Annotated in this window: 106 protein-coding genes, 1 tRNA gene and 2 pseudogenes (2 of these 109 only partly in view); 53 read left to right on the top strand and 56 right to left on the bottom strand. The window is 69.2% G+C overall.

Going from position 1 to position 114,945, the window contains the following annotated elements; genetic code table 11:
* On the top strand, positions 1–58 hold the 3' portion of the coding sequence (locus JOE46_RS04540) for a bifunctional phosphatase PAP2/diacylglycerol kinase family protein (protein WP_209926421.1). The gene continues 1,361 nt to the left of window position 1, outside the view; 58 of the gene's 1,419 nt are visible here — the last part of the coding sequence; its start codon lies beyond the left edge, outside the window; it ends in the stop codon at positions 56–58.
* Positions 59–75: 17 nt separating this feature from the next.
* On the opposite strand, the gene prcA is transcribed toward JOE46_RS04540, so the two are convergent.
* From prcA to JOE46_RS04515, 5 genes are all read right to left on the bottom strand, one after another.
* A complete protein-coding gene (gene prcA / locus JOE46_RS04535; protein WP_097209758.1) occupies positions 76–888 on the bottom strand; it encodes a proteasome subunit alpha in 813 nt (270 codons plus the stop codon).
* Positions 885–1,763 carry a proteasome subunit beta gene (gene prcB / locus JOE46_RS04530; RefSeq protein ID WP_097209759.1) on the bottom strand — a complete coding sequence of 293 codons (879 nt, stop codon included), beginning with the start codon at positions 1,761–1,763 and terminating at the stop codon, positions 885–887. Before prcB ends, prcA begins: the two co-directional genes overlap by 4 nt.
* On the bottom strand, positions 1,760–1,954 hold the full coding sequence (locus JOE46_RS04525; RefSeq protein ID WP_077041654.1) for a ubiquitin-like protein Pup: 195 nt from the start codon (positions 1,952–1,954) through the stop codon (positions 1,760–1,762). The genes prcB and JOE46_RS04525 overlap by 4 nt, the downstream gene beginning before the upstream one ends.
* A 128-nt stretch (positions 1,955–2,082) precedes the next feature.
* Positions 2,083–3,582, bottom strand: coding sequence for a depupylase/deamidase Dop (dop, locus tag JOE46_RS04520; protein WP_097209962.1), 1,500 nt, complete (start codon positions 3,580–3,582; stop codon positions 2,083–2,085).
* 130 nt (positions 3,583–3,712) lie between these two features.
* On the bottom strand, positions 3,713–4,129 hold the full coding sequence (locus JOE46_RS04515; RefSeq protein ID WP_209926414.1) for a hypothetical protein: 417 nt from the start codon (positions 4,127–4,129) through the stop codon (positions 3,713–3,715).
* A gap of 423 nt (positions 4,130–4,552) precedes the next feature.
* On the opposite strand from JOE46_RS04515, the gene JOE46_RS04510 reads away from it, so the two are divergent.
* The gene (locus JOE46_RS04510) at positions 4,553–5,815 is read left to right on the top strand and encodes a DUF418 domain-containing protein (RefSeq protein ID WP_209926412.1); all 1,263 of its coding nucleotides are present in this window, start codon (positions 4,553–4,555) and stop codon (positions 5,813–5,815) included.
* Here JOE46_RS04510 and JOE46_RS04505 read toward each other — a convergent pair.
* A complete protein-coding gene (locus JOE46_RS04505) occupies positions 5,729–6,109 on the bottom strand; it encodes a nitroreductase family deazaflavin-dependent oxidoreductase (RefSeq protein WP_097209762.1) in 381 nt (126 codons plus the stop codon). The two genes, JOE46_RS04510 and JOE46_RS04505, sit on opposite strands and share 87 nt — an antisense overlap.
* A 35-nt stretch (positions 6,110–6,144) precedes the next feature.
* Between JOE46_RS04505 and JOE46_RS04500 the strand changes: the two genes are divergently transcribed.
* Positions 6,145–6,693 carry an NUDIX domain-containing protein gene (locus JOE46_RS04500; RefSeq protein WP_209926409.1) on the top strand — a complete coding sequence of 183 codons (549 nt, stop codon included), beginning with the start codon at positions 6,145–6,147 and terminating at the stop codon, positions 6,691–6,693.
* A 79-nt stretch (positions 6,694–6,772) separates the two neighbouring features.
* On the opposite strand, the gene arc is transcribed toward JOE46_RS04500, so the two are convergent.
* On the bottom strand, positions 6,773–8,548 hold the full coding sequence (gene arc / locus JOE46_RS04495; RefSeq protein ID WP_097209764.1) for a proteasome ATPase: 1,776 nt from the start codon (positions 8,546–8,548) through the stop codon (positions 6,773–6,775).
* A 185-nt stretch (positions 8,549–8,733) separates the two neighbouring features.
* On the opposite strand from arc, the gene JOE46_RS04490 reads away from it, so the two are divergent.
* A complete protein-coding gene (locus JOE46_RS04490; protein ID WP_209926407.1) occupies positions 8,734–9,219 on the top strand; it encodes a nuclear transport factor 2 family protein in 486 nt (161 codons plus the stop codon).
* A gap of 72 nt (positions 9,220–9,291) precedes the next feature.
* Here JOE46_RS04490 and JOE46_RS04485 read toward each other — a convergent pair whose 3' ends face one another.
* Entirely contained in the window at positions 9,292–10,155 is an 864-nt protein-coding gene (locus JOE46_RS04485; protein WP_209928956.1) for a tRNA (adenine-N1)-methyltransferase, read from the bottom strand.
* A gap of 115 nt (positions 10,156–10,270) precedes the next feature.
* On the opposite strand from JOE46_RS04485, the gene JOE46_RS04480 reads away from it, so the two are divergent.
* Both JOE46_RS04480 and JOE46_RS04475 read left to right on the top strand, forming a co-directional pair.
* Complete coding sequence (locus tag JOE46_RS04480) at positions 10,271–11,164, top strand: RecB family exonuclease (RefSeq protein ID WP_373560215.1); 894 nt, start codon at positions 10,271–10,273, stop codon at positions 11,162–11,164.
* Positions 11,161–11,970 (top strand): thioesterase family protein, encoded by an 810-nt coding sequence (locus JOE46_RS04475; RefSeq protein ID WP_097209766.1) that lies wholly within the window; start codon positions 11,161–11,163, stop codon positions 11,968–11,970. The genes JOE46_RS04480 and JOE46_RS04475 overlap by 4 nt, the downstream gene beginning before the upstream one ends.
* Before the next feature lie 46 nt (positions 11,971–12,016).
* On the opposite strand, the gene JOE46_RS04470 is transcribed toward JOE46_RS04475, so the two are convergent.
* From JOE46_RS04470 to JOE46_RS04455, 4 genes and pseudogenes are all read right to left on the bottom strand, one after another.
* Positions 12,017–12,535, bottom strand: coding sequence for a nuclear transport factor 2 family protein (locus JOE46_RS04470; RefSeq protein WP_097209767.1), 519 nt, complete (start codon positions 12,533–12,535; stop codon positions 12,017–12,019).
* Positions 12,532–13,323 (bottom strand): SDR family oxidoreductase, encoded by a 792-nt coding sequence (locus tag JOE46_RS04465; protein ID WP_097209768.1) that lies wholly within the window; start codon positions 13,321–13,323, stop codon positions 12,532–12,534. Before JOE46_RS04465 ends, JOE46_RS04470 begins: the two co-directional genes overlap by 4 nt.
* Before the next feature lie 28 nt (positions 13,324–13,351).
* Complete coding sequence (locus JOE46_RS04460) at positions 13,352–13,537, bottom strand: hypothetical protein (RefSeq protein WP_307861252.1); 186 nt, start codon at positions 13,535–13,537, stop codon at positions 13,352–13,354.
* Between the two features lie 41 nt (positions 13,538–13,578).
* Positions 13,579–14,751 (bottom strand): annotated as a pseudogene (locus tag JOE46_RS04455) (Rieske 2Fe-2S domain-containing protein).
* 300 nt (positions 14,752–15,051) lie between these two features.
* Here JOE46_RS04455 and JOE46_RS04450 point away from each other — a divergent pair.
* From JOE46_RS04450 to JOE46_RS04440, 3 genes are all read left to right on the top strand, one after another.
* Positions 15,052–15,726, top strand: coding sequence for an IclR family transcriptional regulator (locus JOE46_RS04450; RefSeq protein ID WP_209926403.1), 675 nt, complete (start codon positions 15,052–15,054; stop codon positions 15,724–15,726).
* An 86-nt stretch (positions 15,727–15,812) separates the two neighbouring features.
* Positions 15,813–16,328 (top strand): nuclear transport factor 2 family protein, encoded by a 516-nt coding sequence (locus JOE46_RS04445; RefSeq protein WP_209926402.1) that lies wholly within the window; start codon positions 15,813–15,815, stop codon positions 16,326–16,328.
* Positions 16,329–16,345: 17 nt separating this feature from the next.
* Positions 16,346–17,443 (top strand): NADH:flavin oxidoreductase, encoded by a 1,098-nt coding sequence (locus tag JOE46_RS04440; protein WP_209928954.1) that lies wholly within the window; start codon positions 16,346–16,348, stop codon positions 17,441–17,443.
* A gap of 79 nt (positions 17,444–17,522) precedes the next feature.
* Here the strand turns inward: JOE46_RS04440 and hisG are convergent, their stop codons facing one another.
* The 8 genes from hisG to metH form a co-directional block, all read right to left on the bottom strand.
* Positions 17,523–18,374: an ATP phosphoribosyltransferase gene (hisG, locus tag JOE46_RS04435; protein WP_077041634.1), complete on the bottom strand. Its 852-nt coding sequence runs from the start codon at positions 18,372–18,374 to the stop codon at positions 17,523–17,525.
* 67 nt (positions 18,375–18,441) lie between these two features.
* Complete coding sequence (locus JOE46_RS04430) at positions 18,442–18,705, bottom strand: phosphoribosyl-ATP diphosphatase (RefSeq protein ID WP_027501839.1); 264 nt, start codon at positions 18,703–18,705, stop codon at positions 18,442–18,444.
* 102 nt (positions 18,706–18,807) lie between these two features.
* Complete coding sequence (locus JOE46_RS04425) at positions 18,808–20,454, bottom strand: ABC transporter ATP-binding protein (protein WP_307861251.1); 1,647 nt, start codon at positions 20,452–20,454, stop codon at positions 18,808–18,810.
* A complete protein-coding gene (locus JOE46_RS26270; protein ID WP_245220927.1) occupies positions 20,451–21,296 on the bottom strand; it encodes an ABC transporter permease in 846 nt (281 codons plus the stop codon). Before JOE46_RS26270 ends, JOE46_RS04425 begins: the two co-directional genes overlap by 4 nt.
* A complete protein-coding gene (locus JOE46_RS04420; RefSeq protein WP_209926400.1) occupies positions 21,293–22,240 on the bottom strand; it encodes an ABC transporter permease in 948 nt (315 codons plus the stop codon). The genes JOE46_RS26270 and JOE46_RS04420 overlap by 4 nt, the downstream gene beginning before the upstream one ends.
* A gap of 9 nt (positions 22,241–22,249) precedes the next feature.
* A complete protein-coding gene (locus tag JOE46_RS04415; RefSeq protein ID WP_209926399.1) occupies positions 22,250–23,761 on the bottom strand; it encodes an ABC transporter substrate-binding protein in 1,512 nt (503 codons plus the stop codon).
* A gap of 25 nt (positions 23,762–23,786) precedes the next feature.
* A complete protein-coding gene (locus JOE46_RS04410) occupies positions 23,787–24,500 on the bottom strand; it encodes an HAD family hydrolase (protein ID WP_374102881.1) in 714 nt (237 codons plus the stop codon).
* Positions 24,493–28,062, bottom strand: coding sequence for a methionine synthase (gene metH, locus JOE46_RS04405; RefSeq protein ID WP_209926396.1), 3,570 nt, complete (start codon positions 28,060–28,062; stop codon positions 24,493–24,495). Before metH ends, JOE46_RS04410 begins: the two co-directional genes overlap by 8 nt.
* A 51-nt stretch (positions 28,063–28,113) precedes the next feature.
* Here metH and JOE46_RS04400 point away from each other — a divergent pair, with 51 nt between their 5' ends.
* The 12 genes from JOE46_RS04400 (at position 28,114) to JOE46_RS04345 (ending at position 48,346) form a co-directional block, all read left to right on the top strand.
* Positions 28,114–29,010, top strand: coding sequence for a PAC2 family protein (locus JOE46_RS04400; RefSeq protein ID WP_027501842.1), 897 nt, complete (start codon positions 28,114–28,116; stop codon positions 29,008–29,010).
* Positions 29,011–29,283: 273 nt separating this feature from the next.
* Positions 29,284–31,761: a nitrite reductase large subunit NirB gene (gene nirB, locus JOE46_RS04395; RefSeq protein WP_209926393.1), complete on the top strand. Its 2,478-nt coding sequence runs from the start codon at positions 29,284–29,286 to the stop codon at positions 31,759–31,761.
* Entirely contained in the window at positions 31,758–32,099 is a 342-nt protein-coding gene (locus JOE46_RS04390) for a Rieske 2Fe-2S domain-containing protein (RefSeq protein WP_209926391.1), read from the top strand. The genes nirB and JOE46_RS04390 overlap by 4 nt, the downstream gene beginning before the upstream one ends.
* Before the next feature lie 78 nt (positions 32,100–32,177).
* A complete protein-coding gene (locus JOE46_RS04385; protein ID WP_209926388.1) occupies positions 32,178–35,891 on the top strand; it encodes a nitrate reductase subunit alpha in 3,714 nt (1,237 codons plus the stop codon).
* Between the two features lie 8 nt (positions 35,892–35,899).
* A complete protein-coding gene (narH, locus tag JOE46_RS04380) occupies positions 35,900–37,558 on the top strand; it encodes a nitrate reductase subunit beta (RefSeq protein WP_374102914.1) in 1,659 nt (552 codons plus the stop codon).
* Positions 37,558–38,256: a nitrate reductase molybdenum cofactor assembly chaperone gene (narJ, locus tag JOE46_RS04375; RefSeq protein WP_209926381.1), complete on the top strand. Its 699-nt coding sequence runs from the start codon at positions 37,558–37,560 to the stop codon at positions 38,254–38,256. The genes narH and narJ overlap by 1 nt, the downstream gene beginning before the upstream one ends.
* Positions 38,253–38,987 carry a respiratory nitrate reductase subunit gamma gene (narI, locus tag JOE46_RS04370; RefSeq protein ID WP_209926379.1) on the top strand — a complete coding sequence of 245 codons (735 nt, stop codon included), beginning with the start codon at positions 38,253–38,255 and terminating at the stop codon, positions 38,985–38,987. Before narJ ends, narI begins: the two co-directional genes overlap by 4 nt.
* Positions 38,988–39,125: 138 nt before the next feature.
* Entirely contained in the window at positions 39,126–39,839 is a 714-nt protein-coding gene (locus tag JOE46_RS04365; protein ID WP_097209784.1) for an MspA family porin, read from the top strand.
* A 143-nt stretch (positions 39,840–39,982) separates the two neighbouring features.
* Positions 39,983–41,503 carry a TIGR02677 family protein gene (locus JOE46_RS04360; protein WP_097209785.1) on the top strand — a complete coding sequence of 507 codons (1,521 nt, stop codon included), beginning with the start codon at positions 39,983–39,985 and terminating at the stop codon, positions 41,501–41,503.
* The gene (locus JOE46_RS04355; RefSeq protein WP_209926377.1) at positions 41,500–42,936 is read left to right on the top strand and encodes a TIGR02678 family protein; all 1,437 of its coding nucleotides are present in this window, start codon (positions 41,500–41,502) and stop codon (positions 42,934–42,936) included. The genes JOE46_RS04360 and JOE46_RS04355 overlap by 4 nt, the downstream gene beginning before the upstream one ends.
* 35 nt (positions 42,937–42,971) lie before the next feature.
* On the top strand, positions 42,972–47,144 hold the full coding sequence (locus JOE46_RS04350) for a TIGR02680 family protein (protein ID WP_209926375.1): 4,173 nt from the start codon (positions 42,972–42,974) through the stop codon (positions 47,142–47,144).
* A 2-nt stretch (positions 47,145–47,146) separates the two neighbouring features.
* The gene (locus tag JOE46_RS04345; RefSeq protein WP_209926373.1) at positions 47,147–48,346 is read left to right on the top strand and encodes a TIGR02679 family protein; all 1,200 of its coding nucleotides are present in this window, start codon (positions 47,147–47,149) and stop codon (positions 48,344–48,346) included.
* Here the strand turns inward: JOE46_RS04345 and JOE46_RS04340 are convergent.
* The 6 genes from JOE46_RS04340 to JOE46_RS04315 are packed head-to-tail and all read right to left on the bottom strand — an operon-like array spanning position 48,315 to position 53,229.
* Positions 48,315–48,890: a sugar O-acetyltransferase gene (locus JOE46_RS04340; RefSeq protein ID WP_209926370.1), complete on the bottom strand. Its 576-nt coding sequence runs from the start codon at positions 48,888–48,890 to the stop codon at positions 48,315–48,317. The two genes, JOE46_RS04345 and JOE46_RS04340, sit on opposite strands and share 32 nt — an antisense overlap.
* A gap of 34 nt (positions 48,891–48,924) precedes the next feature.
* Positions 48,925–50,166, bottom strand: a complete 1,242-nt coding sequence (gene mshC / locus JOE46_RS04335; protein WP_209926368.1) for a cysteine--1-D-myo-inosityl 2-amino-2-deoxy-alpha-D-glucopyranoside ligase — start codon at positions 50,164–50,166, stop codon at positions 48,925–48,927.
* 48 nt (positions 50,167–50,214) lie between these two features.
* Positions 50,215–51,033, bottom strand: a complete 819-nt coding sequence (locus tag JOE46_RS04330; protein ID WP_209926366.1) for an SCO1664 family protein — start codon at positions 51,031–51,033, stop codon at positions 50,215–50,217.
* A 3-nt stretch (positions 51,034–51,036) separates the two neighbouring features.
* Positions 51,037–51,630, bottom strand: coding sequence for a DUF3090 domain-containing protein (locus tag JOE46_RS04325; RefSeq protein ID WP_077043673.1), 594 nt, complete (start codon positions 51,628–51,630; stop codon positions 51,037–51,039).
* A 51-nt stretch (positions 51,631–51,681) separates the two neighbouring features.
* The gene (locus JOE46_RS04320; RefSeq protein WP_097209792.1) at positions 51,682–52,374 is read right to left on the bottom strand and encodes a histidine phosphatase family protein; all 693 of its coding nucleotides are present in this window, start codon (positions 52,372–52,374) and stop codon (positions 51,682–51,684) included.
* A 9-nt stretch (positions 52,375–52,383) separates the two neighbouring features.
* On the bottom strand, positions 52,384–53,229 hold the full coding sequence (locus tag JOE46_RS04315; protein WP_209928950.1) for an undecaprenyl-diphosphate phosphatase: 846 nt from the start codon (positions 53,227–53,229) through the stop codon (positions 52,384–52,386).
* Between the two features lie 127 nt (positions 53,230–53,356).
* On the opposite strand from JOE46_RS04315, the gene JOE46_RS04310 reads away from it, so the two are divergent.
* The 6 genes from JOE46_RS04310 (at position 53,357) to JOE46_RS04285 (ending at position 58,504) form a co-directional block, all read left to right on the top strand.
* Positions 53,357–54,277: an aldo/keto reductase gene (locus JOE46_RS04310; protein ID WP_077041615.1), complete on the top strand. Its 921-nt coding sequence runs from the start codon at positions 53,357–53,359 to the stop codon at positions 54,275–54,277.
* A 106-nt stretch (positions 54,278–54,383) separates the two neighbouring features.
* Positions 54,384–54,833, top strand: a complete 450-nt coding sequence (locus JOE46_RS04305) for a TIGR03668 family PPOX class F420-dependent oxidoreductase (RefSeq protein WP_269590099.1) — start codon at positions 54,384–54,386, stop codon at positions 54,831–54,833.
* 41 nt (positions 54,834–54,874) lie between these two features.
* Positions 54,875–55,561: a heme oxygenase (biliverdin-producing) gene (locus tag JOE46_RS04300; protein WP_077041613.1), complete on the top strand. Its 687-nt coding sequence runs from the start codon at positions 54,875–54,877 to the stop codon at positions 55,559–55,561.
* A gap of 59 nt (positions 55,562–55,620) precedes the next feature.
* The gene (locus JOE46_RS04295; protein ID WP_097209969.1) at positions 55,621–56,586 is read left to right on the top strand and encodes a hemin ABC transporter substrate-binding protein; all 966 of its coding nucleotides are present in this window, start codon (positions 55,621–55,623) and stop codon (positions 56,584–56,586) included.
* Positions 56,583–57,659: an iron ABC transporter permease gene (locus tag JOE46_RS04290; protein ID WP_209926365.1), complete on the top strand. Its 1,077-nt coding sequence runs from the start codon at positions 56,583–56,585 to the stop codon at positions 57,657–57,659. Before JOE46_RS04295 ends, JOE46_RS04290 begins: the two co-directional genes overlap by 4 nt.
* The gene (locus tag JOE46_RS04285; RefSeq protein WP_209926364.1) at positions 57,659–58,504 is read left to right on the top strand and encodes a heme ABC transporter ATP-binding protein; all 846 of its coding nucleotides are present in this window, start codon (positions 57,659–57,661) and stop codon (positions 58,502–58,504) included. The genes JOE46_RS04290 and JOE46_RS04285 overlap by 1 nt, the downstream gene beginning before the upstream one ends.
* A 66-nt stretch (positions 58,505–58,570) precedes the next feature.
* On the opposite strand, the gene JOE46_RS04280 is transcribed toward JOE46_RS04285, so the two are convergent.
* Positions 58,571–58,924 (bottom strand): hypothetical protein, encoded by a 354-nt coding sequence (locus JOE46_RS04280; RefSeq protein WP_097209795.1) that lies wholly within the window; start codon positions 58,922–58,924, stop codon positions 58,571–58,573.
* Between the two features lie 220 nt (positions 58,925–59,144).
* Here JOE46_RS04280 and JOE46_RS04275 point away from each other — a divergent pair, with 220 nt between their 5' ends.
* The 3 genes from JOE46_RS04275 to JOE46_RS04265 are packed head-to-tail and all read left to right on the top strand — an operon-like array spanning position 59,145 to position 61,519.
* On the top strand, positions 59,145–60,158 hold the full coding sequence (locus tag JOE46_RS04275) for a YncE family protein (RefSeq protein WP_097209796.1): 1,014 nt from the start codon (positions 59,145–59,147) through the stop codon (positions 60,156–60,158).
* A 47-nt stretch (positions 60,159–60,205) separates the two neighbouring features.
* Positions 60,206–61,276 carry a quinone-dependent dihydroorotate dehydrogenase gene (locus tag JOE46_RS04270; RefSeq protein WP_097209797.1) on the top strand — a complete coding sequence of 357 codons (1,071 nt, stop codon included), beginning with the start codon at positions 60,206–60,208 and terminating at the stop codon, positions 61,274–61,276.
* 30 nt (positions 61,277–61,306) lie between these two features.
* Positions 61,307–61,519, top strand: a complete 213-nt coding sequence (locus tag JOE46_RS04265) for a hypothetical protein (RefSeq protein ID WP_209926363.1) — start codon at positions 61,307–61,309, stop codon at positions 61,517–61,519.
* A 6-nt stretch (positions 61,520–61,525) separates the two neighbouring features.
* Here the strand turns inward: JOE46_RS04265 and JOE46_RS04260 are convergent, their stop codons facing one another.
* The gene (locus JOE46_RS04260) at positions 61,526–61,750 is read right to left on the bottom strand and encodes a hypothetical protein (RefSeq protein ID WP_209926362.1); all 225 of its coding nucleotides are present in this window, start codon (positions 61,748–61,750) and stop codon (positions 61,526–61,528) included.
* Positions 61,751–61,793: 43 nt separating this feature from the next.
* Positions 61,794–63,629, bottom strand: a pseudogene (locus tag JOE46_RS04255) (thioesterase domain-containing protein); the annotation flags it as partial.
* A gap of 204 nt (positions 63,630–63,833) precedes the next feature.
* On the opposite strand from JOE46_RS04255, the gene JOE46_RS04250 reads away from it, so the two are divergent.
* A complete protein-coding gene (locus JOE46_RS04250) occupies positions 63,834–65,231 on the top strand; it encodes an FAD-binding oxidoreductase (protein ID WP_209926359.1) in 1,398 nt (465 codons plus the stop codon).
* On the opposite strand, the gene mqo is transcribed toward JOE46_RS04250, so the two are convergent.
* Positions 65,228–66,736, bottom strand: coding sequence for a malate dehydrogenase (quinone) (gene mqo, locus JOE46_RS04245; RefSeq protein WP_209926357.1), 1,509 nt, complete (start codon positions 66,734–66,736; stop codon positions 65,228–65,230). The genes JOE46_RS04250 and mqo overlap by 4 nt on opposite strands.
* 93 nt (positions 66,737–66,829) lie before the next feature.
* On the opposite strand from mqo, the gene JOE46_RS04240 reads away from it, so the two are divergent.
* Both JOE46_RS04240 and JOE46_RS04235 read left to right on the top strand, forming a co-directional pair.
* Positions 66,830–67,744, top strand: a complete 915-nt coding sequence (locus JOE46_RS04240; RefSeq protein WP_097209802.1) for a LysR family transcriptional regulator — start codon at positions 66,830–66,832, stop codon at positions 67,742–67,744.
* A gap of 101 nt (positions 67,745–67,845) precedes the next feature.
* Positions 67,846–68,130, top strand: coding sequence for a hypothetical protein (locus JOE46_RS04235; RefSeq protein ID WP_209926355.1), 285 nt, complete (start codon positions 67,846–67,848; stop codon positions 68,128–68,130).
* 10 nt (positions 68,131–68,140) lie between these two features.
* Here the strand turns inward: JOE46_RS04235 and JOE46_RS04230 are convergent, their stop codons facing one another.
* The 3 genes from JOE46_RS04230 to JOE46_RS04220 all read right to left on the bottom strand — a co-directional run bounded on the left by JOE46_RS04230 (position 68,141) and on the right by JOE46_RS04220 (position 70,441).
* Positions 68,141–68,410 carry a hypothetical protein gene (locus tag JOE46_RS04230; protein ID WP_097209971.1) on the bottom strand — a complete coding sequence of 90 codons (270 nt, stop codon included), beginning with the start codon at positions 68,408–68,410 and terminating at the stop codon, positions 68,141–68,143.
* An 83-nt stretch (positions 68,411–68,493) separates the two neighbouring features.
* Positions 68,494–69,027 carry a YbhB/YbcL family Raf kinase inhibitor-like protein gene (locus JOE46_RS04225; RefSeq protein ID WP_097209804.1) on the bottom strand — a complete coding sequence of 178 codons (534 nt, stop codon included), beginning with the start codon at positions 69,025–69,027 and terminating at the stop codon, positions 68,494–68,496.
* A gap of 61 nt (positions 69,028–69,088) precedes the next feature.
* Entirely contained in the window at positions 69,089–70,441 is a 1,353-nt protein-coding gene (locus JOE46_RS04220) for a M20/M25/M40 family metallo-hydrolase (protein ID WP_097209805.1), read from the bottom strand.
* Positions 70,442–70,566: 125 nt separating this feature from the next.
* On the opposite strand from JOE46_RS04220, the gene JOE46_RS04215 reads away from it, so the two are divergent.
* A tRNA-Leu gene (locus JOE46_RS04215) sits at positions 70,567–70,652 on the top strand.
* Positions 70,653–70,732: 80 nt separating this feature from the next.
* On the opposite strand, the gene JOE46_RS04210 is transcribed toward JOE46_RS04215, so the two are convergent.
* Positions 70,733–71,947 carry a S8 family serine peptidase gene (locus JOE46_RS04210; RefSeq protein ID WP_097209806.1) on the bottom strand — a complete coding sequence of 405 codons (1,215 nt, stop codon included), beginning with the start codon at positions 71,945–71,947 and terminating at the stop codon, positions 70,733–70,735.
* Positions 71,948–72,132: 185 nt separating this feature from the next.
* Between JOE46_RS04210 and JOE46_RS04205 the strand changes: the two genes are divergently transcribed.
* The 6 genes from JOE46_RS04205 to JOE46_RS04180 all read left to right on the top strand — a co-directional run bounded on the left by JOE46_RS04205 (position 72,133) and on the right by JOE46_RS04180 (position 79,522).
* Entirely contained in the window at positions 72,133–73,572 is a 1,440-nt protein-coding gene (locus tag JOE46_RS04205; protein ID WP_077041583.1) for an SDR family NAD(P)-dependent oxidoreductase, read from the top strand.
* Between the two features lie 80 nt (positions 73,573–73,652).
* On the top strand, positions 73,653–75,146 hold the full coding sequence (locus JOE46_RS04200) for a glutamate--cysteine ligase (protein ID WP_097209807.1): 1,494 nt from the start codon (positions 73,653–73,655) through the stop codon (positions 75,144–75,146).
* 43 nt (positions 75,147–75,189) lie between these two features.
* Entirely contained in the window at positions 75,190–76,431 is a 1,242-nt protein-coding gene (locus JOE46_RS04195) for a trans-acting enoyl reductase family protein (RefSeq protein WP_097209808.1), read from the top strand.
* A 154-nt stretch (positions 76,432–76,585) separates the two neighbouring features.
* A complete protein-coding gene (locus tag JOE46_RS04190) occupies positions 76,586–77,926 on the top strand; it encodes a CoA transferase (protein WP_209926352.1) in 1,341 nt (446 codons plus the stop codon).
* Between the two features lie 56 nt (positions 77,927–77,982).
* Complete coding sequence (locus JOE46_RS04185; protein WP_209926350.1) at positions 77,983–78,453, top strand: OsmC family protein; 471 nt, start codon at positions 77,983–77,985, stop codon at positions 78,451–78,453.
* Positions 78,454–78,484: 31 nt separating this feature from the next.
* The gene (locus JOE46_RS04180; protein WP_374102913.1) at positions 78,485–79,522 is read left to right on the top strand and encodes a nucleoside hydrolase; all 1,038 of its coding nucleotides are present in this window, start codon (positions 78,485–78,487) and stop codon (positions 79,520–79,522) included.
* A gap of 21 nt (positions 79,523–79,543) precedes the next feature.
* Here JOE46_RS04180 and meaB read toward each other — a convergent pair whose 3' ends face one another.
* From meaB to mutA, 3 genes are read right to left on the bottom strand one after another with little or no spacing between them, the layout of a single operon-like run.
* Entirely contained in the window at positions 79,544–80,536 is a 993-nt protein-coding gene (gene meaB / locus JOE46_RS04175; RefSeq protein WP_097209812.1) for a methylmalonyl Co-A mutase-associated GTPase MeaB, read from the bottom strand.
* Positions 80,526–82,784 (bottom strand): methylmalonyl-CoA mutase, encoded by a 2,259-nt coding sequence (gene scpA / locus JOE46_RS04170; RefSeq protein WP_209926347.1) that lies wholly within the window; start codon positions 82,782–82,784, stop codon positions 80,526–80,528. Before scpA ends, meaB begins: the two co-directional genes overlap by 11 nt.
* On the bottom strand, positions 82,781–84,664 hold the full coding sequence (gene mutA / locus JOE46_RS04165; protein WP_209926345.1) for a methylmalonyl-CoA mutase small subunit: 1,884 nt from the start codon (positions 84,662–84,664) through the stop codon (positions 82,781–82,783). Before mutA ends, scpA begins: the two co-directional genes overlap by 4 nt.
* A 125-nt stretch (positions 84,665–84,789) precedes the next feature.
* On the opposite strand from mutA, the gene JOE46_RS04160 reads away from it, so the two are divergent.
* Genes JOE46_RS04160 through JOE46_RS04145 form a run of 4 tightly spaced genes read left to right on the top strand, consistent with a single transcriptional unit; the run spans position 84,790 to position 87,465 of the window.
* On the top strand, positions 84,790–85,629 hold the full coding sequence (locus JOE46_RS04160) for a PaaI family thioesterase (protein ID WP_097209815.1): 840 nt from the start codon (positions 84,790–84,792) through the stop codon (positions 85,627–85,629).
* Entirely contained in the window at positions 85,610–86,287 is a 678-nt protein-coding gene (locus JOE46_RS04155) for a TVP38/TMEM64 family protein (RefSeq protein ID WP_209926342.1), read from the top strand. Before JOE46_RS04160 ends, JOE46_RS04155 begins: the two co-directional genes overlap by 20 nt.
* Positions 86,288–86,347: 60 nt before the next feature.
* On the top strand, positions 86,348–86,929 hold the full coding sequence (locus JOE46_RS04150; protein ID WP_209926340.1) for a helix-turn-helix domain-containing protein: 582 nt from the start codon (positions 86,348–86,350) through the stop codon (positions 86,927–86,929).
* Positions 86,926–87,465 (top strand): hypothetical protein, encoded by a 540-nt coding sequence (locus JOE46_RS04145; protein ID WP_209926338.1) that lies wholly within the window; start codon positions 86,926–86,928, stop codon positions 87,463–87,465. Before JOE46_RS04150 ends, JOE46_RS04145 begins: the two co-directional genes overlap by 4 nt.
* 44 nt (positions 87,466–87,509) lie before the next feature.
* Here JOE46_RS04145 and JOE46_RS04140 read toward each other — a convergent pair whose 3' ends face one another.
* The gene (locus JOE46_RS04140; protein ID WP_209926336.1) at positions 87,510–88,484 is read right to left on the bottom strand and encodes a zinc-binding dehydrogenase; all 975 of its coding nucleotides are present in this window, start codon (positions 88,482–88,484) and stop codon (positions 87,510–87,512) included.
* Positions 88,485–88,572: 88 nt separating this feature from the next.
* On the opposite strand from JOE46_RS04140, the gene JOE46_RS04135 reads away from it, so the two are divergent.
* Positions 88,573–89,163 carry a TetR/AcrR family transcriptional regulator gene (locus JOE46_RS04135; protein WP_097209818.1) on the top strand — a complete coding sequence of 197 codons (591 nt, stop codon included), beginning with the start codon at positions 88,573–88,575 and terminating at the stop codon, positions 89,161–89,163.
* Between the two features lie 14 nt (positions 89,164–89,177).
* Here JOE46_RS04135 and JOE46_RS04130 read toward each other — a convergent pair whose 3' ends face one another.
* From JOE46_RS04130 to JOE46_RS04120, 3 genes are read right to left on the bottom strand one after another with little or no spacing between them, the layout of a single operon-like run.
* The gene (locus JOE46_RS04130; protein WP_097209819.1) at positions 89,178–90,374 is read right to left on the bottom strand and encodes an SPFH domain-containing protein; all 1,197 of its coding nucleotides are present in this window, start codon (positions 90,372–90,374) and stop codon (positions 89,178–89,180) included.
* Positions 90,375–90,806 carry an NfeD family protein gene (locus tag JOE46_RS04125; protein WP_097209820.1) on the bottom strand — a complete coding sequence of 144 codons (432 nt, stop codon included), beginning with the start codon at positions 90,804–90,806 and terminating at the stop codon, positions 90,375–90,377. It abuts the gene before it with no gap.
* A gap of 54 nt (positions 90,807–90,860) precedes the next feature.
* Positions 90,861–91,691 (bottom strand): DUF3097 domain-containing protein, encoded by an 831-nt coding sequence (locus JOE46_RS04120; RefSeq protein ID WP_257016970.1) that lies wholly within the window; start codon positions 91,689–91,691, stop codon positions 90,861–90,863.
* A gap of 67 nt (positions 91,692–91,758) precedes the next feature.
* On the opposite strand from JOE46_RS04120, the gene JOE46_RS04115 reads away from it, so the two are divergent.
* Positions 91,759–92,571, top strand: coding sequence for a hypothetical protein (locus JOE46_RS04115; protein ID WP_209926334.1), 813 nt, complete (start codon positions 91,759–91,761; stop codon positions 92,569–92,571).
* 7 nt (positions 92,572–92,578) lie between these two features.
* Here JOE46_RS04115 and JOE46_RS04110 read toward each other — a convergent pair whose 3' ends face one another.
* From JOE46_RS04110 to JOE46_RS04070, 9 genes are all read right to left on the bottom strand, one after another.
* On the bottom strand, positions 92,579–93,469 hold the full coding sequence (locus tag JOE46_RS04110; RefSeq protein ID WP_097209973.1) for a class I SAM-dependent methyltransferase: 891 nt from the start codon (positions 93,467–93,469) through the stop codon (positions 92,579–92,581).
* A gap of 236 nt (positions 93,470–93,705) precedes the next feature.
* Positions 93,706–94,761: a ferrochelatase gene (locus JOE46_RS04105; RefSeq protein ID WP_209926332.1), complete on the bottom strand. Its 1,056-nt coding sequence runs from the start codon at positions 94,759–94,761 to the stop codon at positions 93,706–93,708.
* A 17-nt stretch (positions 94,762–94,778) separates the two neighbouring features.
* On the bottom strand, positions 94,779–95,576 hold the full coding sequence (gene inhA, locus JOE46_RS04100) for an NADH-dependent enoyl-ACP reductase InhA (RefSeq protein WP_097209824.1): 798 nt from the start codon (positions 95,574–95,576) through the stop codon (positions 94,779–94,781).
* Positions 95,577–95,628: 52 nt separating this feature from the next.
* A complete protein-coding gene (gene fabG1 / locus JOE46_RS04095; protein ID WP_097209825.1) occupies positions 95,629–96,351 on the bottom strand; it encodes a 3-oxoacyl-ACP reductase FabG1 in 723 nt (240 codons plus the stop codon).
* Between the two features lie 71 nt (positions 96,352–96,422).
* Positions 96,423–97,403, bottom strand: coding sequence for a VWA domain-containing protein (locus JOE46_RS04090; RefSeq protein WP_097209826.1), 981 nt, complete (start codon positions 97,401–97,403; stop codon positions 96,423–96,425).
* Positions 97,400–98,368, bottom strand: coding sequence for a DUF58 domain-containing protein (locus tag JOE46_RS04085; protein WP_209926331.1), 969 nt, complete (start codon positions 98,366–98,368; stop codon positions 97,400–97,402). The genes JOE46_RS04090 and JOE46_RS04085 overlap by 4 nt, the downstream gene beginning before the upstream one ends.
* Positions 98,365–99,486: a MoxR family ATPase gene (locus tag JOE46_RS04080; protein WP_136909387.1), complete on the bottom strand. Its 1,122-nt coding sequence runs from the start codon at positions 99,484–99,486 to the stop codon at positions 98,365–98,367. The genes JOE46_RS04085 and JOE46_RS04080 overlap by 4 nt, the downstream gene beginning before the upstream one ends.
* 64 nt (positions 99,487–99,550) lie before the next feature.
* Positions 99,551–101,050, bottom strand: coding sequence for an NlpC/P60 family protein (locus JOE46_RS04075; RefSeq protein WP_097209829.1), 1,500 nt, complete (start codon positions 101,048–101,050; stop codon positions 99,551–99,553).
* Between the two features lie 419 nt (positions 101,051–101,469).
* Complete coding sequence (locus tag JOE46_RS04070; RefSeq protein WP_097209830.1) at positions 101,470–101,997, bottom strand: DUF6676 family protein; 528 nt, start codon at positions 101,995–101,997, stop codon at positions 101,470–101,472.
* 339 nt (positions 101,998–102,336) lie between these two features.
* On the opposite strand from JOE46_RS04070, the gene JOE46_RS04065 reads away from it, so the two are divergent.
* Together JOE46_RS04065 and JOE46_RS04060 are read left to right on the top strand one after the other, a co-directional pair.
* On the top strand, positions 102,337–105,141 hold the full coding sequence (locus JOE46_RS04065; RefSeq protein WP_209926330.1) for an aconitate hydratase: 2,805 nt from the start codon (positions 102,337–102,339) through the stop codon (positions 105,139–105,141).
* Positions 105,142–105,313: 172 nt separating this feature from the next.
* Positions 105,314–105,880, top strand: a complete 567-nt coding sequence (locus tag JOE46_RS04060; protein WP_077041562.1) for a TetR/AcrR family transcriptional regulator — start codon at positions 105,314–105,316, stop codon at positions 105,878–105,880.
* A gap of 18 nt (positions 105,881–105,898) precedes the next feature.
* Here JOE46_RS04060 and JOE46_RS04055 read toward each other — a convergent pair whose 3' ends face one another.
* Together JOE46_RS04055 and JOE46_RS04050 are read right to left on the bottom strand one after the other, a co-directional pair.
* Positions 105,899–106,123 (bottom strand): helix-turn-helix domain-containing protein, encoded by a 225-nt coding sequence (locus tag JOE46_RS04055; RefSeq protein WP_077041561.1) that lies wholly within the window; start codon positions 106,121–106,123, stop codon positions 105,899–105,901.
* A gap of 115 nt (positions 106,124–106,238) precedes the next feature.
* On the bottom strand, positions 106,239–107,870 hold the full coding sequence (locus JOE46_RS04050) for an ABC-F family ATP-binding cassette domain-containing protein (protein ID WP_209926329.1): 1,632 nt from the start codon (positions 107,868–107,870) through the stop codon (positions 106,239–106,241).
* Between the two features lie 141 nt (positions 107,871–108,011).
* On the opposite strand from JOE46_RS04050, the gene JOE46_RS04045 reads away from it, so the two are divergent.
* The 3 genes from JOE46_RS04045 to JOE46_RS04035 are packed head-to-tail and all read left to right on the top strand — an operon-like array spanning position 108,012 to position 110,317.
* The gene (locus tag JOE46_RS04045; RefSeq protein WP_097209832.1) at positions 108,012–108,782 is read left to right on the top strand and encodes an SDR family oxidoreductase; all 771 of its coding nucleotides are present in this window, start codon (positions 108,012–108,014) and stop codon (positions 108,780–108,782) included.
* A 19-nt stretch (positions 108,783–108,801) separates the two neighbouring features.
* The gene (locus tag JOE46_RS04040) at positions 108,802–109,149 is read left to right on the top strand and encodes a VOC family protein (protein ID WP_209926328.1); all 348 of its coding nucleotides are present in this window, start codon (positions 108,802–108,804) and stop codon (positions 109,147–109,149) included.
* Between the two features lie 4 nt (positions 109,150–109,153).
* Positions 109,154–110,317, top strand: a complete 1,164-nt coding sequence (locus tag JOE46_RS04035; protein WP_209926326.1) for a lycopene cyclase family protein — start codon at positions 109,154–109,156, stop codon at positions 110,315–110,317.
* On the opposite strand, the gene JOE46_RS04030 is transcribed toward JOE46_RS04035, so the two are convergent.
* From JOE46_RS04030 to ligD, 4 genes are all read right to left on the bottom strand, one after another.
* Positions 110,280–111,089 (bottom strand): metal-dependent hydrolase, encoded by an 810-nt coding sequence (locus JOE46_RS04030; RefSeq protein WP_209926323.1) that lies wholly within the window; start codon positions 111,087–111,089, stop codon positions 110,280–110,282. The two genes, JOE46_RS04035 and JOE46_RS04030, sit on opposite strands and share 38 nt — an antisense overlap.
* Positions 111,090–111,213: 124 nt before the next feature.
* The gene (locus JOE46_RS26265; RefSeq protein ID WP_245220923.1) at positions 111,214–111,528 is read right to left on the bottom strand and encodes a hypothetical protein; all 315 of its coding nucleotides are present in this window, start codon (positions 111,526–111,528) and stop codon (positions 111,214–111,216) included.
* Between the two features lie 3 nt (positions 111,529–111,531).
* On the bottom strand, positions 111,532–111,867 hold the full coding sequence (locus JOE46_RS26260) for an alkaline phosphatase family protein (RefSeq protein ID WP_257017005.1): 336 nt from the start codon (positions 111,865–111,867) through the stop codon (positions 111,532–111,534).
* A gap of 67 nt (positions 111,868–111,934) precedes the next feature.
* Positions 111,935–113,839 carry a non-homologous end-joining DNA ligase gene (gene ligD, locus JOE46_RS04020; protein ID WP_245220921.1) on the bottom strand — a complete coding sequence of 635 codons (1,905 nt, stop codon included), beginning with the start codon at positions 113,837–113,839 and terminating at the stop codon, positions 111,935–111,937.
* 64 nt (positions 113,840–113,903) lie between these two features.
* Between ligD and JOE46_RS04015 the strand changes: the two genes are divergently transcribed.
* Together JOE46_RS04015 and JOE46_RS04010 are read left to right on the top strand one after the other, a co-directional pair.
* Positions 113,904–114,785, top strand: a complete 882-nt coding sequence (locus JOE46_RS04015) for a Ku protein (RefSeq protein ID WP_209926321.1) — start codon at positions 113,904–113,906, stop codon at positions 114,783–114,785.
* 89 nt (positions 114,786–114,874) lie between these two features.
* On the top strand, positions 114,875–114,945 hold the beginning of the coding sequence (locus tag JOE46_RS04010; protein ID WP_097209838.1) for an SRPBCC family protein. The gene runs 364 nt beyond the window's last position; only the first 71 of its 435 coding nucleotides appear in the window; its start codon is at positions 114,875–114,877; the stop codon falls past the right edge of the window.

The following is a 114,945-nucleotide window of genomic DNA, read 5'->3' as shown; positions in this document are numbered from 1 at the left end:
GAAGGGAAACCGCTTCCGGTTCACCAGTAGGCCGCTGGCGTTACGGCTCTACCGGTGACGTACCGGTAGAGCCGGTCAGGCCTTGTCGGTCCCGTTCTCGCCGGACCCGGTGCCCTCGCCGCTCTCGGGGGTGGCCTCGGGTTCCTTCGCCGAGTCCGATCCACCGACCATGTTGGCGGGCAGGAATCCGGCCAGCGCCGCGCCGGTGATCCGCTTGAAAGCCCGCCGCGGTCGGGTCTGATCGAGGACCGCGACCTCCAGAGCCTCGACCCCGATGGCGCGGGGTTCGGCCTCGCCGTTCCCCGGCAGCGCCGTTCCGACTCGCAGCGCGTTCACCGCGACCTCGACCGCGGGCCCCAGCTCGAGGTCCGGCTGGTAGGACGCCTTGAGGGCGGTGCTGATCGGTTCGGTCGCGCCGCCCATCACCACGAACTGCTGCTCGTCGACGATCGATCCGTCATAGGTGATGCGGTAGAGCTGCGCGTGCTTCGGCTGCTCGACGCGGCCCACCTCGGCGACGCAGATCTCCACCTCGTACGGCTTCGGCTGCTCGGTGAAGATGGTGCCGAGCGTCTGTGCGTAGGCATTCGCCAGCGAGCGGCCGGTGACGTCGCGGCGGTCGTACGAGTAGCCGCGCATGTCGGCGTGCACGATGCCCGCCCGTCGCAGGTTCTCGAACTCGTTGTACTTGCCAACGGCGGCGAACCCGAGCCGGTCGTACAGCTCGCTCACCTTGTGCAGCGCGGTCGACGGGTTCTCCGCGACGAACAGCACGCCCTGCGCGTAGGTCAGCACGATGACGCTGCGGCCCCTGGCGATTCCCTTGCGAGCCAGCTCCGAGCGATCCCGCATGATCTGCTCGGCGGAGGCGTAATACGGCAATGTCATGCGTTCTCCCCCGCTTCCTCGGTGCGCTCGGTGATGACCGCCTTGGCGAGCGCGGACGTCCGCTCCTGGGGAACCGTGACGGCGCCCGCCGAGGTGATCACCACGGCGGTCGGGTAGATGCCCCTGCTGACGTCGGGGCCGCCGGTGGCCGAGTCGTCGTCCGCGGCGTCGTAGAGGGATTCGATGGCGGCCCGCAGCGCGTGCTCCTCGTCCGCCCTCGGATCGAACAGCTTCTTGAGGGCGGACTTCGCGAACAGCGATCCGGAACCGACCGCGTGGTACCCGGCCCGCTCCTCGTAGCGTCCGCCGACCACGTCGTAGGACACGATCCGGCCGGCCTTCTCGGGCGTGGCCGAGTCCAGGTCGAAGCCGATGAGCAGCGGCACCACCGCGAGTCCCTGCATCGCCGCGGGGAGATTGCCGCGCACCATCGACGAGAGCCGGTTGGCCTTACCGTCGAATGTCAGCGGAACGCCCTCGATCTTCTCGTAGTGCTCGAGTTCGACGGCGAACAACCGCACCAACTCGATCGCCACGCCCGCGGTGCCCGCGATCCCGGCAGCCGAGTAGTCGTCGGTGACATACACCTTCTCCACGTCCCGGCTGGCGATCAGGTTCCCCATTGTCGCCCGGCGATCACCGGCGATCAGTACGCCACCGGCAAAGGTCAACGCGACGATCGTGGTGCCGTGCGGAGCGATGTCCGCAGCATCCATCGAGCCACCCCTTCCGGCGCGCTGACGACCGAGGTCGATCCGGTTCTCCGGCAACAGTTCCGGCGCATGCTTGCGGAGATGATCGGAGAACGAGGACAGCTGTGAACCGAAGTGCAGTCGCTCGCCCCCCGCCACGGACCGCTGATGATCCGCCGTCACTGGCCACCCTTTTGCACGTACGCGCGCACGAAGTCCTCGGCGTTCTCCTCGAGAACGTCGTCGATCTCGTCGAGGAGGTCGTCGGTGTCCTCGGCGAGCTTCTCCCGACGTTCCTGTCCCGCGGCACCGTCGCCGATCGGGGCATCGTCGTCGTCGCCACCGCCACTGCGCTTGGTCTGCTCCTGCGCCATAGCCGCCGACCTCCTCTTAGCTCTTGCACAATTACCGGCACAACCAGTGTGCGCTCGTGCACGGACCCCTACCCTACCGAGTGCGAGGCACCCTGAGGTGGTGGACGAGCGTGTCGCGTGCGCGCGTCTCAGCTGGTGAGCTGATCGACCAGGTCAGCGGCGGAATCCACCGACTCCAGCAGTTTGCCGACGTGCGCCTTGCTGCCGCGCAACGGCTCGAGGGTGGGAATGCGGACGAGGGAGTCGCCGCCCAGGTCGAAGATGACGGAGTCCCAACTGGCCGCGGCGATGTCGGCCCCGAACCTGCGCAGGCACTCGCCGCGGAAGTACGCCCTGGTGTCCGTTGGCGGGTTGCTGATCGCGTCCAGCACCTGCTGCTCGGTGACGAGCCGTTCCATCGAGCCACGCGCGACCAGGCGGTTGTACAGCCCCTTGTCGAGGCGCACGTCCGAGTACTGCAGGTCCAGCATGTGCAGCTTGGGTGCGGACCAGGACAGGCCCTCCCGCTGACGGAAGCCCTCGAACAGCCGGAGCTTCGCGACCCAGTCCAACAGGTGTGCGCATTCCATCGGGTCCCGCTCGAGCATGTCGAGGACGGTGGCCCACTTGTCGAGCAGGTCCGCCACCCGCGGATCGTCGTTGCCCTGGCGTTCGGCGAACGCCGCGCACCGCTCGTGGTAGATCCGCTGCAGCGCAAGACCTGTCAGCTCACGCCCGTCCGCGAGCGCGACGGTCTGTCGCAGCGTCGGATCGTGACTGATCAGGTGCACGGCGGTGACGGGGCGCGCGAGCTGCAGATCGGACAGGTCAACGCCCGCCTCGATCAGGTCCAGGACCAGCGCGGTGGTGCCGACCTTGAGGTAGGTGGACCACTCCGCGAGGTTCGCATCGCCGATGATCACGTGCAGGCGCCGGTACTTGTCGGCATCGGCGTGCGGCTCGTCGCGGGTGTTGATGATGCCGCGCTTGAGCGTGGTCTCGAGCCCGACCTCGACCTCGATGTAGTCCGCGCGCTGCGACAGCTGGAACCCGGACTCGTCGCCGGACTGGCCGACGCCGACCCGCCCGGATCCGCAGATCACCTGCCGGGAGGCGAAGAACGGCGTCAGTCCGGCGATGATCGCCGAGAACGGGGTCTCCCTGGAGCAGAGGTAGTTCTCGTGGGTTCCGTAGGACGCGCCCTTGCCGTCGACGTTGTTCTTGTACAGCTGGAGCCGCGGGGCACCGGGAACACTGGACGCGTGCCGGGCGGCAGCCTCCATGACCCGCTCCCCCGCCTTGTCCCAGATGACGGCGTCCAGTGGATCGGTGCACTCGGGTGCGGAGTACTCGGGGTGCGCGTGATCGACGTACAGCCGGGCGCCGTTGGTGAGGATCATGTTCGCCGCGCCGACCTCGTCGGCATCGATCACCGGCGCCGGACCGCTGAAGCGGCCCAGATCGAATCCGCGGGCGTCGCGCAGCGGCGATTCCACCTCGTAGTCCCAGCGGGTGCGCTTGGCGCGCGGCACACCGGCCGCCGCCGCGTAGGCCAGTACCGCCTGGGTCGAGGTCAGGATGGGGTTCGCGGTCGGTTCCGTCGGGGAGGAAATCCCGTACTCGACCTCGATACCGATGATGCGCTGCATGCCCACGAGCCTAGATCGTCGACCCGCTCGCCCCTTCGACCGTTCCCCATTGGCGGTGCCGTGGCGCCGCCAGGCGGTCCCGCGCTGCCATTCGTGGTCCGCATGCAGTGCCACGAAGAATCGGTTGAGACTACAGCTCCACCGATGCGACCGTTCCCGGTTCGGGTCCTAGCTGCACCACCACGGTTCCTGTTGAATCCCAGACTCCCGAGCCGCCGCAGGTCTGGGCGTAACCACCACCCGTCGGCCCGGCGAATCCTGCAAACGCGACCGGTAGGTCGTATGCGGTCGCGATCCGCTGCGCCCGTGTATCGAGTTCAGCGAGCTCGTCGGGTGCATGGACAAGACCCGCGACGTACAGATCGATGCCGAGGGCCGCGGTGCGATCGAGGTGATGCTCGATTCTCGTGTCCTTGCACACCCCGATGCCCACCCGCCTGCCCCTCACCTCGATACAGGCCGGCGCGTGACCGGCGTCGAAATGTCTTGCCTCCTCCTGGCCGAGAGACATCTTGAGGTAGGCCAAGGCGACTCCGTCTCCCGACACGGCGAGCACTCGGATGCCCCGGCAGCACGCTTCACCGCCGCCGCGTGTGCGGCAACGTTGCCAGAGAGGTCGCCGAGCACGGTCGTCGGCTGCGCAACCGCAACCCGGATCTTGCGCGCGGTCGTTCACACGCGGCTGGTTCGACCCAGCCCAGAGTTCGTTCGCTCTGCAGTCCTGCCGACGTCGCCCGGTCCTCGCCAACCATCCTCGAATCGAATCACAGCCGACCCACCCCACCCTCGATGCTTGCCCTAGATGGTTCGCCGACCGACTTCGCCGTGTTCGGCTTAAACGCCGATAAGCTGCGTTATGACATTATCCCAGGAAAGAGCGCTGCAAGATCTGGCGTGAAAGCTCGAAATCATCCTTCGGATCATCCCTTTGGCGGATCCCCTCACCGCAGATTCCCGGCACCTTGGTGCCATGGCCGAGCCCACTCCCCGCTACCCCAGCCTCGACGTACTGCGCGGCATCGCGATCCTCGGAACGTTGGCGACCAACATCTGGATCTTCACCAATCCGGAGGGACTGGTCGGCTACCTGAACGGCACCGCGGCCGCCGCGGGCGGCTGGGGGTGGGTCGAGAAGGTGCTCCAGCAGCTCGCGCAGGGCAAGTTCCTCGGCCTGCTCACGCTGATGTTCGGGATCGGGCTCGCCATCCAGCAGCGCTCCGCCCTCCGTGCGGGCAGGCCCTGGCCCGGGAAGTACCCGTGGCGGGCGGCGCTGCTGTTCGTGGACGGCGTCGTGCACTACCTGCTCGTCGTCGAGTTCGACGTGCTGATGGGGTACGCCGTCACCGGCCTGGTGGTCGCGTTCGTGCTGGCGAGTAGCGAACGCGCGCAGCGCCGTTGGATGATCTGGGCCGCGGTGATCCATCTGGTGCTGCTCACGCTCGGCGCCCTCGCATTCGCTGCCCAGCCTCCGCGCCCCGATCCCCCACCGCTCGACCCGAACCCGTACGCGGACGGCTCGTGGTGGGACCTCGTGCTCTTCCGGATCGACAACACGGTGGCATTCCGGATCGAGCCGGTGTTCATCTTCGCGCTGTCGATCGCGTTGTTCCTGCTCGGCGCCAGGCTGTTTCGGGCGGGGGTCCTGGCACCCGCCGGGTCCGGGCTCCGTCGCCGCCTGATGATCCTCGGGCTCGGGATCGCGTTGCCCATCGACCTCGCGACGGGGATGCTCGGCGGCGATGCCGGCCTGCTGGTTGCCCGGTACGGGACCGCGCCGCTCGTCTCGCTGGGTTTGCTCGCGCTGGTCGCCGAGTTCTATTGCCGCCGCCCCCGTGTCGGCACAGTCGGGGTCAGGCTCGCCGATGTCGGGCGGATGGCGCTGAGCTCCTACGTCCTCCAGAACCTGCTCGCGTCGGCGCTCTGCTACGGCTGGGGCCTCGGCGTCGCGGCACGCCTCTCCCCCGACGCCCGGGTACCCGCGACCGTCGCGATCTATCTCGGCGTCGCCGCGGCGGTGATCGCCGCCGCACACCTGTGGCTCCGCCGGTTCCAGCGTGGCCCGGTCGAATGGCTGTGGCACCGAAGCTATCTCCTGCTGGCCGGGGATGGCCGCGTCGGGCGATCCGGCGCAGGAACACCGACGACGTCAGTGGTCGATCCGGCATTGGAGGTAGGTGTCGGCACCGACTCGGCGGAGCACCAGGCGGACTCCGCGGGGCGCCCAGTTCGCTGACGGATCGGTGACCAGGCGGGGATCGGTCAGCGAGACCAGCCGGCCGCGGGTCGTGATGTCGACATGCCCGGCCGCCACCACGTTCCGCACCCAGTCGCTGTCCGGACCGTAGGTCAGTGCGAAGCGGTAGCCGTCGCCGCGCCGGAACACATTGACCGGTGTCCGGTACAGGCGGCCGGACCGCCGTCCGCGGTGCAGCACGATGGCGCAGCCGGGCAACCAGCCGGCAACAAGCCTGCTGACGCGATTGGTGACCACCTTGTTGAACTCGGCGAGCCTTCGCGGAAGGGGCACGTGGTCAGCCTATCGCCACGTGGAACGATGGACGCATGGATCAGCGCCCATCGTCGCCGTCGGGCGACCCCGCCGCGCCGGATGAGGTGGTGGCGGTCTACGACACCGCAGGCGCGGTCATCGGCACGGCCCCACGATCGCGGGTGTACGCGGAGGGCCTGTGGCACGCCAGCGCGGGGGTACTGCTGCGGTCGATGGACGGCAGCAGGGTCTACGTGCACCGCCGCTCCCTCGACAAGGCGGTCTTCGCAGGCATGCACGATTGCGTCGCGGGCGGGGTGGTAGATCCCGGTGAGAGTCCTGGCGAGACCGCGGTCCGCGAGCTCGCCGAGGAACTCGGCGTCACCGGCGTCGAGCTGTCGCCCATCGCCCAGGTCAGGTGGGACGGCCGGTGGGACGGTAAACCGTTGCGATGCCACCTGTTTGCCTTCGAGGGGCGCTATGACGGCCCCATCAGTCACCAGGCGAGCGAAATCGTCGACGGTTGGTGGTGGACCGACGCGGAACTGCGCGCCCACCTCGCCGACCCGGCGTGGGCATTCGTCCCCGATACCAGGGCGCTGCTCGCCGGCTACTTCGCCTGAGCCAACCGCGCGAGGCGTTGCAACAACGAGAGAGGGCCGGGCACCCGAGGAACGAGTGCCCGACCCTGTTGTCGTCGCGCTACAGGTACTGGCCGGTGTTGGACTCTGTGTCGATGGCGCGGCTGGCACTGGCGTTCTTGCCGGTGACCAGCGTGCGGATGTACACGATCCGCTCGCCCTTCTTGCCCGAGATGCGTGCCCAGTCATCGGGATTGGTGGTGTTGGGCAGGTCCTCGTTCTCGGAGAACTCGTCGACGATCGAGTCGAAGAGGTGCTGCACCCGAAGTCCGGGCGCCCCCGTATCGAGCACCGACTTGATGGCGTACTTCTTCGACCGGTCGACGATGTTCTGGATCATCGCGCCCGAGTTGAAGTCCTTGAAGTACAGGACCTCCTTGTCGCCGTTCGCATATGTCACCTCGAGGAATCGGTTGTCGTCACTCTCGGCGTACATCCGGTCCACGACCCGCTCGATCATGGTCTTGATGCAGGCCGCCCGGTCCCCGCCGAACTCGGCCAGATCGTCGGCGTTGACCGGCAGGTGCTCGGTCAGGTACTTCGAGAAGATGTCCTGCGCCGATTCCGCGTCCGGACGCTCGATCTTGATCTTCACATCGAGTCGGCCGGGCCGAAGGATCGCGGGGTCGATCATGTCCTCGCGGTTCGACGCACCGATGACGATGACGTTCTCGAGTCCCTCGACGCCGTCGATCTCGCTGAGCAGCTGCGGGACGACAGTGGTCTCGACGTCGGAGGACACGCCCGACCCGCGGGTGCGGAAGATCGAGTCCATCTCGTCGAAGAACACGATCACCGGGGTGCCCTCGGAGGCCTTCTCGCGGGCCCGCTGGAAGATCATCCGGATGTGCCGCTCGGTCTCGCCGACGAACTTGTTCAGGAGCTCAGGGCCCTTGATGTTCAGGAAGTAGGACTTGGCGTCCTTGGCATCCTGGCCCCTGGCCTCGGCGATCTTCTTCGCCAGCGAGTTGGCGACGGCCTTGGCGATGAGCGTCTTGCCGCAGCCGGGAGGGCCGTACAGCAGCACGCCCTTCGGCGGCCGCAGCGCGTACTCGTGAAACAGGTCCTTGTGCAGGAACGGCAACTCGACGGCGTCGCGGATCTGCTCGATCTGCCGCCCAAGGCCACCGATGTCGCCGTAGTCGACGTCGGGCACCTCCTCGAGCACGAGGTCCTCGACCTCCGCCTTGGGGATGCGCTCGAAGGCATAGCCCGCCTTCGAATCGACCAGCAGGGAATCCCCCGGCCGCAGCTTGCGCGACGGCGAATCGATGTCCTCGTCGTCGGGATGGATCGTCGCGTCGGACGCGGCCAACGCGAGCGGATGCGCGAGCCAGACCACGCGCTCCTCGTCGGCGTGACCGACCACAAGGGCCCGTTCGCCGTCATCGAGGATCTCGCGCAGGCTGCAGATCTCCCCGACCCGTTCGAAGGCCCCGGCCTCGACGATGGTCAGCGCCTCGTTGAGCCGAACCGTCTGACCGGGTCGGAGCGTCTCGGTGTCGATGTTCGGCGAGCACGTCAGTCGCATCTTGCGACCGGAGGTGAACACGTCGACCGTCTGATCCTCGTGAGTGGAGATGAGCACGCCGTAACCGCTCGGCGGCTGACCGAGACGGTCGACCTCCTCGCGAAGCGCGATCAACTGCTGACGGGCTTCCTTGAGCGTGTCCATCAGTTTGGAGTTTCGGATCGACAGTGAGTCGACACGGGACTCGAGCTCTCGTACCTGCTCGGGCGACTGGGCGAGCTGGCGGCGAAGACCAGCGGCTTCCAGGCGTAGCGCCTCGAGCTCGGCCCGGGCGGCGAACGAGTCCGGATTCTCTGTTGCGCTCATGTGCGACTCCTCCCAGTGACGATCTATCAACGCTACAGCCGCCGTACCAAAACTGCGGACCGACAGGCGGACACGGACCGTAGGCGTCGCACAGTGTGGGACGGCGAGCCGCCTCACCCGCACCATCTCTGATGTTAGCCTTACCTGACTAATTGGCACCGTAGCCAACGAGAAAGGCCCAACTCGTGATCATTCGCAAGTCCCTCATCGCCGTCGGAACCATCGCACTGGCCGTAGGAGTCGCCTCCTGCAGCTCGGACGACTCGTCCAGCGCGTCGGACACCAGCACCTCCGCCGCGTCGACCAGCACCGGCACCAGCGCCGCGGCCGCCGCGGCCCCGAGCGCCGCCGAGCTGCAGGCCACCCTCGTGACCTTCTTCGACCCGGCCGTCGGCACCACCGAGAAGGCCGCGCTGGTCGAGGACGGCACCAGCCAGGCGGCGGTGCTCGAGCAGTTCAACGGGGTGCTCCAGGGCTACCCGCTCACCGCCGAGGTGACCAAGGTGACCGCGGTCGACGACGACACGGTATCGGCCACCACGACCATCGCGGGCCCGCACGGCGGCGCCGCATCCGAGGTCGTCTTCGATCAGGTCGACGGCAAGTGGGTCATCTCCGAGGACGCCGCGTGCACCATCTTCTCGATGGGCAAGCTCACCTGCGTGAAGTAGCGGCTCCGCCGCCCGTGAGTGGTTCCGGTCCCCATGGGGTCCAGAAGTGCTCACGGGCGCGAAGCGCCTGCTCTAGACCTTCTTGTCCTTGCCGGCGCGGCGCTGCGGCTTCGGGGTGACGGTTCCCTCGGCCAGCTTGCGCGCGCTGACCAGGAATGCGGTGTGCCCCTGCATCCGGTGTTCCGGACGCACGGCGAGGCCGACGACGTGCCACCCGCGCACGATCGACTCCCAGGACCGCGGCTCGGTCCAGCACTCCTGCTCACGCAGCGCCTCGACCACCCGCGACAGCTGGGTCACCGTCGCGACGTAGACGATGAGCACGCCGCCGGGCACCAGCGCCTTCGACACCGCGGGCAGCGTCTCCCACGGCGCGAGCATGTCCAGGATCACCCGGTCCACCGGGCCGCCGTTCGCCTCGGCGTCGAAGTCCGCCAGGTCCGCGACCGTGAGCTCCCAGTTGTCGGGGCGGCCGCCGAAGAAGGTCTCGACGTTGCGGACCGCGTGCTCGGCGTGATCGTCGCGCACCTCGTACGAGATGACCTTGCCCTCGGGCCCGACCGCCCGCAGCAGCGAACAGGTCAGCGCACCCGAACCGGCTCCGGCCTCGAGCACCCGCGCCCCGGGGAACACGTCGCCCTCGTGCACGATCTGCGCGGCATCCTTCGGGTAGATCACCTGCGCGCCGCGGGGCATGGACAGCACGTAGTCGACGAGCAGCGGCCGCAGCGCCAGGTACGGGGTCCCGTTGGTGGAGGTGACGACGCTGCCCTCGGGGACGCCGATCAGGTCGTTGTGCACGATCCCGCCGCGATGGGTGTGGAACTCCTTGCCCGCCTCGAGGACCACCGTGTACTTGCGCGCCTTCGCGTCGGTGAGCTGAACGCGGTCGCCCTCCCGAAACGGTCCGGTCGGTCGCTTCTCGCGTGCGCTCACGTCTTGCCCAGCCACGACTCAGATCTCCTCGTATTCAGCATTCCCGGCGACCCACGCGCCGGCCCCGACAGCGGTGTCGGACCCGCCGCATACCCTGCCAGGTGTGAGCTCTCCCGTGTCGACGCCCCCTGCCGAGTCCTCCGCCGCCGCCGCCGACACAGGGACCGAGCGCCCTCGCTCACGGCCCGCCCTGTCCCCCTCCCGCGCGGGCGACTTCAAGCAGTGCCCGCTGCTGTACCGCTTCCGCGCGGTCGACCGGATCCCGGAGGCGCCGTCCAAGGCGCAGCTGAAGGGCACGCTGGTGCACGCGGCACTGGAGTCGCTGTACGGCCTGCCCGCCCAGGAGCGGGTCCCCGACCGCGCGGTGTCCCTGGTCGACCCGGCGTGGGAACACCTGCTCGCCGAATCCCCCGACGTCGCCGAGACCGTCCCCGCCGAGGAGCGGGCCGCGTTCCTCGACGAGGCCCGCACGCTGATCGAGGGCTACTACAAGCTCGAGGACCCCACCCGCTTCGAGCCGGAGTCCTGCGAGCTGCGAGTCGAGACCGAACTCGACAACGGGGTGCTGCTGCGCGGCTTCGTGGACCGGATCGACGTCGCGCCCACCGGTGAGGTCCGCGTCGTCGACTACAAGACCGGCCGCGCGCCGCGCGAGATGACCGAATCCAAGGCGCTGTTCCAGATGAAGTTCTACGCGCTGGTGCTGCTGCGCACCCGCGGGATCGTGCCCGCACAGCTACGGCTGATCTACCTCACCGACGGCGAAATCCTCACCTACGCACCGGACGAGGCCGAGTTGCTGCGATTCGAGCGGACCCTGTCCGCGATCTGGAAGGCGATCCTCGCCGCGGGCCAGACGGGTGACTTCCGACCGAAGCCGGGGCGCCTGTGCAGCTGGTGCGATCATAAGGTGCGCTGCCCCGAGTTCGGTGGCACGCCGCCGCCCTATCCGGGGTGGCCAGAGAGCCCGGCAGATGAAGTGCAGAAGTTCGAGGAGATCGTCGAGTGAGTGACCAGGCCTACTACATCCCGCTGGGACGAGACGCCAACGGCACCGAACGCTTTGCCAGCACCGCGCTGACGGAGAGCACCTGGGGAAACACCATGCAGCACGGCGCTCCCCCGTCGGCTCTGCTGGTGCGCGCGCTGGAACGATGCGCACCACGCGAGGACGCCCGACTCACCCGGGTGGTCATCGAGATCCTCGGCCCGGTACCGATTTCCGAGATCGAGGTCCGGTCCTGGGTCGAGCGTCCCGGCAAGCGGGTGGAGCTGGTGGTCGCCGAGCTCTGGGCCACCAGCCCGGACGGCACCTCCCGCGCCGCGGCCCGCGGCACCGGCTGGCGCATGCAGACCGCCGACTCTTCTGCCGTCGCGCACGCCTGCGACCCCGCACTGGCCCCGCGGTCGCAGGCCCACGAGACGGCGCTGGAGGGCCCGTTCTGGGACACCGGGTTCGTCACCAGCCTCGAGTGGATGTGGCTGTCCGACATCGGCTGCGAGGGTCCGGGGCAGATGTGGGCGCGCCCGAATGCCGTTCTCGTGGAGGGCGAACCGCTCTCCCCCGTCCAGCGGTTGTTCGTGGTGGCCGATGTCGCGAACGGGGTCGGCACCAAGCTGGACCCGGCCGAGTGGACCTTCCTCAACACCGACCTGACGGTGCACCTGTTCCGGGTGCCAGAGGACGAGTGGGTCGGCATCGCCGCGGAGACTTCCTACGGCCCGGACGGGGTCGGGATGTGCGCGGGCGTACTGCACGACGAGTCGGGGCCGGTCGGCCGGATCAATCAGACAGTGCAGGTTCGGGCGAGATAACGGTGAGACGGGCGGCCGCGCACCCCGGTGCGCGGCCGCCCGTGCGCTATCGCGGGACTGAGTCCCCCTGCCGAAAGGCACTCGCGAGGATCGCTCGTGAACCCTTCTGCCCGTCGAGGATTCGGCTGGTCCGCGTCGTGACCCGCCACCCGTCCTTGGTGCGGATCAGCTCCCACCTGTTAGCCGTGACCCGGCTCACCTGATAGCCGCTCCCATCGGGCTGTCGGAGAATCAGCTGCGTGTGACACACCGCCACGGCCGTGTCGCCGTCGACGGTGATGTGTGCCGGACTCATGATGTGTCCGCATCCTTGCTGGATGAAGCCCTGGTGCGGGTGGGTCCGGACCATGTCCTCGATCGCCCGTCGGCCGGCCATCCGCCCGGTGTCGACGTCGTAGACGCCGTCCTCGATCCAGAGGCCGCCGACCACATCGTCGAGGCCGCTGTCCACGCTCGGGCCGTAGGAGTACATGAGTCGCATGATCGCGTTGTGGTCCTCGAGTATCCCAAGGCGTTGCTCGAGGACGAGCAACCGACGCTCGAAACCCGGATCTGTCTCGGTCATCGGCGCCCCATCATCGCGCGGGCCTCGGCGGACGCTGCCCTGACGATCTCGGCGCGGGGGAAGCCGGCACGGCCGGCGGCCAGCTCGTAGTTGCCGCCCGCGACCCAGATCGGTCCATCGGCGAGGTGGTCGAGACCCTCGCGCGCGACCGCATAGGGATCTGAGGCGTTGAGACCGGGTAGATCGAAATCGAGGCCGGCTCGTTCCATGGCGGGCGTCCGGGTGACGCCGAGGACGAGTTCGAGCACATCGACGCCGTGCTCGGCCATCTCGAGCCAGAGTCCCTCGGCGAAGACGCGGCTGAATGCCTTTGCCGCCGCGTAGATGCTCATGTGTTCCGCGCCGACGAAACCGGCCAGCGAGCCGAGCAGGATGATGCCACCGCGGCCGCGTTCGCGCATCGGTGCGCCGAAGACCTGGGAGAGCTCCAGTTGGCGGTCGATGTTGAGCGTGAGGACCTTTCGGCAGGCGTCGAGGTCGCCGGTGACGAACTCGTGGCCGTAGGTGTTGGCACCGGCATTGAAGATCAGCAGTCCCACGTCGAGATCCGCGGTGGTCTCTCGGATCCGTTCGACGGCATCCGCCGCCAGGAGGTCGACGGCGAGGGTGCGCACCTCGACTCCGTGAGCTCGCGCCTTGGCCGCGGTCTCCTCGAGGGGGCCGGGTTTGCGGGCGAGCAGCACGAGGTTCAGTCCGGCCTCTGCCAGTTCCTCGGCGAACCCGGCACCGACGCCCTCCGAACCGCCTGCGATGACAGCCCATGGGCCGTACTTGTCTTTGTCGATCATCGTTGTCTCGATTCCTTTGGGTCGGTTGTCAGTCGGGGACGGGGATGCGTCCGTCCACGGCGGCCGCGACGATGGATTCACGCAGTGCGGGGCAGCGCCCCACTCGGACCCCGCGCCGCGTCAGTGTCGGGTCGTCCCGGTACTCGTCGCAGACGGTGTCGGGGCGGGCGGTGCTCCACTGGACGGTGGTGTGCTGCCAGCTGTTCTTCTCCACGAGAACCTGGACTCCGCAACGCGCACAATCGATGTGCCGCATCAGACCGACAACTTCGCGGCATCACGCCGGGCGAGGTTGTCGGCGACTTCCTGCTTCCACACCTCGACCGGCCTTGTGGTGTCGAGCTCGAACTCGAAGCGGTCAACCATCTCCGGCTTGACGTCCGCGACGTCGACGTAGAACTGCTCGTACCAACGGCGCAGCTGGTAGACCGGGCCGTCCTCGTTGGTGAGCAGCGGGTTGTCGATCCGGGTCTTGTTCTTCCAGATCTCGATGTCCTGCTCGAAGCCGACACCGATGTAGCCGATCATCGCGTCGACCAGTTGGTCGGCGATCTCCGCCGGGATCTGCTCGGTCTTCTTCACGGAGATGCCGTACATCAGCACGAATTGGTTCGGTGAGATCGGGTAGTGGCAGTTGATCAGGACGGACTCGACGTCGTACTTGTCGTAGTGGTAGACGAGGTCGTCGATCATGAACGACGGCCCGTGGTAGGCCGCGATCGAGCCGTGGCCGACCAGCTTCGGGACATCGGGGTCGGTCCACTCGGTGATGTCCTCGCGGCCGACGCCCTCGTACTCCTGGATCGCGACGTGTCCCTCGAAGATGTTCTTGAAGTACGTCGGGAACGAGTAGTGCACGTAGAAGAAGTGCGCCATGTCGACGACGTTGTCGATGATCTCGCGGCAGTTGGTGTCGATGACGATCGACTTCCACACCCAGTCGGTCCACTCCGTGCCCTCGGGGCACATCTGCGGGATCGTCACGTCCGCGGGCGGCGGGTTGCCCTCCGGGTCGTTCCAGACGAACAGCAGCTCGTCCTACTCCATGATCTCCCAGGCGCGGGTGCGGGCCAGCGGCGGGACGCGGCGGGCGTAGGGGATGCCGGTGCACTTGCCGTTGCCGCCCCAGCGCCAGTCGTGGAACGGGCAGGCGATCGAATCGCCCTTGACCGTGCCCTGGCTCAGGTCGCCGCCCATGTGCCTGCAGAAGGCGTCGAGGATCTTGATCTCGCCGTTGCTGTCGGCGAACACGACGAGCTTGGTCCCGAAGGCCTCGATGGAGTGCGGCTTCCCGTCGCGGAACTCCTCCGCCAGCCCCAGGCAGTGCCAGCCACGTGCGAAGCGAGCGGGCGGCGTGCCCTCGTCGATGATGCGAACCTCATCGGATTCCTCGATGTCCACAGCGGGTCCTCTCGTTTGTCTCGGCATTCACAGGGTCGGCCGCGGCGGGGTCGATGTGATCACGGTCACCGCGTGAGGTGACCTTCTCAGCCCGGCGAACCTGCCTCAATTCGCGCACCCGCTGACCGGAATAGACGCAGGTCAGTCGTGTCGGGCAGCTCCAGTGCCGCCGGCACCGCACTGCTGGCCGTCCGCCTCCCCCTGGTCATCCCACTGAACGGACGACCCCATGGCGTCGCACCGCTCCCCACGGTGGGATTGTCAGTGCCTGCGCACGCCCGGAGGTCCGTCGGCGATGCCGCGAAGGTCGCACGGGAGGAGATGACAATGTCGGGCGGAGACAGCTCGAAAGCGAGCGTGCCCACCTCCACGCTCGATCGACTCTCCCTGGTCCTGGACACCTTCCGGAGCGCGCAGCGGCTCAGCCTGACGGAGGTGTCCCGCGGAACCTGCATACCCCGGACGAGCACGCTCAGGATGCTCGAGCAGTTGGTGAGGATGGGGTGGCTCCGCCGCAGGGGTGCCGAGTACGAACTCGGGGACACGCTCGCCGAACTCGGGGCGCTGTCGCTGTACCGGGACAGTGTCGACCGGGTGGTGACACCGCTGCTACGCGAACTGCACCTGGTGACGGGCCACGTCGTCCATCTGGGTGTTCTCGACGGCAAGGACGTGCTCTACCTCGAGAAGGTCGGTGGTTCCGCGGCGCCCCACCTGCGGACACGGGTCGGGACACGCATACCCGCGCGATCGTCGACAATCGGCAAGGCGCTGCTCGCGTCGGCACCACGGCCCGGCGTCTCGTTCGGTACCTGTGTCACCGGGTTCGGTTGCATCGGAGCGCGTGTCGGATCACTGGGCGGTGCCGAGGTCGGCCTGTCGGTCAGCGGACCGATGGACCGGTTGAAGTTCGACCAACGGCATGCGGCACCCGTGCGGATGGCGGCGGCGGCGATCGCGCACTACTTCGACCTCACCGGAGCGGGTTGGCCGCGGGCCTGACCCGGCCTCCCCGCCCTGACCTGGCCTGAGTCCGCTGATCGGAAACGAGAATTGCCCGCGCGCCGGCTCCCTGACAGCGTGTTGCCATGAACTCCGAGCTCACACTGACCGCCCCCGAACAACTCCTGGCGATCGAGCAGATCAAGCGCATCTTCGCGGCCCGGCTGCGGTGCATGGACAACAAGCAGTGGGACGTCTACCCGACGCTGCACACCGACGACGTGGTCTCCGAGACGTGGGGCGGCCTGCCCGGAGACAAGCAGCCACAGACCGAGGGCACCTCGAACCGCGTCGTGGGCAAGGACAAACTGACCCGCGCGATCAGCACCCTCCTCGGCGGATCGACCGCGGTGACCACCGTGCACCACGGCCACACCCCGGAGATCGAGTTGACCTCCGACGACACCGCCCGCGGGATCTGGGCGATGGAGGACAAGCTGTGGTGGACCAACGGCGACCACGAGGAGCACCTCCACGGCTACGGGCACTACCACGAGGAGTACCGAAAGGTGAACGGCCGCTGGCTGATCAGCTATCGAAAGCTCACCCGGCTGCGTGAGGACGTCACCGAGGGTTTCTTCGACTACCTGCAGGCGCTGTGAACCCGCTCTTCGCCCCGATGCAGATCCGGTCGCTGGCGCTGCCGAACCGGATCGTCATGTCCCCCATGACACGAGAGCACTCCCCTGCCGGGGTCCCCGGCCCGGAGGTGGCCGCCTACTATCGGCGGCGCGCCGAGGGCGGTACCGGCCTGCTGATCACCGAGGGCGTGGCGATCGACCATCCGACGGCCGTCGACAGCACCAGAGTCCCCCGCCTGCACGGAGAATCGGCACTGGCGGGGTGGCGCACCGTAGTCGACGAGGTCCACGCGGCAGGCGGCAGGATCATTCCCCAGCTGTGGCACGTCGGCCCGCTGTGGGGCGCGATGCGCGCGGTGGATCCGGCACTGACGCCGATGCGCCCCTCCGGGCTGTGGGGGCGGGTCGGCAAGACCGTCTACCCGGAGGACTACCTCGCGCGGGCGAGCGTTCCCACCCAGGCGATGACCGAGCGCGACATCGCGGACGTCATCGACGGTTACGTGCGGTCGGCGCGCAATGCGGTCGACGTCGGGTTCGACGGGATCGCGATCCACGCCGGGCACGGTTACCTGCTGGACGCCTTCCTGTGGGAGTCGACGAACCAGCGAAACGATCACTGGGGCGGTGACCTGCAACGACGTACGGAGTTCCCGGCGGAGGTGGTGCGGGCGATCCGGCGCGAGATCGGTCCCGACCTGCCGATCTTCTACCGGTTCTCGCAACACAAGCAGCAGGACTACGCGGCGCGGATCGCGGACACCCCCGACGAACTCGCCGTCGTCCTGAACGCGCTGGTCGAGGCAGGCGTGGACGTGCTCGACGCGAGCATCCGCCGGTTCGACGCCCCCGCGTTCGAGGGCAGCGCGCTGACCCTGGCCGGCTGGGCGAAGAAGCTGACCGGCGCGGTCAGCATGGCGGTGGGTAGCGTGGGGCTCGACAAGTCGCTTCGCGATGCAGGCACGCCGAGGCCCGCGGATCTCGACGGGCTCCTCCGCAGGCTCGAGGACGAGGAGTTCGACCTCGTCGCCATCGGACGACTACACCTGGCCGATCCGGCCCTCGCGACGATCCTCCGCGACGGCGGGCCCGTCCCGGCGTTCGACCGCAACTTGCACGAGCGCCGGCTGTACTGACCACGGAACGTCGACGGCCCCGGTCACACCTGAGGTGTGACCGGGGCCGTTCGAGGTTGTCGGCGCAGATACCGCCGCGTCAGAAGGCCCGGCAGGACCTGATGTCGGACGCCAGGATCGCCTTGGCGCCGATCTCGGCGAGCTGATCCATCACGTCGTTGCTGACCTTGCGCGGCACCAGCGCGCGGATCGCGACCCACGCCTCGTCGGCAAGCGGCGAGATCGTCGGCGACTCCAGGCCGGGGGTGATCCGCAGCGCTTCGTCGAGCAGGCCGCGCGGGCAGTCGTAGTCGAGCATCAGGTACTGCTGCGCGAAGACGACGCCCTGCACGCGGGCGATCAGCTGATTGCGCGCCTTGTCGGTTCCGTCCGAGCCCTCGCGCTGGATCAGCACCCCCTCGGAGTCGCAGAGGGATTCACCGAAGGCCACCAGGTTGTGCTGGCGCAGTGTGCGGCCGGAACCGACGACATCGGCGATGGCGTCCGCGACGCCGAGCTGGATCGAGATCTCCACGGCGCCGTCCAGACGGATGACGGTCGCCTCGATGCCGCGGGCGGCGAGGTCCCTGCGGACCAGGTTCGGGTACGAGGTCGCGATCCGCAGGCCTGCCAGGTCGGCGGGCGACCAGTCCTTGCCCGCGGGGGCCGCATAGCGGAAGCTCGAACGACCGAACCCGAGCGACAGCCGCTCGGAGACCGGGGCGCCGGAGTCGAGGGCGAGGTCACGACCGGTGATGCCGAGGTCGAGTTCGCCGGACCCGACGTAGATCGCGATGTCCTTGGGACGGAGGAAGAAGAACTCGACCTGGTTCGCCGGATCGAGGACGGTCAGGTCGCGGGAGTCGGTACGGCGGCGGTAGCCGGCCTCGTCGAGGATCTCGGCGGCGGACTCGGACAGCGAGCCCTTGTTCGGTACTGCGACGCGCAGCATGGGGTGTTCCTTCCGGAAATGGCGAGAAAGTGGCCAGAGGACGTGCGGAGTCGGTGCGGAGCGCGACTCACAGATGTCGGTAGACGTCCTCGAGCTTGAGGCCACGACCGACCATCAACACCTGCACCCAATAGAGCAGCTGCGAGATCTCCTCGGACAGCGACTCGTCACTCTCGTGCTCGGCGGCGATCCACACCTCACCCGCCTCCTCGAGCACCTTCTTGCCCTGCGCATGGACGCCCGCGTCCAACGCGGCCACGGTGCCGGAGCCCTCGGGACGGGTGGCGGCACGGTCGGTCAGCTCGGCGAACAGCGAATCGAAGGTCTTCACGGGTCACGATTCTTTCACGGACGAGCCGGGACTCCCCACCGCCCCGCCACAACCCGCCCCCAGTGTTGTTTCGAGCGACCTGCAAGCAGTCGCTACGGGGGATCAGAGTTCCGGCAGGACCAGTTTCGGAGCGCTCGCGATGAGCGTTCGGGTGTACTCCTCCCGCGGCCGCTCGTACACGTCCTCGGTCGGTCCGCACTCCACGATCCGGCCCCGATGCATCACCGCGACCACGTCGCACACGTGCCGAACCACGGCCAGATCGTGCGAGACGAACAGCAACGTCAGCCCGTACTCGTCGACCAGTTCGGCCAGCAGGTCGAGGACCTGAGCGCGGACCGAGACGTCGAGCGCGCTGACCGGCTCGTCCGCCACCAGGATCTTCGGCTTGGTGATCAGTGCGCGGGCGATCGAGATGCGTTGACGTTGACCGCCGGAGAACTGGTGCGGGTACCGGTGTGCCATCGCCGGTTCGAGCCCGACGGCGGTGAGCATCTGGGCGACGGCCTCGGCCGAGCCCGCGCGCGTGTCGAGCGGCTCGGACACCACGTCGCCGACCTTCATCCGCGGGTCCAGCGAACCCATCGGATCCTGGAAGACGATGGAGACATCGCGCCGGAACTGCCGCAGCTCCCGTTCCCGTGCCCCGACGATCTCCTGCCCGTCCACCACGATCGAACCCGCCGTCGGTGTGTCGAGGGCACACAGCAACCGGATCAGCGTGGACTTGCCCGATCCCGATTCGCCGACCACGCCGAACCGCCGGCCGCGACCGATGTCGAACGACGCGTCGGCCAGTGCGTGCACCGGCACCGCGCGACGCCACAGCGTGGACCGCGACCCCCGGTAGGTGCGGCCGAGCCCCCGCACGGACACCAGCGGCTCGGCCTGTTCATTCGACACCGGCGCGGCAACCGTTGGCTCCCCCGGCCCCGATCCCGCCGCCACCGTCCCGCCGAGCGTCGACCCGCTCAGGTCCGACGCCTCGAGCAGGGCGCGGGTGTAAGGGTGCTGCGGAGCCCCGAACACCCGCTCGATCGGTCCGGACTCGAGGATCGACCCGTCCCGCATCACCAGCACCCGGTCGCACAGCGCGGAGACCACCGCCAGGTCATGGGTGATGAACAGCAACGCGGTGTCGTGCTCGCGGACCGTGGTGTCGATCAGGTCGAGGATCTGCGCCTGCACGGTCACGTCGAGAGCGGTGGACGGCTCGTCGCAGATCAGCACCCGAGGGCGGTTCGCCATCGCGATGGCGATCAGGACCCGCTGTCGCTGCCCACCGGACAGTTCGTGCGGATAGGACCGCGCGATACGCGCCGGGTCGGGGAGGTTGACCGCGGCGAGCTGCGCGAGCGCCGCCTCCCGCCGCTCGCCGCGGCTCAGCGCGCCGTCGTGGAGCTCGATCACCTCGGCGACCTGCCTGCCCACCTTCATCAACGGGTTCAGCGCCGTGATCGGCTCCTGGAAGACCATCCCCAGGTCGTCTCCCCGCAGGGAGGTCAGCAACCGCTCCGGAGCACCGACGAGATTCGCGGCGACTCCGTCGAGGGCGATCGAACCCGTCGCCGACAGCTGGTCCGGCAGCAGCCCCATCAGGCTCAGCGCCGTCAGCGATTTGCCCGACCCGGATTCGCCGATCAGCCCCAGCCGTTCGCCCCGCTTCAGGGTGAACCCGATGCCGTCCAGCAGGGTGCGACCGCCCGCGCAGACGGTGAGGTCAGAGACCTCGACCAGCGGGCCCGTCACTGCCGCACCGTCTTCGGGTCGAATCGATCGCGCAGCCCGTCGCCGAGCAGGTTGAACCCGAGCACGGTCAGCGCGATCGCCAGGCCGGGCCACAGCATCACCGCGGGCTGCAGGTACAGGTACGGCTGCGACTCCTGCAGCATCCGGCCCCATGACGGGGTCGGCGGCGGGGTCCCGAAGCCCAGATAGGAGAGCGCTGCCTCGGCCAGTACGGCGATCGCGAAGGTCACCGACGCCTGCACGATCAGCGCGCTGGAGATGTTGGGCAGCACGTGCCGCAGCGCGATCCGCAACGGGCTCTTGCCCGCCGCCCGCGCCGCCAGCACGTAGTCCTTGGCCATCACCTGTCTGGTGCCGCCGCGGGCGACGCGAGCAAAGGCGGGCGCGGTCCCGACGCCGAGTGCAGTCATCGCCGTCACCGTCGACCCGCCCCAGACCGCGGCGAAGACGATGGCCAGCAGCAACGCGGGGAACGCCAGCAGTACGTCGTTGCCACGCATCAGGATCTCGTCCGACACACCGGGGCGCATACCGGCGGCCACCCCGATCGGGATGCCGATCGACGCAGCGATGGCCACGGCCACGACGCCGACCAGCAGCGTCGTCCTGGCACCCACGAGGAGCGAGCTGAAGATGTCCCGGCCGAAATCATCGGTACCCAGCCAGTGTTTGGCGCTCGGATGCAGCAGCCGCGCACCGGAGTCGACCACGGTCGGGTCGTAGGGCGTCCAGACGAAGGAGAGCAGCGCGGCAAGCACCACCGCGGCAACCAGTCCGACACCCAGGGCCAGCGTGCCCGTCCACCGAACCCGATTCATGCCCAGCTCCGCATGCTGTGTCATGCCGCGCTCCGCATGCGGGGATCGATCGCGGTGTAGAGCAGGTCAACCACGAGATTGAGCAGCAGCACCATCAACACCAGCACCATCACGATGGACTGCACCTCCGCCATGTCCCGCTGACTGACCTTGTCCAGCAACAGACTGCCGAGCCCGGGCACCACGAAGACCCGCTCGACGACCACAGCCCCGATCAGCAGCGTGGCCAGCTGGAGTCCTGCGACGGTGACCACCGGCACGGCGGCGTTGCGCAACCCGTGCCGCAGCAGCGCTCCCGTCCGGGTCAGGCCCTTGGCCCGCGCCGTCCGCAGGTAGTCCGCCCCCAGCTCGTCGAGCACGGCGGAACGGACATACCGCGTCAGCACCGAGCCCTGGACGAGTCCCAGTGCCAAAGCGGGCAACGTCAGATAGCTGAGGAACCCGCCGATCCCCTCGATCGGCGCCTGCCAACCGCTCGACGGCAACCAGCCCAGCTCGACGGCGAACACGGTGACCAACAGCACGCCGGCCAGGAACGCCGGGATCGCGATGCCCACCTGGCTGAGCCCGCCGATCAGCACTCCGTCGGGGCTGCTGCGCCGGACTGCCGCCAGGACCCCGAGCGGGATCGCGACGACCAGCGCGACCACCATGGCCGCACCGACGACCCAGAGCGTGACCTGCAGCCGATCGAAGATCTCCGGTCCGACCGGCTGCCTGGTCAGGTAGGACTCGCCCATGTCGCCGTGCAGCATGCCCCACACCCAATTGCCGTAGCGCACATGGGCAGGCGCGTCGAGGCCCATCGCGGTCCGCTCCCTGGCCACCTCCTCGGCCGTGGCCTGCACCCCCAGTGCGATCCGTGCCGGATCGCCGGGGAGCACCGACAGCAACGCGAACACGAGCACCGATGCGGATGCCGCGGTGAGCGAGAAGATGCCGAGCCGCCTGATCAATTGAATCGCCATCACGCCGCCCTACCCGCGCCGCACCCGGGACAGGTCGAGCGCCAGGGAGGTCGCGTTCGCCGGGAGCCCGGAGATGTCGGCGTCGGTCACCGCCAGCAGCGGAAAGAGGAAGAGCCAGTTCGCCGCCGCCTCGTCGGTGATCGTCCGCGCCACCGTTCGCATCTTCTCGACGTAGCCGGCCTCGTCCGCCGCGTCGGCCTCCGCGAGCAACCGCGTGACCTCGGGATTGCGATAGCCCCAGTAGTACTCGGGATTGCCGAAGGTGGCGATGTCGCGCGGCTCGGCGTGTTGGATCACCGACATCTGGTAGGCATGCCTGCCGAACACGGAATCGAGCCACACCGCGGGGAACTCGACCGGGTTGGTCTTCACGGTGAAACCGACCTGCTGCAGTTGCGAACTCACCACCTGCGCGGCGGCCGTGGCATAGGGCAGGTTCGGCACGTCGAACCGCACCACGGGATTCGGGGTGCCCGCCTCGGCCAGCAACTCGCGGGCCCGCTGCGGATCGAACGGGTACACGCCGGTGAGGTCCTCGTACCAGGGGTCGGTCGGCGGCACCATCGATCCGATGAGCTCGCCGTAGCCCGCATACGCGGTGTCCCGCACGGCCTTCCGATCCACGGCGTACATCACCGCCCTGCGGACCCGGATGTCGTCGAAGGGCGCGACCGCCCCGTTCATCGACAGCGTGACCTCGCCGTTGGTGCCGCCCTCGATGACCCGGAACCGGGGATCGGCGCTGAACTGGCCGAGCAGTTGCGGAGCCCCGAGACTGTAGATCGCGTCCACCCCGCCACTGAGCATCGCGTTCGCCTGCGCGGTGGCATCGGCAAAGTACTTCAGCCGCACCGTCTTCATGGCCGGTTGCGCGCCCCAGTACCGGGGGTTGGCCGCGAGCACCAGCTCCGAGCCCGGGTTCCAGCGCGCCACCGTGAATGGGCCGGTCCCGATCGCGGTGGTGGCCAACTGGGTGACGCCGCGCGGGGTGAACATGGCACCGACGGGACCGGTCATGTTGAACAGCCAGGCGTTGCTCGGCGCCCGCAGGATCACCCGCGCCAGATGCGGCGACGGAGTCTCCACCCGATCCACCACGGCCATCAGTGCGGGCGAGTTCGCCGTCCACTCGGTCTTGACGCGATCGAGGCTGAACTTGACGTCCTCGGAGGTGAACGCCTCACCGTTGGAGAAGGTCGCGTCCTCGCGCAGCACGAACTCGTAGACGGTGCGGTCCGGGCTGGTCGTCCACGAGGAGGCCAGCAGCGGGACTATCGCGCCGTGGTCGTCGAGCCGGACCAGCCCCTCGTACACGTTGTCCAGCAACGCCTGCGGGATCGCCGCGCCCGCGGTGCGGGTGAAGTCGAGGTTGTCCGGTTTCGCGGTGAGCGCGACGGTGAACGTGTCCGGTCCGCCCGCGCTCGACAGGCCGGCGCCTGCCGAGCAGGACGCCAGCACGGCGACGGCCACGGTCGACGCGGCCACCCCACGCAGGAGCCGACCGGTCCACCGAGGCGTCATGCCAGGAATCCTGCCATGGCTCGGCTCAGGCGTGGACGGTCCGCCACGCGGCGGTGAAGCCCGATTCCCCGATCCCCTCGAGACTCTCCCGGTGCACCCGCCGCGGTCCGGTCGGCACCGCGACCTCGCACGGCACCACCAGGACCGCGCAGCCGGCCGCCTCCGCCGCCGCCGAGCCCGTCGGCGAATCCTCGACGGCCAGGCAGTGTTCCGGAGCGATGCCGAGCAGCTCCGCCGCGCGCAGGTACGGATCCGGCTCCGGCTTGCCACGCGGGACCTCGTCACCGCAGACGGTGATGTCGAAGTGCTCGCGCCCCAACGTGTCCAGCGCCTGCTCGGCCAGCACCCGCTCGGTGTTGGTCACCAGCGCGGTGCGCAGCCCGCTCTCGCGCACCGTGCGCAGCGCCTCCTGTGCGCCCGGCCGCCACGGGATACCGAGCGAGAACAGCTCGGTGACACGGCCGTTCACCCACGCCGCGGCGTCCGCGAGGGCGGCGGCCGTCGGATCGAGCTCCAGAGCCCCGAAGATCGTCGCCAGCGCATCGGGCCCGGAGGCGCCGATGATCGAGTGCCGTGTGCTCGGCGTCATCACCCCGCCCAGTTCGGCGGCGAGCTCGTGCATCGCGACGTCCCAGAGCTTCTCGGAGTCGAGCAGTGTGCCGTCCATGTCCCAGAGCACAGCCTTGAGATCGGGACCCGACACCGCCATTGCCGCCTCGAACACCGAGGCCTCAGACATTGAAGTACTTGGCCTCGGGGTGGTGCAGCACGAACGCATCGGTCGACTGCTCGGGATGCAGCTGCAACTCCTCGGACAGCACCACTCCGATCCGCTCCGGCTCGAGCAGGGCCACCATCTTGGCGCGGTCCTCGAGGTCGGGGCAGGCGCCGTAACCGAACGAGTAGCGGGCGCCCCGGTAACCGAGCTTGAAGAAGTCCTCGACGTCGTCGGGATCCTGCTCGGCGAGGTTGTGACCGCCCGCCAGCACCAGCTCCTCGCGGACGCGACGGTGCCAGTACTCGGCGAGTGCCTCGGTGAGCTGCACGCCGATGCCGTGCACCTCCAGGTAGTCCCGGTACGAGTTCGCGGCGAACAGCTCGTTCGCGAAGTCCGCGATCGGCTGGCCCATCGTCACCAGGTTCAGCGGCAACACGTCGACCTGGCCGGTGCTGCGAGCCTCCTCGCGCGAGCGCACGAAGTCGGCGATGCACAGGAACCGGTCCCGGTGCTGGCGGGGGAAGGTGAACCGGAACCGTTCCGGCGCATCGGGAGTCGGCTCGGTGAGCACGACCACGTCGTCACCCTCGGAGACCGCCGGGAAGTAGCCGTACACCACCGCGGCGTGCGCGAGGATGCCGTCCGTGCTGAGCCGGTCCAGCCAGTAGCGCAGCCGCGGCCTGCCCTCGGTCTCCACCAGCTCCTCGTAGGTGGGTCCGTCACCGGCCCGCTGCCCGCGTAGACCCCACTGCCCCAGGAACAGAGCCCGCTCGTCGAGCAGGCCGGAGTAGTCCGCCAGCGAGATGCCCTTGACGATGCGGCTGCCCCAGAACGGCGGCGTCGGGATCCCGATGTCGGTGGCGACATCGGAACGTTCGGGCACCTCGACCGGGACCTCGGCTGCCTTGCGCGCCTCCGCGATTCGCTTCGACCGCTCGTGCCGCGCCTTGCGTTCGGCGGCCTTTTCCTTCGCCGCGATGGCCTCCGGGCTGTCCGGGTCGGGTCCCCCGCCGCGCTTGGTCGTCATGATGGTGTCCATCAGGCGCAGGCCTTCGAAGGCGTCGCGCGCGTAGGACACCTCGCCCTCGTAGATGTCGGCGAGGTCGTTCTCGACGTAGGTCCGCGTCAGTGCCGCGCCGCCGAGCAGGACCGGGAACTGCTCGGAGACGCCCTTGGCGTTGAGCTCCTGCAGGTTCTCCTTCATCACCACGGTCGACTTCACCAGCAGCCCGGACATGCCGATCACGTCGGCCTTCTTGTCGATCGCCGCGTCGAGAATGGTCGCGATCGGCTGCTTGATGCCGAGGTTGACCACCTCGTAGCCGTTGTTGCTGAGGATGATGTCGACCAGGTTCTTACCGATGTCGTGCACGTCGCCCTTGACGGTGGCGAGCACGATCCGGCCCTTGCCGTCCTCGTCGGTGGCCTCCATGTGCGGCTCGAGGTACGCGACGGCCGCCTTCATCACCTCGGCGGACTGCAGCACGAACGGCAGCTGCATCTGTCCGGAACCGAACAGCTCGCCGACGATCTTCATGCCGTTCAGCAGCGTCTCGTTGATGATCACCAGCGGCGGCTTCTCGGTCATCGCGTCGTCGAGGTCGGCCTCGAGTCCGTTGCGCTCGCCGTCGACGATGCGCCGCTCGAGCCGCTCGAACAGCGGTAGACCGGCGAGCTCCTGCGCGCGGGTCTCGCGTGCCGAGGCCGCGGACACGCCCTCGAACAGCTCCATCAGCTTCTGCAGCGGGTCGTAGCCCTCGCTCCGGCGGTCGTAGACGAGGTCGAGCGCCACCGTGCGCTGTTCCTCGGGGATCCGTGCCATCGGCAGGATCTTGGACGCGTGCACGATCGCGGTGTCCAGGCCCGCCTCCGTGCACTCGTGCAGGAAGACCGAGTTGAGGACCTGCCGAGCGGCGGCGTTGAGTCCGAACGAGATGTTCGAGATGCCGAGGGTGAAGTGGATGCGGGGGTGAGACGCCTTCAGCTGTCGGATCGCCTCGATCGTCTCGATGCCGTCCTTGCGCACCTCCTCCTGGCCGGTGGAGATCGGGAAGGTGAGCGCGTCGATGATGATGTCGGACTCGTCGAGGCCCCAGTTGGCGGTGATGTCTTCGATCAGCCGCTCCGCGATCCGCACCTTGTGCTCGGCGGTGCGCGCCTGACCCTCCTCGTCGATGGTCAGCGCGACGACGGCGGCGCCGTGCTCCTTGACCAGCCGCATGATCTTCTGGAACCGCGAATCCGGCCCGTCGCCGTCCTCGTAGTTCACGGAGTTGACCGCGGACCGTCCGCCGAGGTGCTCGAGGCCGGCCCGGATCACGTCCGGTTCCGTCGAGTCGATCATGATCGGCAGCGTCGAGGCGGTCGCGAGCCTGCTCGCGAGTTCGGTCATGTCGGCGGCGCCGTCGCGCCCGACGTAGTCGACGTTGAGGTCGAGCATGTGCGCGCCGTCGCGGGTCTGATCCTTCGCGATGTCGATGCACCGGTCGAGGTCACCGGAGATCATCGCATCGCGGAATGCCTTGGAACCGTTGGAGTTCGTGCGCTCGCCGATCACCAGGATGCTGGCGTCCTGCTCGAACGGGACCGCAGCGTACAGCGAGGACGTGCCGGGCTCGGGAACCGGCGTGCGCGTGGCCTTCTCGACCAGGCGCACCGCATCGGCGACCTGACGGATGTGGTCGGGCGTGGTGCCGCAGCAACCGCCGACCATGCCGAGCCCGAACTCGGAGACGAAGCCGCTCAGCGCCTCCGCGAGTTCCGGTGCGGTGAGCGGGTATTCGGCACCGTTTGCGCCCAGCACCGGGAGTCCAGCGTTCGGCATCACCGACACCGGCAGCGTGGAGTGCTTGGACAGGTGCCGCAGGTGCTCGCTCATCTCCGCGGGACCGGTCGCGCAGTTGAGGCCGATCATGTCGATGCCGAGCGGCTCGAGCGCGGTCAGCGCGGCGCCGATCTCGCTGCCGAGCAACATGGTTCCGGTGGTCTCGACGGTGACGTGGGTGATGATCGGGATCCGGCGTCCGAGCTTCTCCATGGCGTGCTGGCTACCGATGATCGCGGCCTTGACCTGCAGCAGGTCCTGGCAGGTCTCGACCAGGATGGCGTCGGCGCCCGCCTCGATCATGCCGAGTGCGGATTCGGTGTACGCGTCGCGGAGCACCGCGAACGGCGCGTGCCCGAGGGTGGGGAGCTTGGTGCCGGGCCCCATCGAACCGAGCACGAACCGCGCCATGCCGTCCCGGCCGGGGCCCATCTCGTCGGCGACCTCGCGGGCGATCCGGGTGCCGCGCTCGGAGAGATCGCGGATCCGGTGCGAGATGTCGTAGTCGGCGAGGTTGGGCAGGTTGCATCCGAAGGTGTTGGTCTCGACGGCGTCGGCGCCGGACTCGAAGTACGCCCGGTGGATGTCCGCGAGCACGTCAGGGCGGGTTTCGTTCAGGATCTCGTTGCAGCCCTCGAGGCCGAGGAAATCGTCGAGGGTGAGGTCCGCGGCCTGCAGCATGGTTCCCATCGCACCGTCGCCGATGACAACGCGCTGCGACAGCGCATCCAACAGGGCGGAGTGAAATGGGGCAGACATGCCGTCCAGAGTAGTGGGCCCCTTGAAGGACCCTGGTCGTAGGCTGGTCGGGTGAGTCCAAGCGAACCCGAAGTCACGTCCGAGCACGACGCGCCCGCGCTGCGTGACCCCATCCTCGTCGCCGCCTTCGAGGGCTGGAACGACGCGGGCGATGCCGCCAGCGGCGCCGTCGAGCACCTGGAACTCATCTGGGACGCACGACCGCTGGCCGAGCTCGACTCCGAGGACTACTACGACTACCAGGTCAATCGTCCGACGGTTCGCCAGGTCGACGGGGTCACCCGCGAGATCGAGTGGCCCGCCACCCGGGTCTCGGTGTGCTCGCCCCCCGGCAGCGAACGGGACGTGCTGATCCTGCGCGGCATCGAGCCGAACATGCGCTGGCGCAGTTTCTGCGACGACCTGCTCGAGATCATCGAGGACCTCGGCGTCACCACCGTGGTCATCCTCGGCGCCCTGCTCGCCGACACCCCGCACACCCGGCCGGTGCCCGTCACCGGCACGGCGTACAGCACGGAGTCGGCCGAGCGGTTCAACCTGGAACAGACCCGGTACGAGGGGCCGACCGGGATCACCGGGGTGCTCCAGGACGAATGCGTCAAGGCCGGGGTGCCCGCGATCTCGTTCTGGGCCGCCGTCCCCCACTATGTGTCGCAGCCCCCGAACCCGAAGGCCACCGTCGCGCTCCTGCAGCGGGTGGAGGAGGTGCTCGACGTGGAGGTGCCGCTCGGCGAGCTGCCCGCCCAGGCCGAGGAGTGGGAGCAGTCGGTCACCGAGATGACCAAGGACGACGAGGAGATCACCGAGTACGTGCGCTCGCTGGAGGAGCGTGGCGATGCGGAGGTCGACATCTCGGAGGTCATCTCCAAGATCGATGGCGATGCCATCGCGGCGGAGTTCGAGCGCTACCTGCGCAGGCGGGGACCTGGCAGCTTCGGCGGTCTGTGAGATTCGTCTCTCCCGGTCGGCGGGAGCCTCTGCGGCGGGATCGGGACAGGCCTGCGAGACCGATCACGCCAGATCACAGGCCTGTCATTCATGTCCTGACATGTACCCGATCCGCCCGGTGAGTACTTCCTGATTCCCACGTAACCTCTGCGCATCCACTTCGTCACCGGAGCGCAGCACCCTCGAATCCATGACGAGCACACGGCGGTACCTGCGCAGCGTGGACAGGTGCACCGGCGGGGCCGTCACGGACCTCGGACAGGTGGTGCTCTGATGCGACGACTGGTTGTGATCGGCAACGGAATGGCGGGCGCCCGCACGGTGGAGGAGATCCTCGCCAGAGGCGGCCGCGACCAGTTCGACATCACGATGATCGGCGACGAGCCGTACGGCAACTACAACCGGATCATGCTCTCGCACGTGCTGGCGGGCGAGTCCAGTACCGACGACGAGGACCTGATCCTCAACCCGATGAGCTGGTACCGGGAGAACGGCGTGACGCTGTACGCAGGCGACCGCGCCATCCGGCTCGACCGCTTCGCGAAGACCGTGACCTGCGAGAGCGACCGCGAGGTCAACTACGACGTGCTGATCGTCGCGACCGGAAGCAACACCTTCTTCCCGAACATGGACGGCTTGCGCGAGACCGACGGACGGCTCGCGCGGGGCGTGTTCGGATTCCGCACCATCGCCGACACGAACGGCATGCTGCAGATGGCACAGGCGGAGGACGACGTCTCGGCGGTGGTCATCGGCGGCGGCCTGCTCGGGCTCGAAGCGGCCTACGGGCTGCGCACCCAGGGGCTGACGGTGAACGTCGTCCACTCCCCCGGCCACCTGATGAACCAGCAGCTCGACGAGCGCGGCGGATCGGTGCTGCGCGCCAAGATCGAGGCGCTCGGCGTGGGTGTGCACACCTCGGTCCGGACCGACGCGGTGCTGCGCGACGAGCAGGGGCGGGTGACCGGTGTCGCCTTCACCGACGGCAGCTCCCTCGCCGCCGACATGGTCGTCGTCACCGCCGGAATCCGTCCGAACACCGAGCTGGCCCGCGCGGGCGGACTGGTGATCGAACGCGGCATCGTCGTCGACGACCAGATGCGCTGCGAGGACGAGGGTTCGGTGTACGCGGTCGGCGAGTGCGCACAACACCGCGGCGAGCTGTACGGCCTCGTCGCGCCGGTGTGGGAGCAGGCCGTGGTGCTGGCCGAGCACCTCACCGGCTCGAATCCCGAAGCCGCCTACGAGGGTTCGCGGTCGACCACCAAGCTGAAGGTCGCAGGCGTCGACGTCGCGGCGATGGGCGTCAAGGGCCCCGAACTCGACGACGACGAGTTCCTCCAGTTCTACGATTCGCGCAACGGCACCTACAAGAACGTCGTGGTGCGCGACGGCAAGCTGATCGGGGCGACCCTGATGGGCGAGGTCGGCAAGGCCGGGATGCTGACCCAGGCCTTCGACGGCAAGATCGAGCTCCCCGAGGATCGCCTCAGCCTGCTGTTCGACCTCGCCGACGGCCGCGCCGCGACCAGCGCGGCCGACCTGCCGGACGCCACCCAGGTCTGCAACTGCAACGGGGTCAGCAAGGGCGACATCGTGTCCTGCGTGCACGCGGGGGCGTCCTCGCTCGGCGAGGTCATCGCGAAGACCAGGGCAGGAAAGGGCTGTGGCTCCTGCAAGGGGCTCGTGGCCGACATCGTCGCCTGCGCGGCGGGTGGCGCACTGGTGCCGGATCCGTCCGCCGACTGGTACGTCCCGTGCATCCCGATGACCAAGGCCGAGCTGATCTCCGCGATCCGGGAGCAGGACCTGCGCGCGGTCTCCCAGGTGTTCACGGCGCTCGCGGCCGACGGCGCCGAGGACGCGGGGTCCAAGATGCCGCTGGCCTCGCTGCTGCGCACCATCTGGGGACCGGACTGGGTCGACGAGCGCGGCGCCCTCTTCATCAACGACCGGGTGCACGCGAACATCCAGCGGGACGGCACCTTCTCGGTGGTACCGCAGATGAAGGGCGGGGTGACCACCCCGGACCAGTTGCGCCGCATCGCCGATGTCGCCGACAAGTACCAGGTGCCGCTGGTGAAGGTCACCGGCGGCCAGCGCATCGACCTGCTCGGGATCCGCAAGGAAGACCTGCCCAAGGTGTGGGGTGATCTGGACATGCCGTCGGGCTACGCCTACGGCAAGAGCATGCGCACGGTGAAAACCTGTGTCGGCAGCGACTTCTGTCGGTACGGTCTTGGCGATTCGACCGCGCTGGGCATCGCGCTCGAGGACCGGTTCCAGGGGCTCGAGACGCCCGCCAAGCTCAAGCTGGCGGTCGCGGGGTGCCCGCGGAACTGCTCCGAGGCGCTGTGCAAGGACTTCGGCGTGGTGTCGGTGGGCGAGGACCGGTGGGAGATCTATGTCGGCGGCGCGGCGGGGGCCCACATCCGCAAGGGTGATCTGCTCGCGACAGTCGAATCGTCGGACGCGGTACTCGACGTGGCGGGGCGCTTCATCCAGTACTACCGCGAGGACGCGAAGTGGCTGGAACGCACATATGCCTGGGTTCCACGAGTGGGCCTGGAACACTTGCAGGCCATACTGATCCGCGACGAGGAGGGGGCCGTGGCCGGATTGGACGAGCGTATGGCCATCGCGGTCGCGGGGTACCGCGACCCGTGGCAGGAACGCACCGAACCGAAATCGCCCGCACAATTCGTGCCGTCGCTTCCGCTGCTCCCGCTCCCCCAGGTGCCGGTCCGATGACCGCGCTGCGTTCGCCGAAGTGCCCCGAGGGCGCGACGCCGACGACGCTCGGCGCGGTCACCGACCTGACCCCGGGTGAGGGCAGGGCGTACGCCATCCGCGGGCTCCAGCTGGCGGTGTTCCTGTTGTCGGACGGCACGATCCGCGCGATGGACGCGGTGTGCCCGCACAAGGGCGGCCCGCTCGCCGACGGGCAGATCGACGGCGGCGTCGTGATGTGTCCGCTGCACCAGTACGCGTTCTCCTTCGACACGGGCGCGTGCACCTCGGAGGGTGTCGGTGCGGCGCAGACCTACCCGGCCCGGGTCGTCGACGGAATGGTGACGGTCGACATCTAGGCACCTGGCACACACGACGCAGCTCAACAAGTGGGGCCCAGCCGGCGGCAGGGCCCGAAGATCCTCGGAGAGGTACCGATGCCAAGCTCAACCACGCCCGGCAGCACAACCGGAGTCGCGGGAACAGATCTCGCCGATTCACTGCTCAAGTTCGGCAAGCACTTCCAGCGCGGCGAGGCCTCCGAGGACCTGCGCACGCTCTACCAGATCGGCGGCCGCACGTCGGACGAGTTCTACCGCGATCGAATGTCCTACGACAAGGTCGTCCGGTCGACGCACGGCGTGAACTGCACCGGTTCCTGCTCCTGGAAGATCTACGTCAAGGACGGGATCATCACCTGGGAGGCCCAGCAGACCGACTACCCCTCGATCGGCCCGGACAAGCCCGAGTACGAGCCGCGCGGCTGCCCCCGCGGCGCCTCGTTCTCCTGGTACACCTACTCGCCCGCGCGGGTGCGCTACCCGTACGTGCGCGGTGTGCTGCTCGAGATGTACCGCGACGCCAAGGAACGCCTCAAGGATCCCGTGCTCGCGTGGGAGGACATCGCGTCCGACCCCGAGAAGTCCAAGCGCTACAAGTCCGCCCGAGGCAAGGGCGGATTCGTCCGCGCCGAGTGGTGGGAGGCCGCCGAGATCGTGGCGGCCGCGCACGTGCACACGATCAAGAAGTACGGTCCCGACCGCGTCGCCGGGTTCTCGCCGATCCCGGCCATGTCGATGGTCAGCCACGCGGTCGGCACCCGGTTCATCTCGCTGATCGGCGGCGCGATGCTGTCCTTCTACGACTGGTACGCCGACCTCCCCGAGGCCTCGCCGCAGGTGTTCGGCGACCAGACCGACGTGCCCGAATCGGCCGACTGGTTCGACGCCGGCTACCTGATCATGTGGGGCTCGAACGTCCCGGTCACCCGAACCCCGGACGCCCACTACATGACCGAGGCCCGCTACCGCGGCCAGAAGGTCGTCGTGGTCTCGCCCGATTACGCCGACAACACGAAGTTCGCTGACCAGTGGCTGCCGGCGCGGCCTGGCACCGACGGCGCCCTCGCGATGGCGATGGGTCACGTGATCCTCAAGGAGTTCTTCGTCGAGAAGAACACCGAACGGTTCACCGAGTACGTCAAGAAGTACACCGACCTGCCGTACCTGATCACGCTGGACGAGCGGGGCGACGGGTACGTGCCCGGAAAGTTCCTCACCGCAGCCGATCTCGGTGACTCCGAGGAGGGCGCCGAGCACAAGACGGTGCTGCTGAACGCGGAGACCGGTGAAACAGTCGTCCCCGGCGGCTCGCTTGGCCACCGGTTCACCGAATCCGGCAAGGGCCACTGGAACCTCGATCTGCACGGCGTCGACCCGCTGATGACCATGCACGAGGACCAGGAGATGGCGGCCAACGCTGTCGCCGTGGACTTTCCGCGCTACGACACCTCCACCCCGGGGGTGCTGCGCCGCGGTGTGCCCACCCGGATGGTGGCGGGCAAGCGCGTGACCACCGTGTTCGACCTCATGCTCGCCCAGTACGGCGTCGGACGTCCGGACCTCCCCGGAACCTGGCCCGCCGGCTACGACGACACCGAGGAGCCGTACACCCCGGCGTGGCAGGAGGGCATCACCGGCGTCTCGGCTGCCGCCGCGGCGCGCGTCGCCCGCGAGTTCGCCGACAACGCCGCCCGCTCAGGCGGCCGGTCGATGATCCTGATGGGCGCGGGCACCAACCACTGGTTCCACTCCGACCAGATCTACCGGTCCTTCCTCACCCTGACCATGCTCACCGGCTGTCAGGGCGTCAACGGCGGCGGCTGGGCCCACTACGTCGGGCAGGAGAAATGCCGCCCGGTCACCGGTTGGGCGACACTCGCATTCGGCTCGGACTGGTCCCGGCCCGCCAGGCAGATGCAGGGCACGATCTTCTGGTACCTGGCCACCGACCAGTGGCGCTACGACCCCTTCACCGCCGAGGTGATGTCCTCGCCGCTGGCGAACGGCACGTTCGCGGGCCGCACCGCGGCGGACAACATCGCCCTCGCCACCCGCCTCGGTTGGATGCCGAGCTACCCGACCTTCAACCGCAATCCCCTCGACCTGGCGGACGAGGCGGACCGGCTGGGCAAGAGCGCGGCCGAGCACGTGGTGGACGGCCTCAAGACCGGTCACCTGCAGTTCGCCGTCGAGGACCCGGATGCGCCCGAGAACTTCCCGCGCTGCCTGACGGTGTGGCGCTCGAACCTGCTCGGCTCGTCCGCGAAGGGCAACGAGTACTTCCTCAAGCACCTGCTCGGAGCCGATTCGAACCTCAATGCCCGCGACTCCGAGGGCATTCGGCCCGAGGAGCTGATCTGGCGGGACGAGGCCCCCGCCGGCAAGCTCGACCTGCTCACCACGCTGGACTTCCGGATGACGAGCACCACGCTGTTCTCCGACGTCGTGCTGCCCGCCGCCACCTGGTACGAGAAGCACGACCTGTCCAGCACGGACATGCACCCGTTCGTGCACGCTTTCTCCCCCGCGATCTCCCCGCCCTGGGAGACCAAGACCGACTTCGAGGCGTTCCACCGCATCGCCCGCGGCTTCAGCTGGCTGGCCGAGAAGCACCTCGGCACCAGGCGCGACATCGTCGCGATGCCGCTGATCCACGACACCAACGACGCCACCGCTCAGCCCGGCGGCCGGGTGCTGGACTGGAAACGCGGTGAATGCGAGCCGATCCCGGGCAAGACGATGCCGAAGATCGTCGTCGTCGAGCGGGACTACTCGGCGATCGCGGAGAAGCTCAGCGCGCTCGGACCGCTGGTCGAGGAGCTCGGCCTCACCACCAAGGGAGTCACCACCCATCCCACCGAGGAGGTCGAGTACCTGCGCGGCGTGAACGGAACGGTGCAGACCGGCGTCGCGGCCGGGCGTCCCTCGCTGGCAAAGGACAAGCACGCCTGCGAGGCGATCCTCGCGCTGTCGGGCACGACCAACGGACGGCTGGCCACCCAGGGCTTCGAGCACCTGCAGGAGCGCACCGGGACCGAGCTGGTCGACCTGGCCGCCGAGAACGAGGGCACCCGAATCCGTTTCGCGGACACCCAGGCCCGGCCGGTGCCGGTGATCACCTCGCCGGAATGGTCGGGGTCGGAGACCGGCGGCAGGCGGTACTCGCCGTTCACCATCAACACCGAGCGGCTCAAGCCCTGGCACACCCTCACCGGCAGGCAGCACTTCTACCTCGACCACGACTGGATGGCCGAGCTCGGTGAACAGCTGCCGATCTTCCGTCCGCCGCTCGACATGACGGCGCTGTTCAGCGAGCCCGCGGTCGGCGAGACCCACGGAAACGGGGTCGGCGGCACCGTCACCGTCCGGTACCTCACCCCGCACTCGAAGTGGTCGATCCACTCGGCGTACCAGGACAACCTGCACATGCTCACGCTCTCGCGCGGCGGCCAGTCCATCTGGATGTCCGACGTGGACGCGGCCAAGATCGGTGTGGCGGACAACGACTGGATCGAGGCGAGCAACCGGAACGGCATCGTCGTCGCCCGCGCCATCGTCAGCCACCGGATGCCCGAGGGCACCGTCTTCATGTACCACGCCCAGGATCGCGCGGTGGACGTGCCGCGCACCGAGCGCACCGGGAAGCGCGGCGGTATCCACAACGCGCTGACCCGGCTGATGATCAAACCCTCGCACCTGATCGGCGGCTACGCCCAGCAGTCCTTCGCGATGAACTACCACGGCCCGACCGGCAATCAGCGCGACGAGGTCACCACGATCCGCCGCCGCGACCAGGAAGTGACGTACTGATGAGAGTTATGGCGCAGATGGCCATGGTGATGAACCTGGACAAGTGCATCGGCTGCCACACCTGCAGCGTCACGTGTAAGCAGGCCTGGACCAACCGTGGCGGCGTCGAGTACGCCTGGTTCAACAATGTGGAAACCCGCCCCGGCCAGGGCTATCCGAGGCAGTACCAGGACCAGGAGAAGTGGAAGGGCGGCTGGACGCTCAACAAGCGCGGCAAGCTCACGCTGCGCACCGGCTCCCGGCTCAAGCGCCTGCTCAACATCTTCGCCAATCCCGACCTGCCGACTGTCTCGGACTATTACGAGCCGTGGACCTACGACTACGAGAACCTGCTGGCCTCGCCCGCCATGGACACGGTCCCGGTCGCACGCCCGAAGTCGCTGCTCACCGGCGAGGACACCAAGGTCACCTGGGGTGCCAACTGGGACGACGACCTCGGCAGCGGGCCCGAGCAGGTCGGCAAGGATCCGTTGCTGGCCAAGGTCTCCACCAAGGTCAAGCTCGAGTTCGAGCAGACGTTCATGTTCTATCTGCCCCGCATCTGCGAGCACTGCCTGAACCCGGCCTGCGCGGCGTCGTGCCCGTCAGGAGCGATCTACAAGCGCTCCGAGGACGGCATCGTGCTCGTCGACCAGGACAAGTGCCGCGGCTGGCGGCAGTGCGTCACCGGCTGCCCCTACAAGAAGATCTACTTCAACCACAAGACCGGCAAAGCGGAGAAGTGCACGTTCTGCTACCCCCGGATCGAGGTCGGCATCCCGACCATCTGTTCGGAGACGTGCGTAGGCCGGCTGCGGTACATCGGCGTGATGCTCTACGACGCCGACGCGGTGCTGGAGGCCGCCTCGGTCACCGATGACAAGGATCTCTACCCATCGCAGCTGGGCGTGTTCCTCAACCCCCACGACCCGAGGGTGGTCGCCGAGGCCGAGCGGGCGGGCATCTCCGCCGAGTTCATCGAGGCCGCGCAGAACTCCCCGGTCTACAAGCTGATCGTCGACTATCAGGTGGCACTGCCCCTGCACCCGGAATACCGCACCATGCCGATGGTCTGGTACATCCCGCCGCTCTCGCCGATGGTCGAGGCCCTCTCGGACACCGGCCACGACGGCGAGGAGGCCGACAACCTGTTCGGCGCCATCGACTCGCTCCGCATCCCGGTCGAGTACCTGGCCGAACTCTTCACGGCGGGCGAGATCGGGCCCGTGCGCGCCTCCCTGCAGCGTTTGGCGGCGATGCGCGCGCACATGCGCCGGGTCAACCTGGGCGAGCCGACGCGGCCCGAGGTCGCGAACGCGGTCCGGTTGACCGAGACCGAACTGGAGTCGATGTACCGCCTGCTCGCCATCGCGAAGTACGAGGACCGGTACGTCATCCCGAACGGGGCGGGCTCGGACGCCCACCGGCTCGACGCGCTCGCCACCGGGTGCAGCCTCGAGGGCGACGGCGGGCCGGGCATGACCGCGTTCGACGTGATGGCCGACAAGTTCCACCTCACCGAGCTGGCCGTCGACACCAATTCCGGTGTGGCTCCGGACAACAAGTCCGGCCGGATCAACCTGCTCAACTGGGACGGCAAGAGCACGAGGGGTCTGATCCCGGCCGCGGCGGGTTCCGGCACCGGGCCGGGCGCGGGCATCCCGACGCCGGGATCGGACGGCGCCTGATGGTCGCGCTCGGATTGCGCCGCAAGGTGTCCAACAAGTTCCGGCCAGGGGCGGAGGCGTCGTTGTCCGAGCGGGACCAACGGGTCGTGTGGCGGATCGCCGCCCTCCTGCTGGACTACCCGACGGAGCAGACGCTGGGGATGCTCGGCGAACTGCGCGCGGCGGCCGAGACCGTGCCGGGGCAGCCGGGCGCCGACCTGGTTGCGTGCGTGGACTTCATGCAGCGCACGCCCCGGATCGAGTTGTCCTCGCTGTACGTCGAGACCTTCGACCTGCGCAGGCGCAGCAGTCTGCACCTGTCCTACTACGCGTACGGCGACACCCGCAATCGCGGAATGGCGCTGCTGCGCTTCAAGAACGCCTACCGCAACGGCGGCGTGACGCTGGGCGACCACGAGCTGCCCGACTTCCTGCCCGTGGTACTCGAATTCGCGGCGACGACCGATGCCGCGCGCGGCTGGCGGCTGCTTGTCGACCACCGCGCCGTGGTCGAGGTGCTCCGACTGTCGCTGCGCGACAGCGATTCCCCCTTCGCTCCCGTCCTGGACGCGGTCTGCGCGACCCTGCCGGAGCTCGACACCGACGACCGGCAGAAGGTGGCGAAGATGGCATCCGAGGGGCCACCCGAGGAAGCGGTGGGTCTCGACACCTACGCGCTCGACCCCGCATTGCACCCCGAGATGGGAGAACGACGGTGACCACGCTGATGTGGCTGACCCTGCCCTATATCGCCCTCACCTCATTCGTGGTGGGGCATGTCTGGCGCTACCGCAAGGACCAGTTCGGCTGGACCACCCGCTCCTCCCAGATGTACGAGAGCCGTTTGCTGCGCCTGGGCAGCCCGCTGTTCCACTTCGGCATCCTTGCCGTGCTCGCGGGGCACATCGGTGGCGTCTTGATCCCGGCCAGTTGGACGGAAGCGCTTGGCATCTCCGATCACACCTATCACCTGCTCGCGGTCGGATTGGGTGTGCCTGCGGGAATCGCCACCGTCGTAGGCCTGTCCATTCTCGTGTACCGGCGGATCAGTGTTCCTGCCGTGCGTCAGTCCAGCAGCACCAGCGACAAGATCATGTACGTGCTGTTCATCGCCGTCATCGCGACGGGGATGTTCAACACCCTCGGCGAGAACCTGATCCTGGGCGACTACGACTACCGCTCGACGGTCTCGCCCTGGTTCCGCAGCCTGTTCACGCTGAACCCGCAGCCGGGCCTGATGGTCGGCGTACCGCTCAGCTTCCAGCTGCACGGGCTGACGGTGCTGGTGCTCCTGGCGATCTGGCCGTACACCCGCCTGGTGCACGTGTTCAGCGCGCCGATCGGATACCTGGGCCGGCCGTACGTGGTCTACCGGAGCAAGGACGTCAAGCGGCCCGGCGGCAACCGCTACTACAAGGCCTGGGAGACGGCAAACCAGAACCGCGCGTGAACACTCACCGCCACACCGCCGAAAATGTCGCGGCATCGTCACAGATCAACTAGCGTTCGAGAAGCATCGGGGATCTGTGTTGATTTGAGCCAATCGCAAGTACGTGATCGGAAAACTCGACCGAACGGATGTGGATTCATGGCAGGAATTCGTGGACCTCGGCGCCGCCGCGGAACCGGGCCCCGTCGAGCGGCAGCGATCGCCGCGGTTGCGGCCGTCGGGATGGTTCTGGGCAACGGCACCTCGGCGGCAGTGGTCAACAATGCGAACAGCCTCATCGACGGCGCGGGTAATCGCGTCGAAGTCTCACAGGGTGACACCTTCATCAATGCCGTCCCGCCACTCGACAGCTCACCGCTGAGCCGGGAGTTCTTCCACAACGGCTACGCGCAGGTCACCATCGACGGCCCCACGGCAGCCAGTTTCACCGGCACCAAGCTGTCCTTCGGCTACCAGATCGGTTACCCGGTCGCGCTCACGGGCGCGTCGGTGCAGCTGAACACCCCAGGCCTCGGCTTCGAGCTCGAGCACACGGACGGCTTCGTCCTGGGAGGCGTCCTACCCGGCGGAGATCCGGCCGAGCTGGCCATCGCGGACGAGAACCGCGCGATGTTGGCCGGTGACATCATCCCGCAGCAGAACCTGATCGTCGACCTCGAACCCGGCGGCATCACCGATGTCCCGCTGGTCAGCGAGAAGGAGTTCGACGGCCCGGGGGCCAGGATCCGGCTCGCGGGTGTGCACGGCAGTATCTCGGGGGCCCTCGGACAGGTCACGCTCCGCCCCTACGCCCGGGTCGAGACGGCGTCCGGTGACATCGCGATGACCTACGGCGCGCCGGTGCCGCTGTAGGTCCGGACACAGCGCAGCACGAGGGCCGGGGGACGCGGGGTCGCGTCCCCCGGCCCTCGTGCTGCGCACCGGGCGATCGGCCGCGAAACGCCGATCCCAATGCCCGCTAGGTGCCGTCCGGCCGCTCCCCTACCCTGTTCACGATGAGTGATTCCGGAACGTCCAGCGCGGGCCAGCGCGACGCGTTCGCGCGCGACGACCGACTGCGGTTGTTCGCGTTCACGAACGCGGAGAAGCGCGCAGAGTACCTGTGGGTACTGCGGGCGTTCGACCATGCAAGGGCGAACTATGTCGTGCTGCTGCACGCGGGCGAGATCGCCGAGATCCTCGGCAGGATCGCGGGCGACGACCAGGCGGGCGGTGCCGGCGGGCGGCTCGCCGCCGACGAGATCACGCCGCTGCTCGAGCAACTGCACCTGTGGGGTGTGCTCGAACGCAGCTACGACGGCAGCCGGGCGGCCACCCTCGCGGAATACCGCAACCGGCACTTCGTCTACCAGTTCAGCCAGGCCGGCTACCTGGCTTTCCGGGCGGTCGAAGACGTGCTCGGGGCCCGGCTGGAGGACTCCGCGCTCTCCCGCCTCGCGCTGCCCGACCTACTGGCGGACATGCGGGAACTGGCCGAGGCGAACCGGGCCGCGGACAGCGACCTGATCTACCGCAAACTCAGTCGGCTCGATGCCACGTTGTCGGACATGGCGACCAGGGCGGCCCAGTTCTACCTCACCCTCGGTGACCTGGTGCGCACCACCGAGATCACCCCCGAATCGTTCCTCGCGCACAAGGACGCCCTGCTGACCCACATGCGTGAGTTCAGTTCCGACCTCGCCCGCTACGCGCCGAAGCTCGCGGAGGCGATCGCGGCCGTCGAGGAGACCGGCATCGACCCTCTCATCGCCAGGGCCGCCACCAGCGACGAGCGGGTGTTCCTGGCCCTCGGCGAGCGCGAGGAAGACTGGAGATCCCGGTGGTCGGGCCTCAAACACTGGTTCGTCACCGAAGCGGGGGTCAGCGAATCGGACCGGCTGCGGGAGGGCACCATGAGCGCCATCGCCGCGGTGCTCTCGCTGCTGCGCCGCGTCACCGAGACCCGCAGGGGCGGGGTGAGCCGGGAAAGCCAGCTGCGGCACCTGGCAGGCTGGTTCGCCGCGGCACCGACCGAGGACGCGGCGCACGCGCTGTACCAGGTCGTGTTCGACCTCGGCAGGCCGCGGCACCTGTCGATGCTGCACCCCGACGCCGACGTCATCCCCGAGTCTCGATCCTGGTGGGAGGCCCCTCCGGTGGAGATCTCCCGCACCCTTGCCGAGACCGGCCGCACGCCGTCGCCCGGACTGCCCGGACGCGTCCAGCGCAACGACGCCAGCGTCCGCCGCCTGCGTGACGCACAGCTCGCCGGGCAGCGGGCCCGAGCCACCGCGGCCAAGTCGCTGGCCGCCGGCGGGGTCTACGACCGGGTCCTCGACGAGCAGGAGACGGAGGTGCTGTTGAGCCTGCTCAACGCCGCGCTGACCGCGCGGGTGCCGGTGAGCGGTCGGGTCAACAGCTCGACCGGTGCGGAGAACGGGGTCCGGTTGACGCTGCGCCCGCACGACGTGTCGACCACGGTGGAGACCGCCCGTGGCAGGCTGCACCTCGACCGGCTGCAGGTGAGTGTGCAGTGAGAGCGCGCGAGATCCCGCCGCTGGCCCTCGACTCCTATCAGCGGGCCGCCCGGATAATCCTGTCGAATCACCTTGTCACACAAAGCTATCCGGACCGGATCGCGCTTCCGCTGCTCCGCCGATGGGCCACCGAACTGCGCGAGGACCTACTCGAACTGTTCGGCTACCGGCTCGAGGTCACCGAGACCACAGCGCGGCTGTTCACGGTGGCCGACCGGCTCGACCCGACGGCCGCGGCCAGGACCACCAACGACCGAACCTTCGACCGGCACCGCTACGCCTACCTCGCGCTGTGCCTCGCGGCGCTGGGGCGGGCCGGAAACCAGATCACCCTGTCGGAGCTGGCGGACCACGTCGCCGCCGACGCGGCCCAGGTCGACGGTGTCGACCTGTCCACCGAGCGGTCTGCCGACCGCGACGCGTTCGTCGACGCTGTCGGCTGGCTGGCGGCCAGGGGCGCCATCACGCTCGCGGACGGGGACGCCGGCGGCTGGGCCGCCAACCCCAGCGCGGGTGAGGCGCTGTACGACATCGACCGCTCCGTCGTTGTCGCGCTGTTCCGGCCGCCGCGCGCACTCCAGCACCTGACCTCGATCAGGGGCCTGCTGTCGGGATCGGAGGCCCAGGCGGCCGACGAGGACGGGTACTCACCCGACCGGTCCACGGACCTACGGGAGACGGCGAGGCGCGTGCGCCGTTCGTTGGTGGAGCGCCCCGTGGTCTACGCGGACCAACTCGACGACGACGAACGTCTGCAGCTGGCACTGCCAAGGACCGCGGCGGACGTCGAGGCACTGACCGGCCTCGTCGCCGAGCGGCGGGCCGAGGGCATCGCACTGATCGACACCTCCGGTCGCATGTCGGACCTTCGCTTCCCCAGCACGGGAACCGTCGCCCAGGTGGCCCTGCTCCTGGCCGGCGAGATCGCCGATCGGGTGCTCGACCCCGATGCGGTCCAGCTCGTGCGGATGCCCGTGCCCCAGGCGCGGACGAGCGACCTCATCGCGCAGCTCGACAGCGCCATTCCCGCAGGAGGCATCTTCCACGGGCTCGCCGAGCGCACCGCCGAGATCCCGGTTGCGGAGGGCGGCGCAACCGAGTTGTTCCCGTTGATCGAGGACAGCTGGATCCGGCACACGGTCGAGGACCTGATTCGTCGCTACGGCAGAACCTTCGCGGCGCAGTGGCAGGCCGACCACGACGGACTGAGGCATGAGGCCGTTGCGGTGCTGGACAAGCAGCGGTTGGTACGGCGCACGTCCGGCGGCGTGCTGGCGCTGCCCGCGCTGGCGCGCTATCGCGGCGTCGTCGTGAACATCCGCGACCGGGCCGGCCAGCCGCAACTGTTTGCAGACGACCCCGAGTCGGTCGCCGTGCAGGCTCCGGTCCTGGCCCCCCAGCCCCCGTCCGAACCCGTCCCCAGTGACCAGTGACCAGTGACCAGTAGAGAAGTAGAGGCAGAATTCGCATGGCAAGCGCGCGCTTTCGCCCGACCCGGGCCGGGATCATCAACCTCTGGGACTACCGGGACCAGGAGTTCTCCTTCGCCGACGGCCGCCTGGTCCTGCGCGGGCCCAACGGTTCCGGCAAGACCAAGGCGCTCGAGGTGCTCTTCCCGTTCGTGCTCGACGGTCGCATCGAACCGCGGCGGCTGAACCCGTTCGCGGGCGAAGAGCGCACCATGAAGTCGAACCTGCTCTACCGCGGTCAGGACAGCGCGCACTCCTACGTCTGGATGGAGTTCGCTCGCGGATCCCAGGCGGACCCCGAGGCGGTCACCGTCGGCATCGGGATGCGCGCCACCCGGCAGAACGACAAGGTCACCCGGTGGCATTTCGTCGCGGACGGGCGAGTGGGCGTCGATTTCTCCCTGCTCGGCGACGACGACCGCCCGCTGACCAAGCGGCAGCTCGCCGATCAGATCGGCACCGACGCGATCACCGACCGGCCCACCGACTATCGGGCCGCGATCGATGCCCGGCTCTTCGGCCTCGGCGCCGAACGCTACGACCAGCTGATCAACCTGATCCTCACCCTGCGCCGGCCGCAGCTGGCGAAGAACCTCGACCCGAAGGGACTGTCGCAGGCCCTCACCGACGGTCTGCGCCCCCTCGATTCCCAGTTGGTGCTCGAGGCAGCGCGCTCGTTCAGTGACATGGAAGAGGTCGGTCGCGCGCTCGAGGGTCTGGCCGCCGCGGACCACGCCGCACAGGGCTTCGTCACCGTGTACACCAAGTACCTCCGCCAGCAAGCCCGAGCGGACATCGAGCAGGTGTCGAGGCGGCTCGAGGCGGTCGACCAGGGCGTCCTCACGCTGTCCGAGGCTGCCGGTCTACAGGAGCAGCGGCGGAAGGATCGGGTCTCGGCACAGGCACGGTACGAGGCCGCCGAGCACGAACTGGACATGGCCAAGGCAGAGAAGGATGCGCTCGAGCAGTCCAACGCCTACACCGGCAAGCAACAACTCGACGACCTCGCCGCGGTCGTCGCCGAACTCAAACAGTCCACCGACAAGCAGTCCGACAAGGCACAGAAGGCGCAGGCCAGCCTCGAGCAACGCGCCGACGACGCCGCGAAGTCCGCCGCCGCGGTCACCAGGACGTTGGAGACCCTCGCCAGGTCGGAGGACGAATTGCAGTCCGCCGCAGAGGATGCCGGGATCGCGTGGACTCCGCTGCCCGCCACCGCACGGGCCGATCAGATCACCGCCGCCGTGCGCGGACACGCCGAGGAGCGTGACGGCGACGTGCGGACCGTGCGGGCCGCGGTGGCCACAGTCGAGAAGGCACAGACCGAGCGGGAGCGGGCACAGCACGCTGCGGACCGTGGACGCGAGCTGCTCGAGTCCGCGACCGCCGCGGTGTCCGAGGCGGAGGCCGCGGCCGCACTGGCGCGCAGCGAATGCGCCGCCGCGGTCCGCTCGTGGTGGACTGCGAACTCCCGCCTGTACGCGTCGATTGGCGTGAACAGCGACCTGTTCGTCGCGCTGAACGACACTGTCGCGGAAATCGGGGACGACGACGCCTCCGGGTTTGCACCGGTGCTGAGCGAGCACACCGAGGATCAGATCGAGACAGTCCGCTCCCACCGCAGGCAGTCGGAGATCGAGGCCGAGCAGGCAGCCGCGAGCATCGCCGAACTGACCGAGGCCAGGACCCGGATCTCCGCCGAACGTGACGACGCGCCACCCGGATTCGCGGCGCGCACCGGCTCCCGCGAGGGCCTGGTGGGGGCGCCGTTGTGGCGCCTGGTGCGCTTCGCCGACAACGTCGACGAAGCCGAAGCGGCAGGCGTGGAAGCTGCTCTACAGGCCGCGAACCTGCTCGACGGCTGGGTATACGGCGGCGACGGCACCCCGCCGGATGCGGAGTCGGAGCAGTACCTCTCCGCCCTCGCCAAGAATCAACGACCGTCCGGTCCGACCCTCGCGGACGTGTTGCTCGTCGAACCCGAGGCGGGCGTCCCCGAGGACAGGGTTGCCACATTGCTGTCCTCGATCGCGCTGCGACGCGACGCGACGGCACCCGGGACGGGCGTCGCGGTCGGGGTGGACGGCCGGTTCTGGCAGGGTGTGCAGCAGGGCAGGCACGTCAAACCCGAGGCGGAGTACATCGGCGCGACCGCCCGCGCACGCCGCAGGCAGCAGCGCCTCGCCGAGATCGACGCCGCGCTGGATCAGAACCGCCACGCCGAGGACACCGCACGCACCGCGCAGCTGGCGGCGAGCGAGCTGCTCGCCTCGCTGGCAGCGGCCGCGAAGTCCTTGCCGCGCACCGCGGCCGTGCACAGCGCACTCCGCGCGGTTGCCGTTGCGGCGGGCGCGCGGCGGACCCGCTCCGAGGCGGCGGCCGCTTCCCAACGCGAACTCGACCAGGCCATCGCGGACCTGAGCACCAAGGAGAAACAGCTGCGGGCAACCGCGGTCTCGCACCGCACCCCGAATCAGGCACGGGACCTCGATTCGCTGGCCGCGGCGATCCGGCACTTCGAGAAACAGGGTGACCTGGTACTGCGCTGTAGGCGGGATCGGGAGAAGGAGCTCGAGCACCAGCGCGAAGCGGACGACCGGCACGCAGAGGCCCGTGACGTCGCCGAGGAGTTCGCCGAGGAGACCGCAGTCGCCCAGGAGAAGCTGGCTCAGCAGATCCAGCGCCTGGCCACGTTGCGCGACGCACTCGGAGCCTCGACGGAACAGATCGACGCAGACCTCGAGCGGGCTCGGGCACGGATCGAGGCCTGCACCGGCGAGCAACGGGCGGCACGAAAGGCGCACGAGTCCGCGGTCGAACAGATCGGCAAGGCCGAGGGCGCGTACAACACCGCCGTAGAGGCACTCCGGAGCGCCCTCACCGAGAGTCGTTCGGACGCCGACCGTCTGGCCCCGTACGCCCGGCGCGACCTCCTCGAACTCCTCGGGGTCTCCGGCGGCCACTCGTGGCCGGCCAGCGACGCGGCCTGGCTCAGCACGGATCAGTTGCTGTACACGATCGAGGGGAATCCGGGTGAGCGCGGCGCGGTGCTGCCCCCGGAGGTCGACGCCCTCTATCGCGCGATGTCCGGCGCGACGGAATCGGTGCGGGTGACCGAGAGCGCGGGAAAGTCGACGCGGACTGCGCTCACCGCCGCCCTGCAGGACTTCGACGCTCAACTCGCCTCCGCGGGCCAGGACTATCGCCTGCAATGGGACGCACCCGACGGGGTGACCACCGTTCAGGTGCAGGACGACCAGGGCCACTCGTCGATCGGCGAGTTCGCGGCCCGGATCCGCCAGGCCCGACAAGATCAGGAGCTGCTGCTCACCGAGGCGGAACGGCGAATTCTCGAAGACGCCCTGCTGACCGGTCTGGCGCAGCAGATCCACGAGCGCACGGTCGACGCCCGTGACCTGATCGCACAGATGAGCGCCGAGATGCGCGAACGCCGTATGTCCTCCGGCAACACCATCGGAGTGCACTGGGTGCTGGCCGACAACCTCGACGAGAGCTCGAGGGCGATCTCGAAGCTGCTCGACCGCGATGCCTCGGCGCTCGGCCCCGATGAACTTGCCACCATGCGAGCGCATTTCGCGACACAGATCCGGATTGCACGAGCTGCGCATCCGGAGCGCTCCTACCCTGAGATCCTCGAGGGCGCGCTCGATTACCGTCGATGGCGTGTCTTCTCCTTCACGCTCATCGGAGGCGACGGCAGCGAGGATCGGCTCACGGTGGCTCGGCACGGGGCCCTCTCGGGCGGCGAGCAGTCGGTGTCGCTGCACCTGCCGCTGTTCGCGGCCGCACACGTGATGCTGTCCTCGGCGGACCCGCACTCGCCACGACTGCTCGGCCTCGACGAGGCGTTCGCCGGAGTCGACGACAACGGCCGCAGCGAATTGCTCGGCCTCAGTGTGCAGTTCGATCTGGACCTGTTCATGACCGGATACGACCTGTGGGTGACCTATGCCGGGGTGCCGGGATGCGCGCACTACGACCTGGCTCATTCGACCGCGGAGCAGACCGTGAGCGCCGCCCTGTTGGTGTGGGCCGACGGTGAGCTGCTCGCCGAGCACGACGGCAGCGACCTCGCGGCCGCGCTCGGGTCGCCGCTGCGGCGCCGGGTCCTCACGTCGGCAGAGGGCAGCCTGCAGTTCGCGGAGGTGTGAGCATGGGTCGCTGGGAAGGAACGCCCGAGTTGGAGGTACTGCTCGGCGCGGCGCGAAAGAGCCTGGAGGGAAACTGGCTGCGGGTGGAGGGGCCGATCAATGTCCATGCCTCCCCGGACGCACCGAATCTCTACCAGCTTTTCCCCGCGATCCGTGGGGGTCGTCCGCAACGCTCGAAGACCTTCAAAGTCGAGCTCGTGGAACTCGATGAATGGTTGCGCCGACCACTCAATGGTGGACGTTCGCTCCTCCACACGTTGGCCCCGTTGCGCAACCTGAAACTGGACAGGGCGGAGTCCGAGGCATATCGGGACAAGGCCGAACGCGAGGTGCGCGACATCCTGGGTGACGGCGCTTACGAACCGTGGCTCGAATGGCTCCGAAAGCGCGGCGCCCTCACCCGGTATGCCCAGACACGGGTGTTGCTCGACGCCGCTCGAGTGCTCACCCGACTCCCCGCTGCCGGTATCTCGCTGACCGAACTTGCCGAGGCCGCGACCGGCAACACCAAGGCGCTGAGCAAGGGTCCGATCGAGGGCCTGGTGCTTCGCGCGCTCGCGACGGAAAGTGCTGAGCCCTATCCAGATTCCGCCGAGCAGAGGCGGGCACTATGGGAGTCGAACGGCGTCGCCCCGGACACCCTTTCAAGTCAGGTGATCGGCCTGGGCCTGCGTTCCCGCGACGACCACTTTGTCGGACGGTGGATGAACGCGTGTGCCGATGCGGGTGAGCCATTCGTTGTCACGCTCGACCATCTGATCCGCCATTCGGTGAAACTCACCGGCGCACCGGTCTACGTCTGTGAGAATCCGGCAGTCCTCGCCGCTGTGGGACGATCCCTGGGTTCGCGCGCGCCTGCGATGATCTGCACCCAGGGCCTGCCATCTGCCGCGGCACGACGCCTGCTGGACGCGGTGCCCGGACCCATCCACTGGCGGGGCGACTTCGATTGGACCGGAATCCGCACGACAGCGGACGCGATGAAGCGGTACCGCGCGACACCGTGGCTGATGGATGCCGCAACCTATCGCGAGGCACTGGGCAGGGGCATGTCGGAGAAATTCAAGGACAAGGATCGCCCCTGCCCGTCACCGTGGGACCCGGATCTCTCCGTGGCGATGCTCGACGAGGGGACAGCCGTCATGGAGGAGCGCATCATTCCCGAACTGCTCAAGGACCTTTCGGCCAGGGGAGCTCCCTGAGCACACGGCAGGGGTTGCCTGCCGCGAACACCCGCGGCGGCACGTCCTTGGTCACCACGGAGCCCGCGCCGATCACCGTGTCGTCCCCGATGCTCACGCCGGGACAGACGATCACTCCACCGCCCAGCCAGACGTTGTCGCCGATCACGACCGGCGCGGCCGACTCCCACCGCTGCCGCCGCGCCTCGTGGTCCTCCATCGGGTGCAACGCGGTGAGCAGCTGGGCACGGGGGCCGATCGACACGTCGTTCCCGATCGTGATCGGCGCGCAGTCCATCAGGATGGCGTCGTAGTTCAGGAAGCTGTTCGAGCCGATCGTGATCAGCGATCCGTAGTCGCACTGGAATCGCGGCATGATCCAGGACCCCTCGCCGATCGAGCCCAGGAGCCGCTTGAGCAGGTCGAGCCTCAGCGAATCCTCATCGGCCCCAGTGGCATTGAACTGATCGAGCAGGCGCTGGCAGGCCTTCCGCTCCGCGACCAGGTCGGCGTCGCTGTCGCGATAGAGCTCGCCACGCAGCATTCGATCTCGTTGTTCCCCCATGACGCCGACCCTAGCCGACGGCACGGGGTGCCGGTCAGCGCAGCGAGACCCCGAGCAGTCCGTCGACGGCGTCCGCGAGCGCGCCGGGCGCCGAGGCGTCCGAGCCGCCGTGGTCCACGGCCCACCGGGCCCAGGCGTCCACGGCGTCGATCGCCTTCGGGGTGTCCAGGTCGTCCGCCAGATGCTGACGCAGCCGGGCGATGGTGTCGTCCGCGGACTGCGCCGACCCCAGCGCGGCGGCGCGACGCCACAGCGCGAGACGCTTCTCGGCCTCGGCGAGCACGTCGCCCGTCCAGGCCCGGTCGGTGCGGTAGTGCCCGGACAGCAAGCCCAGCCTGATCGCCATCGGATCGACGCCCTCGCCGCGCAGCTTCGACACGAACACAAGATTGCCGCGGCTCTTCGACATCTTCTCGCCGTCGAGGCCGATCATCCCGGTGTGCACGTAGTGCCGCGCGAATCGACGGTCCAGCACAAGCGATTCGGCGTGCGCGGCCGAGAACTCGTGGTGCGGGAAGATCAGATCGCTGCCGCCACCCTGCACGTCGAAGCCCGAGCCGATCCGGTTCAGCGCGATCGCGGAGCACTCGATGTGCCAGCCCGGCCTGCCCGGACCGAACGGCGACGGCCAGGACGGCTCGCCCGGTCGCTCGGCGCGCCAGACCAACGCATCGAGCCGGTCCTGCTTCCCGGCCCGCTCGGGATCTCCCCCGCGCTCGGCGAAGAACCGCTCCATGGTGTCGCGGTCGTACCCGGACTCGTAGCCGAACTGCTCGGTGGCGTTCGCCCGGAAGTAGACGTCGGGGTACTCCTCATCGTCGACCACGTACGCGGCGCCCGCGGCGAGCAGTTTCTCGACCATCTCGACGACCTCGTTCACCGATTCCACGGCGCCGATGTAGTCGCGGGGTGGCAGCACCCGCAGCGCCTCCATGTCCTCGCGGAACAGCGCCGTCTCCCGCATGCCGAGCACCACCCAGTCTTCGCCGTCACGGGCAGCGCGCTCGAAGAGCGGGTCGTCGACGTCGGTCACGTTCTGCACGTAGTGCACGTCGTGCCCGCCGTCGCGCCAGAGGCGATTGACGAGGTCGAACGTCAGGTAGGTGGCCGCGTGCCCGAGGTGCGTGGCGTCGTAGGGGGTGATCCCGCACACGTACATGGTGGCGGTCTCGCCCGGGGTGACGGGCCGGACCTGGCGGTCCGCGGTGTCGAAGAGCCGCAGCGGCGGCCCCTGACCGGGAACGGAGGGAACGGCTGTGTCGGACCAGGACTGCATACGGACGAGCCTATCGGAGGGTCAGAAGTCGCCCGGAACGCGTTCCCGCTAGAACGCGGGCCACGGGATCGGCCGGTGGTCTCCGGGCAGCGGCATCACCGGGTCCGCCAGCATGCCCTCGGTCCGAGCCACCAGCGCGTCGACCTCGTCGCGGGTGATGTGCTCGCGCAGTCGGTCGGCCAGCGGGCCCCGCAGGCGCTGGGCGAGGGCCTCGACGTCGACGAGCAGTGCGCCGGTTACCGGCTGACCGGCCCAACCCCACAACACGGTGCGCAGCTTGTCCTCGCTGTGCAGGCAGATGCCGTGGTCGACGCCGTACACCGAACCGTCGATCCCCTCCAGTGCATGACCGCCCTTGCGGTCCGCGTTGTTGAGCAGGACGTCGAGCACGGCCATCCGCTGCAGACGGGGGTCGTCGGCGTGCACCAGCGCCACCTGCTCGCCGTCGCCGTCATACGCGAGGAGCACCTCGAACCAGCCGGCAGGCACCTGATCCGGCGGGCAGATGTCGACCAGCGCCATCCGCTCACCCAACTCGCCGGTCGGTTCCGGGGTCTCCACCCAGCGCTGCACCATGCCGGGGCCGTACGGCCCGTCCCGCAGGATCGTCTCCGGGATCACGCCCCAGCCGAGCGCCTCGGAGATCAGGTAGGACGCGACCTCGCGGCCGGCGAGGGTGCCGTCGGGAAAGTCCCACAGCGGCCGCTCACCGCGGATCGGCTTGTATACGCAGCGGACGCTCTGCCCGTTCGTCGTGGCCTCACAGACCAGTGTGGCGTTGCTGGCGCTGACGATCCGACCCAGCACTGACAGTTCGCCGGTGTGCAGCAACTCGGACTCCTCGTCCAGGACGTGGTCGGCGGTCAACGGCTATTCCTCTTCGGGTAGTTCGTCGATGCGCTCGAAGTTCGCGCCGCGGCGGTAGCCGTTGGTGCGGATGCAGACATGCCCCTCCGGGGCCAGCGGCTCGCCGCACAGCGGGCACGGCGCGCGCCCGGCCGCGATCACCCGCACGGACCGCAGCGCGAACGCCCTGGCCTGCTCGGGTGTCAGGAAGACCCGGACGGCGTCCGGCCCGTCCTCGGCGTCGTCGAGGACCACGGACTCGTCGAACTCCGACTCGCTGACCGCCAGCAACTCGACGACCACAGAACCGGCATCCGCATCCCAGCCGAGGCCCATCGTGCCCACCCGGAACTCGGCGTCGATCGGCGTCATCAACGGGCTGAGGTCCTCGAGCTCGACGTCCTGCGGCGGCACGGCGGTGCCGAACCGGCGGTGGACCTCGTCGAGCAGCAGCCCCATCCGGTCGGCCAGCACCTGCACCTGCTGCTTCTCCAGCAACACGCTGATCACGCGGGACTCGTGGATCGCCTGGAGATAGAAGGCGCGGTCACCTGGCTCGCCGACGGTTCCGGCGATGAATCGATCAGGGGTGCGGAAAACGTGTATTGCTCGGGACATCAGCACCTCCGTCTGGTCGAGTGGTCGTTATCTGTGATTATCCGCCTACCCCTACCTTCCCACCTCGCCGCCGGGAACGGCATCCGACGATCCGACACCGGCGGGCTTGGCGGGCGCGCTGCCGTTGAGTCCAGACAGGTCGCCGGTGTCGTTCATCCGCAGCACGAACGGTCGGGTCGCGGTGTAACGCACCACGCTGACCGAGGCCGGATCGGCGACTATCCGCTGGAACCCGTCCAGATGGGTGCCGAGCGCATCGGCGAGCACCGACTTGATGACGTCGCCGTGCGTGCAGGCCAGCCAGAGCACGTCCCCGCCGTGTTCCTCGGCGAGCCTGGCGTCGTGCGCCCGGATCGCGGCGACCGCCCTGGCCTGCACCTGCGCCAGGCCCTCGCCGTCGGGGAACACCGCGGCGGATGGGTGCTGCTGCACCACCTTCCACAGCGGCTCCTCCAACAGGTCCTTGATCGCCTGTCCGGTCCACGTGCCGTAGTCCACCTCGATCAACCGCTCGTCGGCGATCGGGTCCAGGTCCCGGTCCCGCGCCAGCGGCTCGACAGTCCGTTCGCAGCGCAGCAGCGGGGAGCGAACGATCGCCGCGAGCGGCACGCCCGTGAGCCGATCCACCACCGCGCGGGACTGCTCCCGGCCGCGATCGTCGAGATCGACGCCCGGTGACCGGCCGGCGAGCATGCCCGAGGTGTTGGACGTCGACCGTCCGTGCCGCAGCAGGATCACTGTCATGGGCCCAGCCTAGGTCGCGGAGATCACGCCCGTGCCCAGCAACCCGAACACCAGCAGACCCAGGATGATCCGGTAGCCCACGAACCAGTACATCGAGTGGTCGACCACGAACCGGAGCAACCACGCGATGGTGACGTACCCGATCACGAAGGCGATGAGGGTCGCGACGATCAGCTGGGCCCCGCTGGCGTTGAGTCCCTCGCCCGCGGGCGCGAATGCGTCGGGGAGGCTGAACAATCCGGCCGCGGTGACCGCGGGGATCGCCAACAGGAACGAGTAGCGAGCGGCGGCCTCACGGGTGAGACCGAGGAACAGGCCTGCGCTGATGGTGCCGCCGGAGCGTGACACGCCTGGGATCAGGGCCAACGCCTGAGCCGAGCCCATGATCACGCCGTCCTTGAGCGTGAGCTGTTCGATCGGCCTGCGCTTGCGCCCGTAGTACTCCGCTGCGGCGATCACCAGCGCGAAGACGATGAGCATGCTCGCGACCAGCCACAGGTTGCGAGCCCCGGTGCGGACCTCGTCCTTGAAGATGAACCCGAGGATGCCGACCGGGATGGTGCCGACGATGACGTACCAGCCCATCTTGTAGTCGTGATCGCCGCGCTTGTCCGGGTCGAACAGGCCACGGAACCAGGCCAGCGCGATCCGCCAGATGTCCCTGGCGAAGTAGACGAGCACCGCGGCCTCGGTGCCGAGCTGGGTCACCGCGGTGAAGGAGGCACCCGCGTCGGTGTCCCAGAACAGTTCCGACACGATACGAAGGTGGCCGGAGGAGGAGATCGGCAGGAACTCGGTCAGTCCCTGGACCACTCCGAGGACGATGGCCTGCAGCCACGTCATCGATTCCACGATCACAGGCCGACTCCCGGGGACACGTACACGCGGCAAAGAAGATTCACGGGAGCGACCGTACCCGGCGCGCCCTCTGCGCGCGCACCGCGCGGCACCACTACGCTCCCCTTCTTGTGGTGATCGAATTATGAGGCAGCGCGCGGTCGGCGACAGCGGACTCCGGGTGTCCCGCATCGGACTCGGCACGCTCGGCTGGGGTCGGGACACGGACGGCGTCGAGGCCGCGGCCCAGCTGATGGGTTTCGCGGAATCCGGTGGCACCCTGGTCGATTCGGCACCGTTCTACGGCGACGGCGTTTCGCAGCGCATCCTGGCGGAGCTGCTCGACGACGTGGTGCCGCGCAATCAGCTGGTGCTGAGCAGCAGCGCGGGCATCCACCCCGGCCGAGAACGCCTGAACTGCTCGCGCCGCGCGCTGATCGGTCAGCTCGACGCGACCCTCAAGGAGCTGGGCACCGACCACCTCGACCTGTGGCAGGTTGCGACCTGGGACCCCTTCACCCCGGTCGAAGAGGTGGCCTCGGCCCTCGAGTTCGCGGTCGCGACCGGGCGGGCCCGGTACGTCGGGGCGCGCGGCCACCTGGGCTGGCAGCTGGCCACCGCGGCGGCGGGCACCAAGCTCATCGCGACCCAGGCCGAGTACTCGCTGCTCGCGCGCGGGGTGGAGGACGAACTGATCCCGGCCGCGGACCACCACGGCATCGGCCTGCTGGCCGCGGTCCCGCTTGCGGGCGGCGTGCTCACCGGCAAGTACCGCGACGGCATCCCCGCCGACTCCCGCGGCGCCACCGAGACCGGCGCGGACCTGGTCGTCGGATACCTGAACGCCGACCACACCGCCCGGGTCGTCGAGGCCGTCGTCACGGCGGCCGACGGGCTCGGGGCCTCCCCGCTGGCCGTGGCGCTGGCGTGGGTGTGCGACCGGCCGGGGGTGGCGAGCGCGATCGTCGGTGCGAGGGACTACGCCCAGCACACCGGCGTGCTGGCGGCCGAGGACCTGGAGCTGCCCGCGGCGATCGCCGCGGCCCTCGACGACGTCAGCGCCTGACCGCCCACTTCCCGCGCGCAGGTGCTCTTTGGTCGCTCCGCAGGCTGCCGCTCCGGTGCTCCCCGGTCGCTCCGCAAGCTGCGCTCCGGCGACCTACGCTGAAGGGGTGCCGCCCCCGTCGATACCGCAGGCCGAGCTCCACAGCCGGTTCGCCCGCGCACGGGTCGCGACGCTGGCCACGGTCGGGGCCGAGGGCCTGCCGCACCTGGTGCCGGTGGTCTTCGCGATGGCGGGCGGGCTGATCTACACGGCGGTCGACGACAAGCCCAAGTCGACACGACGGCTGCGGCGGCTCGACAACATCACCGCCACCGGGCGGGTCAGCCTGCTCGTCGACGAGTACGCCGAGGACTGGTCGCAACTCTGGTGGATCCGCGTCGACGGCGCGGCGCGCGTGCTCGACGACGACGCGCAGAGCCGGATCGGCATCGACGCGCTCGTACGGAAGTACGTGCAGTACACGGCGTCTCCGCCCGGGGGTCCGGTGGTCGCGATCGATCCGGACCGATGGGTCTCCTGGTCAGCCCTGGACACCCGATCTACTAGGGCAGGCTAACCTAGGATGAATTGCGCTTCCGAAGAGCTACAGGAGTAACGATGACAATGCTCGATTCCGGTGTAGACGCCGCGGATGATGCGACCGGATTGGCCGAGCGGATCAGGACGCAGACCGACGCTGCGCACCGCCAGACCGAGCAGTCGCGCTTCGTCGGAGATCTCCTCGCGGGCAAGCTGACCAGTGCCGGATATGCGGCCCTGCTCGGCCAGACCTACCTGGTCTACCTCGCGCTCGAGGAGGCGGGCCGCGCCCAGGCATCGAACCCGATCGTGGCGGAGTTCCTCGGCGACGAGCTCCTGCGCACCGAGGCACTCGAGGCCGACCTGGAGTTCCTGCTCGGCGCGAACTGGCGAGACGAGATCACCCCGTTGCCTGCCACCACCCGGTACGTCGACCGGCTCCACGAGATCGCGTTCGACTGGCCCGCCGGCTTCGTCGCGCACCACTACATCCGCTACATGGGCGATCTCTCCGGCGGACAGATCATCCGCCGGATGCTCGAGCGCGCCTACGGCTACACCACCGACGGCCTGCGGTTCTACATCTTCGACCAGATCGAGAAGCCCAAGCTCTACAAGGACGCCTACCGGGGCAAGCTCGACGCCGCGCCGCTGTCCGCGGACGAGCAGCAGCGTCTGATCGACGAGGTGATCCTGGCCTACCGTCTCAACGGAGATCTGTTCGCGGACCTCGAGGCCGAGATCGAGAGCTACCTCGTCAAATGAGCCGACTGCTCGGCGCTCGGGGCGTGCGATTGCTGGCCATCGCGCTGGCCGCCGCGGCGATGACGACCGCCTGCGCGACCGGCGGCGACGCGCCGACCGGCGCGCAGACCGGCCGGACAACGGCCACCCTCGAGAGCCTCGACCCCGAGCCGATCGCGGAGCACCCGGTCTCGACCCTGCCGGTGACCGTCCGGAGCGCGGACGGCGTCGACGTGACGATCACCGACACCAGCCGGATCGTCGCCGCGGATCAGTACGGCACCCTCACCGAGACGGTCTACGCGCTCGGTTTCGGTGACCGTCTGGTCGGCCGGGACATCGCGGCGAAGTTCCCCGCCGTGGAGTCGGTCCCGAACGTCACCCCGAGCGGCCGACAGCTGTCCGCCGAGGCCATCCTGAACCTGCACCCCACCGTGGTGCTCACCGATTCCAGCATCGGGCCGAGGGCCGTCCAGGACCAGTTGCGCGCGGCGGGCATCCCCGTCGTGTACTTCGACCCCAGCCGCTCGCTGGCGAGCGTGCCGGACCAGATCCAGGCCGTCGCCGACGCGCTCGGGGTTCCCGCCGAGGGCACCGCGCTGCGCGACCGGACCGCCGCCGAGATCGCCGAGGCCTCCGCCCTCGTTCCGTCGAACGCCGACCCGCTGACCATCGCATTCCTGTACATGCGCGGCCCCGCGATCACGATGCTGGCCGGCCCCGGGTCGGGTGCGGACTCGCTGATCGAGGGACTCGGAGCCACCGACGCGGGGACCGCGGCCGGGCTCACCAAGGACTTCACGTCGATCACCAGCGAGGCGATGATCGCGGCGGCGCCGGACGTGTTCCTGATGATGACCGGCGGCCTCGAATCCATCGGAGGCGTCGAGGGCCTGACCGCGATCCCGGGCATCGCGCAGACCCCCGCCGGCAGTAACCAGCGGATCGTGGACATGCAGGACGGCGCCCTGCTCAGCTTCGGGCCGCGCACCGGCGCCGTCCTGAAGGCACTGGCGACGGCCGTGTACGGCCCGCCCGCCCAGTGACCGCGACGACGGCCGCCCCCGCCGCCGCGCCGCCGCGCAGGCGGCTCCGCGGCGGGGCGGTCCTGGCTGCGCTGAGCATCGCGCTCCTCGTGCTCGCACTGGTCTCCGCCTGCGTTGGGCAGGTGCCGACCGCGCCGATGGAGGTGATCGGCAGCGTCCTGCACCGCATCGGTCTCGACCTCGGCCCCGTGCCCGCGCACCCGAGCGGCGAGGTCACCCTCTGGCAGGTCCGGTTCCCGCGGGTCGCGCTTGCGATCGTGGTCGGCGCCGCGCTCGCCTGTGCGGGCGCGCTCCTGCAGGGCGTGTTCGCGAACCCGCTCGCCGAGCCCGGCGTCATCGGTGTCTCAGCAGGCGCCGCGGTGGGGGCCAGCGCCGTGATCGTCACCGGCGGCGCATTCGTCGCCGGTCCCCCCGTTGCGGCGGCCGCCTTCATCGCGGGGCTCATCACCACGGCCCTGGTGTACCTGCTGGCGCGGTCCGAGGGCCGCACCGAGGTGGTGACCCTGGTCCTGACCGGCATCGCGATCAACGCGTTCGCGGGCGGCCTGATCGCCTACTTCACGTTCGCCGCCTCCCCCGCGGCCCGCGATCAGATCGTGTTCTGGCAGCTCGGCAGCCTCAACGGCGCCACATGGAACTCGGTGGCCATCGTCGCGCCGATGGCGGCCGTCGGCATCGCGGTGACCATGACGATGGCGACCAAACTGGATCTGCTGGCCCTCGGCGAGAGCGCCGCCGCGCATCTCGGCGTGAACGTCGAACGGGTGCGCCAGCTCGCGGTCGTGGTCGTCGCGCTGCTGGTCGCCTCGTCGGTGGCGTTCACCGGCATCATCCTGTTCGTCGGCCTGGTGGTGCCGCACCTGATGCGGATGATCGTCGGGCCGGGCCACCGCCTGCTGATCCCGGCCAGCGCGCTGGGCGGCGCGATCCTGCTGCTCGCCGCGGATCTCGGGGCCCGCACCCTGGTGCCCAACGCCGACCTGCCGCTCGGCATGCTGACCTCGTTGGTCGGCGGCCCGTTCTTCTTCTGGCTGCTGCGCCGGACCCGTCGCCAGCAGGGTGGGTGGGCCTGATGGCGACGCTGGCAGCGCAGCTGCGCACCCTGTTCGCGCGCGAGCTCGAGGTCCCGGAGCGCCGAGAGCCGGGCGCGGTGAGCATGCGCGCGGTGGACGTGAGCGTGGACCGCGGGCAGCGCCGGGTACTGGAATCCGTCTCGCTCGACGTGCGCGTCGGCGAGGTGCTCGCCCTCGTCGGACCGAATGGCGCCGGCAAGTCGACGCTGCTGGCGGCGATGGCGGGCGATCAGGACATCGCCGCGGGCCACGTCGAGCTCGACGGCAGGCCGCTTGACCGCTGGACCGGCACCGACATGGCCCAGCGGCGCGCGGTACTCCCGCAGCAGCACACCGTCGGGTTCTCGTTCACCTCCCTCGAGGTGGTCCGGATGGGCCGGGCGCCGTGGGTACGCACCGCCTGCCGGGACGAAGATGCGGACGCGGTGCGTGAGGCCATGGAGGCATGCGACGTCGCCAGGTTCGCGGAGCGGCCGTTCGCCGCACTCTCGGGCGGCGAACGCTCGCGCGTGGCCCTGGCCCGGGTGTTCGCCCAGCGCACGGAGACGCTGCTGCTGGACGAGCCCACCGCGGCGCTCGACCTCGGCCACCAGGAGGCGGTGATGTCCCTGGTGCGTGAGCGCGCGCGGGCCGGCACCGCGGTCGTGGTGGTGCTGCACGACCTCGCGCTGGCCGCGGCCTATGCGGACACCGTCGCCGTCCTGGAGGCCGGCGCGCTCGCCGCGTACGGCAGCCCGCGCGAGGTGCTCACCGAGGACCTGCTCAGCCGGGTGTACGGCCACCCCGTCGAGGTGATCGCGCATCCTCGCTCGGGCGCCCAGTTGGTCCTGCCGCAGCGGGACTGAGCCGAGTGTGCAGCTGCCGGCGCATCCGCCGAGTGCGGGCGACGGCAGCTGCACACTCGGCAGGGCTCAGCGGCGGTCGAGTATCGAGCTGAGTCGACCCAGCAGCGCCCGGAGGGTGGTACCGGTTGCGGTTCCTGGGTTGACCGGTTCCGCCGCGGCGACGGCATCGCGCACCGCGGCGGCGATGCTGCGCTCGTCGGTCAGGTCGACGGTGATCATCGAGCGCTCGGCAGTCGCGACCACGTCCGACTTGTCGGGGACGGTGGACTCGAGGTCCGCGCGATACACCTCGACGAAGAGGGTGCTGCGGCGGACGCGGAACGCGAAGGCCTGGCCACCCGCGTTCGTGCCGAACCCGTGTGCGTAGGGACCGACGCTCAGATCCTCCAACGCGAACCCGGTGGTCTTGCCTGAGTCCACGCCGTCCCCTCCCTGCCGCGGTCCACGAAAACTGCCGGACGCCAGTCCAGGTCCGTTCACGGTAGTCCCGATCCGGCCCGCAGGCCCGAGTCGGATTATTCGGACGAGACGCGATCAGGGATGCTAGGGGACGGACACGGTGAACACCGGGCAAACGGGTCGGCGGCGGGCACGCCGCGGCCTCGGCCCGCGACGCCGAAACGCGACTGAGGAGACGTACATGCGGGTACCGGCGGGACGCACCACCACGGTCTTGGCGGGGGCGCTGTTATTGCTGGTGACCGGCTGTTCCTCGAAGGACGAGGGCGAGAATCTCAAGACCATCGAGCCGGCCACCGCGGCGGTCTCCCCCGCGACGGTCGCGCCGCCGGCCGGCACCGTGCGACCGCTCCCCGGCGCCGTCGAGACGGCGGCATTCGACCCGAAGACCGGGACCGTGGCCTTGCTCACACCCGACGCGGACCGTCTCCTGCTGCTGCCCGCCGCCGATCCCGCGGCGGCCCCGCGTGAGGTCCGATTGCCCGGCGGCGTGGCGAATCTCGGCGCGGCACGCGACGGTGTGTTGCTGGTGCCCGCAGGCCGCGCCGTGGTCCGGGTGGACCTGGCATCGGGGCAGACGACCAACGTCGAGGTCGACGGCGACGTCAGCTCCGCCGCCCTCCTCGAGTCCGGCGCGACGGCGGTCGGCACCTCCGACGGCTCGGTCCTCGTCCTCGACTCGGCAGGAAAGGAAACCGAGCGGATCTCGGGGCTCGCGTCGGTCGACGCGCTCGGCGTCACCGGCGAGCAACTGACCGCGCTCGATCGCAGGCAGACCTCCGTCACCGAGATCGACATCCCGGACAAGCACCTCGGCCGCGCCCTGCGCGCAGGCGAGGGTGCCACCAACCTCACCACCGACCACTTCGGCCGGGTCCTGGTCACCGACACCCGCGGCGGCGAGCTGATCGCCCTGACCACCGATCCGCTGATGATGCGGCAGCGCTTCCCTGTCCCGAACTCCCCGTACGGCATCGCATACGACGACACCGCCAACCTGGTCTGGGTCACGCTGACCGGCAGCAACGAGGTGATCGGCTACGACCTCTCGAGCGGCATCCCGGTCGAGAAGCGTCGCTTCCCCACCGTCCGCCAGCCCAACGCGGTAGCGGTCGACCCCGGCACCGGCACGCTCTTCGTCGGCTCGGCGATCGGCGACGGACTGCAGTCGATCGACACCAAGGCGCAGTCATGACGGTGGTCACCGCCCACGCTCGCACGACCGGAATCTAGGGAGATTCGTTGTACAGCCTGCTGCTTCGCCTGATGTTCCGCCTCCAGCCGGAACGAATTCACCACATCGCGTTCCGCGCCATGCGGCTGGTCACCGCCGTAGGGCTGGTTCGCGCACTGGTCGCCAAGGTGCTCACCGTCTCCGATCCGGTGCTGCGCACCCGCGTGTTCGGGGTGGACTTCCCGGCTCCGCTCGGCCTGGCCGCCGGATTCGACAAGGATGCGACCGGCGTGAATGCCTGGGGCCCACTCGGGTTCGGCTTCGCGGAGGTCGGCACCGTCACCGCCCAGGCACAGCCGGGCAACCCGGCGCCGCGCCTGTTCCGGCTGCCGGCCGACCGCGCGCTGATCAACCGGATGGGCTTCAACAACCACGGCGCGGGCCACGCGGCGAACCAGCTGCGCCAGCGGCGTAACGGGGTGCCGATCGGCGCGAACATCGGCAAGACCAAGGTCGTGCCCGCGGCCGAGGCCGACGCCGACTACACGGCCAGCGCCCGTCTGCTGGGCCCGCTCGCCGATTTCATCGTCGTCAACGTCAGCTCCCCCAACACGCCGGGTCTGCGCGACCTGCAGGCCGTCGAGTCGCTGCGTCCGCTGCTGAGCGCGGTGCAGGCCGCCGTGGACGTACCGGTACTGGTGAAGATCGCGCCGGACCTGTCCGACGAGGACGTCGACGCGGTCGCGGACCTCGCGGTCGAGCTCGGCCTGGCAGGCATCGTGGCCACCAACACGACGATCAGCAGGAGCGGCCTGCGCACCCCGGAGTCCGACGTCGCCGCGATCGGCGCGGGCGGCCTGTCCGGCCCTCCCGTCGCGGACCGGTCGCTGGAGGTCCTGCGCCGCCTGTACCTGCGGGTCGGGGACCGGCTGGCGCTGATCTCCGTCGGCGGCATCGAGACCGCCGACCAGGCCTGGGAGCGGATCCTGGCCGGCGCCAGCCTGGTTCAGGGCTACACGGGGTTCATCTACGGGGGCCCGTTCTGGATGCGCCGGATCCACAAGGGCCTGGCACAGCGGGTCCGGGCGGCCGGGTACTCCTCGCTGTCCGAGGCGGTCGGCGCCGAGCACCGGGCCTGAGCGAGGGTTCGCAGCTCGTACGATGGCGTGATGCGTCACGCGCCCGTCATCGCCGGTCTGCTGCTGAGCTGGCTGCTCGGTGCCGTTGTCGTGCGCCTCGGTTTGGACTGGGCGGACACCTTCCCGTACAGCGAGGCGTCCGAGCGGCGCTATCTCGGCGTCGCGGCCGCCGCACTATTGGTGGCGATCGGCGGTTCGGTCACGACCCTGCTCGTCGCTCGCCGACGGCAGCGCCGAGACTGAACGGCCCTATCGACCCCAGCCGTTGCCGTTGAACGGGATGATCTCCGTCCGGGACCCATCGGGATGCCGGGGCGCCACCGACGAGTACCTGCTGGCCGCCCGGTCGCGGAGCAGGTTCCCGGGGCGAAGGAAATCCAGGCCTGCCCGCACCCACCGGAACCGAGGACGGCCTTGGGACTGCGCAGGACGGGGTTCCGGATCGACCGGTTCCTGCCTGACGTAGTGGCCCATGTACGGATTCTAGGCGCGCGAACCCCGTCCCCGGGCCGTCGTTTTACAGGTCCACCTCGATCAGAGCCAGCTTCTTGATCAGGTCCGCGCTCACGGTCGCGACCCGCGGCTCGTCGATGATCTGGATGTGATCGCCACCGACGTGCAGGATCTCGAGGTTCTGCACCGCCCCGCCCCAGCCGCCGTCCGGCTGACGGGTCCGGAACGACGGTTCGAGGTCCATCAGGTCGTCCTGGTAGGTGTCGGTCAGGTACAGCACGACGTCCCCGTCGTAGGTCCCGAGATCCGCGGTCTGGATGGCGCGGTACTCGAGCCAGGAGTTGCGCTGATGTTCGATGATGCCGCCGGGGATCTTGGTGCCGCTCACCGTGAGCAGATCCATCAGGATCTGAATCTGCGCCTCGTCGCTCTCGGCCGCCGCCAGCTTGTCGTAGGGCAGCGGGTAGTCGAGGTTGTACGTCTTCTTCGCGAACGCCGCGTACCGCTGCCACCGCCTGCGGGTCTCCTCCGGCGTGTCCTCGACCTTCTCGCCGGGCATGACCGTGTCGATGAGACCGACGATGCGAACGTCCGCGCCCTCCGCGCGGAGCCGTTGGGCGACGGCGTAGGCCAGCGCGCCGCCGAACGACCAGCCGTAGAGCACGTACGGGCCGTCGCCCTGGATCTCGCGGACCAGCGGGAGATACGCGGCGGACCGCTCGTCGAGTGAGCCCGCGGCGCGCTCGAGACCGTACATCGGGGTGCCCGCCGGTAGCCGCTTGAGCAGCGGCTCGTACGCGACCGTCGAGCCGCCTGCCGGGTGGAACACGAACACCGGCACCGCGGAGGACCCTTCGGGCCGGGCACGAAGGGTGCGCACCAGCCCGTCGATCTTGACGCCGTCCTCGAGGTGCACGCGCACCTTCTCGGCGAGCTGCTCGATGGTCTCCGAGTCGAGGATGTCGTCGAAACTCACCTCGCCGCCCGCGCGCTCGGACAGACGCGCGGCCAGCCTCTCCGCGGTGCCGTCATCGAGCACGGGCAGGGTGGTGAAGATGCCCTTGGCCGACTTCCCCGTGACCACCGCCCAACTCGCGAACGTCAGACGCTCGGCGGCATCACGCGGGGGCACATCGACGTCGGACGGCGCGGCGGGCGCGGCCGGCTGCGTCTGCGAGGAGGCCTCGGCGGCGAGGGCGGGCACCTGCACCGACTCCTTCTCCTGCCGCTGCTGCTCGGCGAGCGCCTCCATCTCCCCGCGGTTCTCGATCGCGTAGCGCAGGTACTTCTCCACCTCGCGCAGGCTCGCGTCGCGGACCGCCTGCAGCTGCAGCTGAGGGATGTCGAACTCGTACTCGACGCGGTTCTTGATCCGCACCGCCATCAGCGAGTCCAATCCCAGCTCGATGAGCGGGATCTCGGCGGGCAGATCCTCGGGCGCGTAGCCCATGGACTCCGCGACGATCAGCCCCAGCCGCTCCTCCAGACTCTGGCCACTGCCGGAATCCCACCTGCCACCGAAGGATTCGACGACCTCGGGCAGCTCCTCCATCGGCGAAGTGGACCGCTCCACCGGCACGATTGCAACCGGCTCGGGCAGGGCCACACCGGACGAGACGACCGCCTCGAACAGGAGCGTGAAACCGCCCGCACCCGCCTGGCGGAAGACCTGCACCGAAGCCCCGCCGAGATGCGGCACCAGGGTCAGCGTGAGGCGCCCGTCCGACGGCAGCTGGCCGTGCGTGACGGTGGCGCCAAGGACCGCGTCCGGCAACACATGTGCGCCCGCCGCCGTGACGAGCGCGCCGAAGTCAGTGGCCGACGACGCCTGAACCTCCCACGCGTGCCTGCCATCCGGCAGCGGAACATGCGCACCCAGGGTGCAGGTGGTTTCGCTCGACATGTGAAGTCTCCCCTCCTCGCGACGCTCGCCGGTGTTGCGGCAGCGCCCAGATTCCATACGTGCGACACGCGGGTCCCGCCGCCCCCGATCCCCCGGCGTCCAGACCCAAACGGGAACGATCATGACACGTCAGGAGGCCTCGAACTGCTCTATCGCGCAATGGCGCTCGTTCGTTGCGGATGCCTTCGGATCGGTGTGGCTATGGTGGGTCCGGTGACTGTGACGACCGAGTTCAGAACCGAACGGCGTTCCCTCAGCGGGTGGGGTAGGCGCGCAGCGACGCCAGCCGACGTGCTGTCGACACCCGACCTCGAGGCCATCACCAAGGCGGTGAGCCAAGCCGGACCGAGGGGGGTCATCGCACGCGGTCTCGGCCGCAGCTACGGCGATCCCGCGCAGAACGCGGGCGGCCTGGTCATCGATATGACCGCCCTCGACCGGATCCACAGTGTCGACCCCGACTCCGGCATCGTCGACCTCGATGCCGGCGTCAGCCTCGATGCGCTGATGCGTGCCGTTCTCCCTCACGGCCTGTGGGTCCCGGTCCTGCCCGGCACCAGGCAGGTCACGGTGGGCGGAGCCATCGGCGCCGACATCCACGGCAAGAACCACCATTCACACGGCAGCTTCGGCAATCACGTCGAGTCGCTCGACCTGCTGACCGCAGACGGGAGTATCCGCACCATCTCGCCCTCCGGCGACGAGAAGGCCCTGTTCTGGGCCACCGTCGGCGGAATGGGCTTGACCGGCATCGTTGTCCGGGCGCGCGTGCGGATGAAGCACACCGAGACGGCCTATTTCATCGCCGATCACGACCGCACCGCCAACCTCGACGAAACGATGGAACTGCTCACCGGCGGCTCCGACCAGGGCTACGACTACTCGATGTCGGTGCCCGACACCATCTCCACCGGGCCGAAGCTCGGCCGAGCCGGGTTCACCCGTGGATCGCTGGCGACCCTCGACCAACTGCCACCGAAGCTGCGCCGGGACCCCTTGCGGTTCAACGCTCCTCAGCTGCTCACCGTCCCGGACATCTTCCCGAGTGGGCTGGTCAACCGCCTCACGACGCGGGTCGCCGCGGAGGCCGCCCACCGGATGTACCCGAAGCACGGCCGGGGCACCATCCAGAATCTGACGCAGTTCTACCACCCGCTCGACCTCCTCGGAGAGTGGAACCGCGCCTACGGCCCCCAGGGGTTCATGCAGTACCAGTTCTCCATCCCGTTCGGCGCGGAGCAGCAACTCGCCGACATCGTGCGCACGATCGCCGAGTCCGGGCATCGATCGTTCCTCAACGTGTTCAAGAGGATGGGCGACAGCAATCCCGCACCGCTCTCGTGGCCGCATCCGGGATTCATGCTGAGCCTCGACTTCCCGATCCGCACCGGGCTCGGGCGATTCTGCGACGAGCTCGACGAACAGGTGCTGGCCGCAGGCGGCCGCCTCTACTTCGCCAAGGACTCCCGCACGACTCCCGAGCGCATCGCCCGGATGTACCCGCGGCTCGACGAATGGCGAAAGGTCCGCGACGGGGTGGATCCGGACCGGGTCTTCGCCTCCGACCTGGCCCGACGGCTTCGACTGGTGTCCGGCTAGCTGGATCGCGGCACCACGCCGAGGATCCGGCCGGTGCGGTCGAGGTTGGTGTCGACGCTGGCCTGATCTGCATCCACTCGGGTCTCGATGCCCGGCATGAGCTTCCGCAGTATCGGCTCCCAATCCTTGCGGTGGGCTGGGAAGCAGGTGGCAAGAAAATCGACCATCGCCGCAGGGGCGATCGACGCACCGGGTGATGCGCCGAGCAGTCCGGCGATGGTCCCGTCGGCCCCGGTGACCAGTTCGGTCCCAAAGGTCAGCACACCGATCTTGCGTGGGTCCGGCTTGATCAGCTGGGCACGTTGGCCCCCCTGCACCAGCTCCCAATCGGCGGGGTCGGCGCCGGGATAGAAACGCCTCAGCTGCGCGAACTTTCTTTTTCGTGACGCCAGCAACTCACCGATCAGATAGCGGACGAGCGGCAGGTTCTTGGCCCCGACGGCGAGCAATGGCGCCAGGTTGTGCAGTCGAACGGTGGTGAACAGGTCGGTGAGGCGGCCCTGCTTGAGAAGTCGGGTGCTGAAGGTGGCGTAGGGGCCGAACATCAGGGACGGACCGCCGTCGACGACGCGTTTGTCGAGGTGGGGTACCGACATCGGCGGCGCGCCGACGGACGCTTGGCTGTATATCTTCGCATCGTGCCGTGCGACGACATCTGGGTTGCCAGTGCGCAGGAACTGCGCACCGAGGGGAAACACCGCGTAGCCGCGGACCTCCGGGATCTTCGCCTTCTGTAGGAGCTTGAGGGCGTACCCGCCGGCACCGACAAAGACGAAACGGGACCTGATCCGAAAGCGGTCCCCGCGGCTACGGTCCCTACCCGTCACGGTCCACCGGCCGTCGGCTCCCCTGGAGAGCCCCGTGACCTCGTGGTGCATCCTCACCTGTGCACCGCGTGCGGTCATGGAGCGGATCAGGGTGCGGGTCAGCTCGCCGAAGTCGATGTCGGTGCCGGCCTCGTAACGTGTCGCGGCGATCGGCCCGGTATTGGCGCGCCCCTCCATCAACAGCGGTGCCCATTGGCGGATCAGGTCGGGATCCTCGGTGAACTGCATCGCCGCGAACAGCGGCGAACGCTGCAGGGTGGCGAATCGTTGCCGCAGGTAGCGGATGTCGCGGTCGCCGAAGACGACGTCCATGTGCGGCGTCGGATTGATGAACGACGCGGCGGCAGGCAGGTCACCACTCTCGACGAGCGCGGCCAAGAACTGGCGCGAGAGGTGGAACTGCCGGCCGATGTCCTCGGCCTTCGCGGGGTCCTCGGGATCGGGCATGTAGTTGAGCTCGCACAGCCCGGCATGGCCGGTACCGGCGTTGTTCCACGGACCCGAACTCTCGCCCGCGAGCTCGCCTAGACGCTCGAGCACGACTATCGACCACTCGGGCTGCAACCTGGCGAGCAACGCACCCAGCGTTGCGGACATGATGCCCCCGCCGATGAGAACGACGTCGACCACCTCGGGGTCGATACTCGTTCCCGCGCTTGCCGTTTCACTGTGGTCCATGGGATCGCACTCCTGGTCGCCGGTGGTATCCCTCAGGGTGCGCCTGCGCCACTCATCCGTCCAATGAGGAGATGATGGACTTACAATCCGAATATGGATCGATTCCTGTCGGACGAGGTCGCGGCCGCGATTCCGCTGTTCGCAGCATTCGACACCGCTGCCCGCGAAGGCCACATCACCCGCGCAGCCGATGTCCTCGGGGTGCCACAGTCGTCGCTGAGTCGCCGCCTCAAGTCCCTCGAACAAACGCTGGGAGTGCCCCTCTTCCAACAGGTCGGACGAGGCGTCTCCCTCACCACCGCCGGACGCGAACTCCACGAACGAACCCGGGACCTGGTGTGGGCACTCGACGACGCCGTGAGCGCGGTAAAGGGCAACGCCGATCCAGACAGCGGACTCGTGCGCTTTGGATTCCCTCTCACCCTCGGTCCGGTGAGCATCCCCTCACTGCTCGCCGGTTTCCACCGGGTGGCACCGAGAATCCGACTACATCTCGTGCAGGCGCACGGCGAAGCGCTGTCGGAGATGGTGCGCGACGGCCGGCTCGACCTCGCCGTGATCATCCCACCACCCGACGATCTGCCAGTGACGGTCTTGGGACGCCAACGCATCCTGCTCCACGTCGCACGTACCCACCCGCTGGCCGGACGCAGCCAGGTAGAACTCGCGGAACTCGTCGAAGAGCACTTCATCGCCAGCCCGCCGACTTACCACCTCCGGCAACGCCTGGACTCGTGGTGCGCCCGAGCAGGGTTCACGCCACACGTTGCGTTCGAGATCAGCGAGTTCGAGACAATTCGAGTCCTCGTCGGACACGGACTCGGCATTGCCCTGCTACCCGCCGCGGAGACATCCCACCCCGACCTCGTGGGCATCACCCTGTCGGGGGTGGGTGACCGGACCATCGGGCTCGTCACGGGCAACCAACGACCGTCCGCCGCGGTGACGCGATTACACGATCACGTCACCGGCCACGCGGGTGAGTTCATCACGAACGCCACGAGGTGACTCCGCCACGCGAAAACGCGCTGAGCAGTCGCCGTAACGCTCCTGCAGCCAACGGCGACGGAACCAGCAGGACCGTTCGCCACGTCAACGGAGGAGCACTCGTGCGAAAGAAGCAGACCAGGCGCACCGCAACGATTCTCGGACTGCTCGCGGCACCCGTCGCCCTCGGGGCCACGCTCGGCACGGCAACCGCGAGCGCGCAGCCGTGGGAGTTCGGACCGCTCTACCGGTCGGAGTTCTCCGGCGAGTCGGCCCAATACCTGTGCAGCAAGGCCGCGCTTCTCGAGCAGACGTCGCGCGCCATCGTCATCGTCCCGTGCACGCAGGATCCCGCGACGGGCAACTGGTACCGCGTCGTGTTCAACCCCCTCGGCCACGGCAGCTGACCGGCGCACGTCACCGCCGCGACAGATCGGGCCAGGGCGGACGGCGAAGGACCGCCAGGGTGGCGATGACCGCCGACGCGAGACCGACGGACAGGGCCATCAGCGCTATCCGGGTCTCGTCGACGGCGGGCCTCCAGGAGACCTCCCCGCCGTGGATGACGAACACGCCGACGGGCACCGCGGCGACGTCGTGGGGGCCGAAGCGGCGGCCGCCGACCCGGGCGACGGTGATGATCGTGGCGCCCTTGGCGGTCTCGTACGGCTCCCCGTAGACACGCATCTCCACGCTCGCTCCCCCGTTCCCTCGTCGGTGCGCGGGCCCTCGACCGGTCGGTCCGAGGGCCCCGCGCGCCGGTCGGTTCGCTACTGCTCGTATGTCCCGGTCAGCGTCGCGCGCGCGATCGCGTGACTGTAGAGGTTGAATCCCAGACGGGCCGGGCTGACAGACGCGTCCACATCCAGCTTCTCCGCCCCGACCGCGTGCACCGCGACGATGTACCGGTGCGGGCCGTGCCCGGCCGGCGGCGCGGCACCGAGATACCCGTACAGGCCGCCGTCGTTGAGCAGCTGCACCGCACCCTCGGGCAGGCCGGACCCGTCCGAGGTACCGGCACCGGACGCCAGCGACGTCACCGTCACCGGGATGTTCGCCACGGCCCAGTGCCAGAAGCCGGAGGCGGTGGGGGCGTCCGGATCGAACACCGTCACCGCGAAGCTCTTCGTCTCCGCGGGGAAATCTGACCACGACAGCTGCGGCGAGATGTCCTGGCCACCGGCCCCGAAGATCCCGCTCACCTGAGCGTTGGCCAGAACCTGGCCGTCCTCGATGTCCGTCGAGGTCAGCGTGAAGGACGGGAGCTCGGGAAGCGCGTCGTAGGGATTGTGCGAGGAAGCCATGGTGAGACCTTTCAGCGGGTGAGGGGCGGAACCGGAGCGATCACTCGATGGATTGCTGGCACTAGCAATTATGGAGAAAATGCTCGAGAACTCGGGTACCGAACTCGAGCGCGTCGACGGGCACCCGTTCGTCAACGCCGTGGAAGAGAGCGGTGAAGTCGAGCTCAGGCGGCAACTGCAGCGGCGCGAACCCGAAGCAGCGAATCCCCAGCTTCGCGAACGCCTTCGCGTCCGTGCCACCGGACAGCATGTACGGCACCGTCCTGCCGTTCTCGTCGTGCGCCAGGATCGCGGCGTTCATCGCGTCCACCAGGTGCCCGTCGAAGGTGGTCTCGTAGGAATCCAGCTTGGTGATCCACTCACGGGTGACGTCCGGCCCGATCAGCTCGTCCACCTCCCGCTCGAAGGCGGCCTGCCTGCCGGGGAGCACGCGGCAGTCGACCACCGCCTCGGCGGTCTGCGGGATCACGTTCGCCTTGTACCCGGCGCTGAGCATGGTCGGGTTCGCGGTGTCACGCAGCGTCGCCCCGATGATCCGCGAGATCGTCCCGAGCTTCTCGAGCGTGCCGTCGATGTCCGGTGAGGTCGGGTCGAACTCGACCCCCGTCTCCGCGCTCACCGCGCCGAGGAACTCGGCGACCGAGTCCGGCACCACCAGCGGGAAGGTGTGCCTGCCCAGCCGCGCGACCGCCTCGGCAAGGATCGTGACGGCGTTGTCCTCGTGCAGGAAGGACCCGTGACCGGCGCGGGCCTTGGCCGTCAGCCGCATCCAGCCGAGCCCCTTCTCCGCCGTCTCCACCAGGTACAGCCGGGCCTCGCTGCCATCGGGGCGCGGCACGCTCAGCGAGAAGCCGCCGACCTCGCCGACCGCCTCGGTGACGCCGTCGAACAGGTCCGGGCGATGCTCGACCAGCCACTGCGACCCGTACTTGCCGCCCGCCTCCTCGTCGGCGAGGAACGCGAACACCAGATCCCGCGGCGGCACGGTGCCCTCCGCCTTGAACTGGCGGGCCAGCGCGAGGGTCATCCCGACCATGTCCTTCATGTCGATCGCCCCGCGGCCCCAGACGTAGCCGTCCTCGACCGCCCCGGAGAAGGGGTGCACGCTCCAGTCCGCGGGCTCGGCGGGCACGACGTCGAGGTGACCGTGGATCAGCAGCGCGCCACGGGACGGGTCGGCGCCCCGCAGCCTGGCGAAGACGTTCCCGCGGCCGGGCGCGCCGGATTCGACGTACTCGGTCTCGTAACCGACCTCCTCGAGCCGGGCGGCCACCCACTGGGCACACTCGCGCTCCCCCTTGGTGGTGGCGAGCTCACCGGTGTTGGAGGTGTCGAATCGGATCAGCGCGCTGACCAGTTCGACGACTTCGGCCTCTGCTCGGCCCCGATCGGAGTTGATCTTGATGACTGACACCCCACTTTCCTACCACCGAACACCCCCTCCCAGCAGCGCAGACGCGCTGATTTTGGTGTGGGGCGCTGCATCAGCTAATCTTTCCCAGCACGCAGAACACGGCGGGCGAACAACAAGGTGTGCATGCGCGAGTGGCGGAATGGCAGACGCGCTAGCTTGAGGTGCTAGTGTCCTACTAATGGACGTGGGGGTTCAAGTCCCCCCTCGCGCACTCTGAGTTGAGACAGACGAGCAAGGCCCCGGATCACGATCCGGGGCCTTTTTCGTTTCTCCGAATTCTCTTGTCCGACATCATCGTCGGCCCGTCGCCACCTCCGCCCTGGCGTGCTCGGCGGCCGTCAGTTCGCGCATCGCCAGGTCCTTCGCACAGGCGAGCAGCGAACCGACCGCGCTGACCCTCGGGAAGGACAGCCCGGTGTGCCCGACGTTGTCGTGCTCGTCGTCGCCGTCGTAGATGACGGTGGCGCCGCGAACCAGCCACCGCTTCACGTCGGCGACCGACGGCAGTTCACCCCTGGTCCGCAGGTAGAAGGACTGCAACAGCAGGACGACTCCGGTCGCGATCGGTGTCGCCTGGCTCGTCCCGAACTGGAGCGACTCGCCGGTGTCGTTGAGGATGCCCGCCGACGTCACCGGAGACCCCGGCGCGAAGATGTCCGTCGCACACGGCCCACCGATCTTGCGGTGCAGCCGCTGCGAGAACGGCGTCATGCGGTCGGCAGCCGTCTCGAACGCCTTCGCCCCGTCCCGGTAGCGGAAGCTGCCCTCGTCGGCGTCGTAGACCGACCCGACGCTGATCGTCTGCCGGAAGATCGCCGGATAACTCATCCCCTGCAAGCCGCCGTGCGCGTAGTAGTCGTTGCCCGCCGACACGCAGCAGCAGACACCCTCGTCGGTCAATTCCTGGAGCAGGGCGCCGATGCCGTCGCCCGGCATGTCGGTGTCGGTCGTCCGGTTGTCCGAGGCGCCAAGCGCCAAGCAGACCGCCGAGATGCCCAGCGACGACCGCCGCTCGAGCACCCAGTCCAGTCCGTCCCGAATGTCCGTGAAGCTCCCGCCGCCGCTGTCGTCCAGGACCTTGACCGGGACGATGCGTGCGTTCGGGGCGATGCCGGTGTGGATCCGCGCCGCGCACACGATTCCCGCCACGTTCGTGCCATGGCCGTGACCGTCCGCGACCTCCGCGGGGTCGCCGGCGTTGTCGCGGGTGAAATTGCGCCCCGGCACCACCCGGCCGGCGAAATCCACGTGTGTGGTGCGTAATCCGGTGTCCAGCACCGCGACGGTGACACCGGAACCTCCGACGTTGAACTCACGACGGGCGTCCGCCGCGCGGACGAGGAGATCGACCTCCGTCAGTTCCGGCAGGAACGGTCCGTCCTTCTGCACCGGGGCCTCGACGGGTACCACCGACTCGACGTGCAGCAGCGAGTTCGGACGGGCCATGTCGTCGGTCACTGCTCTCGGGAACCGGGGCGGATCCGTGGAACCATTCATCTCATTCATGATCTCGGCCTTTCGGTGATCGGCATCGACTGCCGACGAATCCCCCGATACCGAAATCCTCCTCGGGCTTGTGAGCGATGTCACCACCTGTGTCAGCGGAAACTGCGATGGTCTCGGCACATCCCCGGACTCGGTAGAATCCGACGTCGACCGGCACTTCGAGATCAGAACTGAGCGACCTACCGATGGCACAACCAATGACGGGCATCGATCCCGCCGACCTGGAGATCTGCCTGCGCGTGCTGTCCGAGGCCGGCAGCCTCGACGCCGACCACCCGGATTCGATGGTCCTCCAGCGGGCCAGCGGCAAGATGTTCAAGCAGCTCAAGCGGCGCCGACGGGTGGAGGCGCGCGACGCAGTCTCCGAGGCCGACCGCCAGGTCGTGGCCTCGACCGCCACCGGTTCGCCCGAGCGCATCGACGACGAGACCGCTGGCGTGCTGCTCACCTCGAACGCGCCAGGCGCGAGCGCGGGCACTCTGATCCGTCCGCGGCCCTGCTACATCTGCAAGCAGCGCTACACGGTCGTCGACGCGTTCTACCACCAGCTCTGCCCCGAGTGCGCGGCCAGCAGCCACGCCAAGCGCGACGCCAGCACGGATCTGACCGGCAGGCGGGCGCTGCTCACCGGCGGCCGGGCCAAGATCGGCATGTACATCGCGCTGCGGCTGCTGCGCGACGGCGCCCACCTCACCATCACCACCCGCTTCCCCAACGACGCGATCCGCCGCTTCAAGGCGATGGAGGACAGCGGCGACTGGATCCACCGGCTGCGGGTGGTCGGCATCGACCTGCGCGATCCCGCCCAGGTCGTCTCACTCGCCGACTCGGTGGCCGAGCAGGGTCCGCTCGACATCCTCATCAACAACGCGGCTCAGACCGTCCGGCGCTCCCCCGGCGCCTACTCCGCGCTCGCCGAGGCCGAGTCCGGCCCGCTGCCCGCGGGCGAACTGCCGGACGTGCTGACCTTCGGCAAGACCAGCGACGCGCACCCGGCCTCGCTTGCCAGTTCGCTGCCGACGCCGGAGTCGGTGATCCACCAGGTCAGCGAGCTCGCGCTGGTCGCCGGTTCCGCCTCGCTCGAACGCATCGAGCAGGGCATCGCGATCGACGCGGGCGGCCTCGTGCCCGACCTCGCGCACACCAACAGCTGGGTCCAGACCGTCGCGGAGGTCGATCCGATCGAGCTGCTCGAGGTGCAGCTGTGCAACTCGGTGGCACCGTTCATCCTGGTGTCCCGGCTGCGCCCCGCGATGGCCGCCGCGGCCGCACGCCGCAAGTACGTGGTCAACGTCTCCGCCATGGAGGGCCAGTTCAGCCGCGCGTACAAGGGTGCCGGGCATCCGCACACCAACATGGCCAAGGCCGCGCTGAACATGCTGACCCGCACCAGCGCCAAGGAGATGCTCGATGAGGACGGCATCCTGATGACCGCCGTCGACACCGGGTGGATCACCGACGAACGCCCGCATTACACCAAGGTCCGCCTCGCCGACGAGGGCTTCCACGCCCCGCTCGACCTGGTCGACGGCGCGGCCCGGGTGTACGACCCGATCGTGCAGGGCGAGCAGGGCGTCGACCTGTACGGCTGCTTCCTCAAGGACTACAAGCCGTCCCCCTGGTGACGTGTGGAAGCGCCGCTACGGCGCGGGGCCCAAAGCGGGGATACTGAGTCCGGGGCGTCAGCACCGGCCGAGGAGTATCCATGGGCCACGAGGTGACACGGCTGAAGTTCTCGCGCCGGGACCGGCAGGACTTCCGCGAGAAGGTGCAGGCCTGCCTCGATGCCCTGGCCACCCTCCTCGAGAACGCCGCCGAGATCCCCAGCCCGAAGATGGGCATGGAGATCGAGCTGAACCTGGTCGACGAGAACTGCGAGCCCGCGATGGTGAACGCCGCGGTGCTCGCCGCCCTCGCGGGCCCGAAGTATCAGTCCGAGCTCGCCCAGTTCAACATCGAGATCAACGTCGAGCCGAGGCCCCTTGCCGGCGCGAATCTCGCGGCACTCGAGGACGACCTGCGTGCCTCGCTCGACCTCGCGGACGCCCGCGCCCGCGAGTCAGGCGGCAGGCTCGCGATGATCGGCATCCTGCCCACGCTGCGTGAGGATCATTTCGAGCAGAAGTGGATGTCGTCCGACACCCGGTACACCGTCCTGGAGCAGCAGATCCTTGCCGCAAGGGGCGAGGACATCGAGCTGAGCATCGCGGGGGTGCCGCTGCCGGGCCACAGCGCGTCCGATCACCTGACGACCCTGACCCACACAATCCTGCCCGAAGCGGCATGCACATCGGTCCAACTGCATCTGCAGGTCTCCCCCGCCACCTACGCAGCGCACTGGAACGCCGCCCAGATCCTGGCCGGGATCCAGGTGGTGCTCGCCGCCAACTCGCCGTTCTTCGCCGGGCGGGCACTCTGGAACGAAACCCGGATCCCGTTGTTCGAGCAGGCCACCGACACCCGGCCGCCGGAGCTAAAGAATCAGGGGGTCCGTCCGCGGGTGTGGTTCGGCGAGCGCTGGATAACGTCGGTGTTCGACCTGTTCGAGGAGAACTCGCGCTACTTCCCCGCGCTCCTGCCGGATTTGACGCCGGAGGATCCTGTCGCGGTGGTCGCGGGCGGCGGCACCCCCGAACTCGCCGAGCTGACGATGCACAACGGAACGATCTACCGGTGGAATCGGCCGGTCTACGACCCCACGGACGCCCAGGCGCCGCTGCGCCTGGAGAACCGCGTGCTGCCAGCGGGCCCGACCATCGTCGACACCCTCGCCGATGCCGCGTTCTACTACGGCACGCTTCGCTCGCTCGCCCGCTCCGACCGACCGTTGTGGACCCAGATGCCGTTCGCCGCCGCGGAGGAGAACCTTCGGGTCGGCGCGAGGAACGGCTTCGACTCCGTGATGCAGTGGCCGGGGAACGGCGCGGTGAGCCCACAGGATCTCGTGGAGCGCACGCTGCTGCCGATGGCGGACGCCGGACTCGAGGAATTGGGGGTCGACGCCGGCCTCCGCGACAAGTACCTGGGCGTGATCGAGGGCCGCGCTCGCGCGGCCCGCAGCGGATCGGTGTGGCAGCGCGAGTGCGTCGCCGCGCGGGAACGTGCCGGTCAGTCGCGCGACAGCGCCCTGAGGTCCATGCTGTGCGAGTACCTGGAGCGGATGCACTCGGGCGAGCCGGTGCACACATGGAGCTGGTAGCAGGGCGGCCGCGAACGCGGTGATCCGCGTAGGGTTCTGATGCATGACCCGCACTCGCGATCTCGACATCGTCGTCTACGGCGCCACCGGATTCGTCGGCAAGCTCACCGCGCAGTACCTGGCCAGGAGCGCCCCGCGCGGCGCGCGGATCGGTCTCGCCGGGCGATCCACGGCCAAGCTGGAGACGGTGCGGGCCGAACTCGGCCCGGCCGCCGCGCAGTGGCCGATCATCGTCGCGAACGCGGACGACCCCACCTCCCTGACCGCGCTCGCCGAGTCCGCCCACGTCGTGATCACCACCGTCGGCCCGTACGCCAAGTACGGCATCGACCTGGTCCGGGCCTGCGCCGAGGCGGGCACCGACTATGCCGACCTCAGCGGCGAGGTGTTGTTCGGCCGCGAGAGCATCGACAGGTTCCACGATGTCGCGGTGGCCTCCGGGGCCCGGATCGTGCATTCCTGCGGGTTCGACTCCATCCCCTCCGACATCGGCGTGCACGTCCTGCACAAGCAGGTCGCGGCCGACGGCGAGGGCGACCTCACCGACACCACGATGGTGGTCAGCTCGCTGCGCGGCGGCGTCAGCGGCGGCACCATCGATTCGATGCGCAACCTCGTCGACACCGTCAAGGCCGACAAGTCCGCGCGCCGCATCGCGGTGAACCCGTACTCACTGAGCCCGGACCTCACCGCCGAGCCCGACCTCGGCCGCCAGTCCGACGTCGAGATGCTGAAGGGATCGGACATCGCGCCGGGCCTCGGCGGCCGCACCGCGCCGTTCGTGATGGGCTCGACCAACACCAGGGTCGTGCGCCGGAGCAACGCGCTGCGCAAGTGGGAGTACGGCCGCGCGTTCCGGTACCGCGAGGTGATGAGCGTCGGGCAGTCGGTGCTCTCGCCCGTCTTCGCGGCGGGGGTGTCCGCCGGCCTCGGCGCCCTGATGGCCGGCCTCGCCTTCGGCCCCACCCGGTACGTCCTCGACCGGGTGCTCCCCAAGCCCGGCGAGGGGCCGAGCGAGAAGTCCAGGGCCGCAGGCCATTTCACGACCGACACCTACACCACCACCAGCACCGGCGCCCGCTACGTCGCCCGGGTGCGAGCCAAGGGTGACCCGGGCTACGCCGCGACCGCGGTGATGCTCGGCGAATCCGCCCTCGCCCTCGCGCTCGACAGGGACGCCCTGCCCGATGCGGCGGGCGTGCTGACGCCCGCGACGGCGATCGGCGACGCGCTCGTGGATCGGCTGCGCACCGCGGGCGTCGAGATCAGCGCCCGGCGGAACTAGTCCCGACGGGGGGTGCTGGCGGTCGCGCGTGCGGCCGTGAGCACGCCCGCCGCGATGAGCACCGACATGAGTGCGGCGAGGGTCCCGCGTCCGAGCGTCGGTGTCGGGGTCGGCAATCATCCGCCCTTGCGAGCGGCGGGTATACCGTCCAGGGATGGCGTCTGGGGAGCTACTCGTCACCGACTACGCGAACGGATGTGGGCTGCCGTGCGACCCGGGGCAGGTGGGCTTCCCGCCCGGCGACGGCTTCCTCGCATCCCGCTTGCCGACAGCCGCCCTCGCCCTCGGGTCCGTCGGCGCACTGGCCTCCGCCGTCGACCGACTGCTCGTCGTGCGTGGCCAGGAACCGCACCGCTGGAGCCTTGACCCGGAGCGGATCGCGGCCTCGTTCGCGGGCGACCGGATGATGCGCATCGACGGTGACCCGGTGCCAGGTTTCGCGCCGATGTCGGGGTTCTTCGCCGCATCCGACGCGTGGGTCCGGACACACGCCAACTACCCGCACCACCGCGTCCGGCTCCTGGAGGCGCTGGACCTGCCCGAGGACTCCGATGCCGGCCTCCTCTCGTCCCGCATCGGAACGCTGTCCGCACAGGAGATCGAGGACCGTGCCGCCGATGCGGGGGCCGTCGCGGCACGAGTGCGCACCGAGGCCGAGTGGACCAGGCATCCACAGGGCATCGCCTCCGGCGCGGGTCCGATCGTACGGATGGACACGACCTCCGGAGTGACCTTCACCGGTCCGACACCACTGACCACCGATCCGCTGCGACCGCTGGCCGGGCTCCGAGTTCTGGACCTGACGCGGGTGCTCGCGGGACCGGTCGCGGCACGGGCTCTTGCACTGCTCGGCGCGCAGGTACTGCGGGTGGACCCACCACAGCTGCACGAGATCGACTGGCAGCACCGCGACACCGGCCAGGGCAAGCGATCGGCGCTGCTCGACCTCGCGAGTGCCGACGGCGCCGACGCCGTCCATGCTCTGCTCGCGACGGCTGACGTGCTGGTCACGGGCTACCGGCCGGGCAGTCTGGACAGGTTCGGGCTGCACGAGGGCACCTCGGGCCTCGTGCACGGCTCCGTCAGCGCCTGGGGCAATGACGGTCCGTGGGCACATCGGCGCGGGTTCGACAGCATCGTCCAAGCCGCCTCCGGGATCTCCCTTGCCGAGGGCGGCCTGCATCCGGGCGCGCTGCCGGTGCAGGCGCTAGACCATGCCAGCGGGTACCTGTTGGCCGCCGGCATCGTGGACGCGCTGGCACTACGCGCCGTGGACGGACGGGGGCGTTCGGTGTCGGTGGCACTCGCCCGGACCGCCCGCTGGCTGCTCGACGCGCCGGGCCGGGTGGCCGATCCTGCGGAGCCGCGGGTTCCCGGCCCCGCCACCACCGCCACCCACGGTGCCGTCACCTCCGCGCGCCCACCGCTGCCAAGCCACCCGCAGTATCCCTACCCCGCACACGACTGGGGATCCGATGCGCCCCACTGGATCTGACCCGTCCTGGGAAACAGACGGACCCGTCACACACCGGATCTGAGAGGATCTTCCACGTGCGCGACCACCACTACGAACTCACCGTCACCTGGACCGGCAACCACGGCACGGGCACGACCGACCCGCGCGCCTACGGCCGCGAACACCTGGTGACCGCGGACGGCAAGCCGGACCTGTCGGGCAGCTCGGACCCCGCGTTCCTGGGCGACCCGGCGCGGTGGAACCCGGAGGAACTGCTGGTCGCCGCCCTGTCGCAGTGCCACATGCTCTGGTTCCTGAACCTCGCCGCCCTCGCGGGCGTGGTGGTCACCGACTACCACGACCGCCCGACCGGGACGATGACCGAGGAGTCAAGCGGGGCAGGACAGTTCGCGGAGGTGGTGCTGCGGCCGGAGGTCACGGTGGCGGCCGCCGACATGCTCCCGAAGCTGCCGGAGTTGCACTCGGCCGCGCACGAGAAGTGCTTCATCGCCCGCTCGGTGAACTTCCCCGTGCACCACAGGGCCACCGCCCTCGTGGGGGCCTGAGATGATCCGTCCCGTGCGCTCCATCGTGCCGATGATCGTCGACGTCGACACCGGCATCGACGATTCGCTGGCGCTGCTCTACCTGCTCGCAAGCCCCGAGGCGGAGATCCTCGCGATCGCCAGCACCGGCGGCAACGTGCCCGTCGCGCAGGTCGCCGCGAACAACCTGGCGTGGCTGGACCTGTGCGGCCGGACCGACATCGAGGTCACCGTCGGTTCACCCACGCCGCTGCGAATCCCGCTGCGGACCACCGAGGACACCCACGGGCCGCAGGGCATCGGCTACGCCGAGTTGCCGCACTCCCCCCGCGAGCCGTCGGACCGCAGCTCGGCGCGCGCCTGGGTCGAGATCGCGCGCGAGCGCCCCGGCGCGGTGACCGGACTGGTCACCGGGCCGCTCACCAATCTCGCACTCGCGTTGCGGCTCGAACCCGAACTCCCCCACCTGCTCAAGCGCCTCGTCGTGATGGGCGGGGTGTTCAACCATCCCGGGAACACAACCCCGACCTGTGAGTGGAACATCTTCGTCGACCCGGAGGCTGCGCAGGAGGTCTTCGCGGCGTTCTCGGTGGTCCCCGCCGACCGTCGGCCGCTGATCTGCCCACTCGACGTCACCGAGACGATCGAGATGCGACCGGAGCACCTCCGCCTGCTCGCCCAGGTGGCCGGGAGCGAACCCGCCGAGCTCATCACCGAACAGGACCCACCCGGCACCCGCTCGCGCACGTCCAATCCCATCGTGCGGCACCTGTCGGACGCGGTGCGGTTCTACCTCGAGTTCCACCGCGACCACGGCCAGGGCTTCCTCGCGCACATGCACGACCCGTTCGCCGCGGCCCTCGCGCTGGATCCCGGCCTTGCCGTCACCCGCCCGGCGACCGTGGACGTCGAACTCGAGGGCACCCTCACCCGCGGCACCACCGTCGCCGACTGGACCGGCATGTGGGGCCGCGAGCCGAACGCGGACATCGCCGTGGGCACCGACCCCGCCGCGTTCTTCGACCACCTCATCGAACGGGTGGGCGGCTTCGCCGCCCGTGCGCGGTTCGCGAGTCCAGAGACTCGTTAACCGCGCACGGGCGCGCAGCGCCTACTTGTCGAAGGCGTCCAGGATCTGGTGTGCGGCCAGCGCCGCCGTCAGCGAGCCGTCCCGCACCTGCTGCTCGACGTCATGCCGGATCGCCTTGACCTCCGGGTCGGTCTCGAGCCGGCGCAGCAGCTGGTCGTGCACCATCGACCAGGTCCAGTCCACCTGCTGCTGGTGCCGCTTGGCCTCGAGTTCCCCCGCGTCGCCGAGCACCTTGCGATGCCGGAGCACAGTGTCCCAGAACTTGTCCACGCCGTCGTTCTCCAGCGCGCTCATGGTCAGCACCGGCGGCTTCCAGAGCGCGTCGTGCGGGTAGATCAACCGCAACGCGCCCGCGAGCTCGCGTGCGGCGGCCTTCGCCTCGATCGCGTGCTTGCCGTCGGCCTTGTTCACCGTGACGATGTCGGCGAGCTCGAGCACACCCTTCTTGATGCCCTGGAGCTGGTCGCCGGTCCTGGCCAGGGTCAGGAAGGTGAAGGTGTCGACCATGTTCGCCACGGTCACCTCGGACTGACCGACGCCGACGGTCTCGACCAGGATCACGTCGTACCCGGCGGCCTCGAGCAGCACGATGGTCTCGCGGGTCGCCTTCGCGACGCCCCCGAGCGTGCCGGAGGTCGGGGACGGCCGGATGTACGCGTTCGGCTCCACCGACAGGTTCTGCATCCGGGTCTTGTCGCCCAGGATCGAACCGCCGGTGCGGGTCGAGGACGGGTCGACCGCCAGCACCGCCACCTTGTGACCGAGCTCGAGCAGGTGCATGCCGAGCGCCTCGATGGTGGTCGACTTGCCCACCCCCGGGACGCCGGTGATGCCGACGCGGATCGCGCCGCCCGCGTGCGGGAGCAGGCGCAGCAGCAGCTGCTGCGCCTGCTCCCGGTGGTCCGCCCTGGTCGATTCGACCAGGGTGATGGCCTTCGCGAGCTGTGCGCGCTTGTTCGCGAGCACGGCGTCGCCGAGGGCCGTCAGATCGAGGGCGGGCCTGTCAGCTGGCACTCAGATCGTGCCCCAACTGAGCGGCCAGCTTCTCCAGCAGGCCGGTGGCCGCGTCCGCGATCACCGTTCCTGGCGGGAAGATCGCGGCCGCGCCGGCCTGGTACAGCTCGTCGAAATCGCCGGGCGGGATGACGCCGCCGACCACGACCATGATGTCGGGCCGTCCCACCGCGGCGAGCGCCTCCCTGAGCGCGGGCACCAGCGTCAGGTGTCCGGCTGCCAGGGAGGAGACACCGACCACGTGCACGTCGGCGTCGGCGGCCTGGTTGGCCACCTCGTCGGGGGTCTGGAACAGCGGTCCCACGTCGACGTCGAAGCCGAGGTCCGCGAACGCCGTGGCGATCACCTTCTGGCCTCGGTCGTGTCCGTCCTGGCCCATCTTGGCGACCAGGATGCGGGGGCGACGACCCTCCGAGTCGGCGAACTTCTCAACGAGTTCCGTTGCGGTCGCGATGTTCTCCGCCTTTCCGGCCTCGTCCCGGTACACACCACTGATGGTCCGGATCTCGGCCTGGTGACGCCCGTACACCTTCTCCAGCGCGTCGGAGATCTCGCCGACCGTCGCCATGGCGCGGGCCGCGACGACGGCGAGGGCCAGCAGGTTGTTCTCCATGCCGCCCTCGGTGGAGGCTGCGGCCCTGGTGAGCTCGGCGAGCGCGGCCTGCGTCGCGTCCTCGTCCCGCTCCGCCCGCAGTCGCTCGAGCTTGGCGAGCTGCTCGGCGCGCACCTTCGAGTTCTCGACCTTGAGCACCTCGATGCTGTCCGGCTCGTCCGGCACATACTTGTTGACGCCGACCAGCGGCTGGCGGCCGGAGTCGATGCGGGCCTGGGTGCGGGCCGCGGCCTCCTCGATGCGCAGCTTCGGGATGCCCTCGCCGATGGCCTGCGCCATGCCGCCTGCCGCCTCGACCTCGGCGATGTGCGCGCGGGCGCGGTTCGCCAGTTCGTTGGTCAGCCACTCGACATAGTGCGAGCCGCCCCACGGGTCGATCGGCCGCGTGGTGCCCGACTCCTGCTGCAGCAGCAGCTGGGTGTTGCGGGCGATGCGGGCCGAGAAATCGGTCGGCAGCGCGATGGCCTCGTCGAGCGCGTTGGTGTGCAGCGACTGGGTGTGGCCCTGGGTCGCGGCCATCGCCTCGATGCAGGTGCGCGGCACGTTGTTGAACACGTCCTGCGCGGTGAGCGACCAGCCCGAGGTCTGCGAGTGGGTGCGGAGCGAGAGCGACTTGCTGCTCTTGGGATCGAACTTGGCCACCAGTTCGGCCCACAGCAGTCGGCCGGCCCGCAGCTTCGCGACCTCCATGAAGAAGTTCATGCCGATTGCCCAGAAGAAGGACAGTCGCGGCGCGAAGGCATCGATGTCCATGCCCGCGTCGAGCCCGGCCCGGATGTACTCGACACCGTCGGCAAGCGTGTACGCCAGCTCCAGGTCGGCCGTCGCCCCGGCTTCCTGAATGTGATAGCCGGAGATGGAGATCGAGTTGTACTTCGGCATCTCGGCACTGGTGTACGCGAAGATGTCGGAGATGATCCGCATGGATGGCTTGGGCGGGTAGATGTAGGTGTTACGGACCATGAACTCTTTCAGAATGTCGTTCTGAATGGTTCCGGCCAGCTTGTCCGGCGTGACGCCCTGCTCGGCCGCCGCGGCGACGTAGAGCGCGAGGATCGGCAGGACCGCGCCGTTCATGGTCATCGACACCGACACCTGCGACAGGTCGATACCGTCGAAGAGCTGACGCATGTCGAGGATGGAATCGATTGCCACACCGGCCATTCCGACGTCACCCTGGACGCGCGGATGGTCGGAGTCGTAGCCGCGGTGGGTCGCCAGGTCGAAGGCGACTGACAGCCCCTTCTGGCCGGACGCGAGGTTGCGCCGGTAGAAGGCATTCGACTCGGCGGCGGTGGAGAATCCGGCGTACTGGCGGATGGTCCACGGCTGGTTGACGTACATCGTCGGGTAGGGCCCGCGCAGGAACGGGGCCGCACCGGGGAAGCTGTCGAGCGGGTAGCCCTGTGCCTGCGCCGCGTCTCGATCGGCCTGGGTGTAGACCGGCTTGACGTCGATGCCCTCGGGGGTCGACCACACCACCTGATCGGCGGTGTAGTGATTCGCCGCCGCGGCCTCCGCGATATGAGCGGTCGCCTCATCGGCGGTCGGCGCCTGCGGGGCCGGGAAGTCGGGATCCGTCAGCGGCACGTCGGCGAAGCTGCCGATCACGTGCTTGACCTCGCGGGTGGTCATTTCACTCCCAAGGTGTCGAGCAGGTCGGACAGCGCCGACACCGCATCAATACGGGCGGTGAGGAATCCGTCGGGACGGTCCCGGCCTTCCGCCTCGGCAAAGGTCTTCTCCGGACCGGCCAGCAGCACGGTGGTGATGCCCGCCGCGCGCAGCGCGTCCACCGCAGGTACGCCGTCGGCGACGTACCGCTTGTCGGTGCCGCAGAGCACCGCCACGGTGGTGTCCGCCTCGCGCACGATGCCCGCCACGGTCGCGAGGTCGAGGGTGCCCGGGTTCACGGCCTCGATGCCGCCGGACGCGAGCAGGTTCGAGGCGAAGGTGGTGCGGCCGTTGTGCTCGGCCACCGGGCCGAGCGCGGCGAGGAACACCTTCGGCCGGGAACCGTTGTCCGCCAGGTACCGGTCCGAGCGGTCCCGCAGGGCCTCGAAGGCCGCCGCGTAGCGGGCGACGTCGGCCAACGGCGACTCGGCGTCGACCGGAAGCGGCTTCTCGTCGAGGTTCGGGAACTCGTTGACACCCGTCAACGAGGTCTTGCGGTGGGCGATGTCGGACTCACGGGAGGTGCGGGTGGCCGCGACCCGATCGGCGATCAGGCCCGACTCGAGCGCCGCCGCGTAGCCACCGTCGGCCTCGATCTGCTGGAAGAACTCCCACGCCTTCGCCGCGATGGCAACGGTGAGGTCCTCGACATACCAGGAGCCGGCGCTGGGATCGAGCACCCGACCGATGTGGGACTCCTCGAGCAGCAGCAGCTGGGTGTTGCGGGCGATGCGGGCACCGAACGACTTCGACGTCTCCAGCGTGCCCTCGGGCACCGCCACGTCGAAGGGCAGCACGGTCACCGCGTCGGCACCGCCGACACCGGCGCCGAACGCGGCGAGGGTGGTGCGGAGCATGTTCACCCACGGATCACGCTGGGACATCATCGCGGCCGAGGTGACCGCATGCTGCGGCGCACCGCCGAACTCGGAGGCGCCGCAGACCTGCGCGATGCGGGCCCACAGCTGGCGCGCCGCGCGGAACTTCGCGATGGTCTGGAACTGGTCGTCGGTTGCGGCGAACCGGAACTCGACCTGACCGAGGGCGGCCGAGATCGTGATGCCTGCGCCCGTGAGCGCGCGCAGGTACTCCAGCCCGGCCGCGATGGCCGCACCCAGTTCCTCGGCGTCGCTCGCGCCCGCGTTGTGGAATGCGGTGCCGTCGACGGTGATGGCGCGGACCGTCTCGGCCCGACCGGCCGCGGTCCGTGCCAGCGCGACCGCGGTGGCCGGGTCGATGTCGCCGCGACCGGAGAAGGCACTGGTCAGCGGTGCGGCACCGAAGCTGACGGTGACCGCGGAGCGATCCGCGACACCATCGCCCGCGGCGGCGCGCTCGTCGAGCAGGGTGAGCACCGCCTCCGCGGCGGTGACCGTCTCGGCGCCCGCGTCGAGGGTCAGCGGCGCGAGGTCGAGCAGCACCCCGTCCAGGGCCTGCGCGACGGTCGCGGCGGGCAGGTTGTTACCGCCCGCGCTGAGCCAGATCGCGCTGATGCCGTTCTCGAGCCCGTCCAGGATCGTCTGGTTGGCCGCCTTCGGATCCGCTTCGCCCGCACCGAAACTGGCGCTGACGAGCCAGCCGCGGTTCACGTCGCGGTGGGCGTCGCGACCTCGAACGAAGGGGAACACACCTGGGAGGGTGGTTTCGGGGGTCTCGTCGCGCCGGGTGTACAGGGGCGCGACGGTCACACCGTCGTAGGTGGTGGTGTCGAGCAGCCGCTCGGGTTCGGCGGGCATGTCAGCCACATCGACCTTGCGGGCCTTCGCCAGCACCGCGGCCACAGCCTTCTGCCACTTCGCGTAGTCGCGCGCAGCGTCCTCGGCCTGTGAAGCGTGTGACACAGGAGCTTGTGACACGGTGTCTGCTTCCTCTCCATATTCGGACACAGTCATTGTTTCTGTGATGCTAGCCGCACCCTTTCGGCCACTATCGCCTGGATCACCTACCCTTCGGTAACCTCCACGCAATGAGCATTGCGAATGTCCGGACGGGCGCCGAGCGGAAGACGCCACAGGCCCTGTTCCGGGTCAGTCCGGCCACCCGCGACGGCGCGGTGAACCGGATGACGATGGACCTGGGCGCGCCCGAGCCACACGGCAGGACCGCGGCACTCGGGGTGCTGCTCGACGACTGCCTCGGTTTCACCATGTACGAGCGGCGCGGCGACCGGGCCGGGCTGGTCAGCGCCGACCTGTCCGTCGACTTCGTCCGGCCGACCGGCTGGACCGGGCCGCACCTGACCGCCGAGGGCAGGCTCGAGACCCGCGGCGAGGACGGCGCGATGAGTTCGGTGCGGGTGTTCGACGCCGCAGGCGAGCTGGTCGCCACCGGCACCGCCTGGGGCAACTTCGTCGACGGCGTCCAGCAGTCCCGCGACGAACGCCCGCTCGCACCCGCCGACGGATCCGGACCGACGATGACGCCGCTGGAGACGATCGGCGGCACCATCGAACGGACCGACCGCGGCGCACGGCTGACCGTGCCGCCGAACCGGTCGCTCGCCAACGCGCTCGGCGTGATGCACGGCGGCGTGCAGGCCTGCGCGTACGACCTCGCGGGCAACGCCGCCGCGGCCGGGTCGGCGGGCGCCATGGACACCAGTTCCCTGCGGATCAACTTCTTCCGGACCGTGCCGCTGGACCGCCCCGTCGTCTTCGAGGCCGAGGTGCTGCGCGCCGGACGCCGGGTCGCGGTGAGCCGGGTCACCTGCACCGACGCCGACGGCAGGGAGTGCGGGGTCGCGACGGTCACCTGCCGCCGCCCCGCGCCGAGTACTCTTGGCGAACGTGACCAGGCGCCTTCGTGATCCGAAGCTGATCGCCGGGCTGCTGGTCGTCGCGGCGCTGCTGGTCGCTGCACTGCTCGTGCCGCACCCGTCCATCGAGCAGGTTCGGGAGTGGGCGCGGTCCGTCGGCCCCGCATTCCCGCTGGTTTTCTTCGCCGTGCATGCCCTCGTCACGGTCGCCCCGGTCCCCCGCACCGTCTTCACGCTCAGTGCCGGGGTGTTGTTCGGGGCGGCGACCGGAATCCTGATCGCCGTCGCCGCGACCACCGTCAGCGCCGTGCTCGCTCTGCTGCTCGTGCGCGCCGTCGGACGCGACGCGTTCGCCTCGCGGATGACGCACCCGGCGATCCAGGCGATCGACGACCGGCTCGCCCGGCGGGGTTGGCTGGCCGTGGGTTCGCTGCGACTGATCGCCCCGGTTCCGTTCTCGGTCATCAACTACTGCAGCGGCGTGTCGTCGGTCCGGCTCCTGCCCTACATGCTCGCCACCCTGGCCGGAGTGCTGCCCGGCACCATCGGTGTCGTGGTGCTCGGCAACGCCCTCGGTGGCGATACCAACCCGGCCCTGCTCGCCTTCTCCGCGGTCTGCATCGCAATCGGCGTCTTCGGCCTGGTTCTGGATACCCGAATGGGCGTGCCGACCAGGAGCGACAGCGTCGATGTCAAGGCTGCACACTAGATCACGTCTAATCAAGTTATGAACCTTGACGTCATAGGATCCAGTTTCTAGCCTTGATAGATGTTCGTCATGACGGTCGACCAGCGTGGCAGCCGCCGCGACGTCGACCGCGTCGATCCGATCCTGCGCGAGTTCGCCGACGCACCGCTGCTACGCCCCTTCGAGCGCACCGCGGGCGACGAGGTACAGGCGGTGGCGGAGCGGGCCGATGTGGTCGTCGACCTCGCACTCGAACTGGCGACACGCGGGTACTGGAGCGTCGGGATCGGCGTCGGCCCCGTCGAGAGCCCCCTGCCCGCCAGCACCCGAGCCGGACGCGGGCAGGCCTTCGAGGCCGCAAGGGACGCCGTCGATCGCGCCAAGAACCTGCCCGGCTCGGTCGCCGTCACCGGGCCCGACGCCCCCTCCGCCGCCGATGCGGAAACCGCCCTCATGCTGGTGTCCGTCCTCGTGTCGAGGCGGTCCGAGCCGGGTCGGGACGCGGTCGCCGCGATGCGGGAGGGACTCACCCAGGCCGAGGCCGCGGAGCGGCTCGGCATCAGCAAACAGGCCATCTCGCAGCGGTTGGCCGTGGCCGGATGGCAGGCGGAGTGCGCCGGACGCACCCTCGCCCTGCGACTTCTCCAGGAGGCCGCCCGATGACCACGCTCGCCCTGATCCTGCTCGGCCTCGCCGCGGTCGCCCCCGTGGTGCTCGCGAGCGGCCGGATTCGGCTGTGGATCAGCCCGACCATCGCGACGCTCGCCCTCGGCGGCGCCGCGCTCGCCGCCACCGCGACCCGGCCCGTCACGGGATTCGCGCTCGGCGCGACCCTGGTACTCGCCGTCCTGGCCGCTACCACCGGCGGAGCACCGTTGGTACGCGCGGCATTTCGCATCGCCAAGCGTCAGGAGGATGCGGGACCGACGCCCGACACCGCCATGCTCTCTCCTCGCATCGCCGGTGAGGGCCCGCTGCGCGGCGGCCGGATCATCGGCGTGCTCGAGCGCAGCGCCGTCGCGGTGGCGATCCTGGCCGGCTGGCCCGAGGGCCTCGCGATCGTGCTCGCAGTCAAGGGCCTGGCGCGCTACCCGGAACTGCGCGAACCCCATGCGTCCGAACAGTTCATCATCGGCACCTTCACCAGCGTGCTGTGGGCGGTGGCGGTGTGCGGGGTCGCCAAGGCGCTCATCACTTAGACGCTGAAGCACCTAGACACTGAAGCACTCAGACGCTCAAGGACCTAGACCGTCGGCGCCAGGATCACCTTCCCCGTGGCGGCCCGCTTCTCGATCTTCTCGTGCGCCAGCGCGGCGTCGCCGAGTGGAAGGATCGAGTCGACCACGGGTGTGACGGTTCCGGCGGCCGCCCGCTCGAGGATCTCGGTCCTTGCCGCCGCGACACGCCCCAGCCAGGCCGGCCCGCCACAGCCCGCGAGCGTGAGCCCTCGCGGCATCAGGTCCGCGGACCCGATGGCCGCCGGGCGACCACTCAGCAACCCGTAGAACAGCATTCGGCCCGCCAGCGGGGTCATCAGATCCAGCAATTGCGCCGCGGACTCGCCGCCGATCGACTCGAACGCGACGTCGATGGTCGCATCGCCCAGGACGTCGCGCACGCGGCCCGGCCATTCCGGGTCGGAGTGATCGATCACGTCGTCGGCGCCGAACGAGCGCGCCCGGTCGCGCTTGTCGGCTGCCCCTGCGGTCGCGAGGATGCGCGCCGCGCCGAACTCTCCGGCCAACTGCGTCAGGTACGCGCCGACTCCCGTCGCGGCGGCTTCCACGAGCACCACCTCACCGCCCCTCAGGTCAGCGGCACGCAGCAGGGTCAACGCCACCGCACCCGGCACCGCCACCGCGACCGCGTCGGTCAACGACAACCCCTCGGGGACTCGGACGGCCGCGGCGGCCGCGGCCACCACCCGCTCGGCGTAGGCGCCGGTGCCATCGGTCGTCGCGATCACCCGCGCGCCGATCATGCCCCGGTCGACGCCCGCGCCCACCTCGACGACCGTCCCCGCCGCCTCGCCCCCGAAGACGAACGGCGGGACGGCCGGCGACGGGAAGATCCCTGAGCGGAGCTGCGTTTCGGCGAAATGGACCCCGATCGCCTCGGCTCGGATCACCACCTCACCGACCCCGGGCTGCGGTGCGGGCACGTCCCGCTCGACGAGGACCTCGGGCCCACCGACCGATGTCATTACTATTGCCCGCATCGACACTCCCTAATTTGACCGCCGGTCCAGTTGTCGGACGAGAGTCACGTTATGGACCGAAGGTCAACTTGTCAACGGAGGTACACGGGTGGGTAGCGGATCAACGCGGGAGCGCAGCGACGCCGCCCGAAATCGGCGCGCGATTCTCGATGCGGCCAGTGAGCTCCTGAGCGAGTTCGGCGCCGAGAACGTCTCGATCGAGCAGATCGCCGCGGCGGCAGGCGTCGGCAAGGGAACCGTCTTCCACCGGTTCGGTAGCCGCGCCGGGCTGATGAAGGCCCTGGTCCTCGAGCGCGCGCACAACCTGCGCGACGCGGTCGTGAGCGGCGAGCCGCCGCTGGGACCCGGCGCGCCCGCAGCCGACAGACTGCTCGCGTACTTCGACGCGATGTTCCGACTGGTCGCGGACAACGTCGAGCTGATGATCGCCTACGACGACGCCACCCCCGACGCGCACACCGAGGCGATTCACGGATTCTGGTACGGGCACATCGCCGCTCTGCTCGCGGATGCCCGACCAGATCTCGACGCCGAGGCAGTGGCCCCGGTCCTGCTGGCAGCCATCAACCCCGACATGGTGCTCCACTACGTCCGCGACGGCGAGACCGAGCGTCTCGCGGCCGCCGTCCTCAGCGTCGTCGAATCGGTCGTCGGTCGACCCGCACCCACGCCGACCTGAGCGACCGCATCCGGCTACGCGGGCGGCAGCTGCCCACCCGGATCCGCCGGGCCCGCGGGCAGCTCGCCCGACTCGTGACGCTGCGGCTCGAGCTGGTGCTCGGGCACCAGTGAGGTGTCGACTGGTTGGCGCGCAACGGCTTCCGCCGCCGCGACCGCGCGCGCGACGGTCGGGTCCGCCTTCATCTCGAACCAGTCGGCGACCTCCGCCGAATCGTCCTCCGGCTTGGGCAGGTCCTCCTGGACCTGGCTCGGCTCGTAGCGGAACACCCCGTCCTCCCCCGGCGCCCCGAGGGTCCGCGCGAAGCCCTTCAGCGCATCCCCGAAGTCGCTCGGCACCAGCCACACCTTGTTCGCGTCGCCTTGTGCCATCTGCGGCAGTGTCTGAAGATACTGGTACGCAAGCAGTTCCGGTGTCGGCTTGCCTGCCTTGATGGCCGCGAAGACCTTCTCGATCGCCTTCGCCTGGCCCTGCGCCTGCAGGTACTTCGCGGCCCGCTCACCCTGCGCACGCAGGATGCGGGACTGTCGCTCGCCCTCCGCGCTGAGGATCGACGCCTGCTTGGCACCCTCGGCCGCGAGGATCCGTGACTGCTTGTCGCCCTCCGCGGTCTTGATGGCGGATTCGCGGTGCCCCTCGGCGGTGAGGATCATCGCCCGCTTCTCGCGGTCCGCCTTCATCTGCTTCTCCATCGACTCCTGGATCGACGGCGGCGGGTCGATGCTCTTGAGCTCGACGCGGGCGACGCGCAGGCCCCAGCGGCCGGTGGCCTCGTCCAGCACCCCGCGGAGCTGCCCGTTGATCGAATCGCGGGAGGTCAGCGTCTCCTCGAGGGTCATGCCGCCGACCACATTGCGCAGCGTCGTGGTGGTCAGCTGCTCCACGCCGACGATGTAGTTGTTGATCTCGTACACCGCGGCCTGCGGGTTGGTCACCTGGAAGTAGACGACGGTGTCGATGTTCAGGGTCAGGTTGTCCTGGGTGATCACCGGCTGCGGCGGGAAGGACACCACCCGCTCGCGCAGGTCGACCTTGGCCCGGATCCTGTCCACGAACGGCACCAGGAAGGTGAGCTGGCCGGACACCGTCCTCGCGTAGCGGCCGAGCCGCTCGATGACGGCCGCCTCCGCCTGCGGGACCAGGGCGACCGACTTCGCCACCACGATCACCACCAGCAGCACGATCACGGCCAGAACGATCAATGCGGCCATTTAGGGCCCCCTCCATACGACGGCGGTCGCGCCGTCAATCTCCATCACGGTCACGGTCGTTCCTGGCGGATACACCTCGGAGCTGTCGAGCGGGCGGGCGGTCCACACCTCGCCCGCGAGCTTGATCTGGCCCGCGTGCTCGGCAACCTCCTCGAGCACCAGTGCATGCTTACCCGCAAGCGCCTCGACATTGGTGGGTACCAGCGGCGGCTTCGCGAAGCGGCGCAGCAACGCGGGCCGCACCCCGAGGACGAGTGCGAGCGAGACCACACCGAACACGACGGCGTCGACCCACACCGGCCAGTCGGTCACCGCGCTGACCCCGGCCGCGGCAAAGGCGCCGCCGGCCAACATCAGCAGGAAGAAATCCCCCGACAATGCCTCGGCCGCGGCCAGCAAAACTCCTGCTATCAGCCAGACAAGTGCTGCCACAACACCATCTAACCAGAGTTCCCCGCGAGTGCGGCCCGGGAAGCGACCGCGGGATCAGTCCGTGGCGGTGACGAAGTCGACCAGCCGCTCGACCGCGCCGATCAGCGGCGACTCCAGGTCGCGGAAGCTGGACACGGCGCCGTAGACGCGGCGCCACCCGTCCTGTGGGGTCCCCCAGCCCAGCTCGCGGCAGATTCCCGTCTTCCAGTCCTGCCCGCGCGGGATCTTCGGCCACGCCGCGATGCCGACCGCCTTGGGCCGCACCGCCTCCCACACGTCGATGTACGGATGACCGGTGACCAGCACGTGCGGTCCGACGTTCTGTGTCATCCGGGACTCCTTCGAGCCCTCGACCAGATGGTCGGCGAGCACGCCGACCCGCCGTCCCGGTCCCGGCCGGAACTCGGCCAGCCGGTCGGCGAGATTGTCGAGCCCCTCCAGGTGCTCGACCACGACGCCCTCGACCCGCAGGTCATGGCCCCAGACCCGCTCGACGAGCGCGGCGTCGTGGATGCCCTCCACCCAGATCCGGCTCGGCAGCGCGGTGCGGGCCTTCAGCCCCTCCACCCGGGTCGATCCGGACGCGGACCTGGTGGCCGCCGCCGGCTTCTTCGCGGCGGTCGGCCGCACCAGGGTCACCGGCTTGCCGTCGATCAGGAAGGCAGCCTCGCGCATGGCGAACAGTCGCGTCTGGCGTCGAGAGTCCTCGAGGCGCACGTAGTCGCCGTCGTACGTCTTCTCCATGCCGACCACCGCGCCGCAGTAGCCGGTCGCCGAGTCCTCGACCACGAGCCCCTTGTCCGCGGGGACCTTCGGGTACTCCGGCCGTCGGCTACGGGTGTGACCGGAGAAGATGTTTCCGCCGTACATGTCGCGTGCACTCACGGTCGACAACGCTAGGACACCGATTCGGTTGGTCGCCGCCCGCCACGCCGACCTATGCTGGAATACCGTGTCCTGTCCCAGCACCACCCTGACCATGTGGGCCGCGTCCTGGCTCGCGGGGGCCAGCTCCCCCGACGACGTCATCGACGCCGTCCAGTCCTGGGCGCCCATGCACCTGGTCGGGGCCGGCGACGCGGAGGTCGCGCTGCGCCTGGACCTGCCGTGGCCGCAACTCCAGGACAACGGACCGATCGTGCTGATGCGGATCGCCCGCACGCTGAGCGCCGAGGACCCGGACACCCAGCTCACCCTTGTGTTGCCCGCGCCGGGCGATGTCCGCGGGCTGCCCACGGGTACCGACTTCGCCGCGGCCGCCATCCACGCCGAGGAGGGCATCCTTGTCGGTGCCCCCGGCCAGCCGGGGGCCGGCATCGTGCCGACCGTGGAGGGGCCGGATGTGCTGCGCTGGACGGTTTTCCCGGTGCCGGTCATCCCGCAGCCCGTCGAACAGATGGGGCTGGGCGAGGCGGAGTTCGAGATGCGCAGCGCTGTCCGCGACGCCGCCGACACTCTCGCCTCGATGCGCGGCGGGTTCGCCGCCGACGACCGCGACCCGCGCGCCCGCGTCGCCGAGGCGCTCGAGGAGTTCTCGTACCACAGCTACCCCGAATCGACCCCCGATCGCGCGCTGCGCATCTTCGACACCGCCGACCAGGTGGCCGCGATCCTCACCGTCGCGGGCGAAACCGGACTCCGAGCGCAGACCGCCGCGGGCGTGGCGGCACGCGAGGAGACCCTCCGGCCGCTCTGGTCGACGATCCGGGCGGCCCGCCTGGGTGCGGTCGCCGCGACCGTGCGAGCAGCCAGGCCGCGGGTGTAGCCGGCCGCTATTTCGTGGCCGTCAGGTACGCGGGAGTCCGCGCCAGGTCCGCGAGGTCGTCGGGAAGATCCGGGACCTCCACACCGTAGGCCGCGGTGAGTTCGACCGGGCTGAACCGCCGCACGGTCCAGCCGTGGTCGGTCAACCACTGCGCCGGGTCGGCCCGTTCGTCGTCGTAGAACAGTGACGCGATATCGATGTCGTCCAACTGCTTGTCCCCGAAGTACTTGTCCCGCAATGCAAGGAACCGTTTCACGTCCGTCCCGGCACCGAATCCGTCGAGGGCGATCCGGCTGCCAGCAGCAGAGAGCCCGTCGATCCGCTCGAAGAGCGCATCGTGCGCGGCGCCGGGGAGATACGGCAGCAGGCCCTCGGCCGACCACGCACACGGCCGGCCGGGGTCGAATCCCCCGGCCTCCAGTGCGGTCGGCCAGTCCTCGCGCAGGTCGACGGCGACTGGCCTGCGGTCGACCTTCGGCCGGGCGCCGTGCGCGGCGAGCACGCCGGATTTGAAAGCCAGCACCTTCGGCTGGTCGACCTCGAAAACCGCCACGTCCGGCGCCCAGTCCAGTCGGTAGGCCCGCGCGTCCAGTCCGGCCGCGACGATCACCGCCTGCGCCACCCCGTCGGCGGACGCCGCGGTGAAGTACTCGTCGAAGAATCGGGTCCGCACACCCATGAAGCCAGGAAAGAAGAACGGCATCTTCTCGAGGGGGGACGGGTCGGCCAGCAGCCGGGTGAAGTGCTCGTCACCGGCCGCCTCCACGAACCAGCGCGCGAATCCGTCCGTGATCAGCGGATCGGGACGTTCCGATTCCAGCGCCCGGAAGGTCGCCACCCCCAATGCGGTGCGGCCCACGCTGCTCACGATGTCCCAGGTGTCTCCGTCGGTACGCATCAGCACCATCGCCTCTCCAGGTTCCGACGGTCCGAACACTACGCCGGTGTTCGCCGGCCCGACACCGTCGACGAGGTACGTCGACAACCTGCCGGGCCGAGGAGGAGGATCCTCGGTGATCAGTTCCGCGTCCTACAGCTGACCCCGCCCTGGTCGGCCTGCTCCATCTGTTTCGGCATCGGCATCGTCGACACCTCCAGGCTCGGCGAAGGGCTATCTCCGCCTGATCCGAGCGGTCAGCGCCGCGGCCTGCGCGGCGGCTCGCAGCACGCCACCGCACACAGGGCGCCGTTCGCGCCCGCCCCGTACAGCGGTTCCGATCCGAGCCGCTGCGGGGCGGCGCCGTCCGACTGCTCCCGCACCAGCGCCGAAACCAGCTGCGCGAAGCGCGGATCGGTGCCCGGCGTGCCGACCCGGACGTAACCAAGCCCGAGCTCGGCGGCCCTGTCCCTGGCCTCGGTGTCCAGGTCCCAGATCACCTCGAGGTGATCGGAGACGAAGCCCACCGGGCACACGATCACTGCCTCGGTGCCCGCCGCGGCCAGCGCGTCGAGGTGATCACAGATGTCGGGCTCGAGCCACGGGATCTGCGGCGGACCCGACCGCGACTGCCAGACCAGGTCGAACTCCTCGACACCGACTGCATCCGCGCACAACCGGGCGGCCTCGGCCACCTGGCGGCTGTAGAGCCGGCCGCCGTCGGCGGGCGGACCAGCCGAGGCGTCGGCGGAGACGGGGATGGAGTGCGCGGTGAACACGAGCCGGGCCCCGGCGCGCCGGTCCGCGGGGAGCTGCTCGCGGGCCGCGACTATCGCCTCGGCGAACGCGGCGATGAGCAGGGGGTGGTCGTAGTACTGGCGCAACTTCACCAGCGCGGGCGCCCCGTCGCCGACCGCGGACCTCGCCCGCTCGATGTCCTCGTGATACTGCCGGCAGCCGGAGTAGCCGCCCCACGCGGAGGTGGGGAACACCAGTGCCGAGCGGACACCGTCGTCGCGCATGCGAGCGACGGTGTCCTCGACCATCGGATGCCAGTTGCGGTTGCCGAAGTAGATCGGCAATTCGATTCCCGCACCAGTGAACTCGGACTCCACCGCGGCGATGATGTCGCGGTTGAGCCGATTGATCGGCGACACCCCACCGAAGTGCAGGTAGTGCTCGACCACCTCGTCGAGGCGCTCGGGCGGCACTCCCCTGCCCCTGGTCACGTTCTCCAGGAACGGGCGGACGTCGTCGGGCTTCTCGGGTCCGCCGAAGGAGAGCAGCAGCAGGGCATCGAACTCGGTGGTCATGGTGAGAGAGCTCGTACCTATCCGGCCATCGCGTGGAAGCCACCGTCGACGTAGATGATCGAGGCGCTGGTACCGGGCAGCCAGTCCGAGAGCACCGTGCAGACGCTCTTGGCGACGGGCGTCGGGTCATCGACGTTCCAGCCGATCGGTGCGACGTCGTCCCAACCCGTGTTCAGCCTGTCGAGCTCGGCACCCGGTCCGGTGCTGTCGCCCGCGATGGCCTTGGCGGCCAGGGTCTTGATCGGACCCGCGGCAACGAGGTTCGAGCGGATGCCACGGACGCCGACCTCCTTCGCCACGTAGCGGTTGACTGCCTCGAGGGTGGCCTTCGAGACACCCATCCAGTTGTAGAACGGCATCGCCCGCGACGGGTCGAAGTCCATGCCGACGATCGAGGCGTTGTCGTTGAGCACCGGCAGCAGTGCCTTCGCCAGCGACGCGTACGAGTAGGCCGACACCTCGAGTGCGGTCGAGATGTCCGACCACGGCGCGTCGAGGAAGGGTGCACCCAGGCCGGAGCGCGGAGAGAACGCGATGGAGTGCACGACGCCGTCGATGCCCTCGGGCGCGAGTTCACGGACGCGGTCCGCCAATGTCGCGAGGTGCTCATCGTCCTGCACGTTGAGCTCGATCGCAGGCGGCACCGGCTGCGGCAGGCGCTGCGCGATGCGGTCGATCAGCCGCAGCCGGTCGAACCCGGTGATGATGACCTTCGCACCCTGCTCCTGCGCCACCTTCGCGACGTGGAACGCGATCGACGAATCGGTGATGATCCCGGTGACGAGGATGGTCTTGCCTTCGAGCAGTCCGCCCATGTTTCTACTCCTGTGAATGAAAGTCGTTGGGTGCGTGATGTTTCGAGCGGACCTAGTGGCCCATACCCATGCCGCCGTCCACCGGGATGACCGCACCGGAGACGTATGCGGAGTCCTCCGAGGCGAGGAAGCTGACCACGGCGGCGACCTCCTCGGCCTTGCCCACTCGCTGCAGCGGGATGAACTTCTTTGCCATCTCTTTCATGTCCTCCGGCAGATCGGCGGTCATGTCGGTCTCGATGAAGCCGGGCGCCACCACGTTCGCAGTGATCGACCGCGAACCCAGCTCACGGGTCACCGAGCGCGCCAGACCGATCACGCCGGCCTTGGAGGCGGCGTAGTTGATCTGCCCGGCCTGACCGGCCATGCCCACCACCGAACCGAGGAAGATCATCCGGCCCCAGCGGCCGCGCAGCATTCCTCGGTTGGCCCGCTTGGCGCAGCGGAAGGCGCCGGTCAGGTTGGCGTCGATGACGTTCGTGAACTGCTCCTCGCTCATCCGCATGAGCAGCGTGTCGTCGGTGATGCCCGCATTGGCGACCAGCACCTCGACCGGACCCTGGTGCTCCTCGACCTCGGTGAACGCGCGATCCACCGACTCCGCGTCGGTGACGTCGCACTTCACGCCGAACAGGCCCTCGGGAACCCCGGACCCACGGTGCGTGACCGCCACCTTGTGGCCGTCCGCCGCCAGACGCTGGGCCACCGCGAGGCCGATGCCGCGGTTGCCTCCGGTCACGAGCACGGAACGGGACGGAGAGGGGGTGTTCGACATGCGATCAACCTATCTGTTCGTGTACGCCGCATCGGCGTCGGTCGGTGGAATTGTGACGGGTCATGGCCCTGCTAGGGCAGGCGTTGGCGCAGAACCAGCGCCATGGCGAGGCCCGCCGTTGTGCACAGCACCCCGAGCACGAGCCAGGGCCTGCTGGCGTCGCCCCTGGTCGTCTCGAACCCGATCTGTTCCTCGAGGGTGTCGTAGACCTTGCGCAGTTCCTCGAGGCTGGACGCCGTGAAGAAACTACCTCCGGAGAGGTTCGCGATCTCGCGAAGCGACGGATCGTCGACCGGGACCGGGATCCGCTCGTCCTCGATGTCGACGGTGCCGTAGGTGGTGCCGAACGAGATCGTCGAGATCGGCACGCCCTTCTCCTTCGCCTCCCGTGCGGCGGTGTAGCCGCCGCGCGGGGCATCCGGGTCGTCGGGGACGGTCTGTTTCCCGTCGGAGAGGAGCACGATCCGCGCGGGCGGCGCCTGATCCCCGCCGCCAAGGACCGCGCCGAGCGTCTCGATCGACTGCAGCGAGGTGAAGATGGCCTCGCCGGTCGCCGTGCGTTCGCTCAGCTTGAGGTGGTCGATCGCGGTCTTGGTCTCCTCGCGATTGATGGTCGGCGAGACCAGGACCGAGGCGGTACCCGCGAACGCGACGAGCCCGAGGTTGATCCCGGGCGTCAGCCCGTCCGCGAAGTCCTTCGCGGCGGCCTTGGCGGCGTCGAACCGGGTCGGCTCCACGTCGGTGGCCTTCATCGACAGCGAAACGTCGATCACCATGATCACGGTGGCCCGGTTCCGCGGCACCCGCTTCTCCGAGGTCGGGCCTGCGAGCGCCACCGTGAGCAGCAACAGTCCGCACAGCACCAGCGCGGTGGGCACGTGCCGGTAACGTCCTGGCCGCGACGGGGCGACCTTCTCGAGCAGCTCGAGGTTGGAGAACCGGAGCAGATGCTTGTGCCTGGTGCGCTGGACGAGGACGTAGGCGACGGCGAGGGCCGCCACCACCACGAGGAACGCCAACCACAGCGGGGACGCGAAATCAGCGAAGCTCACTGGCGCGGCACCCGATTCACCCGAGCACCATAACTGTGTCGGCGCGACGCCACGAAGCGAACGACATCGGCGATCCAGTCCCGGTCGGTGCGCAGCGCCAGGACGGGCGCCCCGCAGCCACGCAGCGTGTGCTCGACCGCGCGGCGGTGCTCCTGCGCGGCCGCGGCGAAGTCGGCACGCAGTGACGGGGTGGTGTGGAACTCCCCGGTCCGGCCCGTCTCCGGGTCGTGCAGCACCACATCGCCGACGTCCGGCAGCTCCAGGTCACGGGGGTCGAGGACCTCGATGCCCAGCAGGTCGTGCCTGCCTGACAGCGCGCGCATCGACCGCTCCCAGTCGATCGGACCGAGGAAGTCGCTGATCACCACGGCGAGCCCGCGTCGGCGCTGTGGTCGGCGCAGCGACTCGATCGCACCGCGCAGGTCGCCCCGCACCCCGTCCGGGGCGTGCGGGGTGGTCGCGATCTTCCGGAGCATCGCCTGCGCGTGCAACCGGCCGCCGCGCGCGGGGATGCGCACGGTCCGTTCGCCGGTCGCGACGATGGCACCGATCCGGTTGCCGCCCCCGCTGGTGAGGTGGGTGACGGCGGCCGCGGCGGCCACCGCCAGGTCGCGCTTCTCGGCCCCGGTCGTCCCGAAGTCGAGACTCGCGGACAGGTCGACGACCAGCCACGTCTCGAGCTCGCGATCGGCGACGGACATCCGCACGTGCGGATGCGTCGTCCTCGCGGTCACCGACCAGTCCATCTGGCGAACGTCGTCGCCGGGCTGGTACTCGCGGGCGTCACCCGATTCGGTGCCCGGCCCCGGGATCAGCCCGAGGTGCTCGCCGTGCAGGACACCGTCGAGCCGCCTGCGGACCGTCAGCTCGAGAGTGCGCAGGGCCGCGGACAGCTCCGGGTTGCGCAGCTCGCCCGAACGGAACGAGGGCAACGCGCCGCCGTCACGATGAGCCGGGGCGCTCACCGCTGCTGGCCACCGACCGACGCGGTCGGGTCGGCGACAGCCTGTTGCTGCGGCGTGCCGTTGGACTGCGGGGCCGCCTGCGGGGCGACCGCTCCGTTCGGCGCCTGCGCGGGCGGGGCGACCGGCTGGGCCGCGACCTGCGGGAGACCGACGCTCTGCAACACCCGGGTGATGACGTCGTCGGGTGAGACGTCGTCCGCGAGGGCGTCGTACGAGAGCACCAGGCGGTGGCGGAGCACGTCCGGGATCACCTCGAGCACGTCCTGCGGCACCACGTAGTCACGTCCGCGCATCAGCGCGAGGGCGCGTGAGGCGGCGATGATGCCGAGCGTCGCGCGCGGCGAGGCGCCGTACGCGATCCACCCGGCCACGTCGGTCAGGCCCAGATCGGCGGGGGTACGGGTGGCCGCGATGACGCGAACCACGTAGTCCACAAGGGCGTGGTGCACGAAGACCGCGCTTGCGGCCTTCTGCAGGCGGATCAGCTCGGCGGGATCCAGGATCGGCTTCGGCTCGGGAGCCGCGACACCCATCCGGTAGACGATCTCGCGCTCCTCCTCCACGGACGGGTAGTCCACCAGGATCTTGAACAGGAAGCGGTCGCGCTGCGCCTCGGGCAGCTGGTAGACGCCCTCGCTCTCGATCGGGTTCTGGGTCGCCATCACCAGGAAGGGCTCCGGCATGGGGAACGTCTTGCCGCCGATGGTGACGTGGCGCTCGGCCATCACCTCGAGCAGTGCCGACTGGACCTTCGCGGGGGCCCGGTTGATCTCGTCGGCGAGCACGAAGTTCGCGACGACGGGACCGAGCTCGGTGTCGAACTCCTCCCGGCCCTGCCGGTAGATCCGGGTACCGACCAGGTCGGTGGGCACCAGGTCCGGGGTGAACTGCACGCGGGAGAACGAACCGCCGACGACGGTCGCGAAGGTCTCCACCGCCAGGGTCTTGGCGACGCCGGGCACGCCCTCGAGGAGCACGTGCCCCTTCGCGAGGAGTCCCACGAGAATGCGCTCGACCAGCCGGTCCTGCCCGACGATCACTCGCTTGACCTCGTAGATCACCTTCTCGAGGATCTGCACGTCCGTACTGCCGGTTGCCCCGTCAGCTGAGGTCACCAAGAATCCACCGCTTTCACATCGATCGCCTCGATCCGCCTCCGTGTCCCGGAATGCGGTCAGGTCGCTACACCATTCGGACCACGTACGGGGTCATGCCGTCCCAGCGCACCGGCGACACCTTGACGATGGAACCGGACTGCGGCGCCTCCAGCATCTCCCCATTGCCAAGGTACAGCGCAACATGCTGACTGGCGTTCGGTCCGTAGAAGATCATGTCGCCGCGTCGCATCTCCGAGGACGGAACCTGCTCGCCCGCGGTGTACTGATAGCCGGTGTAGTGCGGCAGCGAGACGCCGATGCCGGCGAAGGCGTAGATCATCAGGCCCGAGCAGTCGAAACCGACCTTGTTGAAGTCGCCGTAACTGTCCGCCACGCCACCGTCACGGATACCGAGGGTCGGCCCGTTCTCGTCGCCGCCGCCCCAGGCGTAGGTGACACCGAGCTGCGACATCCCGCGGTCGATCACGGTCTCGACGGCGGCGCTGCCGGTGACGGCCGGTTTGGGCTTGCTCGGCTTCGGCTTCGGCTTGACCGGCTTCGTGGTGACCGGCGGCGACTCCTCGGACTCCTCCGACGCTTCGGACTCGGCTTCCTCGGATTCCGAGTCGACGGTGCCCGATTCCTCGGTGCCGTAATCGGTCGCGGTGTCGTCCTCGATCTGGGTGTGCGGGCGCTGTCCCGTGGCGAGCTCGCGGGCCCGGTCCTTCGCCGCCTGGTTTGCGGCGACGCGCGCCGCGGCCGCGGCCGCGACCTCTCGGGCAGCGGCCGCCGCGGCGGCGATCGCGGCCTGCTCGGCGGCCCGCTGGGTGTCCCAGTTGACGAACGCCTGACGCTGGCTCTGCAGCCCGGATACGTTCTCCCTTGCCGCCGCGAGCGCGGACTCCGCCGACGACTTCTGCGCCTCGATCGCGGCCTTCTTGCCTGCCTGCTCGGCCAACGCGGACCTCGCGACCGAGATGGCGTTCTCGGCGTCGGACTTGCGGGACTCGGCCGCGACTGCGGCGACATCCGCCTGTTGCTTCGCCTCGCGGGTCGACGAATCCTTGTTCGCCTGTTCGGTTCTCGCGCGTTGCAGCGCGTCCATCACCGAATTCTTGTTGGTGGCGAGGATCTTCATCACCTGGGCGCGGTCGAGCACGTCCCCTGGCCCCTGCGATCCCAGGAACGACGCGAAGGACGCGAGCCCGGTGCCCTGCTTGTACGTTCTGGCCGCGAACTCGTCGAACCTGGTCTGCGCCAACTCGATCTGGGCGCCCGCGTCCCGCAGGGCCTGCTGGCTGATGCCGACCGCACCCGCGGCCGCTGCGGCCGCGTCACGGGACATCTGCAGGTCGACCAGCGCCTTGTTCACCTGCTCACGCTTGATCGCGACCTCATCGTCTAGCGCGCGCAACTGCTGGTCGGCGGCGGCCACGTCGTTGATGAGGGTGCTGACCTGACCGACGCGCTCGTCGACGCCCTGGCCGGCCTGTTGCAGTTCGGATTCGCTCGGATTCGGCGGTGGCGGCGGCACTGCGGCGGCCAGTCCAGGGGTTCCCGTGACCAAGGAGGCCACTATCGCCATTCCGATGAACAGTTGTGCACTACGAGTCCTCGTGCGCGGTGCCCTTCGCCTCACAGGTCTCTCCCTCGGTTCTCCACCGAGCCGGACGGATCAGCGCTCAGCTCGGTCGTACCCGCACAGGGAAGACGCGCAAGCTCGGCAGCACACGACGTCAACAGGCCAACGTCGAACTCGCGCCACTTGCGTGGCCATGCTGCTCAAAGCGACACTTCTTCCCCATAAGTGCCAAAAGTATCGTACGACACAATGCCCACTAGTGGAACTCTAGTCACAAGAAAAACACTGGTTCGCACACCCACGGGGCGCCGTGAGCTGCGGGTTTGTCGAATCGGTTGCGAAAGATATTCGCGGAGTTGGGATTTCTCGCGGCGGACGGATCGATTCCGAGGCGGCGCGGACGGCCACCCGAATGAGTCGGCTTATCGAGCGTCGACGTCGCCGTCGACGGTGGCCGCCGAACGCCGTGAGCGCGCCCAAAAGCTCACCGCGGCAACGCCGCCGACCAGCAGCACCAGCGCCGCCGTGATGAGCCCGTACGGCGGGTCCGGCCGCGTGATCGCGCCGAGGAAATTGTCGGCCGAGGCCACCGCGTTTCCGGTGTACGCCTTGTCCTGCGCGTCCTCCACGGTGACCCGGCTGAGGGTGTCGCTGTAGGTACCCACCCAACTCGGGCTCAGCACCAGCACGGTGCCGCCCTCCTGCTTGCCCACCTCGGTCGCGATGTCCCGCAGTTGCGAATCCCGCACCGGGTTCGCCGCAAGCACGACGACGCTCAGCTCGACCCCGTCCTGCTCGGCCCGGACCACGACACTCCTGAGCCCGTCCACATCACTCGCGGGCGCCGACACCCCGTCGTCCTGGACGTCGGCCAGGATCGCGTCGATGCCGATATCGGGGGGGACGTCAGCCAGGACCGGACGAAACACAGAGGTGAGAGCAGCAGGCATCTTTCATCCGGATCGGGTCGAGGGATATGCAGCGGTTACGGGTACGACGGCATGGGGACCATCGCTGCTGACCCGATGCACATTACGTGACACTCGTCGCGGCGCGGCGAAACCCGGGATTGCCGCGTTGCGACCGCCGGTGCCGTCGACAAGAATCGACAGGTGTCGGATCGGGCGCGATGCGCCCTACGCACATGCCCGAAATTCTCACAGGACAAGCGTACTGTTAGACTTGCCGCGATGCGCCCGGCGTGACCGTTTGGTCCGCCGCGATGCGCTTCGCTTCAGCCGTCGGCACAGCCCCGTCGACGGCGAACCTCAATGACGAGTGGAGCTGACGTGAGCACCAGTATTGATTCGTTCGGCGCCAAGGGAACCCTCGAGGTCGGAGAGAACTCGTATGAGATCTTCCGCCTCAACGCCGTTCCCGGCACCGAGAAGTTGCCCTATGCACTGAAGGTCCTGGCAGAGAACCTGCTGCGCACCGAAGACGGCGCGAACATCACCGCCGACCACATCCGCTCGATCGCGAGCTGGGATCCGTCGGCCGACCCGAGCATCGAGATCCAGTTCACCCCGGCCCGCGTGATCATGCAGGACTTCACCGGCGTGCCCTGCATCGTCGACCTCGCCACCATGCGTGAGGCCGTCACCGCTCTCGGCGGCGACCCGAGCAAGGTCAACCCTCTCTCCCCCGCCGACATGGTCATCGACCACTCGGTCATCCTCGACGTCTTCGGCCGCGCCGATGCCCTCGAGCGCAACGTCGACCTCGAGTACCAGCGCAACGGCGAGCGTTACCAGTTCCTGCGCTGGGGCCAGGGCGCGTTCGACGACTTCAAGGTCGTCCCCCCGGGCATGGGCATCGTGCACCAGGTCAACATCGAGTACCTGGCGCCCACCGTCATGATCCGTAACGGCCAGGCGTACCCCGACACCTGCGTCGGCACCGACTCGCACACCACCATGGTCAACGGCCTCGGCGTGCTGGGCTGGGGCGTCGGCGGCATCGAGGCCGAGGCCGCGATGCTCGGCCAGCCGGTCTCCATGCTGATCCCGCGCGTCGTCGGCTTCAAGCTGACCGGCGAGATCAAGCCCGGCGTGACCGCCACCGACGTGGTGCTCACCGTCACCGACATGCTGCGCAAGCACGGTGTCGTCGGCAAGTTCGTGGAGTTCTACGGCAAGGGCGTCGCCGAGGTGCCGCTGGCCAACCGCGCCACCCTTGGCAACATGAGCCCCGAGTTCGGTTCCACCGCCGCGATCTTCCCGATCGACGAGGAGACCGTGAACTACCTGCGCCTGACCGGCCGCAGCGAGGAGCAGCTCGCGCTCGTCGAGGCGTACGCCAAGGAACAGGGCATGTGGCACGACGCCGACGCCGAGCCCAACTACTCCGAGTACCTCGAGCTGGATCTCGGCTCCGTGGTGCCGTCCATCGCAGGCCCGAAGCGCCCGCAGGACCGCATACTGCTCTCGGACTCGAAGAACGCGTTCCGTCGCGACATCCACACCTACGTGGAGGATCACGCCGCAGCCGACCACAGCCAGCTGGACGAGGCCGTCGAGGAGTCCTTCCCCGCATCCGATCCCGCCGCGCTGTCCTTCGCCGACGACGGTGCGGGCGCCGTGGCGTCGGCCGCGAACGGCGCCGAGGGCCGCCCCTCCAAGCCGGTGCGCGTCACCACCCCGGAGCAGGGCGAGTTCGTGCTCGACCACGGCGCCGTCGTGGTCGCGGGCATCACCTCCTGCACCAACACCTCGAACCCGTCGGTGATGCTGGGCGCCGCCCTGCTGGCCCGCAACGCGGTCGAGAAGGGCCTGTCCACCAAGCCGTGGGTCAAGACCAACATGGCGCCGGGCTCGCAGGTCGTCAACGACTACTACGAGAAGGCCGGCCTCTGGCCGTACCTCGAGAAGCTCGGCTACTACCTCGGTGGCTACGGCTGCACCACCTGCATCGGCAACACCGGTCCCCTGCCGGAGAACATCTCCAAGGCGATCAACGACAACGACCTGTCGGTCACCGCGGTGCTCTCGGGCAACCGCAACTTCGAGGGTCGCATCTCCCCCGACGTCAAGATGAACTACCTGGCCTCCCCGCCGCTGGTCATCGCCTACGGTCTCGCAGGCACCATGGACTTCGACTTCGAGACCGATGCCCTCGGACAGGACCAGGACGGCAACGACGTCTTCCTGAAGGACATCTGGCCCTCGACGCAGGAGATCGAGGCGACCATCGCGTCCTCGATCAACCAGGACATGTTCGTCAACTCCTACGCCAACGTCTTCAAGGGCGACGAGCGCTGGCAGAACCTGTCCACCCCGGAGGGCGACACCTTCGCGTGGGACGAGAACTCGACCTACGTCCGCAAGGCGCCGTACTTCGAGGGCATGACGATGGAGACCACCCCGGTCACCGACATCACGGGCGCCCGCGTCCTTGCGCTGCTGGGCGACTCGGTCACCACCGACCACATCAGCCCGGCAGGCCCCATCAAGCCCGGTACCCCGGCCGCGCAGTACCTGGACGCCAACGGTGTCGAGCGCAAGGACTACAACTCCCTCGGCTCGCGTCGCGGTAACCACGAGGTGATGATCCGCGGCACGTTCGCGAACATCCGCCTGCGCAACCAGCTCCTCGACGACGTCTCGGGCGGCTACACCCGCGACTTCACCCTCGAGGGCGGCCCGCAGTCGTTCATCTACGACGCGTCGCAGAACTACCAGGCCGCCGGCATCCCGCTGGTCGTCCTCGGCGGCAAGGAGTACGGCTCCGGCTCCTCGCGTGACTGGGCCGCCAAGGGCACCAGCCTGCTCGGCGTCAAGGCCGTCATCACCGAGTCGTTCGAGCGCATCCACCGCTCCAACCTCATCGGCATGGGCGTTGTGCCGCTGCAGTTCCCGGTCGGCCAGTCCGCCGCGTCGCTGGGCCTGGACGGCACCGAGACCTTCGACATCACGGGCATCGCCAAGCTCAACGAGGGCGTCACCCCGAAGACCATGAAGGTCACGGCCACCAAGACGGACGGCACCAAGGTGGAGTTCGACGCGGTCGTCCGCATCGACACCCCCGGTGAGGCGGACTACTACCGCAACGGCGGCATCCTGCAGTACGTGCTCCGCAACATGATCAAGGGCTAGGCGCTACGCGCCCATGAGTGTTTTCGGCCCAGATCGGCACTAAGCGCGCACGACCACTTCCAGCGGACAGTTACCGACCGAGGAACGTGGTCGTGCGCGCTTAGTGCATGACGCGACATATCTCGCGAAGGGCCGAAAACACTCACGGGCGACCGACGAAGGAGGGAGCCTAGTGCCGAAGGTCAGCGAAGACCACCTCGCCGCACGGCGGAGCCAGATCCTCGACGGCGCTCGCCGCTGCTTCGCGGAGTACGGCTACGACGGTGCCACCGTGCGCCGCCTCGAGGAGACCACCGGTCTCTCGCGGGGAGCGATTTTCCACCACTTCAAGGACAAGGACGGCCTGTTCCTCGCGCTCGCGCACGAGGACGCCATGCGGATGGCCGATGTCGCCGCGAACCAGGGCCTTGTCCAGGTCATGCGGGACATGCTGGCCCAGCCGGACCAGTTCAACTGGCTCGGCACCCGGCTCGAGATCGCCCGCCGACTCCGGACCGACCCCGAGTTCGCGCGGGGCTGGTCCCAGCGCAGCGCGGAACTGACCGAGGCGACGATCAACCGGCTCGAACGCCAGAAGTCCGCGGGCCGGCTGCGGGACGACCTCCCGACCGATGTGCTGGTCGGTTATCTCGATCTGGTCCTCGACGGGCTCATCGCCCGGATCGCGTCGGGACACGCGGGCGAGAACCTGTCCGCCGTGCTGGACCTGGTCGAGGAATCGGTCCGCCGCAGGGAGTGACGCGATCGGCGCCCGCGATCAATGCGAGAGGCGGCCGCGGCGGTTCGCGCCGCCGCGGCCGCGCAGCGTCACGCCCGCCTCGGTGAGCAGGGCCCGGATGAATCCGTACGAGCGGCCGGTGGCGTCCGCCAGCGTCCGGATGCTTGTGCCCGACTGATAGCGATCCCGCAGCTCGGTCTGCAGGGCCTCCCGCGCACCCCCAGACACCCGGGCGCCCTTGGGTAGTCGCGTGAGCTCGGCCATGGCTGACCTCCGTACAGGAGTGCGCACGAATCCCTCGCGCGCGGCGCGTGCCGTCATTCGGCGGACTTGAGCGAACACTCTCAGGCTAGCCACCCGCGCCGCGCCGCGGCAACGATCAGGCCAGCTGAATCAGTTCCAGGTACTCCTGCGACCAGTGGTCCTCCTGGCCGTCGGGCAGCAGGATGACCCGCTCCGGGTTCAGCGCCTCCGCGGCGCCGGGGTCGTGGGTGACCAGCACGACGGCACCCTTGTAGCTGCGCAGCGCGTCGAGCACCTGCTCGCGCGAGATCGGGTCCAGGTTGTTGGTCGGCTCGTCCAGCAGCAGGACGTTGGCCGCCGAGGAGACCAGGCCGGCCAGCGCGAGGCGCGTCTTCTCACCGCCGGAGAGGGTGCCGGCAGGCTGCTCGAGCTGCGGGCCGGTGAACATGAACGCGCCGAGCAGCGAGCGCAGCTCCTGCTCCCCCGTGTCCGGCGCGGCGTGCCGGATGTTCTCCCACACCGAGGCGTCGTCGTCGAGGGTGTCGTGCTCCTGCGCGAAGTAGCCGACCTTCATCCCGTGACCGGGCACCAGCTCGCCGGCATTGGCCTGCTCGGTGCCCGCCAGGATCCGCAGCAGGGTCGTCTTGCCCGCGCCGTTGAGCCCGAGCACGACCACCCGGCTACCGCGGTCGATGGCCAGGTCGACGCCCGCGAAGATCTCCAGCGAGCCGTACATCTTGGTCAGGTTCTTCGCCATCAGCGGCGTCTTGCCGCAGGCCGCGGGCTCCGGGAAGCGGATGTGCGCGACCTTGTCCGAGACCCGGACCTCGTCGAGGGCGGCCATCAGCTTGTCGGCGCGCTTGGCCATGTTCTGGGCCGCGGTCGCCTTCGTCGCCTTGGCACCGAGCTTGGCGGCCTGCACCCGCAGTGCGCCCGCCTTCTTCTCGGCGTTGGCGCGCTCGCGCCGCCGCCGCTGCTCGTCGGTGGCGCGCGCGTCGAGGTACTTCTTCCAGTTCATGTTGTAGATGTCGGCCTCGCCGCGGACCGCGTCCAGGAACCAGACCCGGTTCACGACGTCCCCGAGGAGCTCCACGTCGTGGCTGATCACGATGAGCCCACCGTCGTGGTTCTGTAGGAACCCGCGCAGCCAGGTGATCGAGTCGGCGTCGAGGTGGTTGGTGGGCTCGTCGAGGAGCAGCGTGGTGTCCGATCGGCCGCCGCTGCCGTCCGAGGCGGCGAACAGGATGCGGGCCAGCTCGACGCGGCGGCGCTGACCACCGGACAGCGTGCGCAGCGGCTGGGCGAGGATCCGGTCCGCGAGCCCGAGGCTGTTGCAGATCCGGGCCGCCTCGCTCTCCGCGACGTAGCCGCCGAGGGACGAGAACCGGTCCTCCAACGCGCCGTACCTGCGCACGGCCTTGTCCAGCTCGGCGCCGTCGACCAGCTCGGCCATCAGGGTCTGCTGCTTTTCCATGTCCCGGATGATGGTGTCCAGGCCTCGCGCGGAGAGCACCCGGTCCTTGGCGAGGACGCTGAGGTCGCCCTCCTTGGGGTCCTGCGGGAGGTATCCGAGGTCGCCGGTGCGGATCACCGAGCCCGCGTAGGGCTCGCCCTCGCCCGCGAGGATGCGCAGCGTGGTGGTCTTGCCTGCACCGTTCCGGCCGACGAGGCCGATCCGGTCGCCTGCCTGGACCCGCAGGGCGGGTCCCGGCGCGGAGAGCAAGGTCCGCACACCGGCACGAACTTCGAGGTCGGTGGCGGTAATCAACTAGAACTCCTAAATGGAAACGGGAAACTTTTTCGTGGCCGGGCAAACGCCGACGGCGCACGAGACACAAGAACGCTCCACTTTACCGTGACATTCCCTGCGGTAGTTGCGCGGCGATGTGATTCGGCTAACGTTCCGCAGATGACGCACCCGAAGGATCTGCAGGGAAAGACGGCGCTGGTCACGGGCGCGAGCCGCGGCATCGGCCGGGCCATCGCGGCCGAATTCCTCGCGCGCGGCGCCGCGGTCGCCATCACCGCCCGCAAGCCGGAGCCGCTGGAGGCCGCCGCGCAGGAGCTTCGTACCGCCGTCGCCGGGGCCGTTGTCCTGCCGATCGCGGGCAACGCGGGCGACGCGGACGCGCGCGCGGAGGCGGTCACGCGGACCGTGGCCGAGCTGGGCTCGCTCGACATCCTGGTCAACAACACCGGCATCAACCCGGTCTTCGGGTCGCTGATGGATGCCGACCTGGACGCGGTCAGGAAGATCTTCGACGTGAACGTGGTCGCCGCTCTCGGCTACATCCAGCAGGCATACAAGGCCTGGATGGGCGAACACGGCGGCGCGGTGGTCAACCTGGCCAGCGTCGGCGGACTGCGATCGACCGGGGTGATCGCCGCCTACGGCGCCTCGAAGGCTGCGCTGATCCGCCTGACCGAGGAACTGGCCTGGCAGCTCGGGCCGAAGATCCGGGTCAACGCGGTGGCCCCTGGCATCGTGAAGACGCAGTTCGCGGCCGCCCTGGTCGCGGCGGGCGAGGATCAGGCCGCGGCCGGCTACCCGATGAAGCGGCTCGGGTCGCCGGAGGACGTCGCGAACCTGGTCGGATTCCTGGTCTCGGACGCCGCCTCCTGGATCACCGGCGAGACGGTCCGGGTGGACGGCGGGCTGCTCTCGACGGGTTCGATGTAGTCATGAGTGAGGAGATGCTGTGACCATTCGCCGAGTCGTGCCGGACATCCGCACCGACGATCTGGACGGGAGCCGCAGGTTCTACGGCCTCCTCGGCTTCGTGGAGGTCATGAACCTGGGCTGGGTGAGGACCCTGGCGTCGCCGTCGAACCCGACGGCCCAGCTGACGCTCATGGGCGCGGACGCCACCGCGGCCGTCCATCCCGACCTGAGCGTCGAGGTGGACGACGTGGACGCGGTGTACGCGACCGTCGTCGAGGCGGGCGCGGAGATCGTGCACCCACTGCAGGACGAGGAGTGGGGCGTGCGCCGGTTCTTCGTCCGCGACCCCAACGGCCGCGTGGTCAATGTCGTGAGCCACCAGTGATCCGATGACGACCCGCGAACCGGTGGCCGACCTCGCCGTGGTCGGACTGGGGCCTGCCGGCCGGGCGCTGGCCCACCGGGCCACCGCCGCCGGGCTCGACGTGGTCGCGGTCGATCCGCATCCCGACCGCCGCTGGACTCCCACCTATGCGGCGTGGTGTGACGAGCTGCCCGGCTGGCTCGACGGGCACGCGGTAGCCGCGGCGCGGGTCGAGCAGCCCCGGGTGTGGACCACCCGCGAGCACGTGCTGGCGCGGCCCTACTGCGTGCTCGAGAACGACGCGTTGCGGGCGGCGCTGGACCTCGGCTCCGCGCGGGTGCTCGCCGGTACCGCCGCCGACGTCGAGCCGGACCGGGTGATCCTCCGGGACGGCAGTCGACTGCGCGCCCGACAGGTGATCGATGCCCGCGGCGCCCGGCCCGCGCGGGGACTGGCGGAGCAGACCGCCTACGGCGTGGTGGTGTCCGGGGAGGCCGCGGTCCCGATCGTCGGGGACGGCGAGGCATGGTTCATGGACTGGCGCGCGGACAACGGTGCCGCACCGGACGAGACCCCGTCGTTCCTCTACGCGGTCCCCCTCGGCCACGACCGGGTCCTCCTCGAGGAGACCTGCCTGGTGGGCAGACCGGGGCTGTCCCAGGAGGTGTTGCGCACGCGCCTGGAGTCCAGGCTGCGCGCGCGGAGGGTGCCGGTTGCCGCCAACGGGGAACGCGAACGGGTGCGGTTCCCGGTTCAGGTTCCGCGCGCTGCGGGTGTGACGGCCACGTTCGGCGCCCGCGCCGGGATCATGCACCCCGGCACCGGGTACAGCGTCGCCGCCGCGCTGTCCGCCGTCGACGGGCTGGTCGGCGCCATCCTCGACGACGACGATCCGACAGCCGCGCTGTGGCCGCCCGCCGCCCGGGCGGTCCGCGGTCTGCGCGAGGTCGGGCTGCGCGCGCTGCTCCGGCTGCCACCCCCACTCACAACGGAGTTCTTCGAGGCGTTCTTCGACTTGCCCGCCGGCCGACAGCACGCCTATCTCTCCGAGCGTGCCGACCCGGTGGCCGTGGGCCTGGCGATGGCCGCGGTGTTCCGACGAGCCCCGAACCCGGTCCGGCGCACGCTGGCGAGAGCGGCGCTGCCGACCATCAACCCCAGGCGCGGATCTCGGCCACGACCTCGGTGACCGCGCCGGGGACACCGTCGATCGCCCAGACCGCAAGACCAACCGCGACGAGGGTCAGCAGCGGACCGAGCACCACCTTTTCGACCGTGCCGCCTGCCCGGATCGAGAGCATCGACGGCAGGCGCAGCTCCCACCACCGCCTGCGCCCCCAGGGCAGGAACGGCGCGAGGAACGGCACGCCCTCCTTGGTGATCGCATCGCCGAGGCAGTGCACCGCACACCCGAGGCCCACCGCGACGCCGAGTGCCCTGGAGCCCACCTCGTCCGGATACCAGGTCCAGGTGAACGCCGAGAGCGCCGCGGCGACGAGGGTGACCGCGATCCAGCCGTTGCGCGCGGCCCAGCTCCCCGCCAGGCCGCGCAGCGCCAGGCCGAGGGTGACGAACAGGGTGCCGATGATCGCCGGGCGCCCGAACTCGATCACCAACGCGGAGATCCCCGCGCTCAACGCGATCGCGAACAACGCCGTGTGCGTGAGCGTCCGGTGGCCGCCGCGACGCTTGGGGTCCCGTTTCCCGCGGGTGAGCCGGTAGAACCACAACGAGAGCTCGTCCACACCGCGGGCGACCAGCTGGCTGACCGGACCGAAGGACCTCGCGACCGTGGACTGCGCCGTGTCGAGGTCGGGCAGCAGCGCGGCACCCGCGCACACTCCCGCAAAGGTGAACACCTCGGCCGTCGAGGTCGGCCCACCCCATTCGGATGGAAGAACCTGTGCGGCAAGCAGACCCGCGACCGCGCCGGAAACAGCATGGGTAGCACCCATCACCATGTGAGAGAACGCCTTTCGGAGAAACCGTCGAGCAGTGCCCGATCGGAGCCGCCCACACAAAACTAGCAACCCGCACCGACACGCCACCTCGACAGCCGTCAACGCACGCCGACCTCGCGAACGGTCAGCCCTCCAGCGGCACGCTCCTCGCCAACGGCTTGCCGTCGAGGTTCGCCGGGCGCGGCACGCCGAGGGTCTCCAGCACGATCGGGGTGATGTCGGTGATCGTGTAGCCGTTGTCGATGCCGCCCGCCTGGTATCCATCGCCGCGCGCGATCACGAAAGTCGATGCCTCGTCGGGGGTCTGGCCGCCGTGCCCACCGAACAGCAGGTGACCGTGGTCGGCGGTGACCAGCACGGTCCACCCCTCGCCGGTGTCGCGCTGACGCTGGTCCACCGCAGCAACGATCCTGCCGACCTCGATGTCCTCCGCTTCCACGGCCTAGTTGTACGCGGGGCCGAGGGTGCCGGTCCAGTGCCCGGCCCCGTCCACCTGATCCACCTGGGTGAAGATGAAATCGGGCCGGCCAGGGTCGGTCCTCTCGATCTGGGTGAACGCACTGGGGTACTGGTCGTACCGGGCGCCGGCGAAGGAGTTGTCCTGGACGCCGTGCTCGGCGTTCCAGACACCGGTCAAGATCGTGGACCAGGACGGCGCGGAGATGGTCGGGTGGCCCAGGATCGACGAGGATCCGGTGGTCCCCTCCGCCATCAGCCGGTCCAGGTTCGGGGTGTTGACGGCCTTGATGTGGTCGAGCATCGTTCCGTCGAGTCCGATGACGACGATCTTTGGGGGGCCGTTCGGCGCGACGGCAGCCGGAGGCGTTGCGGCGATCCGATCCTCCTCAACCCAGACCCGCGACCTGGTCCGGTGTCTTGTCGGGACGGAGACCGCGCCAGCTCGGGTGGCGCAGCCTCCCGTCGCCGGTCACCTCCGAGTACCGCACCTCCCCCACGATTTCCGGGCGCACCCAGTGGGCGGTGCGAGCATCCACCGCGGGGACCGCGTCGCCGAACGGCGAGCTGTCCGCGGACGCGTCGGCCAACAGACGCGCCAGCCGCGCCAGGGCGGCATCGCTGAAACCGGTCCCGACCTTGCCGACGTACCGCAGGCCACCGGCGCCCTCCGGCACACCGAGCAGCAGGGATCCGATACCCCCCGACCGACGACCCTCCCCCTGCTGCCAGCCACCCACCACCACCTCGAGGTCCAGGAAATGCTTGAGCTTGAGCCAGGACGCGGATCGGCCTGCCCGGTAGGTCGAGTCCCAGCGCTTGGCGACCAGCCCCTCCATCCGGGCGGTTCGACTGGACTCGAGCGCCTCACCGAGATCCGCGGGCGCCAGCGGGAGCACCCGCCAGGGCTCGTCCTCGTCCAGGCGTATCGCGTCGAGCACCCTGCGCCGGTCCCGGTAGACCTTGGCGCGCAGGGACGTCCCGTCGAGCTGCAGGACGTCGAAGATCTCCAACAGCACCGGGTTCTTCTCCGCCGCCGCTCGCACATCGCGCGGCTTCGTCAGGCCCATCCGCTGCTGCAGCCGGCCGAAGCTCGGGGCGCCGTCGTCGCCGAGCACCACGATCTCCCCGTCCACCACGCCCGAATGACCGTGCAGGCCTTCCGGAACGGCCAGCAACTCCGGATAGCCCGCCGTGAGGTCCGATCCGCTGCGGCTGACCAGCCGGACCGTGGACACGCCGCTCTCGGCGTCGTGATCGAAATGCACAAGGGCGCGAATACCGTCCAGCTTCGGCTCCAGGGCCCACACCTCGGGGTCGGCCCTGGACGTGAAGTCCTCCACGGTCACCGCCGACGCCAGCATCGGGGCCAGATCGCTCGCGGCGGCGCGAGATCGGCGCGAGGAACCTGGGCGCTCGGGCTCCGGAGCAGGCGGGATCCCCGGCTGCTCACCCCCCGCTGTTATCCGGTCGAGGACCTCGCGGAAGTCCAACTGGCGCAGTCCCGGCTGGGTCAGCTCGTCCCAGGTCCGCGGGGCGGCCACGTTCGGGATCGCGGTGCCGCGCAGCGAGTACGGCGACACCGTCGTCTTCGACGCCGAGTTCTGACTCCAGTCCACGAATACCCTGCCGGCACGCTCGGCCCTGGTCATCTTGGAGATCACCGACTTCGGCGTCTCCCGTTCGAGTTCGACCGCGATCTTCTTCGCGAACTCCACGCACCGCGCCGCCGTCCAGCCCTCCCCGATCCCGGCGTACAGGTGAATCCCCTTGCTGCCACTGGTCACCGGCAGCGCACCAAGGCCGCTGTCCGCAAGCCGATCACGAACCCGCAGGGCCACCTCGGCACACTCCTCCAGCGTGACGCCCGGCCCCGGGTCGAGGTCGATCACCAGGCGGTCCGGGTCCATCGGTACGCCGCCCGCGCCGAATCTCCATTGCGGCACATGGAACTCGAGCGAGCCCGCCTGAGCGAAATACACCAGCGACGCCAGGTCGTCGACGATCGGGTAGGTGATGGTCTTCGACGAGTGCGTCATGGTCCGGCGATCCACCCAGTCCGGTGTCGACACGTCGACGTTCTTCTGGAAGAACGGCGTCGCGGACGTGCCGTCCGGCCAGCGCTTTCTCGTGACCGGACGACCGGCGAGCAGCGGCACCATCAGCGGCCCGACCGTGGTGAAATACTGCAGGACCTCCGCCTTGGTGGTCCCCGTCTCGGGGTAGAGAACCTTGTCCAGATTGGTCAGGGACAGGCGCCTGCCCTCCACCATCACCGCGGTGTTGTGACTCATGCTCTGCCCACCCATTTTCGGGTACTGCCTGGCCTGATCCCGTCCTGTGCACCATCATGGTTTCATGCGGTCTATTTGGAAAGGCTCCATCGCGTTCGGGCTCGTGAACGTCCCGGTGAAGGTCTACACCGCGACCGAGGACCATGACATCAAGTTCCACCAGGTCCACGGCGCCGATGGCGGCCGTATCAAATACAACCGTGTCTGCCAGGAATGCGGCAAGACCATCCAGTTCGCCGACATCGACAAGGCGTATTCGTCCGAGGACGGGACGCAGGTGATCCTCACCGACGAGGACTTCGACGAGCTGCCCGCCGCCGAGAAGCACGAGATCCCGGTCCTACAGTTCGTGCCGTCCGAGCAGATCGATCCGATCCTGTTCGAGAAGAGCTACTACCTCGAGCCGGACTCCGCCTCCCCCAAGGCCTACCAGCTGCTCGCGTCCACACTGACCGAGAGCGACCGCACCGCGCTGGTGCACTTCACGCTGCGTCAGCGCACCCGGCTCGCCGCACTGCGGGTGCGCGAGGGCGTGCTGGTCATCCAGACCCTGCTCTGGCCCGACGAGGTGCGGGCCGCGGAGTTCGAGACCCTCGACAAGGCGGCCGCTCCGAGCGACAAGGAACTGACGATGGCAAAGTCGTTGGTGGAGTCGATGTCCGAGGACTTCGAGCCCGAGTCGTACACCGACGAGTACCAGATCCAGCTGCAGAAGATGCTCGACGAGGCGATCAAGAACGGCGGCAAGAAGGTCACCCCGCCGGAGGAGGTCGCCGCACACAAAGAGGACGCGGAGGTCGTGGACCTGGTCGCCGCCCTGCAACGCAGCGTCGATGCGGCGAAGTCGGGCAAGTCCGGCGAGGCTGCCCCGAAGACCGCGCCCGCGAAGAAGTCCGCGGCCAAGAAGGCACCCGCCAAGCGCTCCCCCACCCGCAAGACCGGCTGAACCGCCCCGCAGGATCGCGTCCCACTCCCGTGGACAGATAGTCTGCGCACAGATAGTCTTCACAAAGATCATCTACCGAGGAGCACACCATGTGGGAGTACGAACACAGCATCGACACCGCTGCCACCCCCGAGTCGATCTGGCGCCTGTGGGCTGACGT

Source organism: Rhodococcus sp. PvR099, from assembly GCF_017833315.1.
GTDB classification, from domain to species: domain Bacteria; phylum Actinomycetota; class Actinomycetes; order Mycobacteriales; family Mycobacteriaceae; genus Rhodococcus_G; species Rhodococcus_G oryzae.
This window is presented reverse-complemented; position numbering and strand designations above follow the sequence as displayed.

Coding starts and splice junctions, on each gene's coding strand:
- prcA (WP_097209758.1), bottom strand. CDS start 888: ATGACATTGCCGTATTACGCCTCCGCCGAGCAGATCATGCGGGATCGC.
- JOE46_RS04525 (WP_077041654.1), bottom strand. CDS start 1,954: ATGGCGCAGGAGCAGACCAAGCGCAGTGGCGGTGGCGACGACGACGAT.
- dop (WP_097209962.1), bottom strand. CDS start 3,582: ATGCAGCGCATCATCGGTATCGAGGTCGAGTACGGGATTTCCTCCCCG.
- JOE46_RS04510 (WP_209926412.1), top strand. CDS start 4,553: ATGGCCGAGCCCACTCCCCGCTACCCCAGCCTCGACGTACTGCGCGGC.
- JOE46_RS04500 (WP_209926409.1), top strand. CDS start 6,145: ATGGATCAGCGCCCATCGTCGCCGTCGGGCGACCCCGCCGCGCCGGAT.
- arc (WP_097209764.1), bottom strand. CDS start 8,548: ATGAGCGCAACAGAGAATCCGGACTCGTTCGCCGCCCGGGCCGAGCTC.
- JOE46_RS04470 (WP_097209767.1), bottom strand. CDS start 12,535: ATGACCGAGACAGATCCGGGTTTCGAGCGTCGGTTGCTCGTCCTCGAG.
- JOE46_RS04465 (WP_097209768.1), bottom strand. CDS start 13,323: ATGATCGACAAAGACAAGTACGGCCCATGGGCTGTCATCGCAGGCGGT.
- JOE46_RS04450 (WP_209926403.1), top strand. CDS start 15,052: ATGTCGGGCGGAGACAGCTCGAAAGCGAGCGTGCCCACCTCCACGCTC.
- JOE46_RS04445 (WP_209926402.1), top strand. CDS start 15,813: ATGAACTCCGAGCTCACACTGACCGCCCCCGAACAACTCCTGGCGATC.
- JOE46_RS04440 (WP_209928954.1), top strand. CDS start 16,346: ATGCAGATCCGGTCGCTGGCGCTGCCGAACCGGATCGTCATGTCCCCC.
- hisG (WP_077041634.1), bottom strand. CDS start 18,374: ATGCTGCGCGTCGCAGTACCGAACAAGGGCTCGCTGTCCGAGTCCGCC.
- JOE46_RS26270 (WP_245220927.1), bottom strand. CDS start 21,296: ATGACACAGCATGCGGAGCTGGGCATGAATCGGGTTCGGTGGACGGGC.
- JOE46_RS04420 (WP_209926400.1), bottom strand. CDS start 22,240: ATGGCGATTCAATTGATCAGGCGGCTCGGCATCTTCTCGCTCACCGCG.
- JOE46_RS04415 (WP_209926399.1), bottom strand. CDS start 23,761: ATGACGCCTCGGTGGACCGGTCGGCTCCTGCGTGGGGTGGCCGCGTCG.
- JOE46_RS04410 (WP_374102881.1), bottom strand. CDS start 24,500: ATGTCTGAGGCCTCGGTGTTCGAGGCGGCAATGGCGGTGTCGGGTCCC.
- metH (WP_209926396.1), bottom strand. CDS start 28,062: ATGTCTGCCCCATTTCACTCCGCCCTGTTGGATGCGCTGTCGCAGCGC.
- nirB (WP_209926393.1), top strand. CDS start 29,284: ATGCGACGACTGGTTGTGATCGGCAACGGAATGGCGGGCGCCCGCACG.
- JOE46_RS04390 (WP_209926391.1), top strand. CDS start 31,758: ATGACCGCGCTGCGTTCGCCGAAGTGCCCCGAGGGCGCGACGCCGACG.
- JOE46_RS04385 (WP_209926388.1), top strand. CDS start 32,178: ATGCCAAGCTCAACCACGCCCGGCAGCACAACCGGAGTCGCGGGAACA.
- narH (WP_374102914.1), top strand. CDS start 35,900: ATGGCGCAGATGGCCATGGTGATGAACCTGGACAAGTGCATCGGCTGC.
- narJ (WP_209926381.1), top strand. CDS start 37,558: ATGGTCGCGCTCGGATTGCGCCGCAAGGTGTCCAACAAGTTCCGGCCA.
- JOE46_RS04365 (WP_097209784.1), top strand. CDS start 39,126: ATGGCAGGAATTCGTGGACCTCGGCGCCGCCGCGGAACCGGGCCCCGT.
- JOE46_RS04360 (WP_097209785.1), top strand. CDS start 39,983: ATGAGTGATTCCGGAACGTCCAGCGCGGGCCAGCGCGACGCGTTCGCG.
- JOE46_RS04350 (WP_209926375.1), top strand. CDS start 42,972: ATGGCAAGCGCGCGCTTTCGCCCGACCCGGGCCGGGATCATCAACCTC.
- JOE46_RS04345 (WP_209926373.1), top strand. CDS start 47,147: ATGGGTCGCTGGGAAGGAACGCCCGAGTTGGAGGTACTGCTCGGCGCG.
- JOE46_RS04340 (WP_209926370.1), bottom strand. CDS start 48,890: ATGGGGGAACAACGAGATCGAATGCTGCGTGGCGAGCTCTATCGCGAC.
- mshC (WP_209926368.1), bottom strand. CDS start 50,166: ATGCAGTCCTGGTCCGACACAGCCGTTCCCTCCGTTCCCGGTCAGGGG.
- JOE46_RS04325 (WP_077043673.1), bottom strand. CDS start 51,630: ATGTCCCGAGCAATACACGTTTTCCGCACCCCTGATCGATTCATCGCC.
- JOE46_RS04320 (WP_097209792.1), bottom strand. CDS start 52,374: ATGACAGTGATCCTGCTGCGGCACGGACGGTCGACGTCCAACACCTCG.
- JOE46_RS04310 (WP_077041615.1), top strand. CDS start 53,357: ATGAGGCAGCGCGCGGTCGGCGACAGCGGACTCCGGGTGTCCCGCATC.
- JOE46_RS04300 (WP_077041613.1), top strand. CDS start 54,875: ATGACAATGCTCGATTCCGGTGTAGACGCCGCGGATGATGCGACCGGA.
- JOE46_RS04295 (WP_097209969.1), top strand. CDS start 55,621: ATGACGACCGCCTGCGCGACCGGCGGCGACGCGCCGACCGGCGCGCAG.
- JOE46_RS04285 (WP_209926364.1), top strand. CDS start 57,659: ATGGCGACGCTGGCAGCGCAGCTGCGCACCCTGTTCGCGCGCGAGCTC.
- JOE46_RS04275 (WP_097209796.1), top strand. CDS start 59,145: ATGCGGGTACCGGCGGGACGCACCACCACGGTCTTGGCGGGGGCGCTG.
- JOE46_RS04265 (WP_209926363.1), top strand. CDS start 61,307: ATGCGTCACGCGCCCGTCATCGCCGGTCTGCTGCTGAGCTGGCTGCTC.
- JOE46_RS04260 (WP_209926362.1), bottom strand. CDS start 61,750: ATGGGCCACTACGTCAGGCAGGAACCGGTCGATCCGGAACCCCGTCCT.
- JOE46_RS04250 (WP_209926359.1), top strand. CDS start 63,834: ATGGTGGGTCCGGTGACTGTGACGACCGAGTTCAGAACCGAACGGCGT.
- mqo (WP_209926357.1), bottom strand. CDS start 66,736: ATGGACCACAGTGAAACGGCAAGCGCGGGAACGAGTATCGACCCCGAG.
- JOE46_RS04240 (WP_097209802.1), top strand. CDS start 66,830: ATGGATCGATTCCTGTCGGACGAGGTCGCGGCCGCGATTCCGCTGTTC.
- JOE46_RS04230 (WP_097209971.1), bottom strand. CDS start 68,410: ATGCGTGTCTACGGGGAGCCGTACGAGACCGCCAAGGGCGCCACGATC.
- JOE46_RS04225 (WP_097209804.1), bottom strand. CDS start 69,027: ATGGCTTCCTCGCACAATCCCTACGACGCGCTTCCCGAGCTCCCGTCC.
- JOE46_RS04210 (WP_097209806.1), bottom strand. CDS start 71,947: ATGAATGAGATGAATGGTTCCACGGATCCGCCCCGGTTCCCGAGAGCA.
- JOE46_RS04205 (WP_077041583.1), top strand. CDS start 72,133: ATGGCACAACCAATGACGGGCATCGATCCCGCCGACCTGGAGATCTGC.
- JOE46_RS04200 (WP_097209807.1), top strand. CDS start 73,653: ATGGGCCACGAGGTGACACGGCTGAAGTTCTCGCGCCGGGACCGGCAG.
- JOE46_RS04195 (WP_097209808.1), top strand. CDS start 75,190: ATGACCCGCACTCGCGATCTCGACATCGTCGTCTACGGCGCCACCGGA.
- JOE46_RS04190 (WP_209926352.1), top strand. CDS start 76,586: ATGGCGTCTGGGGAGCTACTCGTCACCGACTACGCGAACGGATGTGGG.
- JOE46_RS04180 (WP_374102913.1), top strand. CDS start 78,485: ATGATCGTCGACGTCGACACCGGCATCGACGATTCGCTGGCGCTGCTC.
- scpA (WP_209926347.1), bottom strand. CDS start 82,784: ATGACCACCCGCGAGGTCAAGCACGTGATCGGCAGCTTCGCCGACGTG.
- JOE46_RS04160 (WP_097209815.1), top strand. CDS start 84,790: ATGAGCATTGCGAATGTCCGGACGGGCGCCGAGCGGAAGACGCCACAG.
- JOE46_RS04150 (WP_209926340.1), top strand. CDS start 86,348: ATGTTCGTCATGACGGTCGACCAGCGTGGCAGCCGCCGCGACGTCGAC.
- JOE46_RS04145 (WP_209926338.1), top strand. CDS start 86,926: ATGACCACGCTCGCCCTGATCCTGCTCGGCCTCGCCGCGGTCGCCCCC.
- JOE46_RS04140 (WP_209926336.1), bottom strand. CDS start 88,484: ATGCGGGCAATAGTAATGACATCGGTCGGTGGGCCCGAGGTCCTCGTC.
- JOE46_RS04130 (WP_097209819.1), bottom strand. CDS start 90,374: ATGGCCGCATTGATCGTTCTGGCCGTGATCGTGCTGCTGGTGGTGATC.
- JOE46_RS04110 (WP_097209973.1), bottom strand. CDS start 93,469: ATGCGTACCGACGGAGACACCTGGGACATCGTGAGCAGCGTGGGCCGC.
- JOE46_RS04105 (WP_209926332.1), bottom strand. CDS start 94,761: ATGACCACCGAGTTCGATGCCCTGCTGCTGCTCTCCTTCGGCGGACCC.
- inhA (WP_097209824.1), bottom strand. CDS start 95,576: ATGGGCGGACTGCTCGAAGGCAAGACCATCCTCGTCACCGGGATCATC.
- fabG1 (WP_097209825.1), bottom strand. CDS start 96,351: ATGTCGAACACCCCCTCTCCGTCCCGTTCCGTGCTCGTGACCGGAGGC.
- JOE46_RS04075 (WP_097209829.1), bottom strand. CDS start 101,050: ATGGCGATAGTGGCCTCCTTGGTCACGGGAACCCCTGGACTGGCCGCC.
- JOE46_RS04070 (WP_097209830.1), bottom strand. CDS start 101,997: ATGCCTGCTGCTCTCACCTCTGTGTTTCGTCCGGTCCTGGCTGACGTC.
- JOE46_RS04055 (WP_077041561.1), bottom strand. CDS start 106,123: ATGGCCGAGCTCACGCGACTACCCAAGGGCGCCCGGGTGTCTGGGGGT.
- JOE46_RS04045 (WP_097209832.1), top strand. CDS start 108,012: ATGACGCACCCGAAGGATCTGCAGGGAAAGACGGCGCTGGTCACGGGC.
- JOE46_RS04035 (WP_209926326.1), top strand. CDS start 109,154: ATGACGACCCGCGAACCGGTGGCCGACCTCGCCGTGGTCGGACTGGGG.
- JOE46_RS04030 (WP_209926323.1), bottom strand. CDS start 111,089: ATGGTGATGGGTGCTACCCATGCTGTTTCCGGCGCGGTCGCGGGTCTG.
- ligD (WP_245220921.1), bottom strand. CDS start 113,839: ATGAGTCACAACACCGCGGTGATGGTGGAGGGCAGGCGCCTGTCCCTG.
- JOE46_RS04015 (WP_209926321.1), top strand. CDS start 113,904: ATGCGGTCTATTTGGAAAGGCTCCATCGCGTTCGGGCTCGTGAACGTC.